The 101,234-nt window shown below is 70.8% G+C and carries 102 protein-coding genes, 3 tRNA genes, 1 pseudogene and 1 riboswitch; of the genes and pseudogenes, 44 read left to right on the top strand and 62 right to left on the bottom strand.

What is annotated here, in order from left to right; translation table 11 throughout:
• The coding region (locus tag AC1DWJ_RS17705; protein ID WP_457255868.1) for a helix-turn-helix domain-containing protein at positions 1–189 on the bottom strand (189 nt) is incomplete at its 3' end.
• 341 nt (positions 190–530) lie between these two features.
• Here AC1DWJ_RS17705 and AC1DWJ_RS17700 point away from each other — a divergent pair.
• Positions 531–944: a hypothetical protein gene (locus AC1DWJ_RS17700; RefSeq protein ID WP_457256569.1), complete on the top strand. Its 414-nt coding sequence runs from the start codon at positions 531–533 to the stop codon at positions 942–944.
• 529 nt (positions 945–1,473) lie between these two features.
• Here AC1DWJ_RS17700 and AC1DWJ_RS17695 read toward each other — a convergent pair.
• Positions 1,474–2,139 carry a GNAT family N-acetyltransferase gene (locus AC1DWJ_RS17695; protein WP_477621520.1) on the bottom strand — a complete coding sequence of 222 codons (666 nt, stop codon included), beginning with the start codon at positions 2,137–2,139 and terminating at the stop codon, positions 1,474–1,476.
• 88 nt (positions 2,140–2,227) lie between these two features.
• A complete protein-coding gene (locus AC1DWJ_RS17690; RefSeq protein ID WP_477621519.1) occupies positions 2,228–2,677 on the bottom strand; it encodes a hypothetical protein in 450 nt (149 codons plus the stop codon).
• A 269-nt stretch (positions 2,678–2,946) separates the two neighbouring features.
• On the opposite strand from AC1DWJ_RS17690, the gene AC1DWJ_RS17685 reads away from it, so the two are divergent.
• The 3 genes from AC1DWJ_RS17685 to AC1DWJ_RS17675 are packed head-to-tail and all read left to right on the top strand — an operon-like array spanning position 2,947 to position 6,584.
• Complete coding sequence (locus AC1DWJ_RS17685; protein ID WP_477621518.1) at positions 2,947–3,978, top strand: iron ABC transporter substrate-binding protein; 1,032 nt, start codon at positions 2,947–2,949, stop codon at positions 3,976–3,978.
• Between the two features lie 42 nt (positions 3,979–4,020).
• Positions 4,021–5,514 (top strand): ABC transporter permease, encoded by a 1,494-nt coding sequence (locus AC1DWJ_RS17680; protein ID WP_457256566.1) that lies wholly within the window; start codon positions 4,021–4,023, stop codon positions 5,512–5,514.
• Positions 5,511–6,584 carry an ABC transporter ATP-binding protein gene (locus tag AC1DWJ_RS17675; RefSeq protein WP_477621517.1) on the top strand — a complete coding sequence of 358 codons (1,074 nt, stop codon included), beginning with the start codon at positions 5,511–5,513 and terminating at the stop codon, positions 6,582–6,584. The genes AC1DWJ_RS17680 and AC1DWJ_RS17675 overlap by 4 nt, the downstream gene beginning before the upstream one ends.
• On the opposite strand, the gene AC1DWJ_RS17670 is transcribed toward AC1DWJ_RS17675, so the two are convergent.
• The gene (locus AC1DWJ_RS17670; RefSeq protein ID WP_477621516.1) at positions 6,554–9,244 is read right to left on the bottom strand and encodes an AMP-binding protein; all 2,691 of its coding nucleotides are present in this window, start codon (positions 9,242–9,244) and stop codon (positions 6,554–6,556) included. The two genes, AC1DWJ_RS17675 and AC1DWJ_RS17670, sit on opposite strands and share 31 nt — an antisense overlap.
• A gap of 24 nt (positions 9,245–9,268) precedes the next feature.
• Positions 9,269–10,138: an alpha/beta fold hydrolase gene (locus AC1DWJ_RS17665; RefSeq protein WP_477621515.1), complete on the bottom strand. Its 870-nt coding sequence runs from the start codon at positions 10,136–10,138 to the stop codon at positions 9,269–9,271.
• A 79-nt stretch (positions 10,139–10,217) separates the two neighbouring features.
• Here AC1DWJ_RS17665 and AC1DWJ_RS17660 point away from each other — a divergent pair, with 79 nt between their 5' ends.
• The 8 genes from AC1DWJ_RS17660 (at position 10,218) to AC1DWJ_RS17625 (ending at position 15,041) form a co-directional block, all read left to right on the top strand.
• Entirely contained in the window at positions 10,218–11,180 is a 963-nt protein-coding gene (locus AC1DWJ_RS17660) for a pirin family protein (protein ID WP_477621514.1), read from the top strand.
• 14 nt (positions 11,181–11,194) lie between these two features.
• Positions 11,195–11,428 (top strand): hypothetical protein, encoded by a 234-nt coding sequence (locus AC1DWJ_RS17655; protein ID WP_457256557.1) that lies wholly within the window; start codon positions 11,195–11,197, stop codon positions 11,426–11,428.
• Complete coding sequence (locus AC1DWJ_RS17650; RefSeq protein WP_477621513.1) at positions 11,425–12,264, top strand: oxidoreductase; 840 nt, start codon at positions 11,425–11,427, stop codon at positions 12,262–12,264. Before AC1DWJ_RS17655 ends, AC1DWJ_RS17650 begins: the two co-directional genes overlap by 4 nt.
• 40 nt (positions 12,265–12,304) lie before the next feature.
• Positions 12,305–13,357 carry a PHP domain-containing protein gene (locus AC1DWJ_RS17645; RefSeq protein WP_477621512.1) on the top strand — a complete coding sequence of 351 codons (1,053 nt, stop codon included), beginning with the start codon at positions 12,305–12,307 and terminating at the stop codon, positions 13,355–13,357.
• A gap of 69 nt (positions 13,358–13,426) precedes the next feature.
• A complete protein-coding gene (locus AC1DWJ_RS17640) occupies positions 13,427–14,338 on the top strand; it encodes a hypothetical protein (protein ID WP_477621511.1) in 912 nt (303 codons plus the stop codon).
• The gene (locus AC1DWJ_RS17635) at positions 14,335–14,709 is read left to right on the top strand and encodes a GntR family transcriptional regulator (RefSeq protein WP_477621510.1); all 375 of its coding nucleotides are present in this window, start codon (positions 14,335–14,337) and stop codon (positions 14,707–14,709) included. The genes AC1DWJ_RS17640 and AC1DWJ_RS17635 overlap by 4 nt, the downstream gene beginning before the upstream one ends.
• 165 nt (positions 14,710–14,874) lie before the next feature.
• A tRNA-Glu gene (locus AC1DWJ_RS17630) sits at positions 14,875–14,947 on the top strand.
• A gap of 20 nt (positions 14,948–14,967) precedes the next feature.
• Positions 14,968–15,041 (top strand) — tRNA-Asp (locus AC1DWJ_RS17625).
• A 101-nt stretch (positions 15,042–15,142) separates the two neighbouring features.
• On the opposite strand, the gene AC1DWJ_RS17620 is transcribed toward AC1DWJ_RS17625, so the two are convergent.
• The 7 genes from AC1DWJ_RS17620 to AC1DWJ_RS17590 all read right to left on the bottom strand — a co-directional run bounded on the left by AC1DWJ_RS17620 (position 15,143) and on the right by AC1DWJ_RS17590 (position 22,272).
• Positions 15,143–16,039, bottom strand: a complete 897-nt coding sequence (locus tag AC1DWJ_RS17620; RefSeq protein WP_477621509.1) for a TauD/TfdA dioxygenase family protein — start codon at positions 16,037–16,039, stop codon at positions 15,143–15,145.
• Positions 16,036–17,409, bottom strand: a complete 1,374-nt coding sequence (locus tag AC1DWJ_RS17615; RefSeq protein ID WP_477621508.1) for an LLM class flavin-dependent oxidoreductase — start codon at positions 17,407–17,409, stop codon at positions 16,036–16,038. Before AC1DWJ_RS17615 ends, AC1DWJ_RS17620 begins: the two co-directional genes overlap by 4 nt.
• 48 nt (positions 17,410–17,457) lie before the next feature.
• Positions 17,458–18,318 carry an ABC transporter permease gene (locus tag AC1DWJ_RS17610; protein WP_477621507.1) on the bottom strand — a complete coding sequence of 287 codons (861 nt, stop codon included), beginning with the start codon at positions 18,316–18,318 and terminating at the stop codon, positions 17,458–17,460.
• A gap of 61 nt (positions 18,319–18,379) precedes the next feature.
• Positions 18,380–19,225 (bottom strand): ABC transporter ATP-binding protein, encoded by an 846-nt coding sequence (locus AC1DWJ_RS17605; protein WP_477621506.1) that lies wholly within the window; start codon positions 19,223–19,225, stop codon positions 18,380–18,382.
• Entirely contained in the window at positions 19,222–20,265 is a 1,044-nt protein-coding gene (locus AC1DWJ_RS17600; RefSeq protein ID WP_477621505.1) for an ABC transporter substrate-binding protein, read from the bottom strand. Before AC1DWJ_RS17600 ends, AC1DWJ_RS17605 begins: the two co-directional genes overlap by 4 nt.
• A complete protein-coding gene (gene ssuE / locus AC1DWJ_RS17595) occupies positions 20,265–20,840 on the bottom strand; it encodes an NADPH-dependent FMN reductase (RefSeq protein WP_477621504.1) in 576 nt (191 codons plus the stop codon). Before ssuE ends, AC1DWJ_RS17600 begins: the two co-directional genes overlap by 1 nt.
• Positions 20,841–21,101: 261 nt before the next feature.
• Positions 21,102–21,216, bottom strand: a riboswitch (SAM riboswitch).
• Positions 21,217–21,345: 129 nt separating this feature from the next.
• Positions 21,346–22,272, bottom strand: a complete 927-nt coding sequence (locus tag AC1DWJ_RS17590; RefSeq protein ID WP_477621503.1) for an NADP-dependent oxidoreductase — start codon at positions 22,270–22,272, stop codon at positions 21,346–21,348.
• Between the two features lie 158 nt (positions 22,273–22,430).
• Here AC1DWJ_RS17590 and AC1DWJ_RS17585 point away from each other — a divergent pair.
• Both AC1DWJ_RS17585 and AC1DWJ_RS17580 read left to right on the top strand, forming a co-directional pair.
• A tRNA-Phe gene (locus tag AC1DWJ_RS17585) sits at positions 22,431–22,504 on the top strand.
• 166 nt (positions 22,505–22,670) lie between these two features.
• Positions 22,671–25,943 carry a response regulator gene (locus AC1DWJ_RS17580; RefSeq protein ID WP_477621502.1) on the top strand — a complete coding sequence of 1,091 codons (3,273 nt, stop codon included), beginning with the start codon at positions 22,671–22,673 and terminating at the stop codon, positions 25,941–25,943.
• A 166-nt stretch (positions 25,944–26,109) separates the two neighbouring features.
• On the opposite strand, the gene AC1DWJ_RS17575 is transcribed toward AC1DWJ_RS17580, so the two are convergent.
• The 3 genes from AC1DWJ_RS17575 to AC1DWJ_RS17565 form a co-directional block, all read right to left on the bottom strand.
• Positions 26,110–26,499, bottom strand: coding sequence for a hypothetical protein (locus AC1DWJ_RS17575; protein ID WP_457255070.1), 390 nt, complete (start codon positions 26,497–26,499; stop codon positions 26,110–26,112).
• Between the two features lie 122 nt (positions 26,500–26,621).
• Positions 26,622–27,752: a CaiB/BaiF CoA transferase family protein gene (locus AC1DWJ_RS17570; RefSeq protein WP_457255069.1), complete on the bottom strand. Its 1,131-nt coding sequence runs from the start codon at positions 27,750–27,752 to the stop codon at positions 26,622–26,624.
• Positions 27,753–27,837: 85 nt separating this feature from the next.
• The gene (locus AC1DWJ_RS17565) at positions 27,838–28,026 is read right to left on the bottom strand and encodes a BldC family transcriptional regulator (RefSeq protein ID WP_056922026.1); all 189 of its coding nucleotides are present in this window, start codon (positions 28,024–28,026) and stop codon (positions 27,838–27,840) included.
• A gap of 242 nt (positions 28,027–28,268) precedes the next feature.
• On the opposite strand from AC1DWJ_RS17565, the gene AC1DWJ_RS17560 reads away from it, so the two are divergent.
• The 4 genes from AC1DWJ_RS17560 (at position 28,269) to AC1DWJ_RS17545 (ending at position 32,001) form a co-directional block, all read left to right on the top strand.
• The gene (locus AC1DWJ_RS17560) at positions 28,269–29,396 is read left to right on the top strand and encodes a Glu/Leu/Phe/Val dehydrogenase dimerization domain-containing protein (protein ID WP_477621501.1); all 1,128 of its coding nucleotides are present in this window, start codon (positions 28,269–28,271) and stop codon (positions 29,394–29,396) included.
• A 221-nt stretch (positions 29,397–29,617) separates the two neighbouring features.
• On the top strand, positions 29,618–29,815 hold the full coding sequence (locus AC1DWJ_RS17555) for a DUF3073 domain-containing protein (RefSeq protein WP_140739237.1): 198 nt from the start codon (positions 29,618–29,620) through the stop codon (positions 29,813–29,815).
• Between the two features lie 156 nt (positions 29,816–29,971).
• Positions 29,972–31,462, top strand: a complete 1,491-nt coding sequence (locus AC1DWJ_RS17550; RefSeq protein WP_477621500.1) for a purine-cytosine permease family protein — start codon at positions 29,972–29,974, stop codon at positions 31,460–31,462.
• Positions 31,459–32,001 carry a cysteine hydrolase family protein gene (locus AC1DWJ_RS17545; protein WP_457255066.1) on the top strand — a complete coding sequence of 181 codons (543 nt, stop codon included), beginning with the start codon at positions 31,459–31,461 and terminating at the stop codon, positions 31,999–32,001. The genes AC1DWJ_RS17550 and AC1DWJ_RS17545 overlap by 4 nt, the downstream gene beginning before the upstream one ends.
• On the opposite strand, the gene AC1DWJ_RS17540 is transcribed toward AC1DWJ_RS17545, so the two are convergent.
• The 4 genes from AC1DWJ_RS17540 to purM form a co-directional block, all read right to left on the bottom strand.
• Entirely contained in the window at positions 31,998–32,516 is a 519-nt protein-coding gene (locus AC1DWJ_RS17540) for a hypothetical protein (protein ID WP_457255065.1), read from the bottom strand. The two genes, AC1DWJ_RS17545 and AC1DWJ_RS17540, sit on opposite strands and share 4 nt — an antisense overlap.
• 8 nt (positions 32,517–32,524) lie before the next feature.
• On the bottom strand, positions 32,525–33,010 hold the full coding sequence (locus AC1DWJ_RS17535; RefSeq protein WP_477621499.1) for a hypothetical protein: 486 nt from the start codon (positions 33,008–33,010) through the stop codon (positions 32,525–32,527).
• Between the two features lie 156 nt (positions 33,011–33,166).
• A complete protein-coding gene (locus AC1DWJ_RS17530) occupies positions 33,167–33,658 on the bottom strand; it encodes a hypothetical protein (RefSeq protein WP_457255063.1) in 492 nt (163 codons plus the stop codon).
• Positions 33,659–33,747: 89 nt separating this feature from the next.
• Positions 33,748–34,863 (bottom strand): phosphoribosylformylglycinamidine cyclo-ligase, encoded by a 1,116-nt coding sequence (gene purM / locus AC1DWJ_RS17525; RefSeq protein ID WP_477621498.1) that lies wholly within the window; start codon positions 34,861–34,863, stop codon positions 33,748–33,750.
• A gap of 96 nt (positions 34,864–34,959) precedes the next feature.
• On the opposite strand from purM, the gene AC1DWJ_RS17520 reads away from it, so the two are divergent.
• Complete coding sequence (locus tag AC1DWJ_RS17520; RefSeq protein ID WP_477621497.1) at positions 34,960–35,832, top strand: hypothetical protein; 873 nt, start codon at positions 34,960–34,962, stop codon at positions 35,830–35,832.
• A 178-nt stretch (positions 35,833–36,010) separates the two neighbouring features.
• Positions 36,011–36,841 carry a hypothetical protein gene (locus AC1DWJ_RS17515; protein WP_477621496.1) on the top strand — a complete coding sequence of 277 codons (831 nt, stop codon included), beginning with the start codon at positions 36,011–36,013 and terminating at the stop codon, positions 36,839–36,841.
• On the opposite strand, the gene purF is transcribed toward AC1DWJ_RS17515, so the two are convergent.
• Together purF and AC1DWJ_RS17505 are read right to left on the bottom strand one after the other, a co-directional pair.
• Positions 36,838–38,382 (bottom strand): amidophosphoribosyltransferase, encoded by a 1,545-nt coding sequence (gene purF, locus AC1DWJ_RS17510; RefSeq protein WP_457255058.1) that lies wholly within the window; start codon positions 38,380–38,382, stop codon positions 36,838–36,840. The genes AC1DWJ_RS17515 and purF overlap by 4 nt on opposite strands.
• A 63-nt stretch (positions 38,383–38,445) precedes the next feature.
• On the bottom strand, positions 38,446–38,670 hold the full coding sequence (locus tag AC1DWJ_RS17505; protein WP_457255057.1) for a hypothetical protein: 225 nt from the start codon (positions 38,668–38,670) through the stop codon (positions 38,446–38,448).
• 80 nt (positions 38,671–38,750) lie between these two features.
• Between AC1DWJ_RS17505 and AC1DWJ_RS17500 the strand changes: the two genes are divergently transcribed.
• The 4 genes from AC1DWJ_RS17500 to AC1DWJ_RS17485 all read left to right on the top strand — a co-directional run bounded on the left by AC1DWJ_RS17500 (position 38,751) and on the right by AC1DWJ_RS17485 (position 42,677).
• The gene (locus tag AC1DWJ_RS17500) at positions 38,751–40,388 is read left to right on the top strand and encodes a molybdopterin-dependent oxidoreductase (RefSeq protein WP_477621495.1); all 1,638 of its coding nucleotides are present in this window, start codon (positions 38,751–38,753) and stop codon (positions 40,386–40,388) included.
• Between the two features lie 259 nt (positions 40,389–40,647).
• A complete protein-coding gene (locus AC1DWJ_RS17495; RefSeq protein WP_457255055.1) occupies positions 40,648–41,277 on the top strand; it encodes a fasciclin domain-containing protein in 630 nt (209 codons plus the stop codon).
• Between the two features lie 72 nt (positions 41,278–41,349).
• A complete protein-coding gene (sigK, locus tag AC1DWJ_RS17490) occupies positions 41,350–41,898 on the top strand; it encodes an ECF RNA polymerase sigma factor SigK (RefSeq protein ID WP_457255054.1) in 549 nt (182 codons plus the stop codon).
• The gene (locus tag AC1DWJ_RS17485; protein ID WP_457255053.1) at positions 41,895–42,677 is read left to right on the top strand and encodes an anti-sigma factor; all 783 of its coding nucleotides are present in this window, start codon (positions 41,895–41,897) and stop codon (positions 42,675–42,677) included. The genes sigK and AC1DWJ_RS17485 overlap by 4 nt, the downstream gene beginning before the upstream one ends.
• Positions 42,678–42,803: 126 nt before the next feature.
• Here the strand turns inward: AC1DWJ_RS17485 and AC1DWJ_RS17480 are convergent, their stop codons facing one another.
• A complete protein-coding gene (locus tag AC1DWJ_RS17480; RefSeq protein WP_477621494.1) occupies positions 42,804–43,667 on the bottom strand; it encodes an LLM class flavin-dependent oxidoreductase in 864 nt (287 codons plus the stop codon).
• Positions 43,668–43,723: 56 nt separating this feature from the next.
• Positions 43,724–44,620, bottom strand: a complete 897-nt coding sequence (locus AC1DWJ_RS17475; RefSeq protein WP_477621493.1) for a Vgb family protein — start codon at positions 44,618–44,620, stop codon at positions 43,724–43,726.
• Between the two features lie 306 nt (positions 44,621–44,926).
• Between AC1DWJ_RS17475 and AC1DWJ_RS17470 the strand changes: the two genes are divergently transcribed.
• The 3 genes from AC1DWJ_RS17470 (at position 44,927) to AC1DWJ_RS17460 (ending at position 47,915) form a co-directional block, all read left to right on the top strand.
• Entirely contained in the window at positions 44,927–45,973 is a 1,047-nt protein-coding gene (locus AC1DWJ_RS17470; RefSeq protein ID WP_457255049.1) for a zinc-dependent alcohol dehydrogenase family protein, read from the top strand.
• 18 nt (positions 45,974–45,991) lie between these two features.
• The gene (locus AC1DWJ_RS17465; protein ID WP_457255048.1) at positions 45,992–46,795 is read left to right on the top strand and encodes a spermidine synthase; all 804 of its coding nucleotides are present in this window, start codon (positions 45,992–45,994) and stop codon (positions 46,793–46,795) included.
• 85 nt (positions 46,796–46,880) lie between these two features.
• Positions 46,881–47,915, top strand: coding sequence for a Gfo/Idh/MocA family protein (locus AC1DWJ_RS17460; protein ID WP_477621492.1), 1,035 nt, complete (start codon positions 46,881–46,883; stop codon positions 47,913–47,915).
• A 108-nt stretch (positions 47,916–48,023) separates the two neighbouring features.
• On the opposite strand, the gene AC1DWJ_RS17455 is transcribed toward AC1DWJ_RS17460, so the two are convergent.
• The gene (locus AC1DWJ_RS17455) at positions 48,024–48,248 is read right to left on the bottom strand and encodes a hypothetical protein (protein WP_457255046.1); all 225 of its coding nucleotides are present in this window, start codon (positions 48,246–48,248) and stop codon (positions 48,024–48,026) included.
• A gap of 60 nt (positions 48,249–48,308) precedes the next feature.
• Here AC1DWJ_RS17455 and AC1DWJ_RS17450 point away from each other — a divergent pair, with 60 nt between their 5' ends.
• On the top strand, positions 48,309–48,464 hold the full coding sequence (locus AC1DWJ_RS17450; protein ID WP_457255045.1) for a hypothetical protein: 156 nt from the start codon (positions 48,309–48,311) through the stop codon (positions 48,462–48,464).
• Here the strand turns inward: AC1DWJ_RS17450 and AC1DWJ_RS17445 are convergent.
• The 5 genes from AC1DWJ_RS17445 to purS form a co-directional block, all read right to left on the bottom strand.
• The gene (locus AC1DWJ_RS17445; RefSeq protein WP_457255044.1) at positions 48,461–48,853 is read right to left on the bottom strand and encodes a VOC family protein; all 393 of its coding nucleotides are present in this window, start codon (positions 48,851–48,853) and stop codon (positions 48,461–48,463) included. The genes AC1DWJ_RS17450 and AC1DWJ_RS17445 overlap by 4 nt on opposite strands.
• 27 nt (positions 48,854–48,880) lie before the next feature.
• Positions 48,881–49,243, bottom strand: a complete 363-nt coding sequence (locus AC1DWJ_RS17440; RefSeq protein WP_457255043.1) for a sterol carrier family protein — start codon at positions 49,241–49,243, stop codon at positions 48,881–48,883.
• Between the two features lie 192 nt (positions 49,244–49,435).
• Positions 49,436–51,751 (bottom strand): phosphoribosylformylglycinamidine synthase subunit PurL, encoded by a 2,316-nt coding sequence (purL, locus tag AC1DWJ_RS17435; protein ID WP_457255042.1) that lies wholly within the window; start codon positions 51,749–51,751, stop codon positions 49,436–49,438.
• A complete protein-coding gene (gene purQ, locus AC1DWJ_RS17430; protein WP_457255041.1) occupies positions 51,748–52,419 on the bottom strand; it encodes a phosphoribosylformylglycinamidine synthase subunit PurQ in 672 nt (223 codons plus the stop codon). The genes purL and purQ overlap by 4 nt, the downstream gene beginning before the upstream one ends.
• On the bottom strand, positions 52,416–52,676 hold the full coding sequence (purS, locus tag AC1DWJ_RS17425; RefSeq protein ID WP_457255040.1) for a phosphoribosylformylglycinamidine synthase subunit PurS: 261 nt from the start codon (positions 52,674–52,676) through the stop codon (positions 52,416–52,418). Before purS ends, purQ begins: the two co-directional genes overlap by 4 nt.
• A 185-nt stretch (positions 52,677–52,861) precedes the next feature.
• Between purS and AC1DWJ_RS17420 the strand changes: the two genes are divergently transcribed.
• Positions 52,862–53,314, top strand: coding sequence for a nitroreductase/quinone reductase family protein (locus AC1DWJ_RS17420; RefSeq protein ID WP_457255039.1), 453 nt, complete (start codon positions 52,862–52,864; stop codon positions 53,312–53,314).
• On the opposite strand, the gene AC1DWJ_RS17415 is transcribed toward AC1DWJ_RS17420, so the two are convergent.
• A complete protein-coding gene (locus AC1DWJ_RS17415) occupies positions 53,278–54,195 on the bottom strand; it encodes a phosphoribosylaminoimidazolesuccinocarboxamide synthase (protein WP_457255038.1) in 918 nt (305 codons plus the stop codon). The two genes, AC1DWJ_RS17420 and AC1DWJ_RS17415, sit on opposite strands and share 37 nt — an antisense overlap.
• A gap of 148 nt (positions 54,196–54,343) precedes the next feature.
• On the opposite strand from AC1DWJ_RS17415, the gene AC1DWJ_RS17410 reads away from it, so the two are divergent.
• A complete protein-coding gene (locus tag AC1DWJ_RS17410; protein WP_457255037.1) occupies positions 54,344–55,783 on the top strand; it encodes an MFS transporter in 1,440 nt (479 codons plus the stop codon).
• Positions 55,784–55,819: 36 nt separating this feature from the next.
• On the opposite strand, the gene purD is transcribed toward AC1DWJ_RS17410, so the two are convergent.
• Positions 55,820–57,103 (bottom strand): phosphoribosylamine--glycine ligase, encoded by a 1,284-nt coding sequence (purD, locus tag AC1DWJ_RS17405; RefSeq protein WP_457255036.1) that lies wholly within the window; start codon positions 57,101–57,103, stop codon positions 55,820–55,822.
• A 278-nt stretch (positions 57,104–57,381) separates the two neighbouring features.
• On the opposite strand from purD, the gene AC1DWJ_RS17400 reads away from it, so the two are divergent.
• Together AC1DWJ_RS17400 and AC1DWJ_RS17395 are read left to right on the top strand one after the other, a co-directional pair.
• Positions 57,382–58,494 (top strand): helix-turn-helix transcriptional regulator, encoded by a 1,113-nt coding sequence (locus AC1DWJ_RS17400; protein ID WP_457255035.1) that lies wholly within the window; start codon positions 57,382–57,384, stop codon positions 58,492–58,494.
• 128 nt (positions 58,495–58,622) lie between these two features.
• Positions 58,623–60,845, top strand: coding sequence for a HelD family protein (locus tag AC1DWJ_RS17395; protein ID WP_477621491.1), 2,223 nt, complete (start codon positions 58,623–58,625; stop codon positions 60,843–60,845).
• 169 nt (positions 60,846–61,014) lie between these two features.
• Here the strand turns inward: AC1DWJ_RS17395 and AC1DWJ_RS17390 are convergent, their stop codons facing one another.
• The 13 genes from AC1DWJ_RS17390 to AC1DWJ_RS17330 all read right to left on the bottom strand — a co-directional run bounded on the left by AC1DWJ_RS17390 (position 61,015) and on the right by AC1DWJ_RS17330 (position 70,772).
• Positions 61,015–61,581: a DUF402 domain-containing protein gene (locus tag AC1DWJ_RS17390; protein WP_477621490.1), complete on the bottom strand. Its 567-nt coding sequence runs from the start codon at positions 61,579–61,581 to the stop codon at positions 61,015–61,017.
• Between the two features lie 14 nt (positions 61,582–61,595).
• Positions 61,596–62,897: an adenylosuccinate synthase gene (locus AC1DWJ_RS17385; protein ID WP_457255032.1), complete on the bottom strand. Its 1,302-nt coding sequence runs from the start codon at positions 62,895–62,897 to the stop codon at positions 61,596–61,598.
• 99 nt (positions 62,898–62,996) lie between these two features.
• Positions 62,997–63,839 carry a hypothetical protein gene (locus AC1DWJ_RS17380; protein ID WP_457255031.1) on the bottom strand — a complete coding sequence of 281 codons (843 nt, stop codon included), beginning with the start codon at positions 63,837–63,839 and terminating at the stop codon, positions 62,997–62,999.
• 237 nt (positions 63,840–64,076) lie between these two features.
• On the bottom strand, positions 64,077–65,117 hold the full coding sequence (locus tag AC1DWJ_RS17375) for a hypothetical protein (RefSeq protein ID WP_477621489.1): 1,041 nt from the start codon (positions 65,115–65,117) through the stop codon (positions 64,077–64,079).
• On the bottom strand, positions 65,110–65,601 hold the full coding sequence (locus AC1DWJ_RS17370) for an RNA polymerase sigma factor (RefSeq protein WP_457255029.1): 492 nt from the start codon (positions 65,599–65,601) through the stop codon (positions 65,110–65,112). The genes AC1DWJ_RS17375 and AC1DWJ_RS17370 overlap by 8 nt, the downstream gene beginning before the upstream one ends.
• A 77-nt stretch (positions 65,602–65,678) precedes the next feature.
• Entirely contained in the window at positions 65,679–66,083 is a 405-nt protein-coding gene (locus tag AC1DWJ_RS17365) for a DUF3151 domain-containing protein (RefSeq protein ID WP_457255028.1), read from the bottom strand.
• Complete coding sequence (gene fbaA, locus AC1DWJ_RS17360; RefSeq protein WP_457255027.1) at positions 66,080–67,108, bottom strand: class II fructose-bisphosphate aldolase; 1,029 nt, start codon at positions 67,106–67,108, stop codon at positions 66,080–66,082. Before fbaA ends, AC1DWJ_RS17365 begins: the two co-directional genes overlap by 4 nt.
• 140 nt (positions 67,109–67,248) lie before the next feature.
• Positions 67,249–68,541 carry an RNA polymerase sigma factor gene (locus AC1DWJ_RS17355; RefSeq protein ID WP_457255026.1) on the bottom strand — a complete coding sequence of 431 codons (1,293 nt, stop codon included), beginning with the start codon at positions 68,539–68,541 and terminating at the stop codon, positions 67,249–67,251.
• 4 nt (positions 68,542–68,545) lie between these two features.
• Positions 68,546–68,905, bottom strand: a complete 360-nt coding sequence (locus tag AC1DWJ_RS17350) for a YciI family protein (RefSeq protein WP_457255025.1) — start codon at positions 68,903–68,905, stop codon at positions 68,546–68,548.
• Positions 68,902–69,264 (bottom strand): YciI family protein, encoded by a 363-nt coding sequence (locus AC1DWJ_RS17345; protein WP_457255024.1) that lies wholly within the window; start codon positions 69,262–69,264, stop codon positions 68,902–68,904. Before AC1DWJ_RS17345 ends, AC1DWJ_RS17350 begins: the two co-directional genes overlap by 4 nt.
• Positions 69,265–69,271: 7 nt before the next feature.
• Complete coding sequence (locus AC1DWJ_RS17340) at positions 69,272–69,634, bottom strand: YciI family protein (RefSeq protein ID WP_477621488.1); 363 nt, start codon at positions 69,632–69,634, stop codon at positions 69,272–69,274.
• Positions 69,635–69,688: 54 nt separating this feature from the next.
• Entirely contained in the window at positions 69,689–70,369 is a 681-nt protein-coding gene (locus AC1DWJ_RS17335) for a TrmH family RNA methyltransferase (protein ID WP_457255022.1), read from the bottom strand.
• Positions 70,362–70,772 (bottom strand): VOC family protein, encoded by a 411-nt coding sequence (locus AC1DWJ_RS17330; RefSeq protein WP_477621487.1) that lies wholly within the window; start codon positions 70,770–70,772, stop codon positions 70,362–70,364. The genes AC1DWJ_RS17335 and AC1DWJ_RS17330 overlap by 8 nt, the downstream gene beginning before the upstream one ends.
• Before the next feature lie 141 nt (positions 70,773–70,913).
• Here AC1DWJ_RS17330 and AC1DWJ_RS17325 point away from each other — a divergent pair.
• From AC1DWJ_RS17325 to AC1DWJ_RS17310, 4 genes and pseudogenes are all read left to right on the top strand, one after another.
• Positions 70,914–71,240, top strand: a pseudogene (locus AC1DWJ_RS17325) (acyltransferase family protein); the annotation flags it as partial.
• Positions 71,241–71,334: 94 nt separating this feature from the next.
• On the top strand, positions 71,335–72,216 hold the full coding sequence (locus AC1DWJ_RS17320; protein ID WP_477621486.1) for a hypothetical protein: 882 nt from the start codon (positions 71,335–71,337) through the stop codon (positions 72,214–72,216).
• Between the two features lie 295 nt (positions 72,217–72,511).
• Positions 72,512–74,434 carry a GTP-binding protein gene (locus tag AC1DWJ_RS17315; RefSeq protein WP_477621485.1) on the top strand — a complete coding sequence of 641 codons (1,923 nt, stop codon included), beginning with the start codon at positions 72,512–72,514 and terminating at the stop codon, positions 74,432–74,434.
• A gap of 128 nt (positions 74,435–74,562) precedes the next feature.
• On the top strand, positions 74,563–75,249 hold the full coding sequence (locus AC1DWJ_RS17310; protein WP_457255018.1) for a DedA family protein: 687 nt from the start codon (positions 74,563–74,565) through the stop codon (positions 75,247–75,249).
• A gap of 21 nt (positions 75,250–75,270) precedes the next feature.
• Here AC1DWJ_RS17310 and AC1DWJ_RS17305 read toward each other — a convergent pair whose 3' ends face one another.
• From AC1DWJ_RS17305 to pyrE, 8 genes are all read right to left on the bottom strand, one after another.
• A complete protein-coding gene (locus tag AC1DWJ_RS17305; protein WP_477621484.1) occupies positions 75,271–76,770 on the bottom strand; it encodes a multicopper oxidase family protein in 1,500 nt (499 codons plus the stop codon).
• A complete protein-coding gene (locus tag AC1DWJ_RS17300) occupies positions 76,760–77,242 on the bottom strand; it encodes a hypothetical protein (protein WP_457255016.1) in 483 nt (160 codons plus the stop codon). Before AC1DWJ_RS17300 ends, AC1DWJ_RS17305 begins: the two co-directional genes overlap by 11 nt.
• 163 nt (positions 77,243–77,405) lie before the next feature.
• Positions 77,406–78,032 (bottom strand): response regulator, encoded by a 627-nt coding sequence (locus AC1DWJ_RS17295; protein ID WP_457255015.1) that lies wholly within the window; start codon positions 78,030–78,032, stop codon positions 77,406–77,408.
• A complete protein-coding gene (locus AC1DWJ_RS17290) occupies positions 78,029–79,261 on the bottom strand; it encodes a sensor histidine kinase (protein WP_457255014.1) in 1,233 nt (410 codons plus the stop codon). The genes AC1DWJ_RS17295 and AC1DWJ_RS17290 overlap by 4 nt, the downstream gene beginning before the upstream one ends.
• A 7-nt stretch (positions 79,262–79,268) precedes the next feature.
• Positions 79,269–80,078: an ABC transporter permease gene (locus AC1DWJ_RS17285; RefSeq protein ID WP_477621483.1), complete on the bottom strand. Its 810-nt coding sequence runs from the start codon at positions 80,076–80,078 to the stop codon at positions 79,269–79,271.
• Complete coding sequence (locus tag AC1DWJ_RS17280; RefSeq protein WP_457255012.1) at positions 80,075–80,965, bottom strand: ABC transporter ATP-binding protein; 891 nt, start codon at positions 80,963–80,965, stop codon at positions 80,075–80,077. Before AC1DWJ_RS17280 ends, AC1DWJ_RS17285 begins: the two co-directional genes overlap by 4 nt.
• Positions 80,966–81,143: 178 nt before the next feature.
• A complete protein-coding gene (locus tag AC1DWJ_RS17275; protein ID WP_477621482.1) occupies positions 81,144–81,830 on the bottom strand; it encodes a LemA family protein in 687 nt (228 codons plus the stop codon).
• A 71-nt stretch (positions 81,831–81,901) separates the two neighbouring features.
• Complete coding sequence (pyrE, locus tag AC1DWJ_RS17270) at positions 81,902–82,456, bottom strand: orotate phosphoribosyltransferase (RefSeq protein ID WP_477621481.1); 555 nt, start codon at positions 82,454–82,456, stop codon at positions 81,902–81,904.
• 80 nt (positions 82,457–82,536) lie between these two features.
• Between pyrE and AC1DWJ_RS17265 the strand changes: the two genes are divergently transcribed.
• Positions 82,537–83,502 carry a DUF3500 domain-containing protein gene (locus AC1DWJ_RS17265; RefSeq protein WP_477621480.1) on the top strand — a complete coding sequence of 322 codons (966 nt, stop codon included), beginning with the start codon at positions 82,537–82,539 and terminating at the stop codon, positions 83,500–83,502.
• Between the two features lie 46 nt (positions 83,503–83,548).
• On the opposite strand, the gene AC1DWJ_RS17260 is transcribed toward AC1DWJ_RS17265, so the two are convergent.
• Positions 83,549–84,316: an SDR family NAD(P)-dependent oxidoreductase gene (locus AC1DWJ_RS17260; RefSeq protein ID WP_477621479.1), complete on the bottom strand. Its 768-nt coding sequence runs from the start codon at positions 84,314–84,316 to the stop codon at positions 83,549–83,551.
• Positions 84,317–84,353: 37 nt separating this feature from the next.
• Between AC1DWJ_RS17260 and AC1DWJ_RS17255 the strand changes: the two genes are divergently transcribed.
• Both AC1DWJ_RS17255 and AC1DWJ_RS17250 read left to right on the top strand, forming a co-directional pair.
• A complete protein-coding gene (locus tag AC1DWJ_RS17255) occupies positions 84,354–85,139 on the top strand; it encodes an exodeoxyribonuclease III (protein WP_477621478.1) in 786 nt (261 codons plus the stop codon).
• Positions 85,140–85,193: 54 nt separating this feature from the next.
• A complete protein-coding gene (locus tag AC1DWJ_RS17250) occupies positions 85,194–86,051 on the top strand; it encodes an alpha/beta fold hydrolase (RefSeq protein WP_477621477.1) in 858 nt (285 codons plus the stop codon).
• On the opposite strand, the gene AC1DWJ_RS17245 is transcribed toward AC1DWJ_RS17250, so the two are convergent.
• The 6 genes from AC1DWJ_RS17245 to clpB all read right to left on the bottom strand — a co-directional run bounded on the left by AC1DWJ_RS17245 (position 86,032) and on the right by clpB (position 94,387).
• Positions 86,032–87,765, bottom strand: coding sequence for an MFS transporter (locus AC1DWJ_RS17245; RefSeq protein WP_477621476.1), 1,734 nt, complete (start codon positions 87,763–87,765; stop codon positions 86,032–86,034). The two genes, AC1DWJ_RS17250 and AC1DWJ_RS17245, sit on opposite strands and share 20 nt — an antisense overlap.
• The gene (locus tag AC1DWJ_RS17240) at positions 87,746–88,444 is read right to left on the bottom strand and encodes an LppX_LprAFG lipoprotein (RefSeq protein WP_477621475.1); all 699 of its coding nucleotides are present in this window, start codon (positions 88,442–88,444) and stop codon (positions 87,746–87,748) included. Before AC1DWJ_RS17240 ends, AC1DWJ_RS17245 begins: the two co-directional genes overlap by 20 nt.
• 109 nt (positions 88,445–88,553) lie before the next feature.
• A complete protein-coding gene (locus tag AC1DWJ_RS17235) occupies positions 88,554–90,236 on the bottom strand; it encodes an alpha-amylase family protein (RefSeq protein ID WP_477621474.1) in 1,683 nt (560 codons plus the stop codon).
• A gap of 2 nt (positions 90,237–90,238) precedes the next feature.
• Positions 90,239–91,204, bottom strand: coding sequence for a TIGR03885 family FMN-dependent LLM class oxidoreductase (locus AC1DWJ_RS17230; protein WP_477621473.1), 966 nt, complete (start codon positions 91,202–91,204; stop codon positions 90,239–90,241).
• An 83-nt stretch (positions 91,205–91,287) separates the two neighbouring features.
• Positions 91,288–91,728: a hypothetical protein gene (locus AC1DWJ_RS17225; RefSeq protein ID WP_457255001.1), complete on the bottom strand. Its 441-nt coding sequence runs from the start codon at positions 91,726–91,728 to the stop codon at positions 91,288–91,290.
• 85 nt (positions 91,729–91,813) lie between these two features.
• Entirely contained in the window at positions 91,814–94,387 is a 2,574-nt protein-coding gene (gene clpB, locus AC1DWJ_RS17220; RefSeq protein ID WP_477621472.1) for an ATP-dependent chaperone ClpB, read from the bottom strand.
• Positions 94,388–94,609: 222 nt separating this feature from the next.
• Here clpB and AC1DWJ_RS17215 point away from each other — a divergent pair, with 222 nt between their 5' ends.
• The 4 genes from AC1DWJ_RS17215 (at position 94,610) to AC1DWJ_RS17200 (ending at position 99,615) form a co-directional block, all read left to right on the top strand.
• Positions 94,610–96,445 carry a right-handed parallel beta-helix repeat-containing protein gene (locus AC1DWJ_RS17215; protein ID WP_477621471.1) on the top strand — a complete coding sequence of 612 codons (1,836 nt, stop codon included), beginning with the start codon at positions 94,610–94,612 and terminating at the stop codon, positions 96,443–96,445.
• Positions 96,446–96,626: 181 nt separating this feature from the next.
• The gene (locus AC1DWJ_RS17210) at positions 96,627–98,717 is read left to right on the top strand and encodes a right-handed parallel beta-helix repeat-containing protein (protein WP_477621470.1); all 2,091 of its coding nucleotides are present in this window, start codon (positions 96,627–96,629) and stop codon (positions 98,715–98,717) included.
• Positions 98,718–98,985: 268 nt separating this feature from the next.
• Entirely contained in the window at positions 98,986–99,273 is a 288-nt protein-coding gene (locus tag AC1DWJ_RS17205) for a glycoside hydrolase family 3 N-terminal domain-containing protein (protein WP_457255191.1), read from the top strand.
• A gap of 15 nt (positions 99,274–99,288) precedes the next feature.
• Positions 99,289–99,615 (top strand): hypothetical protein, encoded by a 327-nt coding sequence (locus AC1DWJ_RS17200; RefSeq protein WP_457254997.1) that lies wholly within the window; start codon positions 99,289–99,291, stop codon positions 99,613–99,615.
• 91 nt (positions 99,616–99,706) lie between these two features.
• On the opposite strand, the gene AC1DWJ_RS17195 is transcribed toward AC1DWJ_RS17200, so the two are convergent.
• The 3 genes from AC1DWJ_RS17195 to AC1DWJ_RS17185 are packed head-to-tail and all read right to left on the bottom strand — an operon-like array spanning position 99,707 to position 100,755.
• Entirely contained in the window at positions 99,707–99,979 is a 273-nt protein-coding gene (locus AC1DWJ_RS17195) for a ribonuclease E inhibitor RraB (RefSeq protein ID WP_057376376.1), read from the bottom strand.
• 25 nt (positions 99,980–100,004) lie between these two features.
• A complete protein-coding gene (locus AC1DWJ_RS17190; protein WP_457254996.1) occupies positions 100,005–100,442 on the bottom strand; it encodes an ImmA/IrrE family metallo-endopeptidase in 438 nt (145 codons plus the stop codon).
• Entirely contained in the window at positions 100,408–100,755 is a 348-nt protein-coding gene (locus tag AC1DWJ_RS17185) for a helix-turn-helix domain-containing protein (RefSeq protein ID WP_457254995.1), read from the bottom strand. The genes AC1DWJ_RS17190 and AC1DWJ_RS17185 overlap by 35 nt, the downstream gene beginning before the upstream one ends.
• Before the next feature lie 176 nt (positions 100,756–100,931).
• Between AC1DWJ_RS17185 and AC1DWJ_RS17180 the strand changes: the two genes are divergently transcribed.
• Complete coding sequence (locus tag AC1DWJ_RS17180; RefSeq protein ID WP_457254993.1) at positions 100,932–101,204, top strand: helix-turn-helix domain-containing protein; 273 nt, start codon at positions 100,932–100,934, stop codon at positions 101,202–101,204.
• The last annotated feature ends 30 nt before the right edge of the window (positions 101,205–101,234 follow it).

The following is a 101,234-nucleotide window of genomic DNA, read 5'->3' as shown; positions in this document are numbered from 1 at the left end:
ACACGACCGTGGCCGATGAGACCGGTCACCCAGGTTCTCCAGCCCGCCACCCTCGTACCGCGACAGCCACTCATGAAGGGTCTTGCGTGCAACCCCGAACCGGGCCGCCACTTCGGTGACGGTCGCGCCCTCACCGATCACCGCCAACACCGCCTGATACCGCTGCTCAGCCACACTCATCTCCCGCATCTCGAGAGTGTCACCGATCAACCGGAGTAGAACTGTCACCCATCAACCGAGGGACTTCAGGCCCACACACGTCTGCATGACTTCGCCTGATGCTTGACGTTTGGGCTTCGGTTGATGCTTCGCGGTGTTCCGGTTGATGGCTGACCCCTGTTCCGGCTGATCCAGGGTCTCTCCGGCGTGTTCGACGTCGGCACGCCAATCCGGTTGAGGAGACTCAACGGGAGGCAAACGGCTTTACCAAACCTTTAACAACTTGTTCTTACGTTTACCGAACTCAGGTCAAGTCAACATGCTTTGATCGAAACAAGGATCATTCGGCACGAATCCACGCAGGGGGCGACATGGCAAATGAGCTCGGCACCGTCATCGAGGAACGGCTGCGCGAAAAGGGTTGGTCGGTAGCCCACTTCACGCTTGAGAGCGGCATGAGCGCAGAGGTCGTCGCGACCCTGATCGGCCCGGATCAGCTGCCCTGCATGCCAGACGAGAGGACGCTTGCATCCCTTTCGAAGGGGCTCGGAGTGCCCTATCGAGAACTGGTCGTCGCCGCGGCCGTGGCATGCGGGCTTCCGAAGAACCAAGAGGGCGAGCCCACGTTCGTCCTTCGCTTCGTGACGAACCAGGAACTGATCAACGAGCTGCGTCGGCGGCTGGTGCGCGGTCGCAACAACGCAGACCCGCACCAACGCCGGATCACCCACCTCGCGCTCATGCAGACCGCCCTGGCGGTCGGCGACGAGGCCGAGGCAAGCTGACCCATGCTTGGCGCGCTCTTGCGCCTACCCCTAGCCCGACCAGGATGGGTCGGCGGGGAGAGATCCCGCCGCGGCGCTAGGTGTGTCCTGCCCTCCCGGCCAACCCCCTGCGCTGGAAGTCCCCTGCGCCGCCCGTGCCTTGGCAGCTGGGCCGCCACGACGGCGTGCAGCTCGCGGTTGGGCCAGTGGCAACGTTCCGGGTCGCCGAGTGTTTGGCCCAGCAGCCGGCGGGTATCAGAGCGGACACCACGGCCCGGGGTTGAGGCTGCCAGCCCCCTTGTGGCCTCTCTCGGACCGTGGGTCAGCACAGACGCCGCGGCCCGGGACCAGGGGTGGCACGACACCCGGGCCGCGGTCCTGGCCATTGCGCAAGCTGCGACAGGGACCGCGTGCCGAACTGCTCGGGTCTTTCCGCCAGCGTTGGACATCGCGCTGAAGAACTTTCCTGGTCTCCGTCGGCTGGCGGACCTGACGCGCAGCGTAGTTCTCGAACGCCGAATTCAGCTGGCCAGAGCACCGCCCAAGAAGGTCAGGCCAGACTGGCTGGGTCTCCGAGGAACATCTGAAGCGCCTCGTCCACGCCGGAGACCAGGACCTCGCCCTTGCCGCTGTTCGCGTGCCAGGGCTCTGCGGTCAGGCGCAGGCGATCCGAGACCACCACCTCCTCACCGCGTCGATCGCGGGAGATGCCGTCAGCGAGGTATCCGAGCTTGCGGGACACACCCTGGGACCTGTGGTTGTCCTGGAACACCTCGGTCGTGGCGTCCGTGGCACCCAGGTGGTCGAAAGCCAGCGTCAGCAGGGCGGTGCGAGCCTCGGTGCCATAGCCCTGGCCCTGCCACGGAACGCCGAGCCAGCTCGACGTCGTGACCTCCCGGTTCACCCGGAAGTCAGCGGCGCGCAGACTGGCGACCCCGAGCGCTTCCCCGGTGGGGAGGAACACACCCAGGCCAAGTCGCCAGGCGTCGAGCGACCACGTGGCCAGCGACGACCAGTGGGACCGGAGCACCGAGCGCGCTCGCTCCTCGGGGCTACCTTCCGTCCACGGTGTCAGGAACGGCCGTTCGTCCTCGCCGTGGACGCCGTCGGCTGCCACGCGAGCCAAGGCCTCCAACTCGGAGTCAGAGGGGAGCTTGAGCACCAGTCGCGGGGTGGACAGGGTCAGGCCGAAGGTGGGCCACAGGTCGGCGAACATGACCGTCATCCTGCCGAGTCACCGAGCCCGACCGCCTCCCGATTCTTTGGAGGGTTGATGTCCTGGCAGAGTCAATGGCCTTGCCTGGTTAGACGCGGATGCAGGAATGGCCCAGGGCCAGCATGGTCATGACCGAGGCCATGCCGACCGTGGTCGCCACCGACGCAACCACCACCGTCGACCAGCGCACCACGCCGTAGGCGACGGCCATCCCGCCGATGAGCTGGACACCGGCGCGGGACGCTCGATGGGCGCGGTCCACCACCACGACGAGTGCGGCACCCAACGCGACGGTGGCCCCGACGAAGGCCACGTCCGAGGCGGAGTGGTGAGCCAGGAAGAAGAGGAAGGTGTTGGAGACGAACAACGCACCGGACAGCAGCATCGAGAAGCGCCGTTCCCGCCGCGACGGCTCGGGCACTCCTGGAGGACTCCAGGCGAGCCAGGTCAGGGCACCGAAGGCCACCGCCGTGGTGAGACCCACCAGTCGCGCGGTGGACAGGGTCAGGCCGAAGGTGGGCCACAGGTCGGCGAACATGACCGTCATCCTGCCGAGTCACCGAGCCCGACCGCCTCCCCTTTGCGACGCCAACGCGAGCTCCGCGGCATACCCCCTGCACTCCTGGCCACTGGTGCGGCAGCGGAGGGCAGGAAACGAGGCCCAGGGCCGCACGGTTGGCCAGAAGCGCGAGAAACGGGGAGAAGACGGGGGTCTCGGCGGTCAGCCGAGAGGCTGTAACCTCTAGTTAGGTAAGGCTTCCCTTGTCGACGCACGACGCGTCGCCGGACGACCCCAGGAGAACTGACGTGGCCCTTCGACGTTCCATCCTCGCTGCACTGGGCGTGGTGAGCATGGTGGGCCTCACGGCCTGCGGCAACGGCACCCTCGAAGCAGGCAAGAACCTCGACCCCGACAAGCTCACCATCTACAGCGCCCAGCACGAGAACCTCACCCAGGCGTGGGCGAAGAAGTTCAAGGACGACACCGGGATCGACGTCCAGATCCGCTACGGCAACGACTCGTCGATGGGCAACCAGATCGTCCAGGAGGGCGCCAAGTCGCCCGCCGACGTCTTCCTCACCGAGAACTCCCCGGCGATGACGACGGTGCAGGACGCCGGACTGCTCGCGACGGTCGACCCCGCCACCGTGGGTCAGGTCGGTGCGGCCTATGCCCCGAGCAGCAAGCAGTGGGTCGGGATCGCTGCGCGTTCCACGGTGCTCGTCTACAACCCCAGCAAGATCACCGAGGCCGAGCTGCCGAAGTCGATCATGGACCTGCAGGACCCGAGGTGGAGTGGCAAGTGGGGCGCCGCGGCAGGGGGCGCCGACTTCCAGGCCATCGTCTCCGCGATCGTCGCGACCGAGGGAGAGGCCAAGGCGGCGGCGTGGCTCAACGGCCTCAAGGACGGCGGCAAGATCTACCAGAACAACATCGCCGTGATGAAGGCCGTGAACGCCGGGCAGGTCCCCGTCGGGATCATGTACCACTACTACTGGTACCGCGACCAGGCCCTCACCAAGGCCGGCAGCAAGAACACCAAGCTCCTCTACTTCCGCAACCAGGACCCGGGCGCGTTCGTCAGCCTGTCCGGTGGCGCGGTCCTCAAGGCCAGCAAGCACGCCGCCAACGCCCAGAGGTTCCTGGCCTTCGTGACCGGCCCCGAGGGCCAGAAGATGCTCGCCACCAGCGACGCGAAGGAGTATGCCGTCGGCAACGGTGTCGCGTCCGACCCGGCCCTCGAGCCGCTGCCGTCCCTCCAGGCTCCCGACCTCGACCCGTCAAAGCTCAACGGGCCCAAGGTCATCGAGCTCATGACGAAGGCGGGCATCCTCTAGGTGGCCCGGTCCGCCGCGGGGACGCGCTTCCCAGTCCCGGTCGTGGTCACGAGCCTCGCGGTCGCAGTGCTGTGCCTGCTGCCGCTAGGGGTGGTCGTGGCCGCGAGCGTCGACGTGGGCTGGGACGCCGCCCGCACCCTGCTGTGGCGTCCCCGCGTGGCGGAGCTCCTGCGCAACACGACGGCCCTGGTCGTCCTGACGGTGACGGCCACGACCCTCCTCGGCGTCACGACGGCCTGGCTCGTCGAGCGGACCGCACTGCCGGGCGCGCGGGTCTGGCGGGTGCTCATGGTGTGCCCCCTCGCCGTCCCGGCGTTCGTCAACAGCTACGCCTGGGTCACCGTCCGGCCGGACCTCGAGGGCCTGCGCGGCGCCGTGCTGGTGACGACGCTGTCCTACTTCCCCTTCGTCTTCCTCCCGGTGTCGGCAGCCCTGCGCAGCCTCGACCCGACCGTGGAGGAGACCGCGCGATCGCTCGGGCTCGGGTCATGGCGTGCCTTCGCGCGAGCCGTCCTGCCCCAGCTGCGCCACGCCACCCTCGGCGGGATGCTCCTGGTGTCGCTGCACCTGCTCGCCGAGTTCGGGGTGCTGGCGATGCTGCGCTTCCCGACCTTCACCACCGCCATCCTCGAGCAGTTCCAGGTCGCGTTCAGCGACAGCGCCGGGAGCCTGCTCGCGCTCGTCCTCATCGGACTGTGCCTGGGGCTGCTCACGGCCGACCAGCTGCTGCGCGGCACGAGCCGTCAGGCCCGAGTCGGCCGTGGCGCGGCCCGCCGCCCGGTGCGTGCAGCTCTGGGTCGGTGGCGAGCCCCGGCGCTAGCCCTCATGGGCGTCCTCACGGCGGCGGCACTGGGCGTCCCGATCGTGAGCCTCGCGAGGTGGCTCGCCGCCGGAGACCCCACCTTCGACGGGCGGACCTGGCTCGTGACGGTCGGGAGCACGGTCGGCCTGGCGCTCGTGGCGGGCTTGCTCACCGTGGTGGCAGCCTTCCCGGTCGCCTGGCTGATCAGCCGGCGGAGGTCCTGGCTGAGCATCCTCACCGAGCGAGCCACGTATGTCGCGTCGTCGCTCCCCGGGGTCGTGGTCGCCCTGGCACTGGTCACCTTGACGATCCGGTACGCGCGGCCGGTCTACCAGACCAGCATCGTCCTCATCGCGGCATACGCGATCCTCTTCATCCCGCGCGCGATGGTGAGCATCCGCGCGTCGATGGCGCACGCTCCGGAAGAGCTCACCCAGGCGGCGCGCGCGCTGGGCGCCGGACCGGTCCGCACCTTCGCCAGGGTCCTGCTCCCCCTCACGCTCCCGGGCGCGCTGGCCGGCTTCGCGATGGTGTTCATCGCGGTCTCGACCGAGCTGACCGCGACGCTGATCCTCGCGCCGACCGGAGTGCGCACCCTCGCGACGGCGTTCTGGAGCGCCAGTGAGAGCATCGACTACGCAGGTGCTGCGCCCTATGCCGCCGCACTGATCCTCGTGTCGACGCCCGTGACCTACCTGCTGCTCCACCGTTCCGATGAGGAGCCCGACCTGTGACCACGCTTCTCGTGCGCGGCGTGCGTGCCACCTACGGACCCACCGAGGTGCTGCACGGCATCGACCTGGTCGTCCCCTCGGGGTCGACGACGGCGATCCTCGGGCCGTCCGGCTGCGGCAAGACCACCCTGTTGCGCGTGGTCACCGGGTTCCAGCCGCCCACCGCCGGGTCGGTCGTCCTCGACGACGAGACCGTGGCCGGCGACGGCGCGTGGACGCCGCCCGAGCGCAGGAGGATCGGCTACGTGGCGCAGGAGGGCAACCTCTTCCCGCACCTCTCGATCGCGGCCAACGTGGCCTTCGGGCTCCCCCGGGCCGAACGCAAGGACACCGAGCGGATCGCCGAGCTGCTCGGCCTCCTGGGGCTCGACGCCGGGCTCATGGGCCGGCGTCCCGACCAGCTCTCGGGCGGCCAGCAGCAGCGAGTGGCCATCGCCCGCGCCCTCGCCCCGCGCCCGCGGCTCGTCGTCCTCGACGAGCCCTTCTCCTCCCTCGACACCGGCCTGCGCGCCGCCACCCGCGAAGCGGTGGCCGAGGCCCTGCACCACGAAGGCGTCACCGTCGTCCTGGTCACGCACGACCAGGCCGAGGCGCTGTCCTTCGCAGACCAGGTGGCGATCATGCACGAAGGTCGCCTCTCCCAGGTCGGGACCCCCGTGCAGGTGTATGCCGCGCCGGCTGACCGCCGTTCGGCGGAGTTCCTCGGGGAGGCACAGTTCGTGAGCGGGGTCGTCCGGGGCAACCGGGTCGACTGCGCGCTCGGGGAGCTCGTGCTCGACGGTCGGGCGCCCGAGGGGTCAGTCGACGTGCTCGTCCGCCCCGAGCAGCTCCGACTGGTCAAGGGGCCCGGAGGTCGTCAGGCCGAGGTCGTGTCGACGACCTACTTCGGCCACGACGCGCTGGTCACGCTCGACCTCGTCGACCGGGACGGCCACCCGGGCCTGCGCGTCACGGCCCGCGTCAACGGGTCGGAGGCCTGGGCTGTCGGCACGCCCGTGTCGGTGGACGTGGTCGGTCCCGTGCGCGCCTTCGTCGACGGTCAGGCCGGGACGGTGCCGAGCCCGGGCTGACGCTCGGCCGCGCCCTCGGGTCGCGCCTGCCGACGCCACCGGGCGGCACCGCGCAGGCGCGCGCCAGCCCCACGGGCCACCCGGCACGTCGCGGTGCTGGCCCAGCCCCAGGCCTTCCAGTAGGCAAGCCCCACAGCGAGCGAGGCCAGGACGGCCAGGCCCGAGCTCACGTGCATCACGTGCGGGTAGACGACGAAGTGCGTCAGGTAGACGAAGAGCGATGCCGACGCCACGGCCGACACCGCACCCACGGCCCGGGCCGGCACCGGCAGGGTCGGCACCCAGATGAGCAGCAGCACGCCAGCGATGATCGTCGCCGCGCGGCCCGACATGGCCGGCCAGAACCCGGGCAGCGTCAGCACGGGGACTGCCGAGACGAGGAGGCGCTGCCACGTGGTCGTGGCCCGGCTGGCCGCCCAGCCGGTGGCGAACAGCCAGAGGAGCACCAGTGCATTCGCACCCCGGTAGGGGCCCGCGTCAGGGATCACGACGGCATACCTCGTCAACAGGCCGAGCCCCACCAAGGCCATCGGCACCGCGAACGGGTGTCGGCGCTCCAGTCGGTCGAAGCCCGGCAGGAGGACGAGCAGGGCACTCCCGAGGAGCAGCGCCACCAGGGCCTCGATGAACCAGAAGTGCCAGTGCGGGCCCCATCGGGCCCAGTCGCCCAACACCTGGTTGAGCATGAGGACGTTGCGCCAGTCATAGGTGCCCACGGTGAGCGCGACGAGCGAGATCCAGACGGCGCTCGGGGCCCAGATGCGCGCAGCGCCCTGCAGGATCCTGGCCGCCCGCTCGCGGCGCGGCCGGCCGGTGAGCTGGAAGCGGGCGAGGTTGTAGCCCGCGATGACGAGCAGCGTGTGTGCCCCTCCGGGCAGCTCGGCGAGCTTCGTGTGGTTGGCGAGGATGAGGATGACCGCGAGAGCCCGGATGACGACATTGGTCTCCACCCGTCGCCACCGGGGTCGCCGGTCGGTCGTCGGCTGCCTCGCGCTGGTGTCCACCAGCTCGGCCGGGGTGAGCCGCTGCCACTGCGCGGGAAGCGCTCCGAGCACCTCCTCCAGACGGACCGACACCTCCACGTAGGACAGTGAGTCACCGCCGAGGTCGACGAAGCTGGTCCGGGCGCTCGCATCCGGCCGGCCCAGGAGGTGTCGGTAGAGGTTGACGACGAGGGCGCACCGATCGGCTCCGCCGGTGTCGACGTCGTCGGCGACGGCGTCGAGCTGGCTTCGCATCGCGAGGTAGTCGGGCTTGCCCGTGGACAGGATCGGGAGCTCGCACCCGTCGAGGACCACCACCGCGGTCCGGGGGAGGCCGTGGCGCTGGGCCGTGACGGTCAGCAGCGTCTCCGCGTGGTCGGGACGTGGTGTCACCAGGCCGAGCCGACCGTCGAGGTCGACGCAGCGCACCGGAGTGCCGTCGTCGCCGAGGTCGCGCTCGAGGTGGTCGAGGTCCACCCGCAGCCCGAGCACCTTCGCGAAGCGGCTGCGGCGTCCGACGACCCGCACCACGCCCCCCGCGTCGACCGTCCCCAGGTCTCCGGTGCGCAGCTCGTGCACCTCGCGACCCCGCGCCAGGTCGGCCGGCGAGGTCGCGTAGCCGAGCATCACGTTGGGGCCGGTGTAGACCAGCTCACCCACGCCCCCAGCAGCCGGCGGGTCGCCCGCCATCTCGTCGAGGGGGTCGACCCGGAACGCGCCGCCGGGCACGGCGACCCCGACCGCGTCGGGATGCATCGCCGCGAGCGCCGGGGGCAGCACCGCCATCCGCGCAGTGGCCTCGGTCTGCCCGTACATCGTGGAGAACCGCCAGCCGCGCTCCGCCGCGAGCGCCCGGAACCGGGACGCGGTCGCCACGGGGAGGGCACCGCCCGCCTGCGTGAGGGTGCGCAGCGCGGGCAGGTCCATCTCGGCCAGCCCCACCCGCTCGAGCAGCTCGTAGGTGTGCGGGACACCCGACAAGCCTGTGGCGCCCGATCTCCGGAAGAGCTCCCAGTAGCAGGGGTCGACCACCGAGAAGTCGCTCAGGACGAGGCTGGCTCCGCAGGCGAGGTGGCTGTGCACCACCGACAGCCCGTAGCTGTAGTGGACCGGCAGGGTGGCCATCGCGCGGTCGCGCTCGGTGAGCGCCAGGGCCTGGACGATCGAGGTCGCGTTGCTGTCGAGGTTGTCGTGCGACAACCGCACCAGCTTGGGCGACCCCGTCGACCCGGAGGTCGTGAGCAGCAGGGCCAGGTCGGGGTGCAGGTCGTGCTCGGGCGCCCCGTCCTGGGCTCGCACCGTCCAGGTCGAGCCGGCCCGCTGCACCAGGGTCCCCGGCCGGTACCTCTCGACCAGCCCGGCCACGTGCTCGGGCCGGTCGCCGGGGACGAGGAGCACCACGTGTCCACGGCTCAGGGCGGCCAGGTAGGTGACGAGCCAGTCGGCGGTGTTCTCGGCCGCCATGAGCACCAGCTGACGGGTGGCGGAGTACTGTCGAGCCGCCTCCCGCACCGCAGCCGCCAGCTCGAGATAGGTGAGGTCGCCGGACGGCGCGTACACCGCAGCCCGGTCACCCCACTCCTCGAGCCGCTCGACGAACCCGACGCAGGCGCGATCCAACGCGGGATCCAAGGCGGGAGCTGTGGGTTGGCTGTGCGCAGCGAACGCGAGTGACACGCGGGCGACTATATTAGGGTTGGCTTACCTAACCAAGTCCTCGCGCTCACGTCGAGCCCGATCCAGCGCCTCGACGACCAGGGCGCCGAACAGCTCCGGATACGTGAACGGGTTGTTGTGCGAGCCGGGGAGCACCGCCCGGTGGCTCGAGTCGCCGGCTCGACTGGCGAGCAGGTCCAGCCAGTCGCGTGGGGCGAACGAGTCCGCCTCCCCTGCCGTCACGGTGAGCGGCACCGTCAGCAGGCCCACCCTCTTGTCGGTCGGGTGTCGACGGCCGGACTGCACGATGCGGGCGAGGTCGGTGCGCACCCGGGCGACGTCCTTGAGCACCACGAGCTCCCTGGGTGGGTCCTTCAGGTAGGACGTGAGCGCGGCAGGGACGAGCCAGCGCAGCCTTCGCTGATCGGGCGTGAAGGTCGGCCCGCCCATCACCAGGGCCAGGCCGGGTCGAGTCCGCTGGACCCTCAGGACTGCCTCGAGAGCCACTTGGGCGCCGGTCGAGTGGCCCACGACGACGACCGGGCCCGCCTCCTGACGGCGGAGCCAGGCCGCGGTGAGCTCCGACAGGCCGGCGATGGTCGGGACCGCTCGCTCCGCGCGACCGCTACCCGCACCGCGGCCGCGCCAGGCCAGGGCGTCGAGCAGCACGGTCTCGAGCCCCTGCGCTGCCAGGTGCCGGGCCAGGGGCAGCAGGTAGCGCGGCAGCCCGAGACCGGGGACCAGCACCGCCAGCCCCGACTGACTCGGGTCGTGCGGGTCGTTCGCGTCGTTCGGGTCATCGGCCGGACGGCCCACCGGACGAGGCGTGAAGCGGCGGATCCGGAGCCGCGTGCCACCGACCTGCTCCCACAGCGTCAGCTCGCTGACGCCGTGGGCCGCGTCGTCACTGCTCATGGGGGGTGTGCTCCGCGGGTTGTGGGGTTGTGCTCGATGCTCCCCCAGACAACCACACCCGCGGTGCGACACTGGTTTCGTGAGCAACGTCGAGACGCAGCCACAGGAGACCGTCTGCCCCACGACGCCACCCACCGGCGGCGTGGAGGTCCTCGAGCCCCGCGAGGTGCCCCTCGGCGGCCCCCGCGCGATGACCGTGCGGCGCACCATCCCCCAGCGTCAGCGCTCCCTCATCGGCGCCTGGTGCTTCGCCGACCACTACGGCCCCGACGACGTGGGCGCCTCGGGTGGCATGGACGTCCCACCCCACCCGCACTGCGGGCTCCAGACCGTGAGCTGGCTCTTCACCGGCGAGATAGAGCACCGCGACAGCCTGGGCTCACACGCCCTGGTGCGCCCCGGCGCCGTGAACCTCATGACCGGCGGTCTCGGCATCGCCCACTCCGAGGTGTCGACGCCGGGCACCACGGTCCTGCACGGCGCCCAGCTCTGGGTCGCCCTCCCGGAGGCGCATCGCAACGCCCCCAAGGACTTCCAGCACCACGAGCCGACCCCCACCCGGGTCGACGGTGCCACCCTCAGCGTCTTCCTCGGCAGCCTGGCCGGCCAGACCTCCCCGGTCGCCACGTTCACCCCCCTGCTCGGTGCGGAGGTGACCGTCGACGCGGGCGCGACCGTCGAGCTCGGCCTCGACGCGGCATACGAGCACGGAGTGCTGGCCGACAGTGAAGGGCTCACCGTCAACGGCACGGCCACGCCGCGCAGCGCGATGGCCTACCTCCCCACCGACACCCCCGCGCTCCTGCTCACCAACACGTCCGACGCACCGGCCCGCGCCCTGCTCCTCGGGGGTCCGCCGTTCGGCGAGGAGATCGTCATGTGGTGGAACTTCGTGGGCCGCAGCCACGAGGACATCGTCGCTGCGCGCGACGAGTGGATGGCCCACTCCGCGCGGTTCGGCGAGGTGGAGGGGTATGCCGGTGACGTCCAGCACCTGCCGGCGCCCCCGATCCCAGCCGTGCGGATCCGCCCTCGGGGATGAGGCAGACTGGCCAGATGAGTCCCACCCCGGGCAACCGGCCCACCGGCATCGCCGCCTTCGCCCCGATCATCGTCGCCGTCTGCGCGATCGTCATCGTGCGCGAGGTGGTCGAGGCGGTCCTGCCCGACCTCAGCTCGTGGATCGCGTTCGTCATCGCCCTGGCCGTCGGCTGGCTCGCCTACGCGGGCGTGGAGCGGCTGTACGACCGGCGCAACGACCGGTCCAACGGTCCGCGCGACCAGTCGTGAGCCCGGCCCCCACCGGCCCCGTCCTCCTCACCGGCTGCTCGTCGGGGATCGGCCGCGCCACCGCGCAGGTCCTGCTCGAGGCCGGGCACATCGTCTACGCCACCGCCCGGCGCCCCGAGACGCTCCGCGACCTCGCGTCCCGCGGCGCCCAGGTGCTAGCCCTCGACGTCACCTCCGAGGAGTCGATGTCGGTGGCCGTCAAGACGATCGAGGCCGACCACGGCCGGATCGGCGCGCTGGTCAACAACGCCGGCTACGGGGAGTACGGCACCATCGAGGAGACCGACCTCGAGAAGGTCCGGACCATGTTCGAGACCAATGTCTTCGGTGTCGCCCGCCTGACCCAGCTCGTGCTTCCCGCCATGCGCGAGGCGGGCGAGGGCCGGATCGTCAACGTCGGCTCCATGGGTGGTCGCTTCACCTTCCCCGTGGGCGGCTACTACCACTCGACCAAGTACGCCGTGGAGGCGCTGAGCGACGCCCTGCGCACCGAGGTCCGCAGCTTCGGCATCGGTGTCAGCCTCATCGAGCCCGGTCTCATCCGCACGGAGTTCGCGGGCACGGCACTTTCCTCCGATGCCGCTGGCACACAAGGGGATTCACCGTATGCCGCGTTGCTGGCTTCCAGCGCCAGCAACACTGCCGGTGGATACGGCAGCTCGCTGGTCTCCGCTCACCCGGAGGCCGTCGCCAAGGTCATCCGTCGCGCCATCGAGTCCCGCCACCCCAAGCCGAGGTACATCGTGACGCCCACGGCCCGGGCCCTGATCGCCATCCGCACCCTCGGCGGGTCCCGACTCTGGGACCTCATGATGCGCGCGCAGTTCGACACCTGAGCCCCGGAGACGGTCGGCCCACCGCCCTACACTCGACCGCGTGGTCGCCGCCGTCGAACCCCTCACCGCCCCCGTCGAGCCCGACGAGGCGCTGCGGCGCATCGCCTTCCTCCTCGAACGCGAGCGGGCCGGCAGCTACCGCGTGGAGGCGTTCCGCAAGGCCGTCGTGACGGTCCGCGAGACACCGGAGGACGAGCTCCGGAGCCGGCACGAGGCGGGGACGCTCCAGGACCTGGCCGGCATCGGCAAGTCCACCGCCGCGGTGGTGAGCGAGGCGCTGGACGGCGAGCTCCCGGCATACCTGGAGTCGTTGCAGGACAAGGCGAAGCCCCTCGCCAAGGGCGGCGGCGAGCTGCTCGCCCGCATCAAGGGCGACTGCCACTCGCACTCCAACTGGTCGGACGGCGGGAGCCCTATCGACGAGATGGTGCTGACTGCGGTCGAGCTGGGCCACGAGTGGCTGGTGCTCACCGACCACTCGCCCCAGCTGCGGGTGGCCAACGGGCTCACCGCCGAGCGGCTCACCAAGCAGCTCGCCATCGTCGAGGCCATCAACGCCTCGCTCGACGGCCAGTTCCGGCTGCTGAAGGGGATCGAGGTCGACATCCTCGACGACGGAGCCCTCGACCAGACCGACACCATGCTGGGCAAGCTCGACCTGGTCACCGCCAGCGTCCACTCCAAGCTCAAGATGAACCGGGCACCGATGACCAAGCGAATGGTGGCGGCGGTGTCCACCCCGCGCGTCAACGTCCTCGGCCACTGCACCGGCCGGCTCGTCGAGGGGTCCCGTGGCACGCGACCGCAGTCAGACTTCGACGCGCAGGCGGTCTTCGAGGCCTGCGCCGAGCACGGCACCGCCGTGGAGATCAACAGCCGGCCGGAGCGGCGCGACCCCCCGGATGACCTCATCCGGCTCGCGATGGAGATCGGCTGCCTCTTCGCGATCGACTCCGATGCCCACGCGCCGGGTCAGCTGGAGATCAAGGCCTACGGCTGCGAGCGCGCCGAGGCGCTGGGGATCGACCCCGACCGGATCGTCACCACCTGGGACGTCGAGCGACTGCTGGAGTGGTCGGGCGCCGACACGTGACCTGACGGCTTGACGGATCGCGACCATCAATGTCTTAATGAGTTAAGTCATTGATACAAAGGAGTCGTGATGGCCATCGCCCTTGCTGGACTGCTGTTCGTGCCCGTCGCCCTGGGGATCCTCATCGCCGGCGTGATCCGTCTGGTCGACACGCTGCAGTCGCACGGCGCCGCGCGCACGGCCCAAGCGCGCTCACTGGCGGCGTCGGCCGCGACCGGGGTGGCCGGGCTCGTCGCCACCATGGCCTGGCTCGGGTTGGCGAGCGGCTTGGACCTCGACATCCGCCTGGCCACCCTCCCGGCCCTCGGCTGCGCGGTCGCCGTGCTCACCGCAGCGGTCGCCGAGCGGACCTGGCCACGCCCCACGGGCCCGGTGCGGACTGCGAGCCTCGGCGGACGACGGGCACCACGGCCGGCGTGGTTGTCGCGCCTGGTGGTGGTCGGCCTCTCCGCGACCGTCGCGGCGCTGGTCATCGGAGCCCTGACCGCGGCGCCCGGTGGACGCTCCTTCGCGCGGACCGCCCCCGGTGTCTCGACCTTCGGCACCCCCTACCCCGGCGCGCCGTACGCCGTGGCCGTGGGTGCGGCGACGCTGTTCCTCGGGCTGGCCACCTGGTTCGCCTGGGCGCGGGTCGAAGCCCGACCGGCCCTCGGGCCGGGTCACGAGGACCTCGATGCCGCAGTCCGTGGCGCGTCGACGACCCGGGTGCTCCGCCCCGCGGCCATTGGTTCGCTCAGCACCGCCGCAGGCCTCTGGATGACGATGGGTGCCACCGTCAACAGCGTGACCCAGAACCTGCGGATGAACGACTCGCGAAGCCCCCAGCCCCCCTTCGACTGGGTGCAGAACCTGGGCTTCACGGCGACCGCGATCGGGCTCAGCCTCCTGCTGCTCACCCTCGCGGCCTTCGTTGTCGGCGGCCCGCGGCTCCCCCGCCACGAGGCCATCCCGGTCCCTGACGCCACCCGGGTCGGGGCATGAGCGACCTGCTGGTCACCATCGACCTGGGCGCGGCGGAGCCGCCGTACGAGCAGGTCCGGACCCAGCTCGCCGGCCTGATCGGCCGGGGCAGCCTGGCCGAGGGCGACCGGTTGCCCACCGTGCGAGCGCTGGCTGCCGACCTCGGGCTGGCGGTCAACACCGTGGCCCGCGCCTACAAGGAGCTCGAGGCCGAGGGTCTGGTGACGACCCGCCGCCGGGCCGGGACGGTGGTCGCAGCGGGCTCGCAGCCGCTCGACGTCGCCCTCAACCGCAGCGCCGCCGAATACGCCATCCGGGCCGCGCGGGCCGGGCTCAGCGAGTCCGCGGCCGTCGACCTGGTCCGCGCCGCGCTCCGTGAGGCGCGCGCCTGACGAGCCACGCGGCATACTCTCGGCCCCTGGGGCGAGCCGGAGCCAGCCGGACGGGCCCCGGCGCCCACGGACCCGTTTTGGTTATCGGGGCAGTCTGCCCTTATGCTTTCGCGAGTCCTCGACGGATCCGCGCCTGGCGCTAAACGGCGGGGGGCCGTTGAACTGGTCCCCATCGTCTAGCGGCCTAGGACCCCGCCCTTTCACGGCGGTAGCACGGGTTCGAATCCCGTTGGGGATACGCATTACCAGCACCATCTAGGCCCCGTAGCGCAGTTGGTTAGCGCGCCGCCCTGTCACGGCGGAGGTCGCCGGTTCGAGCCCGGTCGGGGTCGCCCCACACGAAAGGCCCGCACGAGAGTGCGGGCCTTTCGTCTTTCTCGAGCAGAGTCGCGTGCCTGAGGCCGGCCCATGGCGCCGCCTGAGGCACCCGACGTCAGTCGGTGTAGTGCGACGCATCGCCCTCGATCACGCGGCTGCGCTCACCGGTCAGCCCGACCGGCACGTCACCGGCCACGGTCACGCGGTGGAGCTGGCGCGGCAGGCGGTCGTAGTTGTCGATCGCGTAGTGCTGGGTGATCCGGTTGTCGAAGATGACCAGCTGGTCGGGTTCCCAAGCAACTCTGACGACGTTCTCAGGTCGGCTCACGTAGGACTGGAGCAGTCGGATCAGCTCACGGCTCTCGGACACGGACAACCCGACCAACCGCTGGGCGAATCCGCCCAGGTAGAGACCCTTCTCCCCCGACTCCGGGTGGACGCGCACGACCGGGTGAGCGGTGCGGAAGGCGATGGACGTGAACTCGGCGCGGTTCTCCCTGGTCTGGTCGTCGAGCGCTTCCTCGGGCTGCGCGTAGTCGTAGTCGTTGGTGTGGATCGCCCAGAGCGAGTCCGCGAGCAGCCGCAGCGGCTTCGGCAGGTCGCGGTAGGCGGCACCGGTGTTGGCGATGAGCGTCTCGCCGCCGTGCGGCGGCACGACCTTGCTCGAGAGGGTCGTGGCTTTCGGTGGTGCCTGCACGAAGGTGACGTCGGTGTGCCAGTGGTTGGCGACGCCCTTCTCGCTGTCGACCGGCAGCACGCGGGGGGCGCCGGGAGCGGACGCGACCGTGGGGTGGGCTGTGGTGAGCGCACCGAAGCGTGCGGCGAACCGCTCCTGCTCCTCGTCGGTGAGCGGTGCGCGCCGGAAGACGAGCGCCTTGTGCTCGAGCAGCGCCTGGTTGAGGAACTCGACCGTCTCGGCATCCAGCTCGGCAGCGGGGTCGACCCCGATGATCTCGGCGCCGATGCGCCCGGTGAGCTTGCGGACGTCCCGGTCGGTGGCGATGGCGGTCATGCGGCGTTCTCCTTCGTGTCGTGGAGCGAGGGGTGGTTCTGGGTGTTGGGGTTGGCTGGGCGGGCTAGTCCGTAGTGGTCGCGCAGGGTCTCGCCCGTGTACTCGATGCGGAACAGCCCGCGTCGCTGCAGCTCGGGCACCACGAGGTCGACGAAGTCGTCGAGCCCGCCCGGCAGGGTCGGCGGCATGACGTTGAAACCGTCCGCCGCCCCTTGCTCGAACCACTCCTGGATCTGGTCCGCGACCTGGGTCGCGGTGCCCGCGAACACGCGGTGGCCGCGCCCACCGGCGAGGCGCTCGATGAGCTGCCGCACCGTGAGGCCCTCCCGGGCGGAGAGGTCGAGGACGAGCTGTTTGCGGCTCTGGTTGCCTTCCGTGCCCGCCTCGACCGGGGGCAGCGGCCCGTCGAGGTCCGCCTCCGTCAGCTCGTGGTCGAGCATGCTCGACAGCTGCGCCAGTCCGTATGCCGGGTTGATCAGGGCGTTGAGCTCGGCCTCCTTGGCCTGGGCCTCCGCTTCCGTGCGGCCGATGACCGGGCTGATCCCCGGGAGGATCAGCAGCTCCTCGGGGCGCCGACCGTGCGCGGTGAGCCGCCCCTTGAGGTCGGCGTAGAAGCCCTGCGCCTCCTCAAGGGTCTGCTGCGCAGTGAAGACGGCCTCGGCGAAGCGGGCTGCGTACTCCTTGCCGGAATCGCTCGACCCCGCCTGGACCAGCAGCGGGTAGCCCTGGACCGGCCTGCGGATGTTGAGCGGGCCCCGCACCTCGTAGTGCTCGCCCCGGTGGTCGACCGGGGTGATCAGGTCGGTGTCGGCGTAGATCCCGGCAGCCTTGTCCGCAACCACTGCCTCGTCGTCGAAGGAGTCCCAGAGGGCCTGGGCCAGCTGCACGAACTCGGTGGCCCGGGCATACCTCGCCTCGTGGTCGGGACGGTCGGTCAGGCCGAAGTTTCGCGCCTCGTCCTGACCGGCGCTGGTGACGATGTTCCACCCCGCCCGGCCACCGCTGAGGTGGTCGAGCGAGGCGAACGCCCGCGCCAACGTGTAGGGGTGGTTGTAGGTCGTCGAGGCCGTCGCGATCAGGCCGACGTGGCTGGTCGACGCCGCGAGCGCCGCCAGCAGCGTCAACGGCTCGAAGGCGCTGTGCGTGTTGTGCCGCACCTTGCCGTGCAGCGCGACGCTGTCGGCGAAGAACACCGAGTCGAGGCGTCCCCGCTCGGCGGTCCGTGCGATGTCGACGTAGTGCTGGAGGGTCAGCGCCCTGGCCGGCTCGACGTCGGGGTGGCGCCAGGCCGCCTCGTGGTGTCCGGTGGACATGATGAATGCGTTGAGGTGGAGCTCTCGTCGGGGGCGGGCCCCGGGGGTCGGAGACATGGATCTGGTCACCTTTCAGGGAGTTTCGAGTGGGGGTGGCTGCCGGCCTCAGCGAGCAGCGGCCGCGACGCGCCACCGGGAGAAGTGCCGCTCCAGCCGCACCAGGACCGTGTTCACGAGGAGGCCGAACAGCGAGACGGTGAGGATTCCGGCGTACATGTCCGGGATCTGGAAGCTGCTCTGTGCGTTGACGATGAGGTAGCCGAGCCCGGCCTTGGCGCCGACCATCTCGGCGGCGATGAGCACGAGGATCGACGACGTGCCGGCCATCCGCACGCCCGTGAAGATCGTCGGCACCGCCGAAGGCAGCACGACCTTCTGGAACAGCGCGAGGCTGCCCAGGCCGAGCGACCGGGCCGCCCTCACCAGCAGCGGGTCGACAGTCCGCACCCCGGCGATGGTGTTGAGCAGCACCGGGAAGAAGCTGGCGTAGGCGACGATCGAGATCTTGCTGGTCTCGCCGATTCCGAGGAGCAGGACGAAGACCGGCAGGAGGGCGAGCGCCGCGGTGTTGCGGAACGCCTCGAGCAGCGGGGTGAGGAACTCCCGCAGGCCGTCGTACCAGGCCACCACCAGCCCGAGGGCGATCCCCGACACCACGGCGAGGCTGAACCCCACCGCCGACCGGGTCAGGCTGGCCGCCACGTGCTGCTGGAGCTGCCCGCTCTCGGCCAGACCCCACCAGGCCTGCAGGACCTCGTGGAGGGGTGGCAGGAAGACCCTGCGCGCGGGGTCGAGCAGGTACTGGGTGCCGTACTCCCACAGCAGCAGGAAGAGGACCACGGCCGCCGATCGCCGGGTGAGCCTGCCGACGCTGCGCGCCAGGCCATGCCCCCTCGTATGCCGCGTGGACGCGGTCGGCGTGACGACCGTCACCGCGGATGGGGCCTCGAGGGTCGCAGTGCTCATCGGGGTCCCCGCGAAGTATCGGAGCGACGCAGGAGCGAAGAACTTTGTGGGGTGATGTTCATCAGGCTGCCTTCTCTGTGCCATCGGGCTGGATCTTGAGGTGCCCGGCGTCCTGGGCCCTCCGAACCTCGTCGTGCAGGAGCGTCCAGACCTCGTGCCGGTAGTGGACGAAGCGGGGGTCGGAGCGTAGGTCCGTCGTGGACTCCCGGTCGCCGAGGTCGATGTCGACGAGCGCCTTGAGCCGGCCGGGACGCGAGCTCAGCACCGCGACGCGCTGGCCGAGGTAGACCGCCTCCTCGATGCCGTGCGTGATGAAGACGACCGTGGTGCCGGTGGCCCGCCAGATCCGCACGAGCTCGTCCTGCAGCTGCTCGCGGGTCTGCGCGTCCAGGGCTGCGAACGGCTCGTCCATGAGCAGGATGCCGGGCTGGTAGGCGAGGCTGCGGGCGATCGCCACCCGCTGCTTCATCCCTCCCGACAGCTCGTGGGGATAGCGGTCCTCGAAGCCCTCCAGGCCGACCAGAGCGAGGTTCTCCCTCGCACGCTCGATGCGCTCACGTCGGCCGAGCCCCTGCTGCTCGAGAGCGAAGGTGACGTTGGCCAGGGTGGTGCGCCAGGGGAAGAGCGCGTACTGCTGGAAGACGATCCCGCGGTCGAGCCCCGGGCCGGTCACCTCGCGTCCCTCGACGAGGACGCTCCCACGTGTCGGTCGACTGAGCCCTCCGAGGAGGTCCAGCAGGGTGGTCTTGCCCGACCCGCTGGGGCCGACCAGGGTCAGGAACTCACCGCGCGGCACGTCCAGCGACACGTCCTCGAGCGCCATCAGGGTGCGCGCCCGCGGCTGCTCGCGGGTGGGCCGCAGCGCAAACTCCTTGGTCACCCCCTTGAGCTCGATGTGCGCGCTCATGATGCGTCCTGGGCGAGCTGGTTGAACTCGTTGGTGTAGAGCTTGCTCGGCTGGAGCTCGCCCTTCGTGATGATGCCGCTGTCGACCAGCCACGGCTCCCACCGGGTGAAGTCCTCGTCGGTGATCACGCCGCCCGTGCTGGGGATCCCGACGCTCTTCCAGTACTTGAGGTTGTCGGTCTTCTCGTTGCGGCCGCGCTTCTCGATGATGCTCGTGAACCGGGCGATGACCTCCGCGCGAGGGGTGGTGCGCTCCCACTCGATGGCCTTCGCGACCCCAGTGACGAACTCCTTGGCAGCGGCGGGGTTCTTCGCGATGAAGTCGTCACGCAGCACGTACTGCCCGCCGTTGAAGGCGCCGAAGAGGGCGTAGTCGCTGAAGAGCGAGCGCAGCCCACCCGTGGCGATGGCGTGGTCCTGGAGCACCCCGGAGAGCGTGCCCACGTCGACCTGCCCGCGACGGACGGCCAGCTCGGTGTCGTTCGGCGGCAGCGGCACGAGCTGGACGCGGTCGATCTCCTGTGGCGTCAGCCCGTTCTTCTTGAGGTACGTGTCGATCACGGCCTCGGCGTGCGCGCCGAGGGTGTTGACCGCGATCTTCTTGCCGATCAGGTCCCGCGGGGTCCGGATCGGGCTGTCCTCCTTGACGTAGAAGCCGTTGAAGGACTTGGCGTCCTCGCCGTAGTAGTTGACGACTGCCTTGACCGGCGCACCGGCCTTGATCAGCTTGACCACCGCACCGGAGAAGGCGCCGCCCACGTCGGTCTGGCCGGTGGCCGCCGACTGGATGTCCTGGGGACCGCTGGTCGTGTTGCCGACCCACTTGAGCTTCACCGTCGGGAAGTACCCGAGGTCGGCCGCGAGCTCCGGCAGCCCGACCAGGTTGGCCGAGCCCTGGTAGCGGATCGTCACCGGCCCCTTGACGTCCGTGCTGGCCTCGCTCGAGGGGAGGGCGCAACCGCCGACGAGGCCGAGGGGGAGCAGCGTGGATACCGCCGCCACGAGGGGACGACGCCGTGATGGACGAGTCGTGGCGCGCATCAGGCCACCGCCTCACGCGGCTCGGCACCCGCGGCCACGAGCGAACGGCCCGCGACCGTGTCGAGGAAGACGGCGGTCACCTCGCGAAGAGGACGGTGGGCCACCTCGTCGATGAGCACCTCTCCGCCCTCCACCAAGGTGATGTGGTCCGCGAGGACAAACCAGCCGGGGGTGATGCTGCTCGGAGCGAGGCTGGCCAGCACCGGGCGCAGGGCGTAGTCGACGACGAGCACATGAGCCGGGGTGCCGCCGGTCGCCACGGGCAGGACGACCTTGCCGCGCAGGGCGAACTGCGGGAGGAGGTCGAGGAAGGTCTTGAGCAGACCACCGTAGGCCGCCTTGTAGACCGGGGTCGAGACCACGACTGCGTCGGCGGCCTCGAGGGCCGCGACTGCCCGGGCGATGTCAGGGTCGTGGGCGTTGCCGCGAAGGAGCGGCTCGGCAGGCAGGTCACGCAGGACGACTGGGACCACGACGTGGCCGGCTCGCTGCAGCTGGCGGGCGATGTCAGCGAGGACGGCATCGGTCTTGGACGTTCGGTTGGGACTGCTGGAGATGGTGGCTATGACAGCCATGGGAAAGTCCTTTCGGGCATGGGGCATCACCGGGTCCGCCACAGGGGGCAGAACCGTCGTGGGAGAAGGGGATTCGTCAGGGACCGTCGTCAGGATGTGACGGCGGACAGACGAGCGGAGCTAGCGCGTTAGCGGTGACAGAGCGCGCTGGAGACCCTGAGCAGGTCGACGTGCCTGCGCAGGACACGGTGGCACGAGCGATCGGCTCGGTGCCTGGATCCGTTGTCCTTCATGGGTTTCCGTCCTCGTGGAGGCCCGAGAGCCTCGCGCTTGCGACAGTCGTGCGACTGTCGCCAGGTCCTCACCCGGAGCACCCCGCCGCGAGTGGGAGGGTTGCCGTCCAGCAAGCCGGGGCTGTGCGCTGGAACTCGTGACCTGGGATGAACGTAGCCCTTCGCCTATTACCTATCAAATAAGTAGGATATTGCTCTCGCATGTTGGGACGGAGAAGGGCGCCCACGCACGAAATCCCGTGCGTGGACGCCCTTTTCAGGCCTCGCTGAGCTCAGTCGGTGCTGACCTCGATGGCGATCTTGCCGCGCACGTGACCGGTCTGGCTCAGCTCGAACGCCTTGGTCGCGTCGGCCAGCTGGAACACCTCCGCCACGGGCACGGTCAGCTTGCCGTCGTCGGCGAGGTCGCCCAGAGCGGTCAGGTCCTCCGCGTTGGGACGCACCCAGGCAGAGATGCCACCGGCCTCGGCCACCGTCCCGTCGGCGATGGACCCGTGTCGGCCACCGTCCTTGAGGACCGCGCGAGTGGTCTCCAGCACGCCACCGACGAAGTCGGCCACGACGTCGACGCCGTCGGGCGCGAGCTCGCGCACGCGCTCGGCCAGCCCCTCGGCATACGACACCGGCTCGACACCCAGCCCGCGCAAGAACTCGTGGTTGCCCTCGGAGGCGGTGCCGATCACGCGCGCGCCGAGCGCACGGGCGATCTGCACGGCGAGGAGCCCGACGCCGCCGGCGGCGGCGTGGACCAGCACGGTCTCGCCTTCCTTGAGGCCCAACCGCGCCAGCAGCTGGTATGCCGTGAGGCCGGCGAGCGGGAGGCCGGCGGCCTGGTGCCAGTCCAGCGATTTCGGCTTGCGAGCGACGGTGCGCACGGGTGCGGTGACGAGCTCGGCGAACGTGCCGCCCTGCACCCAGTCCTTGCGGGCGTAGGCGATCACCTCGTCGCCGACCGACCACTCGGGGGTGTCGAGACCGACGGCCTCGACCACTCCGGCGACGTCCCAGCCCGGGATCGCGGGGAAGCCCACCACCATCAGTCCGTCGAGGTAGCCCTTGGCCACCTTCCAGTCAACGGGGTTCACACTCGCGCTGCGGACGCGGATCAGCACCTCACCCGGACCGACCTTGGGGTCGGCCACATCGGTGAGCTGGAGGGTGTCGGGGTCGCCGTACCCGGCGTAGGTGATTGCCTTCATGCCCAGCGCAACTTCGTTGCACACGCGGCTATTCCGCTGGTGCACTCCGGTGTGAGTTAGCCCTCTCGATCGGCTATGATCCTGCAGTCGCGACGGTCACCCGGGCTTCGGCACGAGGCCGCCGCGATCGCATGTCCGCCGCCACGGACGTGCGATACGGCCAGGTAGCTCAGTTGGTACGAGCGTCCGACTGAAAATCGGAAGGTCGGCGGTTCGACCCCGCCCCTGGCCACCCTCCAGAAGCCGCAGGTCAGCAGCACGCTGAACTGCGGCTTCGCCGTTCCCGGAGCGTGTGACGCCGGCAACGCCGGGTCGGGTTCGTTCGCGCGATGAGGGCCGGTGCCGACGATCCGAGTGTTCGAGTGGGTTTCCACAGCCCGATGCACCAAACTCGCTGTGTGCAGGATCCACAGCTCGGCCACCTCGGCGCCCGTACCGGCGACCGCCGAGACCTCCGCGACGCCAGCAGCCACGGCGACCTCAGCCGCTGGCTCGTCGACGCGTCGCCGGACGGCCTCTGGGTGTTCGACAACGAGGGCCACACGGTGCTGGCCAACCCGCGCATGGCGCAGATGCTCGGTCGCGCCCCCGAGGAGATGCCGGGGCTGTCGGTCTTCGAGACCCTCGACGAGGAGGGCCAGGCACAGTTCGAGCACCACCTGAAGGACCTGGAGACCAGCCGCGAGAGTGGCAGCAACCTCGAGTGCAGCCTGCTGCGCAAGGACGGCGAGCGCTTCTGGGCCCTCGTCAGCCACACGCCCATCAACGACGACGACGGCCACCACGTCGGGTGGCTGCACCGGGTCACGGAGTACAGCCACCAGCGGCGCCTCATCGACACCCTCCAGCGCCGCGAGACCCAGCTCGCCGAGGCCCAGCGGATCGCCAAGATCGGTAGCTGGGAATGGGACGTCGTGAACGACGTCGTGACCTGGTCCGACGAGCTCTACCGGATCTACGGCGTCATCCCGGACGAGGGTTTCGTCCCCAACTACCAAGGTTTTCTCGACCGGATGCACCCCGACGACCGCGACGTCGCCGCCCAGGCCGTGCAACACGCCTTGGAGGGCAACCGCGAGTTCGAGTTCGACGCCCGGATCTTCAAGGGAGACGGCTCGATCGCGTGGATCCGTGGCCGGGGCCAGGTCGGCACCGACGACACCGGCGCGATCGTCCGCATGGGCGGCACGTCGCAGGATGTCACGGACACCAAGGACGCCGAGCAGGCCCTGGCCCTGCTGACCGCGATGGCCACGGCCGCCAACGAGGCCACCACGCTCGCCGAGGTCATCCCCCAGATCATGGACCTCGTGACGACCCACACCGGGTGGCAGTCGGTGGCCGCCTGGGTGGTGGACTCCGACGACAACCTGGTCCCGGTGCCCGCGGACACCCGCCCCGTGCCGGACGAGGACCTGGTGGAGGCCCAACGGCTCGCCCACGAGGCGGTCAGCAGCCGATCGCCGCACGCCTCGCTCACGACCGAGGGCACCAGCCTGGTCGCGGCACCCGTGGTCGCCGAAGGACGGGCCGCCTGCGTCATCGTCATGGACACCCGGGCCAACACTCCCCCTACCGAGACCGACGGCCTCACCGTCGCCCGGGCGACCTCGATCTTCGCGCGGGTCGCGGAGCGCGAGCTCGCGGCCGAGAAGCTCCGTCAGGCACGCGACAACGCGGAGAGCGCGTCGCTCGCAAAGTCCGAGTTCCTCGCGACGATGAGCCACGAGATCCGCACGCCCCTCAACGGCGTGATCGGCCTGTCCGAGCTCCTGGGGCGCACCGAGCTGACCGCCCACCAGCGCCGGCTCGCCGACGGGATCGACGGCGCCGGTCGCGCCCTACTCGCGCTCGTCAACGACATCCTCGACCTGTCCAAGATCGAGGCTGGGCGACTCGAGCTCGAGGCGGTCGACTTCGACCCCCGCGCCATCGTCGAGCAGAGCACCACGCTGATGGCCGAGCGCGCCCGCGCCAAGGACCTCGAGCTCGCCGTGACCTGCCTGCCCGACGTGCCGCGCGCTGTCTGTGGCGACCCCGTGCGCTTCGGCCAGGTCATCTCCAACCTCACCTCCAACGCCGTGAAGTTCACCTCCAGCGGTGAGGTCGTCGTGCGGGCCAGCGTGGAGTCCACCCACGACGACGGCAGCACGGTCATCCGGGTGGAGGTCAGCGACACCGGCAGCGGCATGAGCCCCGAGGTCAAGGACCGGCTGTTCACCGCCTTCTCCCAGGGCGACAACTCCACGACCCGCGAGTACGGCGGCACCGGCCTGGGACTGGCCATCAGCCGCCAGATCGTCGAGCAGATGGACGGCGAGATCGGGGTCAACAGCGAGACCGGCTACGGCAGCACCTTCTGGTTCACCGCCCGCTTCGAGCCGGCCCAGGAGCGAGAGGACGAGCGGCCGCCGCTGCCCGACGTGGCAGGACTGCGGGTCCTGGTCGTCGACGACAACGAGACCAACCGCTTCATCCTCGAGGAGCAGCTGGCGGGGTGGTCCATCGAGGCCGCCATCGCCTCCTCCGGCGTCGAGGGCCTGGGCCTGCTCGACGACGCCCACCGTCGCAACGTGCCGTTCGACATCGTGCTGCTCGACTACGTCATGCCCGGCGTCAACGGCGAGCAGTTCGCCCGGATGGTGCGCGGAGACGGCCGCTTCGCCGACACCCGCATCATCCTGCTCACCTCGGCGATGGACCTCGACCCGGAGGTGCTGTCGTCCGCGGGGATCACCGTGTCGCTGACCAAGCCCGTCCTCCCCTCCAGCCTCCTCGACACCCTGGCCAACGTGGCCGGCGACCGCGCCGAGACCCTGGCCTCCGAGGGCGAGGAGGCTGCCGGGCGTTCCGCCGGCCGCCCGCCCGCGGGCTCGCGGGGCCACGTCCTCGTCGTCGAGGACAACGAGGTCAACCAGCTGGTCGCCGTCGGCATCCTCGAGAGCCTCGGGTATGCCGTGACCGTCGCCGAGAACGGCCTGGCCGGCTACTACGCGTTCCAGTCCGGCGACGGCAGCTTCGACGCCGTGCTGATGGACTGCCAGATGCCGCAGATGGACGGCTACGACGCGACCCGGATGATCCGGTCCTTCGAGGACGGCCACTACCGCACCCCCATCATCGCCATGACGGCCGCGGCGATCGCCGGCGAGCGCGAGCGGTGTCTCGAGTCGGGCATGGACGACTTCCTCACCAAGCCGGTGGACGTGACCCTGCTGCGCGAGGCGCTCGACCGCTGGGTGCCCGCCTCGGGCGAGACCGTGGTCGACGACGAGGCGCCCGACAGTCGTCGGCTCGCATCGCTGGCCGACACGACGGTGCTCGACGCCTCCAGGCTGGAGGAGCTCCTCGACCTCGACCCCGGCGACCCCTCGATGCTGCTGCGCTTCATCGACCGGTTCGGGCCCAACGCGCGGGCCACCCTGGCCGGTATGCGCGAGGCCCGCGAGGCGGGCTCCGCCCACGACCTCGGCCGGACCGCGCACGCCCTCAAGGGCAGCGCGGCGAACCTCGGCGCGACCCAGCTCGCGGCCCTCTGCAAGGAGGTCGAGGACCTCGGTGAGGACGGTGTCGTGGTCGAGCAGCCGACCCTCGTGGCTGTCGAACGCGCCCTCGACGCCGCGGTGAAGGCGCTCGAGTCCTTCGCCGTGGTCCTGCGCCGCGAGTCCTGACCTAGCCGGCACGAGACCCGTGACAGGACGAAGCCGCCGGTCACAGGGGGAGTGACCGGCGGCTTCGTTGAAAGGGACTTACTCGTGCTGCCAGGTTCCCGTCTGGCTCATGGGCGGGTCTGGGTCCTGCATCGACGGATCACCTTGGGGGTTGGCGACCCGACGCTCAAGCCGACTGGGCGGTGTCCGCATTCACCTGCTGGCCGGCGCTCGTGAGGTACTGGCCAGTGCGGGCACCGAGCGCCAGACGGCGTCGCACCTCGCGCATGAGCTCGTCATTGGTGGCCAGCATCAGGGCCTCGTTGTGGTCGATGCCACCCAGGACGGAGAGGCCGGAGCCCTCGGCGGCGCGCAGGGCGATCTCGCGGACGGAGACGCACAGGGCGCGGGACAGGGCCAGCATGTCATCGGGCTGCGGCCACTCCGGGAGGACCGGGGAGTCGAGGATTCCCTCGAGCGTCCACTCGTCCAGGCCGGTCCGCGTGGCGAGCGTCGCGCGGCTCCATCCGAGGACGCGGAGCTGCTCCTGGAGGAAAGTGCCGAGGCTGTTGATCACGATGGCTCCAATGGGGGTGGTGAGGGCTTACCCCCTGATAGAAGCGCGAAATCGACTCCCGAAACCATTTTTTTGCCATCCCTTGACCATTGTCTCGTCCGTTCGGCGGACAGTGCCTCCCCCTAACGTGTCAAGCCCAGCTCGCGCTCTACGACGTCGGTATGAGCCCCGGGTTCTGTGGCGGGTGTGCCTGCAGTGGTGGGAGTGGCCGAAAACCGGGGCGCAGGGGCTGGTTGGACCAGATTCGGGGAGCCGGGGACGGCGGCATATGCGCCCCTCGCGGACAGGTGCGGGTCGGTGCGGGCCTCCTGCACCGTGAGCACCGGCGCCACACACGCGTCGAGGTCGGCGAAGACGGTCACCCACTCGGCGAGCGGCTTCGCCGCGATCCGGTCGGCGAACAGCGAGGCCACCCGGGGCCACTGCTCGGCGTCGAGCTGGGAAGCACCGACCTCCGCAGGGTCCAGCCCGAGTCCACCCACGAAGCGCTCGTAGAAGACCGGCTCGATCGCCCCCACGGCGAGCCAGCGGCCGTCGGCGGTGCGGTAGCAGCGGTAGAACGGCGCACCACCGTCGAACAGGTTGGCGCCGCGCGCCGCCGGCCACAGCCCCGACCCCAGCATCGACTGGTGCATCGCGGTCATCGCGGCCAGTCCGTCGACGATGGCCGCATCGACGACCTGGCCCTGGCCCGACTCGCGGGCGTGCCACAGAGCGGAGACGACGCCCAGCGCCAGCAGCATCCCGCCGCCACCGAAGTCGCCGAGCAGGTTGAGCGGGGGGACGGGCCGCCCGTCGGCGCCCGCGAAGGCGTCGAGCACCCCGGCGACCGCGAGGTAGGTGAGGTCGTGCCCGGCCAACGCGGCATACGGGCCGTCCTGGCCCCACCCGGTCATCCGGCCGTAGACGAGCCGGGGGTTGCGCTCGAGCGCGACGGAGGGTCCGAAGCCGAGTCGTTCGGCCACCCCGGGGCGGAACCCCTCGACGAGGATGTCCGCGCGGTCGACGAGCGCGAGCACGACGGCCCGGCCGTCGGGCGACTTGAGGTCGGCCACCACCGACTGCCGGCCCCTGAGCAGCACGGCATGGGTGGGACGCAGATCCTCCTCGGGTCGGTCGACGCGCACGACATCGGCGCCCAGGTCGGACAGCATCATCGCCGCGAACGGCCCCGGACCGATGCCGCCGACCTCGACGACTCGCACCCCTGCGAGAGGGCCTGGACGGCGCGTCGAGTCAGCCCTCGAATCCATGGGACCGACCGTACCGTCGCTCACTCGACGTGAGCTCCTGAGACGAGACTGCGCGTCGGGCCCTGCTCCCGACGCGCCCCCTCGGTCAGAGGACGTCTGAGAGCAGTGCGCGAACCTCGACTTCGCGGTAGCGGCGGTGGCCGCCGAGCGTGCGGATGGAGTTGAGCTTCCCTGCCTTCGCCCAACGCGTCACCGTCTTGGGATCGACCCGGAACAGGGACGCCACCTCCGCGGGGGTGAGCAACTTCTCGACCTCGGTGGTGCGAGTAACCATGACATAACTCCTAGTGCAGGGGACGTCCTCCAATAATCGGACAAGAAGGACGCTTTGGGAACATTCCAACCGGGTCATCCGATATGGCCCGTTGGGACTAGTCACAGGACCACCCTGTGACCAGGCAGGGGGCGGAACCGGAGGGGCGGGGTCGGTCTCGAGGGGGCATACGCTTGACCCGGCGCGCGATCCGCGCCGACCTCCCCGTCCCTGCGCCCTACCGAGCTCAAGGAGTCACCACCGTGACCGCGTCCTCGTCGCCCTTCCCCAGCCTGACCACTGCCCCGCCCGCCCTCTCCCCCACGGACACGTCCGCGCACGAGCAGGTCGTCTTCTGCCACGACCGGCAGACCGGGCTACGGGCCATCATCGGGATCTACTCCACGGCCCTCGGGCCGGCTCTGGGCGGCACGCGGTTCTACCCCTACGAGAGCGACGACGCGGCCCTGGCCGACGTGCTGCGCCTCTCCAAGGGCATGGCCTACAAGAACGCCGTGGCCGGCCTCGACCTCGGCGGCGGCAAGGCCGTCATCATCGGCGACCCTGCCACGGACAAGACCCCCGACCTCCTGCGCGCCTACGGCCGCTTCGTCGAGTCCCTCGGCGGCCGCTACGTCACCGCCTGTGACGTGGGCACCTACGTGGCCGACATGGATGTCGTCAGCGAGACCACCCGCTTCGCCACCGGCCGCTCCGAGGCCAATGGCGGGGCCGGCGACTCCTCGGTCCTGACCGCCTTCGGCGTCTTCCAGGGCCAGCGGGCCGCCGCGCAGCACCTGTGGGGCCAGCCCACCCTCAAGGGACGCACCGTGGGCATCGCCGGGGTGGGCAAGGTCGGGCGCATCCTGGCCGGCCACCTGCTCGAGGACGGCGCCTCCGTCGTGGTGACCGACGTCAACGAGCAGGCCCTCGCCGCGCTCAAGGACACCCACCCCGAGATCGAGGTGGTCGCCGACACGGCCACGCTGGTCACCTCCGACATCGACGTCTACGCGCCCTGCGCGCTCGGCGGCGCCCTCGACGACACGACCGTCGAGGCGCTGCGCGCCACCGTGGTCTGCGGCGGAGCCAACAACCAGCTCGTCACCGAGGGCGAGGGCGGCACCGCCGACCGCCTCCGCGAGCGCGGCATCACCTACGCCCCCGACTTCCTCGTCAACGCCGGGGGCGTCATCCAGGTCAGCGACGAGCTGCACGGCTTCGACTTCGAGCGTGCCAAGAAGGGCGCCACGGCGATCTTCGACCACACCCTCGAGGTGCTCCGGACGGCCGACGAGCGTGGGATCACGCCCGCCGCGGCCGCCGACCACATCGCCGAGGAGCGGATGGCCGCCAAGCAGGCGGCCGGCATCTGGTTGCCGGCGCGCTGAGGCCAGGTGGCTGACCTGCCGTTCCGGCCGGTCAGCCCTCGCCGAACGGGTGTTTTCGGCGAGGTGAGACGAGGGTCTCGCCACAGAACTTGCGCCGCTCATGTAGCGTTGACCCCACGACATATACACGATTCCCGGGACCGCTCCGCGGAGCCGAGGCACCGACTGAGGTGACTCGACTAGGCGATGCCGTCCCGGCAGACGCATGAGGGGGTCACGCCATGGGGCGCGGCCGGGCTAAAGCCAAGCAGACCAAGGTTGCACGGGAGCTGAAGTACTTCTCTCCCAACACCGACCTGACGGCACTTGAGCGAGAACTGCACGGGTCCTCCTACGCGGAGCCGGAACCTGTTTCCGACAGCTCCGTGGGCGAGGACGAGTACGACGAGTACGGAAAGTGGGCCTCGGGTCAGCAATGACCTGACGGCCTGACTGACCACCACCTCATGCGCGGGCCCTCGGGCTCGTGTGTCACCTCCGCCGCGCTGCGGCGTGCGGCCATGTCGCTGCGCCTTCATGTCATGGTGCCGCGGCGCCTCGGTCTGTGCGCGTGTCCTGAGCACTACGCTCGCGTCATGAGCACTGACACGCGCGCTGAGACGCAGCGACTGGGTGTGGAGACGACCGGCATCGAGATCATCGACGAGGCCGCCCGCACGGCCCGTCCGAAGGACCTCTTCTGGCCGTGGTTCGCGGCCAACGTCTCTGTCTTCGGGATCAGCTATGCCGGCTTCGTGCTGGGGTTCGGCATCTCCTTCTGGCAGGCCGTGCTGGTCACCGTCGTCGGGGTCGTGGTGTCGTTCCTGCTGTGCGGGGTGATCGCGATCGCCGGCAAGCGCGGCTCGGCACCGACCATGATCCTGTCGCGGTCCGCCTTCGGCGTGACCGGGCAGAAGGTCCCCGGCGTGATCTCCTGGCTGACCTCGATCGGGTGGGAGACCTTCCTCGCGATCCTCGCGACGCTGGCCACCGCCACGATCTTCAAGCAGCTCGGCTGGGGCGGCGGTACCGGCACCAAGATCGTGGCGTGCGTCGTCGTGGCCTCCCTCATCGTTGCGGCCTCCGTGGCGGGCTACCACATCATCATGAGGCTGCAGTCGTACCTCACCTGGATCACGGGGATCGCGACTATCGTCTACATCGCCCTGACCGTCGACGACGTGAACATGACCGCCGTCAACGCGCTCCCGAGCGGCTCCACGGGTGCCGTGGTCGGCGCCCTCGTCCTCGTCATGACGGGCTTCGGCCTGGGCTGGATCAACATCGCCGCCGACTGGTCGCGCTACCAGCGTCGGGACGCCTCGGGTGCGTCGATCGTCGCGTGGAACACCTTCGGTGGTGCGCTCGCCCCCACGGTCCTGGTCATCTACGGGCTCCTGCTGGCCGGCTCCGACGAGAAGCTGCGGGCCGGCATCCAGGCCGACCCGATCGGCACGCTCGCCACGATCCTGCCGACCTGGTTCCTGCTGCCCTTCCTCGTGGCCGCGATCCTCGCACTCGTGAGCGGGGCGGTCCTCGGCATCTACTCGTCGGGCCTGACCCTGCTGTCGCTCGGCGTGCGGATCCCGCGACCGCGGGCCGCCTTCATCGACGGGGTCATCCTCACGCTCGGCACGATCTGGGTGGTGTTCTTCGCCGAGAGCTTCATCAACCCGTTCCAGTCGTTCCTCATCACGCTCGGCGTCCCGCTGGCGTCCTGGGCCGGCATCATGATCTCCGACCTCGTCCTGCGCCGCCGCGACTACGACGACGACGCGCTGTTCGACGCGCGCGGTCGCTACGGGACCTGGGACTGGACCTCGATCGGCACCATGGTCGTGACCACCGTGCTCGGCTGGGGGCTGGTCGTCAACAGCTTCGCCGGCGACGCGTCCTGGAACAACTGGCAGGGCTACCTGATCGAACCCCTGGGCCTCGGCACGTTCGTCGACGACCCCGCAGGCCCCTACTGGGACGGTACCTGGCCCTACGCCAACCTCGGCGTCCTGCTGGCGCTGGTGCTCTCGTTCCTGGTGACCCTCGTCGCGCGTCGCGGCACCGTCCGACGCCAGGAAGTCGGCACGTGACCGATCGCCGGTGGCTGGTGGCGATCGACCTGCAGCGCGTCTTCGGCGACCCGTCGAGCGCGTGGTGCGCTCCGCGGTATGCCGCGGCGGCGGCCAACGTCGTGCGGCTCGTCCCCGCCTTCGGCGAGCGGGCGGTCTTCACGAGGTTCGTCGCCCCGACCACGCCGACCGGGGCGTGGGTGCCCTACTACGAGGAGTTCCCGTGGGCGCTCGAGCCCGGTGACAGCCGGCTCTACGAGCTGACCGACGAGGTCGCGCCCCTGGCCACGCGCACCGTGGTCGCCACGACCTTCGGCAAGTGGACCGACGACCTGCGGGCGGTCGTCGGCGAGCAACCCTCGCTGGTCGTGGCCGGGGTGGCGACCGACTGCTGCGTCATCTCGACGGTCCTGGCCGCCGCCGACGCGGGCGCCGCGGTGACGGTCGTGACCGATGCCTGCGCGGGATCGACCGACGACAACCACCAGAAGGCGCTGGACGTGATGTCGCTCTACGGACCGCTGGTCAGGCTGGCGACCACCGACGAGGTGCTCGGCTAGAAGCCGGCACCGCCCGCCCCCACACCGGTCTGGGCTGCGTGGATGCGCGCCAGCTCACGTGCAGTGTTCACCTGCACACCATTCACCTCCTGGGCGCCGTCGCCACCGTGGTCGACGCCCGAGTCCCGTGGCGCCGGGTCGGAACCGTCCCACGCGGCATACCCGCTGAAGAGGCCGAAGGCCGCCTCGGCCTGGTTGACGGCCTCGGCGAGGGCGTGCAGCACGGTCGGGTCGCACGCGTCGAGGAAGGCCCGCGGGTCGCGCCGCTCGCCGATGCTGACCAGTCGCGCGATCGCGGCGGTGTCGCCCGGAGTGAGCCGCTGCCCCGCGACGAGGCCGTCGCGGACGGCGGCCAGGACCAGCGCGCGCTGGCCCTCGGCGAGGTGGTCGAGGGCCTCGTGGTGGGCGGCTTGGAGTGCGTCCAGTGGGGCCGTCCGCAACAGGAAGCGGTACTGCCTGACGGTCTGGTCCTCCGGCTGGTGCGTGGGTGTCCCCAGACCTGATGTTGTCCCCATGCCTGATGCTAAGGGCTGGCGAGGCTCCGTGGGGCGCCGACAGCTGCAGGCTGTGGGGCCACCCGGATGACCGGATGCGTCTCGCTGGCTTCCTGCGGTCGAGCCGGCTGGCGGTCGACCCCGTCCCAGCCGCCATAGCCCTCGAGCAGGGGCTCGGCGCCGGGCAGCGTGGTGACGCGGAAGGCGAGGCGCTCGAGGGCGGCCTCGGTCAGGGCCGACACGACGATGCCCGGGGTCTGCGCCTCACCTCTGGCGAGCAGGCGCGCCAGTCCCTGGATGTCGTCCACGGTGAGCTCGCGGCCGCTGAGCAGGCGGTCCTGGGTCGTGCGCAGGATATGGGCGCGGATCAGGACGTCGAGCGTGGCCAGCGCCTCGGCATGGAGTCGTTCGAGCGCGGGGAGGTCGGACGAGCGGAGCAGGTAGCGGTACTGACGGACCTGCGGGCGCTCGACCGGGCCCGGCGGCTCGGAGGTACGGCGCTTGAAGATGCCCACGTGTCCGACGGTAGGCAGAGCCGGCGCGGATCGGCTCACCCAGAATGCGCTCTTGGACTCCCTCAGACGGATGAGGCGTGCGCGGCGTATGGGTGCAGAGTGGACAGGCCGATCAGGGGCAAATCGGTGCAGATCGTGCCCGAGGGGACGTATGCGTCAGACTCCTCCGAACGCCGCGTCCGCCGAGCTCGGCCCGCCGGTCGCGGTGAGGTAGCTGACGTGGCTCGTCAGCGCGTCGTGCCAGCGTTCGCCGAACCCGCCGTCAGCCCACTCGCTGTCCTCCGTGAGGTCGGGCTCGGCGCCGTCCCACGATGCATACCCGCCGAACCGCCCGAACATGGCCTCGCTGAGGATGACCGCCCCGGCCAGCGGGGTCAGCACGGCCCGCGGGCAGGCCGCCAGGAAGTCACCCGGGCGGCGGCGCTCACCGAGCACGATGAGGTGGGCGAGCCGCCGCACGTCGTCGGGGTCGAGGCGCGCACCGGCGACGAGGCCCTCCTGGACCGCGCGCAGCACGACCGAACGACGCGAGCGCCACATCGGCGTCAGGGCCTCGACGTGACCCGCCTCGAGGGCGTCGAGGGGCGCGGTGCGCAGGAGGAAGCGGTACTGCCGAACCGTCTGGTCCTCGTCGTCAGGAGCCCACACAGACCGACGGTAGTACCGGGCGACGCCGAGCGGAACCGTCGTCAGGCGGAACCGTCGTCAGGCGGAACCGTCGTCAGGCGGAACCGTCGTCAGGCGGCCGGGTGGTCCCCGACGAGCTGGACGGCGCCGCCCTCGACGCCCTTGGCGCCGCGGACGACCTCGTGGGCGGCGTCGACGATGGCGTCCTCCGCCGCGGTCACCTCGCCGAGCGGCCACGCCGGTATGCCGCGTGCCTCCAGCTCGCGCGTGGCCGCGTCGACCTGGTCGGCCGGGAGCATCGCGACGAAGCCGACCCCCATGTTGAGCGTGCGCTCGAGGTCGGCGCGCGGGACCTGACCCAGCGAGCCGATCACGGAGAAGACCGCCGGCGGGGTCCAGGTGGAGCGGTCGAGCCGGGCGAAGACGGTGGGCGGGAGAACCCGCGCGAGGTTGGCGACCAGCCCGCCGCCGGTCACGTGGGACAACGCGTGGATGTCGATGCCGTCGGTGCGGATGAGGTCGAGCAGGTCGGCGGAGTAGACCCGCGTCGGGGTCAGCAGCTCCTCGCCGAGGCTCTGCCCGAACTCCTCGACATGGCGGTCGAGCTGCCAGCCTGCAGAGCCAATCACCTTGCGCACCAACGAATAGCCGTTGGAGTGGAGCCCGCTGGACCCGAGGGCCAGCACCACGTCGCCGGGCACCACGCGATCCGGACCCAGCACCTCGGCATACTCCACGACACCTGTCGCGGCACCTGCCACGTCGTACTCGTCGGGCTCGAGCAGCCCGGGGTGCTCGGCCGTCTCGCCACCCACCAGGGCCACCCGCGCCTGGGCGCACGCCGCGGCGATGCCGGTGACGATCGCCGCGATCCGCTCGGGCACGACCTTGCCGGTGGCGATGTAGTCGGTCATGAACAACGGCTCGGCGCCACACACGACGATGTCGTCGACGACCATGCCGACGAGGTCGAAGCCGATGGTGTCGTGCCGGTCGAGCGCCTGGGCGATCGCGACCTTGGTGCCCACGCCGTCGGTGCTGGTGGCCAGCACGGGGTGGGTCATCCGGGCGATCGCCGACGCGTCGAACATGCCGGCGAAACCACCCAGGCCGCCCAGCACCTCGGGACGCGTGGCCCGACGGACGGACGCCTTCATGAGCTCGACGGCCTTGTCACCGGCCTCGACGTCGACACCGGCGGAGGCATAGGTGATCGGCTCGCTCACCCGCCCAGCCTAGTGCGCCGCGACTGACGTATCAGACCCACCCGTGGGCCCCTCCTCTTCAGTGGTGCAGGGACCGTTCTCATGAGGGGATCAGCCATGTCCACGAGCTACCAGTTCGACCTCCTGCGCACCTACCGGTACCTGCGTCTGGCCATGGTGCTCCTGGTGCTGCTGCTCTTCGTCTCGGTGACGATGTACATCAACTCGGCCAGCGGCCAGATGCTCCAGTCGATCAGTGCCTCCTACTACACGCCGGTGCGCGCGGTCTTCGTCTCGAGCCTCTGCGCGATCGGCACCTGCCTGATCGTCTACCAGGGCAACACCGACGTGGAGGACGTGCTCCTCAACGGGTCGGGGTTCTTCGCCTTCATCGTGGGGTTCGTGCCGACGCGGCCGGAGGAGAAGTGCGTGGCCAGCGCGATCCCGCAGGACGTGCGCGACGCGATCAGCAACAACGTCACGGCGCTGATGGCCATCGCGGTGGTCGCCTTCGTCATCGTCATGGGGATCCAGGTGTTCGCCACGCCGGCGTCGGAGAAGGCGCTCTCGAGGGGGGCTGGCGCCGCGCTGGCGTTCTCGGTCGTGGCGTTCCTGGGCTTGGCGGGGTTCTACCTCTTCAACCGTGGCGCCTTCATGTGCCACGGACACAACACCGCCGCGATCCTGCTGTTCGTCGCGATCGTCGCCGTCGTCTTCGTCAGCGGTCGTGGGCTGGCCCACAAGCAGGCCAAGGAAGACGGGCGGCCGGTGCGGGCGCACTTCTGGAACCGCTACTTCTGGGGGTTCGTGCTGATGGTCGCCTCGATCGCCGGCATCGCGATCACCGGACCGTGGCTGGGCTGGCTGGACCACTGGGTGTTCTGGCTCGAGGCCGCGCTGATCGCCCAGTTCGCGACGTTCTGGCTGACCCAGACCCTCGAGCTCTGGCGCGAGCCCCGGCGCGAGGACGCCCCCGTCGCCGGCGCCTGAGGGTTCCCGGTTCGAGGTATTCCGCTACCGGATTCGAGTCGTGGAATACCTCGAACGAGGGGGAAGGAAAGGGAGCGGAGGGGCCCAACCGTCCAAAGCTCGACGGCTGCACCGAGCTCGTCCACAGGTCCCCTGCGGCGGTGCCCCGCGGGCCATCGCGACGGGGGAGCGTGGCGCGATGCTCACGAGCGCCCCCTCGACGTCCGACCGCCGGTATGCCGCGACGAACCTTGCCGAGGAACACGGCGGCGCGGTGTCGCGAGACCTGCTTGCCACCATCGGGGTCGACGACCGAATGGTGCGTCGTGAGGTCCGAGCCGGACGGTGGAAATGTCACGGGCGACAGACCGTGGCAGTCCACACCAGCGACCTGGCCGATCGAGCGGACCGGTGGCGAGCCGTGTGGGAGGTCGGCACGGGGATCGCTGCGCTCGACGGTGTCACCGCCCTGCACGCGAGTGGTCTGGTCGGCTTCACCGAGACGCTGCTTCACGTCTCGGTCACGCACACGGCCGCCATCCACTCGGTGCGGGGTCTGCGGATCCACAAGGTGATCCGACGGGTGCCTGACGAGATCCTGACCAGCGGCGTCCCGCGCACTCGGCCCGCCGTCGCCGCGGTCCGGGCTGCCCGGTGGGCCAAGAGCGATCGGCAGGCCGCGTTGGTGATGGTCATGCCGGTCCAACAGGGCCTCTGCACGGGACGTCAGCTGGTGGAGGCGAGCCGGTTGACGCAGGGCCGCAACCGCCGCCGGCTCATCAAGCTGCTGGCGCGTGACATCGCCGACGGCGCCCAGTCCTTGGGTGAGCTCGACTTCGCCGCGATGTGCCGTGGCCGCGGACTGCCAGAGCCCAGCCGGCAAGCCGTTCGCCGGGTCGGGCCCGGCACGGCACATGGACCAGGTCTGCCGCGCCCACTCGAAACTCAGTGGTTCGAGGTAATTGCCTACCGGGATCCGGTGGCGGATTACCTCGAACCGGTGGAAGGGGGGGTGGAAGGGGGACGCTAGGGGCGGGTGAGGGCGTCCTCGGCGCCGCCGCCGACGCCGAGGGACACCCCGTCCACGTCGACGTCGATGGGGAGCGTCTCGAAGAGGTTCTTGCCCAGCCGGCTCGCGTCGGGCAGCTCCAGCGGGTACGTGCCCGTGAAGCACGCCGTGCACAACGAGTCGCCGGGCTGCTCGGTCGCCGCGACCATGCCCTCCTCCGAGATGTAGCCCAAGGAGTCGGCACCGATCGACGTGCAGACCTCCTCGACCCCGATCCCCGTGGCGATGAGCTCGGCACGGGTCGCGAAGTCGATGCCGTAGAAGCAGGGCCAGCGCACCGGCGGCGACGAGATCCGCACGTGCACCTCTGCGGCTCCGGCTTCGCGGAGCATCCTGACGAGGGCACGCTGGGTGTTGCCGCGCACGATGGAGTCGTCGACCACGACGAGCCGCTTGCCCTTGATCACCTCGCGCAGCGGGTTGAGCTTGAGCCGGATGCCGAGCTGGCGGATCGTCTGCGACGGGGCGATGAACGTGCGCCCGACGTAGGAGTTCTTGACCAGGCCCTGACCGTAGGGGATGCCGGACTCCTGGGCGTAGCCGATCGCCGCCGGGGTGCCCGACTCGGGGGTCGGCATGACGAGGTCGGCCTCGACGGGGTGCTCGCGGGCCAGCGTGCGACCCATCTCGACCCTCGACTCGTGCACGCCACGGCCGTTGATCGTGGTGTCCGGTCGCGCCAGGTAGACGTACTCGAAGACGCAGCCCTTGCGGTCAGTCTCGGCGAACCGCTGGGAGCGCAGGCCGTCCTCGTCGATGATGATCAGCTCGCCCGGCTCGACCTCGCGGATCAACGACGCGCCCACGATGTCGAGCGCGGCCGTCTCGGAGGCCACCACCCAGCCGCGCTCGAGGCGACCCAGCACCAGCGGACGGATCCCCTGGGGGTCGCGGGCGGCATACAGGGTGTGCTCGTCCATGAAGACGAAGCAGAAGGCGCCGCGGAGCTTGGGCAGCAGGTCGAGCGCAGCTGCCTCGAGCGAACGGTCGGGGTCGTCGGCCAGCAAGGCCGTGACGAGGGCGGTGTCGGTGGTGTTGCCGCGACCCAGCTCGCCACCGTCGGCGCCGTAGCCCTCCGCTCGACGGTCCTGCACCATCTCGCGCAGCTCCGCGGAGTTGATCAGGTTGCCGTTGTGGGCCAGCGCGACCGTGGACTCGGCATGTCCGCCGAGCGTGGGCTGGGCGTTCTCCCAGGTCGACCCGCCGGTGGTCGAGTAGCGACAGTGCCCGACGGCCAGGTGACCGCGCAGCGAGGCCAGCGACCGCTCGTCGAAGACCTGGGAGACCAGGCCCATGTCCTTGTAGACGAGGATCGAGCGACCATCGGAGGTCGCGATGCCGGCCGACTCCTGCCCGCGGTGCTGCAGGGCGTAGAGGCCGTAGTAGGTCAGCTTCGCGACATCCTCGCCGGGAGCCCAGACACCGAAGACCCCGCAGGCGTCCTGCGGGCCCTTCTCGCCGGGAAGCAGATCATGCGAGAGCTGTCCGTCGCCGCGTGCCACGTGCCCCAGTCTCCCACAGTCCCCGGCGGCGCCGTCCGCCCGTCCGGGCGCGCCGCGTGGCGATCAGCTGCGTCGGTCGAGCAGCACGGCCACCACGGCCGCCAGCAGCGCGAACAGGGCCGCGCCGGTCACGCCGAGGAAGAGCACGCCGCTGGTCACGCTGTAGTCGTGCCCGTACGTCGTCGAGTCGTCGCTGAAGTAGGCGACCGCCGAGCCGGCGACGAAGCCGACGATGGCTCCGGTCGCGATGAAGGCGACGAAATTCGGGTATCGGCGGGTGGGAGGCACGTGCTCACGCTACCCGCGTCACCAGCCCGTAATCGGGTCGGGCACCCCATCCGGCTGGGGTGCGAGTACGAATAGCAACTATGGAACACCACTCACCGATACCGGGCGCCCGACGCCAGCGAGCCATGTATGCCGTCAGTGGCGTGCTCGCGGCTGCGGCCGGTATGGCGGTGGGTCACCTCGTCGCAGCATTCGTGAATCCTGCTGCCTCGCCCGTGCTTGCCGTGGGTTCAACTGTCATCGACGCGACGCCCACGCCGGTCAAGGAGTGGGCGGTGCAGAACTTCGGCACCGCCGACAAGCCGATCCTGCTGGGCAGCGTCACCCTCGTGGTCGTCATCGCCGCTGCGGCGATCGGGCTGGTGTCGAAGTCCAAGCCGAGCCTGGCCAACATCCTCGTCGTCGGCCTGGCCTCGCTGGCCGGCCTGGCCGCGTGGTTCCGTCCGGCCTCCGCACCATTCGACATCGTGCCCGCGTTCGTGACGGCGATCGTCGGCGTCATCACCATCACCGGCCTGCGGGCCCTCATCCCGAACCTGCCCACCCCCGGTGCGCTGACCGGCTCGTCCGGCTCGTCCGGCTTGCCCGCGGCAAGCAGGGGCGACGCGACGCCCGAGTCGCCGCTGGACCACACGGCATACGCGAAGGGGTCGGCCGGGACGCCCGCCCGCCGCAGCTTCCTGCTGGGAGCCGCCGGGGTCACGGTCGGAGCCGCAGCGCTGGGTGCCCTGGGCCAGAAGCTCGCCGTGCCGGCCACCAACCCGTCATCGATCGCGCTGCCCACGCCGCAGAACCCGCTCACGGCGCTCCCCACCGGGCTCGAGGGCAAGGTCAAGGGCATCAGCCAGTTCCGCACGCCGACCAAGGACTTCTACCGGGTCGACACGGCCCTGGTGATCCCGCGCATCGACGTCGACAACTGGAAGCTCGAGATCGACGGCAAGGTCGACAACAAGCTCACGATCACGTTCGACGAGCTGCTCAAGATGCCCATGATCGAGAAGGACATCACCCTCAACTGCGTCAGCAACGAGGTCGGCGGCCCCTACATCTCGTCCACCCGCTGGCTCGGCGTGCGGGTGCGCGACCTGCTGGAGCGCGCGGGCGTCCAGGACGGCGTCGACCAGATCCTCAGCGAGTCCACCGACGGCATGACGATCTCGACCCCGATCGAGGCGCTGACCGACGACCGCGACGCGATCATCGCCGTGGCGATGGACGGCGAGCCCCTGCCTGCGCGGCACGGGTTCCCCGCGCGCATGGTCACACCGGGTCTCTACGGCTTCGTGGGCGCCACCAAGTGGCTGACCAAGCTGACCGCGACGACGTATGCCGCGGACCAGGCTTACTGGACCAAGCGCGACTGGTTGATCGACGGCACCGTGAAGACCCAGGCACGGATCGACACGCCTGCCGGTCTCGCGACCCAGCCCGCCGGCAAGATCGCGGTCGGGGGCGTGGCCTGGGCCCAGCGTCGGGGCATCACCGAGGTCGAGGTGCGAGTCGACGGCGGTCCCTGGGAGAAGGCAACCCTCGGACCCGACGGCGGCACCGACTACTGGCGCCAGTGGTTCTGGGTGTGGGACGCCAAGCCCGGCCGGCACGACCTGACGGTCCGCGCCAAGGACGGCACCGGTGAGTTCCAGACCGAGAAGCGGGCCGACCCGTTCCCCGGTGGCGCCTCCGGCTGGCACTCGATCGTGGTCCTCATCTCCTGACCCTGGACCTCCCGACCCCTGCGGGCGGGGCTTGCACGCGCAGCCCCGCCCGCAGGCCCCACTCTCCCGGTGCCGCCCGTCTGGTCGTGCGGCGCCGGGCTTTGTCGTGCCCGGCCAGACCGGGGCTCAGGGCGGGTCGGCGACCCGGGCCAACCAGACGAATTCCCAAGTGGCAGAAAAACTTTCGAAACGCCCAATCCACCCATGGGGTAGGTCCGAATACCGGGTGTCAGACAGTCCACACCAAGGAGCCACCATCATGCGACTCGCACGCCGCAGCACCATTGCTGCCCTCAGCCTTGCCCTTCCGCTCAGCCTGGCCGCCTGTGGGAACTCCGGTTCCGACACGGCAGCCTCGTCCACCTCGTCTTCCCCGATGTCGTCCAGCTCCTCGTCGAGCACCACCGAGGACATGGCTGCGAAGCCGTTCGGCGCCGGCTGCTCCGCGGTCCCCGCGGACGGCAAGGGTTCCTTCTCCGGCATGGCCACCGACCCGGTCGCCACCGCCGCCAGCAACAACCCCGTCCTGTCGACCCTGGTCACCGCGGTGACCGAGGCCGGTCTCGGCGAGACGCTCAACTCGGCCAAGGACATCACCGTCTTCGCCCCGAGCAACGACGCCTTCGCCGCCGTGCCGAAGGCCACCATGGACGCCGCGATGAAGGACCCCAAGGGTCTGCTCACCAAGGTGCTCACGAACCACGTGGTCCCCGGCAAGCTCACCCCGGAGATGCTCGCCGGCGAGCACAAGACCCTCGGCGGCGGCACCATCAAGGTGACCGGCTCGGGTGAGTCGTTCAAGGTCGGCGAGGCCAACGTGATCTGTGGCAACGTGCAGACCGCGAACGCCACGGTCTACATCATCGACGGCGTTCTCCTCCCCGGCTGAGACTGATCAGCGATGATGGTGCCCATGGCAGCAACCCCCTCAGGTCCTCAACCCTCTTGGGGAGGCGCTGCCGTGGGCACCGACCTGGCCGGCCTCCTCCGAGCCAGCGCCCTGGGTGACGAGAACGCCTTCGCCCAGCTGTACGACGCGGTGTCCGCCCGGATCTACGGGTTGGTGCTCCGAGTCGTGCGGGATCCGGCGCAGTCGCAGGAGGTCGCCCAGGAGGCTTTGCTGGACATCTGGCGCACCAGCGCCCGGTTCGACCCCGCGCGGGGCAGCGCGGTGAGCTGGATGCTCACCATCGCGCACCGCAAGGCGGTCGACCGGGTGCGGTCCGCGCAGGCGTCCACGGACCGTGAGGACACCTACGGCTCACGCAACCAGGAGCGCACCTACGACGAGACGGCCGAGACGGTCGAACGTCGCCTGGACGCCCAACGAGTACGCAACGCGCTGGACTCGCTCACCGAGACCCAGCGCAAGGCGGTCGAACTCGCCTACCTCGGTGGCTACACACACACCGAGGTGGCCTCCCTCCTGGGGGTGCCACTCGGCACTGCCAAGACCCGAATACGCGACGGACTTATCCGCCTGAGAGACAGCATGGGGGTGCAATCATGAGTGCCGACATCCACGGACTGGTCGGCGCCTATGCAGTCGACGCCATCGACGAGCAGGAGCGCAGCGACTTCGAGCTGCACCTCGCCGAGTGCCCCGAGTGCCAGGCGGAGGTGGCCTCCCTCCAGCAGGCCGCGACCCAGCTCTCCCTCATGACCGAGACCGTACCTCCTGCCTCGATGCGCAGCGCGGTCCTGGCCGGCATCAAGACGGTGCGGCCGCTCCCCCCTCTCGAGGCGCAGTCCACTGGCCCAGTCGCCTCTGGGCCCGTTGGCGGACCGTCGTCCACGGCTGATGCGCCGACGCCGACTGACACCACCGTCGTCCAGCTCCGCCCCCGACGTCGGGTGACCGCCTGGCTGGCCACTGCAGCGGCTGCCGCGATCCTGCTCGTCGGCGGCATCGCCTGGAGCCCGTGGGACAACGGCACCGGTGGCACCGTCACCGAGCAGGTGCTCGCGGCCAGTGACGCCCAGCGCTACGAGAAGGTCATCGGTGGCGCCAAGGCGACCATCGTGCGCAGCGCATCCCTCGGCAAGGCGGTCATCATCGCCGACCACATGCCGGCCGCGCCCGACGGCAAGGATTTCCAGCTCTGGCTCGACCAGCCCAACCGGGGCATGGTCAGCGCCGGGTTGATGCCCCACGGGACAGCCGACACGGTGACGATCCTGCTCGACGGAGACGCTGCGACGGCGACCGGCGCGGGGATCACGGTGGAGCCGGCTGGTGGCTCTCGCGCACCGACGACCGCACCGGTGGCGCTGTTCAGCTTCACGTAGCAGGAGCCTTACCTGACCGATCCGACTTCTGGCCACCCGTGCCGCACCGAAGGGCCTCCTGGGCACTCTCGTGCGAGATGGGTGGCCAGGAGTCGTGGTGGGGAGGAGCACGTCGGCTGACCTCGGTCACCTGAGGGACGGCAGGAGCCCAGCGACCTCCTCCAGCACGGCCTCGCTGCCGGCGTAGACCCCTTCGGGTCGGGGCCAGTGCGTCACGACGTCGCTGAACCCCAGCTCACCCGCCCGCCCCACCAGCTCCGTGAACAGCCCCGCGCTCTCGAGCGAGAACCGCGGCGCCCCGTCGAGCGAGAGGTAGCGGTCCAGCGGGGCCGGTCGTCCCGCGTCCGCCTCCGTGGCGTCGAGCCTGGCCGACAGCTCCGCGATCCCGCTCCACCACTCGTCCAGGGTGTCGCCCCCCTTGCCGTAGGTCACCCAGCCCTGGCCGTGCCTGGCCGCCAGCCGCAGCGACCGCGGCCCGTTGGCGGCGATGACGAACGGCACCCGGGGATGCTGCACCGATCCGGGGAGGGTGCGGGCGTCGACCGTGCGGTAGTGCGCCCCGGTGTGGTCGACGTGGTCCGCGCGGAACAGCCGGTCGAGCACCTCGACGAACTCGTGGAACCGGTCGACCCGCTCCTTGACGGTCTGCTCCTCGCCCAGGATCCCTGCGTCGAGGTCACCGCCTGTCCCGAGACCACACAGCAGGCGACCGCCCGAGATGTCGTCCAGCGCAAGGAGATCCCGCAGGAAGACGTATGGGTGGCGGTAGTTGGGCGAGCTGACGAAGGTGCCGAGCTTCATCGTCGTGGTGACCGTTGCCGCTGCGGTCAGGGTGGGGAGTGCCCCGAACCACGGCGAGTCCGGCAGCCCGGCCCACACGAGGTGGTCGTAGGTCCAAGCATGGTCGAAGCCGTACTCCTCCGCCCGCCGCCACAGCGGGGCGGCCTCGGTCCAGCGGTGTTCGGGGAGGATGGTGATGCCAAAGCGCATGCGGCGAGCGTATGCCGCGTGGTCACCACGCGGCATACCGCGCCTCTTGGCTGCGGCTAGCGCAGCGGAAGGCGGTAGACGACGTCGATGTCGTGCGCCGAGATCCACACCGCCGCGTCGTCCGCGGCCACGCTCCCGCTCCCGCCGGCCGGTCCGTACCTCGCGACGACCGTGTCGGTCGCCGGGTCGATCTTGGCCACCAGGGCGTCACTGACTCGTGCCCACACGAAACCACCACCCACCGCGAGGTCGCCGCCCTGAACGGGGCCGCTGTCGACCGTGATGGTCGCCGTCACGTCGTTGGTGGCCGGGTCGACGCGGGAGACCGTGCCGTCGCCGTTGTTCTGCACCCAGACCGCGCCCTCACCCGCCGCGAAGAAGCGAGCGCCCGCGCCGACCTTCACCGTGGCCACCGTCTTCTGGGTGCGGGGGTCGAGGCGCAGGAGCACTCCGAGGACGGGGTCGGTCAGCCACAGGCCGCCCAGACCGGCGCGCGCCGCGACCACGGTTTCCGGGACGTGGGTCCGCGACACGACCCGGTTCGTCTTGGGGTCGATGCGCCACAGCTGGCGGTCGGGTGCGTTGCCGACCACCCAGACCGCCCCCTCGCCACTGGCCACCGAACCCTCCTCCGCGATCACGAAGCCGGGCAACGGGATCCGCGCGACGACCTGGCCACTGGCGGGGTTGATCCGGAGCAGCCTCGACGGTGACGTGCAGATGCCCACCCACAGCGCCTCCGGACCGCCGTCCATGGCCGTGCAGGTCCCGCCGGCGACCTTGACACCCGTCCGCTCCTTGCCCGTCGCACCGTCGAGCTGTTGGACGACGCCTGAGCCCAAGGCGGTCCACGCGTGATCCCCGATCACCTGCACCCAGTCGGCGTCGTAGACGGGGAGAGCCGTTCCTCCGGACCTGAGGAGGTCCGTGACCGGCGGCCATCCCGGGGTCACCGGTGGCGTGGCGCTCGTCGAACCTGTCCTGACCAGGCTCGCCGGCGTGACACCCTCGGCTGCGCAGCCAGCGCCGGTCAGGCACGTTGCCACCACCACTGCCACCCACACTGCCTCTCGCGGACGCGTACGCAACCGCATGGTGACCTCCTGCGGCGCCAAACGCCGACCACTCCACTGTGGCGGACCACGGCCTGGAAAGCGTCCGTGAATCCGCGTAGGGGCGCTGGGTCGCACGGTCCGGCCGCGGTGGCCGCCGCGGCGACCGCGGCATACCCCTCCTGGCCGCGTGGGAGGCTGGGAGGCATGAAGGCCACCATCCTCCACGCCCCCCACGACATCCGGGTCGAGGACGTCCCGGACCCGACCATCGTCAAACCGACCGACGCCCTGGTGCGGGTGACGGCCGCCTGCGTCTGCGGCAGCGACCTGTGGCCCTACCGCGGCATCAACGACGTGACCGAGCCGACGCGGATCGGGCACGAGTTCGTGGGGATCGTCGAGGAGGTCGGCGCCGAGGTGCGCGGCCTCCGCCCGGGCGACTTCGTCGTGGCGCCCTTCATGTACTCCGACAACACGTGTCCGCACTGCCGTGTGGGGATCCAGTCGCGGTGCCAGGTAGGTGGGTTCTGGGGCGGCAACGACCGGGACGGCGCGATGGTGGACGGCGGACAGGGCGAGTACGTGCGCGTCCCGCTGGCCGACGGCACGCTCGTCGCGACCCGGGAGGTGCCGGACGACAGCCTCGTGCCGAGCCTGCTGAGCCTCTCTGACGTGATGGGCACCGGCTGGCACGCCGCGGTCGCCGCCGGCGTCCAGGACGGTGACACGGTCGTGGTCGTCGGCGACGGGGCCGTCGGGCTCAGCGGCGTCCTGGCGGCCGCGCGCATGGGGGCCGAGCGCATCATCGCGATGTCGCGGCACGAGTCACGCCAGCGGATCGCCCGCGAGTTCGGGGCCACCGACATCGTCGAAGTCCGCGGTGACGACGCCGTCAGCGCGGTGAAGGAGCTCACCGAGGGTGTGGGCGCGGACGCCGTGCTCGAGTGCGTCGGCACCAACGAGTCCATGGCGACCGCCATCGCGGCCGCCCGTCCGGGCGCGACGGTGGGCTACGTCGGTGTGCCGCACGGGATCGAGTACCCGGTGCGGGACATGTTCGTGCGCAACGTCGGCATCGCCGGCGGCATCGCTCCGGCTCGCCAGTACCTGCCGCAGCTGCGGGACGACGTGCTCTCCGGGGCGATCAACCCGGGGCTCGTGTTCGACCTCGAGGTGCCGCTGCCCGAGGTGGCCGAGGGCTACGCGGCGATGGACGAGCGCCGGGCGATCAAGTCCCTCGTCCGTCCCTGACGGCGCAAGAGGGACACGGTGCAGGACTTCCGGATCGACGTCGACGAGCACGGCGGCAGCACCGTCCTCGTCGACGGCTATCCGCAGTCGTACGTGAGCCTCGACGACCCCGAGCTGCTCGTCTTCGGCTACGTCCAGCACCTCGGCGCCGTCCTCGACTCGCTCCCCGACGGGCCGATCGCGGTGACCCACGTCGGTGGTGCCGCGATGACGCTGCCGCGCTACGTGCAGGCCGTCCGCCCGGGCTCGCCGCAGATCGTCCTCGAGCCCGACGCCCCGCTCACCGAGCAGGTGCGGCGGGAGCTGCCGCTCCCTCGCGGTCACCGGATCCGCGTGCGTCCGCAACCGGGGCGTGCGGGCGTCGCGGCCCTCAAGGACGCGAGCGCTGACGCCATCGTGGTCGACGCGTATGCCGAGAGCCAGGTGCCGGCCGACCTCACCAGCTCCGAGTGGTTTGCCGAGGTGGCACGCGTGCTGCGGCCGGGCGGGGTGCTCGCGATGAACGCGGCCGACGAGCCCGACCACCGGCACGCGGCTCGGGTGCTGGCTGGTCTGGCCCAGCACCTGCCCCACACCGCTGCCATCGCGCAGGTCGACATCTGGAAACGACGACGGTTCGGCAACCTCGTGCTGGTCGGATCGGCCCAGCCGCTCCTGATGGGTTCGATCATCCGCAGCGTGGCGCGAGGTGCCTTCCCCAGCACGGTGCTGGAGGGGGGCGCCCTGGTGCGGGCACTGGGCTCCGGTCGCCCGTTCACCGACGCCGACGCGGTGCCGAGTCCCCGGCCACCGACCGCGCCGGGCGAGTGGCGGGTCCGCTGAGCGATATCGGGTGCCCAGCGCTGGGTGGCTGACACCTGATGGGACGACGCGTGCGCATCCCGCCCCGAGCGCCGATGATGGGCCGATGCCTTCGTTGACGCTGCCCTCGCCCCGCACTCCGGACCCGCGCGAGGCTCCGGCCCTTCGCTGGGGGATCCTTGCGCCCGGCGGCATCGCCCACTCCTTCGCCACGGCGCTGCGCACGGCCTCCGGCCAGCAGCTCCAGGCCGTGGCCTCCCGCAGTCTGGACCGGGCCAAGGCCTTCGCCGACGAGTTCGGGGTCGCCAAGGCCTACGGGGCGTACGACGAGCTGGTCGCCGACCCCGACGTGGATGTGGTCTACGTCGCGTCCCCCCACTCCGAGCACCGTGCCCAGGCGATGCTCGCGACTGCTGCCGGCAAGCCCGTGCTCGTGGAGAAGGCGTTCGCCCGCAACGCTACCGAAGCGCGCGAGATCATCGAGTCCGCTTCTGCTGCAGGCGTTTTCGCGATGGAGGCGATGTGGACCCGGTTCCTGCCACACATCGACGTCGTGCGCCGCTGTCTCGAGGACGGCCTGCTGGGCGAGGTCCACACGGTGCACGCCGACCACGGCCAGCACCTCTACCCCGACGGACCGGCCCGGCTGTCGGAGCCCTCGTTGGCCGGCGGCGCGATGCTCGACCTGGGGATCTACCCGGTGTCGTTCGCCCACTTCGTCCTGGGCGACTTCGTCGACGTGACCGCCAGCGGCCGACGCACCGACCAGGGCGTGGACTCGCAGGCCTCGATCGGGGTGACCAGCAGCCGTGGGGCCATGGGCGTGCTCGGGACGACGATGCTGACCGCCACCCCGACCGTTGCGGTGGTCGCCGGGACCGAGGCCCGGCTCGAGATCGACGGGCCCTTCTACGGCCCGAGCGCAGTGGTGCGACTCGTCGCCCCCGACGGCACCGAGCTCGACCGGTTCACCAACGCCGACACCCGGCACGGGCTGCACTTCGAGGCGTGTGAGGTCGCCCGGCAGGTCACCGCCGGCGCGAGCGAGTCGCCGTTGATGCCCCTGGCGGAGACGCTCGTCATCATGGATGCGCTCGACGACGTGCGAGCCCAGATCGGCGTCCGCTTCCCCGGGGAGTGACCACCTGCCCCTGACCTCGTCTGACCTGTTGCCAACTCGTGGGCACCGGCCACCACATCCGGGTTCGGTGACGATCTGCCCGCAGCAAGTCGGGGCAAGCGAGCCGGCTCAGTTGAGTCGTTCGCGGTCGCGGGCGTGCCGCAGGTACTTGCTGAGGAACCAGGCGACCTCACCGGCACTCGTCACCAGGACGGTCAGGATGAACCAGAAGAAGAGTCCTTCGTCGCGGTCGGTGTGCAGGAACAGCACCAGCCCAATGAGTCCGACCAGCGCGCTCGCTCCCAGCTGGACGAGGATCTGCTGCCCTTGTCTCGCTGAACTCTCCGTCGTCATGCCTGAGGTTCTCATAGAGCCTCGGCAGGAAACGGACTCCGCCACACCTAGGCTGCGGGGATGAGTCGACTCCTGATGACTGCCGGCGCAGTGCTCGCCGTGCTCGGCATCCTCTTGATCCTCCTGCCAGGTCCCGGCTTCCTGGTGCTCGGCCTGGGCGCCGTCCTCCTGGTGGCGGGCCTGGCCGTCCGCGGCTCGCGTGGTCAGACCAGCTAGAAGGTGTCGCCCCGGCGCCAGGCCATCTCCTGCAGCTCGAACGAGTTGCCGTCGGGGTCGGCGAACTCCGCCCCCTTGACCCCGCCGCCGAAGTCGTGGACCTCGCTCACCTCGACCCCACGGCTGACGAGCTCGGCCCGCGCCGCCTCGATGTCCTCCACCACGAGGTGCAGCCCGCGGATGCTGCCCGGCTCACCCTGGTAGACCTCGAGCCCCGTCCCGAAGCCGACCGAGCAGCCCGAGCCCTCGGCCGTCAGCTGGACGACGCGGATCCCCTCGGCGGGCTGCACGTCGACGTCCTTCGTGAAACCGAGCGTGCCCTCGTAGAACGCGATGGACCGCTCGACGTCGGCGACGGGCAGCGGGACCAGTTCCAGCTTCATCTGCATGCGGATCGAACTCCTTGGGGTTGGTGGTCAGGCGAGGGGGAGGTATGCCGTGAGGTCAGCCCGATGGCCGCTCACCCGGAGGGTGCCGGACTCCCAGGCGCCGTCCCAGGTCAGCGTCCCCGTAGCGACTGCGAGCCAGGTCTGGGCGTCGGTCTCCACGACGTTGGGGGGCGTGCCCCGCGTGTGGGTGGTGCCGGTGATGCACTGGACCGCCCCGAAGGGCGGGACGCGCACCTCGACGCTGCGCCCCGGCGCGACGACGGAGAGCTCCTCCAGCGTGTAGCGCACGGCGGTGGCCAGGTCCACGCGAGCTGTGGCCTCCCCCAGCGAGCGCCAGACCGACACCGCGGCACGCCCGTCGGAGACGGGAACTCGGCGGCGCGGCGGCATACCGGCATCGTCGCACGACCCACCCACACTCGTTGACGCTCGGCACTTTGAGCCGTTCGACGGACGAGAATGGGTACTTCTACCCATGGCGGCTGTCAGAGCCCCGACGTACTGTTCAAGGCGGGGACACACAGGGGACGAACGGCCCGGACGCGCGGGGGATGCGCGACCGGGCCGCTCGCGTGTCCGGGCTCAGCCGCCGAAGACGTCCCGCATGGTCGCGGTGTGCGCAGTCCGCAGCTCGTCGAGCGAGACCGTGAACTGGCCCTGGATGTCGAGACCGTCGGTCTCGTCGTCCACCACCCCGATCCGGGCGTGCACCTGACCACGGGCGGTGCACATGTCGGTGAAGCGCACCTCCTCGGAGCGCGGCACCGACACGACGACCCGCGCGGTGGACTCGCTGAAGAGCGCGGTGAACGCGTCGATGCCGTCACGCTCGCACACCGCATCGAGCCAGATCCGGGCCCCGGTGCCGTAGCGCATGGTCGCCTCGGCCAGCGTGATCGCCAGACCACCGTCGGAGAGGTCGTGGGCAGCGTCGACGAGGCCGTCGCGACTCGCGTTGACCAAGATCTCGCCCAGCAGCTGCTCGGCCGCCAGGTCGACCTTGGGCGGCAGGCCTCCGAGGTGCCCGTGCACGACGTGCGCCCACTCGCCGCCGGCCAGCTCGTCGCCAGTGGTGCCGAGCAGGTAGATGACCTGGCCGGGGGTCTTCCAGCCCGAGGGCGTGCGCCGGGCGACGTCGTCCATGACCCCCAGCACGCCGATGACCGGCGTCGGGTGGATCGCGACGTCACCGGTCTGGTTGTAGAAGCTGACGTTGCCGCCGGTGACCGGGATGCCGAGCGTCTTGCAGCCCTCGGCGATGCCCTTGACGGCCTCGCGGAACTGCCACATCACGCCCGGGTCCTCCGGCGAGCCGAAGTTGAGGCAGTCGGTCACGGCCAGCGGGGTCGCCCCGGCCGTCGCGACGTTGCGGTAGGACTCGGCCAGCGCGAGCTGCGCCCCGGCATACGGGTCGAGCTTGGCGAACCGCCCGTTGCAGTCGGTCGACACCGCGACGCCACGACCGGTCTCCTCGTCGACGCGCACCACACCCGCGTCGTCGGGCATCGCGAGCGCGGTGTTGCCGAGCACGTAGCGGTCGTACTGGTCGGTGACCCACGACTTGTCGCAGAGGTTCGGCGAGGCGAGCAGCGTCAGCAGGTCGGACTTGAGCCCGAGGCCGTCCACGGGACGTCCCAACGTGTCAGTGCCGTTGTCCTGCAACGCATCGAGGTATGCCGGGCGCTCCAGCGGGCGGTGGTAGGTCGGGCCCTCGTGGGCGACCGACCGCGGCGGCACGTCGACGATGACCTCGCCGTGCCAGGTGATGACCAGGTGCTCGCCGTCGGTGACCTCGCCGAGCACGGTGGCCTCGACGTCCCAGCGGTCGGTGATCGCCATGAACTCGTCGAGGTGCTCAGGGGCCACGACGGCCATCATGCGTTCCTGGCTCTCCGACATGAGGATCTCCTCAGGTCGCAGCGAGGCGTCGCGCAGCGGGACGCGGTCGAGCTCGATCTGCATGCCACCGTCGCCGTTGGACGCCAGCTCGCTGGTGGCGCAGGACAGGCCCGCGCCGCCGAGGTCCTGGATCCCGTCGACCACGTGCGCGGCATACAGGTCGAGGCAGCACTCGATGAGCACCTTCTCCGCGAACGGGTCGCCGACCTGCACCGCGGGGCGCTTGGTCGGGCCACCCTCGTCGAACGTCTCGGAGGCGAGCACCGAGACGCCGCCGATGCCGTCGCCGCCGGTCCTGGCGCCGAAGAGGATCACCTTGTTGCCGACCCCGGAGGCCTTGGCGAGGTGGATGTCCTCGATCCGCATGGCGCCGACGCAGAGCGCGTTGACGAGCGGGTTGCCCTGGTAGCAGTCGTCGAAGACCACCTCGCCACCGATGTTCGGCAGGCCGATGCAGTTGCCGTAGCCACCGACACCCGCGACCACCCCGGGGAGCACCCGCTGGGTGTCGGGGTGGTTGAGGTTGCCGAACCGCAGCGGGTCCATGATCGCGATCGGGCGCGCGCCCATCGACATGATGTCGCGGATGATGCCGCCGACCCCGGTCGCGGCGCCCTGGTAGGGCTCGACGTAGGACGGGTGGTTGTGCGACTCGACCTTGAAGGTGACCGCCCAGCCGTCGCCGATGTCGACGACGCCGGCGTTCTCACCGATGCCGACGAGGAGCTTCTCGCGCATCTCGTCGGTGGTGTTCTCGCCCCAGAGGGAGAAGTGCACCTTGGACGACTTGTAGGAGCAGTGCTCCGACCACATCACCGAGTACATCGCCAGCTCGGCGCTGGTCGGGCGACGACCGACGATCTCGCGGATCGTGGCGTACTCGTCGGCCTTGAGGCCGAGCTCGACCCACGGCTGGTCGGCGTCCGGGGTCTGCGCCGCGTGGGCGACCGTGTCGAGGACGGGCTTGTCGACCTGGGCGGTCGTGGGGTGCGCGGTCATGCGGTGGCCAGTGCCTTCAGGACGGAGGTGAAGAACGGGAGCCCGTCGGTCGAGGGGCCGTAGCCCTCCTCGATGGCGTGCTCGGGGTGGGGCATCAGCCCCACGATGTTGCCGCGGTCGTTGGTGATCCCCGCGATGGCGCGGTACGAGCCGTTGGGGTTGTCACCGGCATACCGGAAGACCACACGGCCCTCGCCCTCGAGCTCGTCGAGCGTGCGCTCGTCGGCCACGAAGCCGCCCTCGCCGTTCTTGAGGACGATGGTGATCTCCTGCCCCGCCTCGAAGTCGGAGGTCCAGGCGGTGGAGGCGTTCTCGACGACCAGTCGCTGGTCGACGCAGTTGAACTTGCGGTGGTCGTTGCGGATCAGCGCGCCGGGGAGCAGGTGCGACTCGCAGAGCACCTGGAACCCGTTGCAGATCCCGATCACGGGCAGGCCACCCTGCGCCGCGGGGATGAGCGCGTCCATGACGGGGGCGAAGCGGGCGATGGCGCCGCAGCGGAGGTAGTCGCCGTAGGAGAAGCCGCCGGGCAGGATGACCGCGTCGACCCCCTTGAGGTCGGCGTCGCCGTGCCAGAGCATGACGGCCTCGGCACCGACGGCGCGCACGGCGCGGGCCGCATCACGGTCGTCGAGCGAGCCCGGGAACGTGACGACCCCGACCTTCACTGGTCCGGGTCCTCTGCCGAACGCACGGACACGACGTCCTCGATGACGGGGTTGGAGAGCAGCTTCTCGGCCGCCTCGGCCGCCGCTGCGAGGTGCTCGTCGGTCACCTCACCGTCGACCGTGAGGACGAAGCGCTTGCCCTGCCTCACGTCGGTGAACTGCTCGAAGCCGAGCCGGGGAAGTGCCCCGTTCACGGCCTGCCCCTGGGGGTCGAGGATCTCTGGCTTCAACATGACGTCGATGACGACGTGGCCCATTCGGGTGTCTCCTGGGTTGCAGCGGGGTGGTGCGGGAAGGAAGCACGCGCAGTCTATCCGCGCCCGCGCGCTGGTATGCCGCACGGTCACCTCCCGGGACGCGACCCCTGGTGCGCGACCTCTGTTGCGCGACCCCTGGTGCGCGACCCCTGTTGCGCGACCGGTCGGAGCGCGACACTGGGGGCATGTCGATGACCACGTGGTCGACGCGGATGGGTGTGTGGTCGTACCGCCTCCTGAAGGGTCGCGCCATGGGCGGCACGAAGGAGGCCCCCGTGGTGATGCTGACCACGCCGGGGCGCCGCACCGGTCTGCCGCACTCGACCTGTGTCCGCGCCCTGCGTCGCCCCGACGGCTACCTGGTCTGGGGCACCGCTTCCGGTGCGCCCCGCGACCCCGACTGGTTCCGCAACCTCCGGGCAGCTGGCGCGACTGATCTGCAGGTCCGGTCCGAACACCTGCCCGCGTCGGCTCGTGAGCTGCACGGCAGCGAGCGGGACGAGGTGTGGAACGGCGCCATCCTCGGCGCCCTACCCGCGGTGGCGAAGTACGAACGAAAAGCCCATCGGACCATCCCCGTGGCGCTGCTGACTCCCGTCGGTCAGGACGAGAAGGTGCGGCCGGTGAGCCGCTCGTAGGCCTCGACGTACTTGGCGCGGGTGCGCTCGAGCACGTCGTCGGGCAGCGGCGGCGGGGCCTGGCCGGAGGCCTTGTCCCACCCGCTCGCGGGCGAGATCAACCACTCGCGCACGAACTCCTTGTCGAACGACGGCTGGGTGTGGCCGGGCTCCCACTGGTCGGCGGGCCAGAACCTCGAGGAGTCGGGGGTGAGGACCTCGTCGGCCAGCACCAGCTCGTCGCCGTCGACCCCGAACTCCACCTTGGTGTCGGCGATGAGGATGCCTCGCTCAGCCGCGATCTCGTTGCCCCGGGCGAGGATCCGGGTGGTCAGGTCGCTGGCGCGCTGGGCGGTGCGCGCGCCCACTGCAGCCACGACATCGGCATACGGCATCGGCTGGTCGTGCTCGCCCACGGGCGCCTTCGTCGACGGCGTGAAGATCGGCTCGGGGAGGCGTGAGCCGTCGACGAGGCCGTCGGGCAGCCGCACCCCGCTGACGTGGCCGTCAGCCTGGTACTCCCGGAGACCGCCGCCGGTCAGGTAGGCGCGGGCCACGCACTCGACGGGCAGCATCTCGAGTCGTCGCACCAGCACCCCACGCCCGGCCACCTCGGAAGGCACGTCGGTCGAGATGACGTGGTTGGGGACCAGGTCCTGGAGCTGCTCGAACCACCAGAGGGACAGCTGGGTCAGGACCGCGCCCTTGTCGGGGATCGGCGTCTCGAGGATGAAGTCGAAGGCCGAGAGCCGGTCGCTCGCGACCAGCAGCAGCTGGTCGTCGCGGGGGGCACCGGAGCCGTCGAGGGGGGCGTAGAGGTCGCGGACCTTGCCCGAGTAGACGTGGGCGTAGCCGGGCAGGTCGACGGGGGCAGCGGCCGCGTCGGGCTGGGAGGACGTCATGGCCGACATCTTCCCAGCCGCTGCCCCGACTTGGTGCTGCCAGGTCGTCACGCGGACCGCGTTTCCGGCTTGCGTGACGATCACCGCGCAACACGTGCGCGCTCCACGGCTTGACTTGAAGTCGACTTCACCTTCCACACTCGTGCCCATGCCGACCGCCACCCCCGCCGCAACCGACACGGACGCTCCCGCACGGCCCGCCTCCCTGCTGGACCGGGCTCACCTGCCCTTCGCCGTGGGGGCCGTGGCGTTGGTGACCCTGGGCGCCTTCGAGAACCGCGCCACCATGACCGTGCTGCCCACCGTCGCGCGCGACCTCGACGGCTTGTGGCTGTTCGGAGCCGCCAGCGCGGCGCCCCTGGTGTCGTTCGTCGTCGCCACCGTGGTGGCCGGGGCCTGGGCAGACCACCGTGGGCCGGTGCGGCCGCTCCAGGCCGGGATGCTCGTGTTCACGGCATCCCAGGTCGCGATGGCGTTCGCGCCGGGGATGTCCGTCTTTGCGGTGGGCCGGTTCGGCTCGGGGATCGCGGAGGCGCTGATGGATGTCTCGCTCACCGTCCTGCTCGCCCGCAGCCTGCCGGAGGAGCTGCGAGCCAAGGTGTTCGCGGCGTTCGCGGCGGCGTGGGTGCTGCCCTCGTTGGTCGGCCCACCGGTCGCGGGACTACTCGCCGAGGTGCTGTCGTGGCGGTCGGTCTTCGCCATCGGAGTCGCCCTGCTGCCGTTCGCATGGTTCCTGCTGCGCCCCGCCATGCGCGCGGAGGTCGCCGTCACCCTGAGCGGTGTCAGCGAGCGCTCCATCGCTGAGACCCAGACCTCGTGGACGCCGCGCGAGCACCGCGCCGTCCGCGCCGCTGCCCTGGCGGCGGCAGGCCTCGCGGCCCTGACCGCGGGAGGTTCCCTGCTGGGCCGCTCAGGCCCCGTCGAGGTGCTCGGCGTCGCGCTCGTCCTCGTCGGCACGGCTTGCACCGTGCCCGCAGTGCGCACGGTCCTGCCGGCCGGGACGCTGCGGTTCGCCCGCGGCATACCGGCGCTGGTGGCCCTGCGCGGACTCGTCGCTGCGGCGTTCGGCACCGCCGGCAGCCTGCTCCCCCTCATGCTGACCACGATCCACGGCCTCGGCCCCGCCGCCGCGGGCGCCAGCCTCACCGTGACCGGCCTGTCGTGGGCGACCGGCTCGCAGCTGCACGGCCTCGACGTCGTGCAACGACGGGTGCCGGCCGTGCGCCGCCTGGTCGTGGGGTTCGCCCTCATCACCCTCGGCGTGCTGGGGCCTGCGCTCACCAGCCTCGACGCCCTGCCCGTCGTCGCCGGCTTGGCGCTGTGGGGGGTGGCCGGGCTCGGGATGGGGATCGTCTCACCCACCCTCTCGACCCAGCTGCTGCTGTTCGCCCCGGTGAGCGACCAGGGTCGGATCACCGCCGCCTCGAGCCTGACCGCGTCGGTCGCCCAGGCGATCGGGCTGGCCGGCGCCGGGGCGCTGATCGCGTGGCAGGCCCCGGACCTGCCGGGGTGGCTGTTCGCCGCAACGATGACCGCCTGCGCTGCCGTGGGCGCCGTGGGACTCGCTGCAGCGCGGCGCGCGGGCTGACGCCCCTGCACCTCTCACCAGGGGCGCGCAGGTCGCTCAGCCGATGTGCAGCTCCTCGCGCTCGGCCGCGAGCGCGATGTCGGTGCGGTGGTGCGAACCCTCGAGCTCGATGTGGTCGATCGCCTCGTAGACCCGTTCCCTCGCCTGGGTGAGGCTCTCGCCGAGGGCCACGACCGACAGGACGCGACCCCCTGCCGAGACGAGCGTGCCGTCGTCGGCGCGCGCAGTGCCCGCGTGGAGCACGTAGGTCGTCGGCACCTCGGAGGCCTCCTCGATACCGGTGACGGGGTCACCGGTGCGCGGGGTACCGGGGTAGTTGTGCGAGGCCACCACCACCGTCACGGCGTGCTGGTCGGACCAGTGGAGCGCACCCACGCCATCGAGCTCGCCCTTGGCCGCGGCCTTCAGCAGACCGCCGAGGGGGGTCTGCAGGCGGGCCAGCACGACCTGCGTCTCCGGGTCGCCGAAGCGGGCGTTGAACTCGATGACCCGCGGGCCGCGCGACGTGACGGCCACCCCGATGTAGAGCACCCCGGAGAACGGCGTCCCGCGTCGGGCCATCTCGTCGACGGTCGGCTGCGCGACCCGGCTGACGAGCTCGTCGACCAGCGACGCCGGGGCCCAGTCGAGGGGGCTGTAGGCGCCCATGCCCCCGGTGTTGGGGCCCTGGTCGTCGTCGCCGACCCGCTTGAAGTCCTGGGCCGGGGCGAGGGGGACGACCGTGCTGCCGTCACAGAGGCAGAACAGCGACACCTCGGGCCCGTCGAGGAACTCCTCGACGACGACCACTCCCCCCTCCTTGGCCAGGCACGCCTCGGCGTGCGCGAGCGCTTCGGCGCGGTCAGTGGTCACGACCACTCCCTTGCCCGCGGCCAGGCCGTCGTCCTTCACCACGTGGGGCGCACCCAACGCATCGAGCGCGTCAGCGACCTCGTCGAGGGTGGTGCAGACGCGCGCCATCGCCGTCGGCACATCGGCCGCCGCCATCACCTCCTTGGCGAAGGACTTGCTGCCCTCGAGCTGCGCGGCCTCGGCCGACGGGCCGAAGGCCAGGAGCCCGGCGTCGCGCACGACGTCGGCGACCCCCGCGACGAGTGGCGCCTCAGGGCCGATCACCACCAGGTCGACGGTATGCCGGCGGGCCAGCTCCACGATCGCCTCACCGTCGAGGACCCCACCGGGCAGTGCCTCGCAGAGGGCGATCGCGTCCATCCCCGGGTTTCCCGGGGCCACGATCACCGCGTCGACCTCCGGGTCGGCACCGAGGGCCTTGACGATGGCGTGCTCGCGGGCACCGGTACCGATCACGAGAACCTTCACGGGCCCAGCGTAGAGAGTCACGCGCGAGCAGACCGACCGGGACGCGGGCAAAGGGCGCCGGACCTGAGTGCGCGGCGTCCCGGGGAGGCAGGGGGGACATCTCCCGGGGACGCCGCGCAGCCGACGTGCGGTCGCCTGGCGGGGGAACCTGCAACCATGCACGTGGGTCGACGAGGTCGACTGGTTCAAGAGTGGACCATGTCTGGGCCAGAGGTAAAGCCCATTCGTGTCGGACTTGCGCCATTGACGGAATCTCGCCAGAGGGCAAGCATGTGGGCATGCCGGACGACAGTCGGACGGACGACGCCACCCATGCGGCGGTCGTGGGGGTCACCGACGCGGTCCTCACCAACGGGCTGAGCCCCGGCTTCACCGCCGGCCGCGGCTCCAAGGTCGCCACCGGGATCGGTGCAGGTCTCGACCTGGAGGTCGACGTCGACGAGGTCGAGGGCACCGTCACGCGGGTCTTCCTCGCGGTCCTGCAACACCAGGATCCGACGAGGTCCCTGCTCATCGCCCAGGGCATGAAGGCGCCCCTGGTCGACCACTCCCTCGAGGTCCTCGGCAGCCGGGGCCTGGTGCGGCTCCACCAGGGCGGCCGGATCGAGGTCATCCCCCCTGACATCTCCCTGCCCGCCCTGGCCCTGGACTACGAGCGACGGGCTCGCGAGACCCGATCGGCGGCCCACGAGCTCGCGCAGGTCTACTTCCAGGCGAGGTCGGCCTCCCTGGCACCCGACGTCGGGACGGTGCGGATCCTCAACTCCCTGGACGAGATCGCGGCAGTCACGGCGGAGGCGGTGGCAGCCGGCACCGAGCGGATCCGCACGTTCCGGTCACTCTCGCCGCGCACCCGGGCGCTGTTCTCCAGCCCGCTGCACAGCCACGAGGAGCCGAGCCGCGGCGTGGGCGGCAACGTGCTCGACTACACGACGGTCTACGACACCGACGTCCTGGAGATCGACGGCGCCCTCGAGATCCTCGAGGCGCGGGAGCGGGGCGGCGAGCGGTTCCGGTTCACCTCGGCGGTGCCGTTCTCGGCGGTGATCGTCGACGAGGTGGTGGCGATCGTCGACGTCAGCGCCTTCGACCCCTCGGGCTTCGGCTCGGCCCTGATCCGAGCGCGGTCGATGGTGCTCGCGCTCATCGCCCTCTCCGACCACCTCTGGGACCTCGGCTCCCCGCTCTCGATCGGCGGGGTCACGACCGAGCGACGCGACCAGCTGATCCTGTCGCTGCTCGCCGCCGGCGCCCCCGACGCCACGATCGCTCGCCAGGCCGGGGTGTCCCAGCGCACCGTCGAACGGCGGGTCAGGGCCCTGATGGACCAGCTCGGCGCGGGCACCCGCTTCCAGGCCGGCGTGCAGGCCGCGCGCCGCGGAATGGTCTAGTGCGCGGCAAGGCTCGCCCTGCTCGCTAGACTCGTGCGTTCTCCGTGTGGGGACCAGACGGCACGGCAGCGCCGCCAGACGGTGCCGACCGGGGACGCCATCAACGACCAGCCAGAAAGCAATGCACCGTGACGGGATCGGACCACTCGAGCGCGAAGGCGTCCAGCGCCGAGGTCGCCCGTGAGATCGCCATCGAGCAGACCCATGTCGATCTCGTCTACGCCGAGCTCATCAAGGCCCAGGCACGGGCCGGACTCATCGAGGCCGACGGCCTCGCGCGCGGTCGCACCGACCGCACCGGCGACGTGCGCGACGAGGAGCTGACCGGGCTCTTCGAGCGCGATGCCCTCGTCTTCAACGCCGCCCGCCGGCGCTCGACCCTCGACACCCAGTACGAAGGCCTCGTGTTCGGCCGGCTCGACCTCGACCACGCGCTGTCCGACGAGGCCAAGGCCCCCGACCGCGAGACGCGCTACATCGGCCGGCTGGGCGTGCGCGACGACGACTACGAACCCCTGGTGGTCGACTGGCGCGCACCCGCGGCCGCCGCCTTCTACCGCGCCACCCCGGTCGAGCCCATGGATGTCCTGCGCCGCCGGGTGCTGCGGTGCAAGGGCCCCGACGTCGTGGGGGTCGAGGACGACCTCATGGTGCCCGAGGCACCCGACGACCTCGTCGTGGTCGGCGACGGTGCGCTCCTGGCCGCACTGACCCGCAGCCGTGGCGCACAGATGCGCGACATCGTCGCGACGATCCAGCGCCACCAGGACGAAGCCATCCGCGCCTCGGCCCGCGGGATCACGGAGATCACCGGCGGACCCGGCACGGGCAAGACCGTCGTCGCCCTCCACCGCGCGGCCTACCTGCTCTACTCCGACCGTCGCCGGTTCGAGTCCGGCGGCATCCTCGTCGTCGGCCCGTCCTCGGCCTACACGGCATACATCGAGCGCGTGCTGCCCTCGCTCGGCGAGGAGTCGGTCGTCCTGCGCTCCCTCGGCGACGTCGTCGACGGGGTCACCGCCACGCGGCTGGACACCCCGGAGGCCGCCGCCATCAAGGGCTCGCTGGGGATCCGCCGCCTGCTCGCCCGCGCCGCCGCCGACGCGCCCCCGGACGCCCCCCAGTCCTTCCGCGCGTTCGTCAACGGCAAGGCCGTGCGCGTCGACGCCCCGGTGCTCGACCGCATCCGGGCCCAGGTGCTGCGCAACCACCAGCGCAACCTGTCGGCGAAGGCGGTCCAGAGCGCCCTGGCCGAGGCCGCCTGGGCCAGCGTGCGCGACGGCGACCGGGCCGAGTTCATGGACCGCTTCGACGACCACCTCGAGGTCGACGCCTTCCTCGCTGCCTGGTGGCCACAGGTCGACCCCCGTGAGGTGCTGCTCTGGCTCGCTGACCCCGAGCGGGCTCGCCAGCACGGTCAGGGAGTCCTGTCGCCGCAGGAGTGCGACGTGTTCTCCGCGTCGATGCAGCACGCCCTCGAGCTCGGCAGCTGGTCGGCCGCCGACGCCGCGCTCATCGACGACCTTGCTGCTCGGCTCGGACCGGTGCAGGACGGGCCGTCCGAGGAGCGCGGGTTCTACGAGATCGAGGAGTTCGAGGACGTCTCGCAGTTCGGCGTCGCCGAGGTGCGGGCTGGGGTCGACTCCCGGGCGGTCGGCACGAAGTCGTCGCGCACCGCCCCCACCGACCCCCGGGAGCTGCTGTTGCAGGGCCGCATCGAGGGCCCGGGCGAATACGCCCACGTCCTCGTCGACGAGGCCCAGGACCTCTCGCCGATGCAGTGGCGGATGCTCGGCCGCCGGGGTCGCTACTCGTCGTGGACCGTCGTCGGCGACGCGGCGCAGGCGTCGTGGCCCGATGCCGTCGAGGCCGGCCGCGCGCGCGAGGAGGCGTTCGGCACCCAGGAGCGCCGGCTCTTCCACATGGACACCAACTACCGCAACGCGCGGGAGATCTTCGACTACGCGGCCAAGGTCGTGCAGGCCCACGTGCCCGACGCCGACATCCCCAAGGCTGTGCGTGAGACCGGCGTCGAACCGCTCGACGTCACTGTCGCCTCCGGCGACTGGTCCGCCGCCGCCACGACGGCCGTCGAGTCCCTCCTCCGCGAGGTGGAGGGTTCGATCGCCGTGATCACCCCGACGAGGTATGCCGCGGAGCTGGTCGAGCTGGGCTCGCTCAGTGACCGGGTCGGACTCATCGACCCGATGTCCACGAAGGGCCTCGAGTACGACGCCACGGTCATCGTCGACCCCGACGAGATCGCGGCGGAGTCACCCGGCGGGGTGCGGGTCCTCTACGTCGCGCTCACCCGGGCCGCCCACCGCATGACCGTGCTCCGCCCCACCTGACGCCCACCCCGTCGCTACCTCATGCAAAAGGCGAGTTAGCGCCGTCGCTACCTCATGCACAAGGCGAGTTAGCGCCGTCGCTACCTCATGCACAAGGCGAGTTAGCGCCGTCGCTACCTCATGCAAAAGGCGAGTTAGCGCCGGCCGCCGCCGCCGGGCCTGATCCGTCCTAGGGAAGGCTGCGAAACACGGACTTCCACTGGTCGGCTGTCGCGTTCGCGAAAACTGTTGCACCCGAGCGGATCTCGTCGCTCACTCGGGCGCACTCGGCTTCGGCGGCGGCCACCAGGTCGGGCGGGTAGCTGTACGTGAGCTGGTGCTCCGCGAACTCGTCCTCGTCGTCGATGTACCAGCTGCCGTCGAACCGGCGGATCACGTCGAGGTCGAGGTCGACCGCCGTCACGAGGTCACCGTCCCAGACCGGTGGGGTGGTGATGTCGACGTAGAGCTCGAAGGCCTGGTCGGGGTGCTCGGTGTAGAACATCGCCGTCATGCCCCGGTCGCGCGGCACGAGCAGGACGTTGTCGGTGACGCTGACGAACGACTTCGGGCCGCCGGACCAGTGGTTGCCGACCGGGTCGCCCAGCCAGTCGCCGTGCTCGTCGGCACCGAGGTAGACCAGGTCGGCGCCGTGGTGCCGCGTGCCGCCCCACTTCGTGTAGCGCCCGCGGACCGGGTGGCCGGGCGCGAACCGCGCCGGCGACCCGCCCACCGGGTCACCCGTCGAGCCGCCCACGGGCCCGACCAAGGTCAGGCGCCGAGCAGCGAGTGCCGGCTGATGATCTCGTCGCGCCCCGGTCCGACACCGATCGCCGACACGCGCGCGCCGATGAGCTCCTCGAGGCGCAGCACGTAGGCCTGCGCGTTGGCGGGGAGCGCCTCGAACGTGCGGCAGGTCGAGATGTCCTCCCACCAGCCGGGCAGGTCTTCGTAGATCGGCTTCGCGTGGTGGAAGTCGGTCTGGTTGACCGGCATCTCGTCGTGCCGCACACCATCGACGTCGTAGGCGACGCAGATCGGGATGGTGTCCAGTCCGGTGAGCACGTCCAGCTTGGTCACGACGAAGTCGGTCACCCCGTTGATGCGCGTGGCATAGCGACCAACCACGGTGTCGACCCAGCCGCATCGTCGCGGACGTCCGGTGGTGGTGCCGAACTCGGCGCCGGTCTTGCGGAGGAACTCACCGTTGGCGTCGTTCAGCTCGGTGGGGAACGGGCCCTCCCCGACGCGGGTCGAGTAGGCCTTGAGGATCGCGATGACCGTCGAGACGCGGGTCGGCGGGATGCCCGACCCGGTGCAGGCTCCGCCGGCGGTCGCGTTGGACGACGTCACGAAGGGGTAGGTGCCGTGGTCGACGTCGAGCAGCGTCGCCTGCCCGGCCTCGAGGAGCACGGTCTTGCCCTCGTTGAGGGCCTGCTCGAGCACCAGGGAGGTGTCGGCGACCATGGGACGCAACCGCTCGGCATACCCGAGGAGCTCGTCCATCACCTCGTCGACCTCGACGGCGCGACGGTTGTAGATCTTGGCGAGGATCTGGTTCTTGTAGGCCAGCGCCGCCTCGACCTTCTGGCGCAGGATCTTCTCGTCGAAGAGGTCCTGCACCCGGATGCCGTTGCGCGCCATCTTGTCGGCGTACGTGGGACCGATGCCCCGACCGGTGGTGCCGATCTTGCGGGATCCCAGGAACCGCTCGGTCACCTTGTCGAGCACCCGGTTGTAGGGCGCGATGATGTGGGCGTTCGCGCTGACCAACAAGCGCGACGTGTCGACCCCGCGCGCCTCGAGGCCGTCGAGCTCCTCGAAGAGCACGGCCAGGTCGACGACGACGCCGTTGCCGATGATCGGGGTGCAGGTCGGCGTGAGGATGCCCGACGGGAGGAGGTGCAGCGCGTACTTCTCGCGCTTGCCGTCCTTCTCGATGACGATGGTGTGGCCGGCGTTGTTGCCGCCGTTGAACTTCACGACGTAGTCGACGTCGCTGCCCATCAGGTCGGTGGCCTTGCCCTTGCCCTCGTCGCCCCACTGGGCGCCCACGAGCACGATTGCCGGCATACCCGCACCTCTCCGTGTCTGTGTCGGTGTCCGCGCGTCCGTCGAACTGGTCATGCAGCAGGCCCCGCGGTGTTCGCACGGGGCCCGTACCGGGAAAGGCTACCGGTCGCGGTCCCCCACCGGGGAGTCGAGACCACCCGCGGCCGCCGCCAGGCCGAGCTGGAAGCGGGTCTGCACCCCGTGCCTGGCCATCAGCCCGGCCACCCGGCGCCGCACCGTGCGAAGGCTGCACCCGAGGTAGCGGGCGATCGACTCGTCCTTGAGGCCGAGGCCCAGCAGCTTGAGGAGCCGCTTGTCGTCATCGTCCTGCTCCTCGCCCGGTGCGACCGGCAGGGCGCGGTCGAAGGCCCGGTCGAACAGCTGGATGAAGGCCGCGATGAGCATGGGGTCGCGCACCATGACGTAGCCGGACTCCGGGTTGCCCCACTCACTCACGGCCACCAGCGAGTGCTCGTCGAAGATCGTGAACTCGCTCGGCGGTGACAGCGACAGCCGCTGCTCCTCCCCCGCCGCCGCGAACGACGTCAGCCACGCCCGGCCGGGCTCGGTGTCCATGATGTCCATCGGGTAGATGGTGCGTTGCCGGAAGCGCCCCTCGGCCAGCAGGTCCTGGTTGAGCCGGTAGTTCTCCTGCTCGATGCCGGCGCCCGCGTCGATCACCATGGTGCAGACGCGGCTCAGCTCGGTGGTGTGCTCCAGGAGGTAGCGCAGCAGGGGCGCTGCCATCTCGGCCCGCAGCGGCTCGAGCACGTGACCTGCCTGCGGAGGTCGGGCCAACCCGCCCTGGGCGGTCAGCTCATAGAGCGCGTAGCGCACCTCGGCGAGCTCGGCCCGCCGCGCGTCGATCTGCGCCTCGCCCCGCTCGAGGATGCCCATGAGCCGGTCGAAGGGATCGGTCAACAGCCGTTCCACCTCGTGGACGCGGTCGTTTCCGCTGGTCACAGGCTTCCCCCAGGCCGATGCGGCATCATCTGTCCTTTGACAGCATAGTGCCACCGCAACCTCGCCGCGGTCATGCAGAATGGCGAAACGCCGCTCGTCAGGCGGCAGGGGACGACGACATGACGGGTAGCCACGTGGACCTCGGTCCACGGCAGGGGGCGACGCCGGGGGACTGGATCCACAAGGGTCCGGTCCCCCGGCGTCACTGTCTTTCGGGGCGCCTTCCCCCGTGGCGGCTCAGCCGCGCGGCCAGGTCCGCCAGGTGTCGGGGAGGCTGCCCCCGGACTCGACCCCGTCCGGTACCCGACGGACCTGCCAGGTCGCGCCGTAGTCGGTGCTGATGTGCGCCAGCCGGGGCCGCGCGAAGTGCTCGACGACGGCCATGGTGCCCCGTCGGTTCGTCGCCATCATGCCGGGGCCACCCTCGCTCACCGGGATCGGGAGCACCTTCACCCCGAAGGTGCCGTCGGGCGCCTGCCACAGCACCGCGTGGCGGGCGATTGGTCCGTTGTCCGACAACACCAAGGTGCCCCAGAACCAGCTGTCACCGGCCCCGCCCCACTCCCAGGTCGCGTCGGGGCCCTCGAACTCCAGCTGGTGAACCGTCCGGCCGGCCAGGTCGACGAATGCCGCGCCCTGTTGGCCGTGGACCAGGGGCCCCCTGACGTCCGTCACCGGCACCGGTGCGCCGTAGGTCAGTGGGCGACGCTGACCGCGTGAGTTCACCGCCTCCGGTCCGTGGAAGTCCTCGATGAAGAACCAGTCGTCCACGACGTGGGAGGCCCCGACCCAGTCGAGGACGTAGAGGGAGCTCGTCACGAAGTCGTCGTGCGTTACCTCGAGGACCTGCTGCACCTCACCGGGAACGAACTCGGTGTCTCGGCTGCAGTCACCCAGACAGGCCGTCCAGACCCGGGCAGCGACCCCGTCACGGGTGGCTGTCGTCGCGACCATCGAGTCGGCATCGAGCGCCGCGGTGGGGTGCCGCCGGATCGCCTCGGCACTGAGCGCCGGGTAGCTCGCGCTCGGGTCCGGGCGGGGCGTCGTGATGGTCGTGGTGGACGTCCGAGGACCCGGTCCGACCGGGAGCGGAGCCGCTCCCCGCTGGCCGGTCACGCTGGCGGCGACCAGCGCGACCACCACCAAGGTCGCGGCTGCCGCACCGGTCACCACGGCGGCGGACCGGCGGCGACGAGCGTGGGCGACGGCGGCCAGGTCGGCCAGGTCCGGGGTACGGACCTGCCCGGCGAGCTCGTGGAGCCGGTTCAGGTCAAGCATCTTCGCGCTCCTCCTCGGCGAGCAGGGGGGCGAGCCGGTCGCGGCTCCTGGACAGCCGCGACTTCACGGTGCCCTCGGCGATGCCGAGCGTGGCGGCGATCTCGGCCACCGGCAGGTCGACGAGGTAGTGCAGGACGACGACCTCGCGGTGCAGGCGGTCGAGCCCAGCCAGCGCGGTCATGATCGCGACGTGGTCGGGACCCAGCTCGAAGGCCGACTGCGGCCCGGGCACCTTGCCGCGGAGGCGCCGCACCGTCTCATGGTGCCGCCACCCGTTGCGCAGGTGGTTCAGCGCGACCGTGCGCAGCCAGGCCTCGGGGTGGTCGAGGCCGAGGAAGCCCCTCTGGTTGCGCAGGGCCTTCGTGAAGGCCTCCTGGACGGCGTCCTCCGCGTCGGCCTGGTTGCCGCAGAAGGCGTAGAGGTGCACCACCAGGCGCGGGTACGCCGCGTGGAAGATGTCCGCGACAGCTGCCGAGACGTCCACGCACCCCACCTTCCTCTCCGGCCGATCCGAACAGAAGACACCTGAGTGGCCTGGTCGGTTCCCCCGGAGGGCGGGCGTCAGAGAGCGAGCTCGCGGGCTCCGGTCATCGAGGAGTCGCGCAGGAACTGCGCGCATCGCAGTTCCTCCTCGATCTCGCCGATCGCGCCGGCAGCGCGGGACAGCGCGGCGAGGGCGCGCAGGAAGCCGCGGTTCGGCTCGTGCTCCCAGGGCACCGGGCCCTGGCCGCGCCAGCCGTTCTTGCGCAGCGAGTCGAGCGCGCGGTGGTAGCCGGTGCGGGCGTAGGCGTAGCCCTCGACCGTGCGACCGTCGGCGAGCGCGTCCTCGGCCAGGGTCGCCCACGCCAGCGACGAGGTCGGGTATGCCGCGGCGACCTGGTCGGCGGCCACGCCCTCCTCGAGCTTCGCGGCGGCGGGGTCGACGGGCAGGAGGGTCTCGGGGATGCCCAGCAGGTTGTCGCTCATGCGTGGGTGCCGGCCGAGCGCAGGTTCTGGCAGGCCTCGACGACACGGGCCGCCATGCCGGCCTCGCCCTCCTTGCCCCAGGCGCGCGGGTCGTACTGCTTCTTGTTGCCGACCTCGCCGTCGACCTTCAGCACCCCCGCGTAGTTGGCGAGCATGTAGCCGGCGACCGGACGGGTGAAGGCGTACTGGGTGTCGGTGTCCACGTTCATCTTGACGACGCCGAAGTCCACGGCGGCCGCGATCTCCTCGGCCGTCGAGCCCGAGCCGCCATGGAAGACGAGGTCGAACGGGCGCGCATCGGCACCGAGCCCCAGCTCGCTCGCGGCCGCCTCCTGGGCGTGCTTGAGGATCTCGGGGCGGAGCTTGACGTTGCCGGGCTTGTAGACGCCGTGGACGTTGCCGAAGGTGAGCGCGGTCAGGTAGCGACCGTTCTCTCCCGCGCCGAGCGCCTTGATCGTGGCCACCGCGTCCTCGGGGGTCGTGTAGAGCTGCTCGTTGATCTCGTTGGCGACCCCGTCCTCCTCGCCACCGACCACGCCGACCTCGATCTCGAGGATGACGTGGGCGGCCTTGGCCAGCCCCAGCAGCTCGCGGGCGATCTCGAGGTTCTCGTCGAGCGGCACCGCGGAGCCGTCCCACATGTGCGACTGGAACCACGGCGTGCCGCCAGCAGCGACCCGCTCGGCGCTGGCCGCGAGCAGCGGCCGGACGAAGCCGTCGAGCTTGTCCTTGGGGCAGTGGTCGGTGTGCAGCGCGATGTTGACGTCGTACTTCTTGGCGACCTCGTGGGCGTACGCGGCGAGCGCGATCGACCCGGTCACCATGTCCTTGACCGTCGGGCCGGAGAGGTACTCGGCGCCTCCGGTGGAGACCTGCACGATGCCGTCGCTGCCCGCCTCGGCGAAGCCACGGATCGCGGCGTTGAGGGTCTGCGACGACGAGATGTTGATCGCCGGGTAGGCGAACGAACCGGCCTTGGCGCGGTCCAGCATGTCGGCGTACACCTCGGGGGTGGCGATGGGCATGGGAGTCTCCTTCGACTGGCGGGGTGTGCGAGCTCTGCGGCCAAGGGCGCAGTCGTCGCCGCCGATCTTTGCACGACCCCACGCGACCGGACACCCGTGTCTCAGGCTGGTCCGCACGTTGGCGGTTGCCCGACGCGGGTTCAGCCCGTCGTGTCGCGCAGCGCCGCTCGCCGCTGCTCGAGCAGCGCGCGCTCGGCGTCGTTGCCACAGCGCGTGATGGCGAGGGCGTATGCCGCGTCGGCGGCCTCGACGTCGCCGGCGCGGGCGAGCAGCTCGGCCCGGACCGACGGCAGCCGGTGGCTGTGGGCGAGGTCGTCATCCAGCCCTGCGAGCGCGGCCAGCCCCTCGCGCGGACCCTGCGCCTCGGCGACCGCCACCGCCCGGGCCAGCCGGGCACTGGGGGTAGGAGCCAGCGCCACGAGGTCGTCGTAACGGGCGACGATGCGGTCCCACCGGGTCGCGTCGGCGCTGGGCGCCGTGGCGTGCTCGACCGCGATCCGGGCCTGCACGGCATACCCGGCGGCCTGGATGGTGAGCGGTCCGGTGAGGGCAGGCGACGACGCGAGGACGACCCCTTCGGCGATCTCGGCGCGGTGCCACAGGGAGCGGTCCTGGTCGGGGAGCAGGACGATCGCGCCGTCGCCGTCGACACGGGCATCCCGACGCGAGTGCTGTAGCAGCATGAGGGCGAGCAGGGCGACCAGCACCGGCTCCTCCGGTCGGAGTCGGAGGACGACGCGCACGAGCCGAATCGCTTCTCCCGCAAGGCCGGTGCGCAGGGCGTCGGGGCCCGACCCGGGGGCGTAGCCGGCCGTGAAGGCGAGGTAGGCGGTCTGGGCCACCGCGTCGAGGCGGTCGGGCAGCACGTCGGAGGACGGCACCGCGAACGGGATGCCGGCGGTGACGATCTTGCGCTTGGCCCGGGTGACGCGCGCCGCCATGGTGGGCTCCGGCACGAGGAAGAGCCTGGCGATGTCGGCGGTGCTGACGCCGAGCACGAGCCGCAGGGCCAGGGCGCTGGCGGCCGCAGGGTCGAGGGCCGGGTGGGTGCACATCAGCACCAACCGCAGGAGGTCGTCCTCCACGAGGTTCCCGGGGTCGGCGAGCACGGGCGACCCCTCCTTCCCTTCGGCCTCCACGACGAGCAGGGGCACCTTGCGCAGTGCCATGGACTCGGCCCTCAGCCGGTCCAGGACCCGTCGGCGGGCCGCGGTGTGCAGCCAGGCGACGGGGTTGTCCGGCGTGCCGTCGCGGACCCATCGGCGGGCCGCGGTCTCGACGGCATCGGCCAGGGCGTCCTCGACCAGGTCGAGCCGCCGGAACCGCGCGAGGAGCAGCGACGTCAGTCGTCCCCACTCCTCGCGCACGACCGTCGCCAGCACCTCGGATGGTTTCGAGGGTGCGGACGGCGGGCCGCCCGGCCCGGTGGTCACCGGCTCACAGGCTCTCGTAGCCCTCCACGCCGACCACGGAGCGGATCTCGAGGGTGTAGCCGCGGGGCAGCAGCTTCGCCGCCGCGATGGCCGCATCGAGGTCGGGCAGCTCGACGTCGTAGTACCCGCCGATCTGCTCCGTGAGCTCCACGAACGGTCCGTCGGTGACGATGTCGGAGGAGCCGTCGCGCCTGATCGTCGTCGCCAGGTCGGCATCGCTCAGCGCCCCACTGGACAGTCGCCGACCGTGCTGCTCGACGTACTGCTCGAAGGCGTGGTGCGCGTCGAAGTACTCCTGGCGCACCGCCTCGTCGGCGCCGTCCCAGTGCCCCGGTTCGTAGGCGATCAGGACGACGTACCTCATGTCTCGCGGTCCTCCGGCTGCACCACACGACGCACGTGGATGCCGTCGCCGAGCGACGCGATGATCTGGCAGCAGTCGAGCAGGTCGTCGACGTCGTCGGTCTCCACCTGGTAGAAGCCGCCGACCTGCTCGGTCACCTCGGCGAACGGTCCGTCCGTGACCGCGCCGCCGCCGGGAGGGATGCGCCGCCCCTCACTGGTGGCGTGCAGCTCCGCACCGCCGGTGATCTTGTGGCCCCGCTTGCCGAGCTCTTCCGCGAAACGGTTGTACTCGGCATACCCCGCCTGGCGCTTGTCCTCGCTCATGGTGGTCCACCAGCGGTCGGCGTCACCGACGATCAGCACGACGTACTCGGTCATGGCCGGGTCACATGCCTTCGACGAGCTGGCGGATCTCGATGGCGTCGTGGAACGGGGTCGTGAGCAGTCGGCCGCAGACCTTGGCCAGGTCGTCGGCGTCCGAGGTCTCCACGACGTAGTAGCCGCCGACCTGCTCGGCGCTCTCGGTGTACGGGCCGTCGGTCAGAGAGACGGCGTCGATGCCCGTCCCGCGGACCACGCGCGCCTGCCCCGACGGGGTCAGCTGGGCGCCGCCGGTCATCTTGTGCCCACGCTCGGCGAGCAGCTGGACGAACTCTCCGTGGGCTGCCGTGAGGTCGGTGCGCTCCTCTGCGGAGGCGGACGCATAGCGAGCTTCGTCGGCCGGCAGCAGGACGATGTACTGGGTCATGGCTGTTCCTCTCATCGATGGGTACTTCCACCCTGATGACGCACGAGCGGGGTGCTATTCGACAGCCTGCCCGAAGATGTTGCGTCGCACCCAGGCATGCATCGCAATCGCTGCCGCGGCGCCGGCATTGATCGACCGCGTCGACCCGAACTGCTCGATGTGCAGTACGACCGCACAGGCCTCGCGCATGGAGGCGGAGAGCCCGGGGCCCTCCTGTCCGAAGACGAGGACGCACTCCCGGGGCAGGTCGTAGGTCTCGAGGGGCAGCGAGCCGGGCAGGTTGTCGATCCCGATCAGCGGTATGCCGTGCGGTTGCCCCTGCGCGTCGGTGGCGCTGGTCGGGCCGGCGCCGGCCGTGGCCGCCCAGGCCACGAGGTCCTCGACGGTCGGGTGGTGGTGCTCGTGCTGGTAGCGGTCGGTGACCATCGCCCCGCGGCGGTTCCAACGACGCTTGCCGACGATGTGGAATGCCTTGGCGTTGAAGGCGTTCGCCGTCCTGATGACCGAGCCGATGTTGAAGTCGTGGCCCCAGTTCTCGACCGCGACGTGGAAGTCGTGGCGGCGGGTGTCGAGGTCGGCCACGATCGCGTCGTGCCGCCAGTAGCGGTAGCCGTCGACCACGTTGCGGCGGTCACCGTCACGGAGCAGCTCGGGGTCCCAGTGGTCGCCCTCCGGCCAGTCCTCGGGCCATGGCCCCACGCCGACCTCGTCAGGGGTGCTGGTCAGGTCAGGCATCGAGCTCCTGGAAGAGCGTCAGCTGGACGCCGGCCGGACCCGCCAGCCTCGAGTTGAGGGAGCGCCACGGAGTCTGCGTGGGCGGCGCGATGAGCTCGGCGCCGGCCGCGACGGCCGAGGTGGTGGCAGCCTCGGCATCGTCGACCTCGAGCGCGACCCTGAAGTGTGGCGCGACCCGTCGGCCGACCTCGACCTGGTCGATCATCTCCACCTGGGCGGTGTTGGAGAGCTCGAGCGTGGCGCGCCCCGCGTCGAGGATCGCCACCTGTGCCCCACCGTCACCCGCATAGGCCTCCTGCACCGGCATACCGATGACGTCGCGGTAGAACCGCAGCGCTTCCTCGTAGTCCTCCGCGTGCACCACCAGCCGCAGCTGGCGGACCCTGCCCTCGTGGGAAGTCATGGACCAAGCCAACCACGACCCCGGGGGTCTGGACCCCCACGGACTCTGGGGCCCCGGGGCTCCGAAGGGGTTCGGAGTGACCATGGCGGGTGGGCGCTGCTACTCAGGCGGCGACCCACCCCGCGCCGCCACGCTCGACCCATGGACCCCCGCCCCCTCGCCGCCGCCACTCCTTCGGACCGCAACCGCGTCGTCGACTTCCTGCGCGCCGCCGCCATCGTGACCGTGGTGCTCGGCCACTGGCTGATGGCCGCAGTCATGGTGCAGGACGGCAACCTCGTGCCGAACGCCGTGCTGAACATCGCACCGTGGAGTCATCCCCTCACCTGGGTCTTCCAGGTGATGCCGCTGTTCTTCATCGTCGGCGGCTATGCGAACGGCCTGTCCTGGCGCTCGGCCCGACGCCGTGGCGACACCTACGCCACCTGGCTCCGGTCCCGCCTCCAGCGCCTCGCCGCACCCGTGCTCCCCCTCCTGCTCGTGTGGCTGGCGATCGCCTCGATCGCGTATGCCGCGGGCGTGCCCGCCGCATACGGTGCGCACCGCGTCGCAGGTGGCCCTGGTGCCCACGTGGTTCCTCGCGGCGTACATCGTCGTCGTGGCGGTGGCGCCGGTCCTGCTCTCCGTGTGGGAGCGGTTCGGGTGGTGGAGCATCGGGGCCGGGCTGGTGCTGGGCGGACTGGTCGACTGGTGGAGCATCGCGGGCGACAACCCCTGGATCGGGTTCGCCAACTACCTGGTCGTCTGGGCGACGGTGCACCAGCTCGGGTTCGCCTGGCTCGACGGCTCGCTGGCGAGTCGTGGGCGGCGAGTCGCGCTCGCCGGCGTCGGTCTCGTCGGCCTGCTGACCCTGGTCTGGGCCGGCCCCTACCCGGTCTCGATGATCGGGGTCGACGGGGCAGTGCTCAACAACTCCTACCCGACCCGGGTCACCCTGGCCTTCCTCGGCATGGCCCAGGCCGGAGTGGTGCTGCTCGCCGAGCGACGCCTGGCCCGGCTGCTGGAGCGACCCCGGGTGTGGGCCGTCGCCGTCGTCGTGAACCTGCGCATCATGTCGCTCTACCTCTGGCACCTCACTGCGATGGTGCTGGTCATCGGGATGTCTTTGCTGGCAGGCGGTTTCGGGCTCCGCGCCGTCCCCCTCAGCGGGTCGTGGTGGGCCACCCGCCCGGTGTGGTTCGCGGTCCTCGCCACGGTGACCTCTGGACTGGTGCTGGTCTTCGGACGCTTCGAGAAGCCGATTCGTGACCGACGCCCAGCTCCCGCAGTCTGGCGACCCGCGCTCGCGACCGCGGCGGTCTGCGGTGGCCTCGGCGTGATGGCGGCGTCGGGCATCGTCTCGCGCGACGGCGTCCACTGGGTGTGGCCGATGCTGCCCATCGCCGCAGTGGTCGGACTCGGCGTCGTGCCGGTCCCCAAGCGCCTGGCGGACGGCTGGCGCTAACTCGCCTTTTGCATGAGTGGCCGCCGGGATGGCGAAGGCGCCGCACGCGGACACCGGCGCTAACTCGCCTTTTGCATGAGTGGCCGCCGGGGATGGCGAAGGCGCGAGCCTTCAGCGGCTACGTGAACGTACCGGTCCCCACCTGCGAAAACCGGTTGCCCACGACACCCCGGCTCTGGTGCCATGAAGGAGTCCGACCGCCAACCACCAGCAGTGCGCACGAGAGGAATGCGACCAATGCGAGCAGCTTTCACGTCCCGCCAGGTACCCACCTACCGAATGGATGTGAAGGCCAGTGCGAGCTGGAAGCAGGAAGACCCTCAGCCTGGGGATCGTCGCGCATGTTGACGCCGGCAAGACCAGCCTGACCGAACGAGTCCTCTTCGAGGCGGGGGTGCTCGACCACCCGGGCAGCGTCGACGCAGGCGACACCCAGACCGACAGCATGGCGCTGGAGCGTCAGCGCGGCATCACGATCCGGTCCGCCGTCGTCTCCTTCGACTGGCGTGCCACCACCGTCAACCTCATCGACACCCCCGGCCACTCCGACTTCATCGCGGAGGTGGAGCGCGCGCTGACCGTCCTGGATGCAGCGGTGCTCGTCGTGTCGGCGGTCGAGGGCGTGCAGGCGCAGACCCTGGTCCTGATGCGGGCCCTCCAGCGCCTCGGCCTGCCCGTGGTCGTCTTCGTCAACAAGGTCGACCGCGCCGGAGCCGACCCCGACCGGGTGCTCGGCGAGGTGACCACCCGGCTCAGCCCGGAGGCCTTAGCCCTCGGTCAGGTGAGCGGCGCTGGCACCCGCGGCGCGGCATACCTGCCGTTCGAGGTGGGGGCCACCGAGCTCGGCGAGCTGCGCGGCAAGGTCCGCGGCGCGACCGCCCACCCCGTGCTCTTCGGGTCGGCGATCACTGGCGCGGGGGTGACCGAGCTGCTCGACACCCTCACGACCCTGCTCCCCGGAGCCTCACCCGAGGCCCCCGACCCGCCTGCCCCACCCAGTGGCACAGTCTTCAAGGTCGACCGCGGCGAGGGCAGGCGGACCGTCCTGGCACGGGTGCGCTCGGGATCGCTGCGGGTGCGCGACCGCGTGGAGGTCGACGGACGGGCGGCGGAGAAGGTCACCGGCCTACGGCTCTTCGACCGCGGACGGCTGGTGAGCGTCGACGAGGTGCCGGCCGGCCGGATCGCGGCGGTGACCGGCTGGTCGTCAGCGCGCATCGGTGACCGGTTCGGTCCAGCGCCAACCGCGGTCGGCAGGACCGAGCAGTTCTCCCGACCGACCCTCGAGACCGTCGTGGACGCGGTGCGGCTCGCCGACGTCGTGAGGATGTATTCGGCCCTCACCGAGCTCGCTGACCAGGACCCGCTCATCGACCTACGCCGCGACGACGGCCGACGGGAGATCGCCGTGTCGCTGTATGGCGAGGTGCAGAAGGAGGTCATCGCCGCGGTGCTGGCCGAGGAGTACGGCATCGAGGTCACCTTCCGGCCGACGACGAGCATCTGCGTCGAGCGGGTGGTCGCCCCCGGGGAGGCGGTCCAGCTGATCGCCACGGCGCCCAACCCGTTCCTCGCCACGGTGGGGCTGCGCGTGGAGCCGCTGCCCATCGGCGCGGGCCACGAGTTCGCCCTCGAGATCGAGCTCGGGTCGATGCCGCCCGCGTTCTTCACCGCAGTGCGCGAGGGCATCGCGGCCACGCTCGAGGAGGGAGTCCACGGCTGGGCCGTCCCGGATGCCCGGGTCGTGATGACGCACTCGGGCTACTACCCGCGCCAGAGCCACGCGCACGCGACGTTCGACAAGGCCATGTCGAGCACCGCCCAGGACTTCCGCAGCCTGACCCGGCTCGTGCTGGCGGAGGCACTGGTGCACGCCGGGACGGTCGTGTGCGCGCCGGTCCACCGGTTCGAGCTGGAGGTGCCCGAGGACACGCTCGGCCCGGTGTTGGGCGAGCTGTCGCGGCACCTGGCCGTGCCGCTCGAGACGACCCTGCGCGGTCGCTCGGCCGTGCTGGTCGGGGAGGTGCCGGCCGACGCGGTCCACGGCGTGCAGCAGCGGATCCCGCACCTGACCCGCGGCGAGGGCGTCTTCACGTCGGGGCTGGACCACTACGCCCCGACCACCGGCAGTCCGGCCGAGCGGAGTCGCGCCCAGCCCGACCCGTTCGCCCAGATCGGCGACTGGTCGAGGATCCAGCGCAGCTGGCCCGCCGGCTGAGTCGTGCGCCTCCCCATTCGAGGTATTTCCCCACCGGAGCCCGGCAGCGGAATACCTCGAACAGAGCTCTCAGGGGTCTCTCAGGTGCGAAATCGGGTGGCGGCGCGCCCACGGCATACCCTTGCGTCATGCACTCACTCAGCACCAACTGGATGGACCCCCAGTGGCTCCTCGACCACTTCGGCTCCCAGTTCTTCTGGGTGAGCGTGGCGATCGTCTTCATCGAGTGCGGGCTGCTCTTCCCGATCCTGCCGGGCGACTCGCTGCTCTTCGCCATCGGCCTGTTCATCAGCACCGGTGACTTCTCGATGAACCTCGTGGTCGCCCTGCTGGTGCTCAGCGTCGCCGCCTTCGCGGGCAACGTCGTCGGCTACGAGATCGGTCGCGCCGTGGGCCGGCCGTTGTACGAGCGCGACGGACGGATCCTCAAGAAGAAGTACTTCGACGAGAGCCACGCGTTCTTCGAGAAGCATGGGGCGAAGGCGCTGGTCATCGGCCGGTTCGTGCCGATCGTGCGCACCTTCATCACCGTCGTCGCCGGAGTCAGCCGGATGGAGCGACGCCACTTCTTCCTCTGGAGCGGCGTGGGTGCCGTCCTGTGGGTCTGGGTGGTGACGCTGCTCGGCTACTTCCTCGGCAACTCGTTCCCCGCCCTCAAGGACCACCTCGAGCTGGCCATCCTGGCGATCGTGGCAGTGTCCCTGGTCCCCATGGTCGTCGAGGTGATCCGCGCCCGTCGCGGCCGGACCACGACCGAGAAGGTCGTCGAGGAGACCGGCGAGGCCGTCGAGGACCTGCGCGACGACCGCGTCTGACCGCTGACGCCGCCCCAACCCCTACTCGGGGGTGTTGGGGGTGTCCCGCCCGAGCTTGAAGCGAGTTGTCACGCCCTCGTACATCAGGTGGGCCGTCAACCCGTCCCGGGCGTGCGGCAGGTTGTGGCAGTGGTCGAGCCAGATGCCCGGGTTGTCGGCGACGAACGCCACGTCGAAGTCCTGCCCACTGAGGACCTCGAGGCTGTCGGTCCACCACGGGCTGCCGGTGGCCTTGACCCCGTCGCGGGCGAGCACCACGACGTGGTGTCCGTGCAGGTGCATCGGGTGCGTCTCGCCGGAGTGGTTGTCGATGTGCACCACCACGACGTCACCCTCGGCGACCATGAACATCGGCGCGGTCGGGAACATCCGGCCGTTGACGGTCCAGTGCACCCCCGGCTTGCCGTTCAGGAAGCCCGGGCGACGGCCGATGCTGTAGGTGAACCGGCGGTCGGGGTTCGCCGTGTCGAGGCCGAGCGGAGCCGGTGAGCCATAGGTCAGGAGGTCCACCACCTTCGCCGGCGCCCGCGTCGCCGGGGTCGAGCTCCCGGCCGGCCCGAGTACCAGGGCAGCTCCGCCCATCTCCACGCGCACCGCGGCCCCGGAGGCAGGGACCTGCACCCTCAGGTCGACGCGACCTCCCGCCGCGAGCGCGACCTTCTGGCCCTCGACCGGCGTGGGCTCGTTGACGTCGGTGCCGTCGACGGCCGCGACCTCGAAGGCCGCACCGGTCACCCACACCGGCATGATCCCGCTGTCGGTGTTGATGATCCGGACCCTCGCCGACTTCCCGGCCGCGACCTCCACCGGCACGTCGCCCGCGCGCCCCTGCACCGCCCGCCGACCGGCATACAGGTGCGCCAGCCCCACCACGTCGACGTCGCCGCCGATCCCCGCGCGTGGGGTGACCACCACCGCGCCGAGCAGACCCTTGACGACCTGCTCGTGCGAGACCTGGTGCGAGTGGTACCAGTAGGTCCCGACCTGCGTGGCCCGGAACCGGTAGACGTGGCGCCCCCCGATCGGGACCGCGTCCTGGGTCACGCCCGCCACGCCGTCCTCGGCGTTCGGCACGTCGATGCCGTGCCAGTGCAGGGTGGTGCCGTCGGGCACCGACTCGTTGACGAGGGTGACCTGCACGAGGTCACCCTCCTGGGCGCGGATGGTTGGGCCTGGCGTGGTCCCGTTCAGCGTGTATGCCGTGAGCTTCGGCCCCCCGGGGATGGTCACCTGCTGACGGCGCGCGGTCAGCGTCACGTCGACGTCCGCGCGCCCCCGCTCGGGCTCGACCAAGGTCGTGACATCGCGCTCGCCCGGGGAGCCGGGCAGGTGGGAGTGCGACAGGGCGACCCCGCCGGTGTCGGCAGGGCCCATCGTCATCACCGAGTAGGACGACGGCACCAGGCTCGCGGCCCACAACCAGGCCAGCGGCAGGAGCACCGCAAGGGCAGCGGCCAGCGCGACGACCAGGCGGACGCGCGCTCGCCGACTGCCCCGACCTGCCGTCCCCTCAGACGGCAACGCGCTGCGCGGACTCGCTGTCAGCAGCCCTGGGGACCCCGCCGGAGCGGGACCGGATGCCGGTCCAGGCGGCCGTGGAGAACAGCGCCAGGGCGTTGATCCCGTGCAGCGCACCCAGGGCGGCGATGCTGTGGCCGAAGAGGCCGAGGGTCACCTGCAGGACCACCAGCGCCAGGACGCCGAAGGCGAAGGCGATCCCGCGAGGGACCTTGGCGAAGAAGGACGAGATGACCAGCAGCAGCGCCAGGGCCGGAATGACCATCATGCCGTTCATGCCGTGGAGGAGGAACGCCTGGAACTCCGGGAACGGAGCCGCCCCGCCCTCGATCGCGTCCTCGAACGTCGCCTTGTCCACGACACCGCCGTCGTCGACCCACAGCCCCAGCCCGGCGTCGCCGTACACGATGAACATTGCCTGCACCGCCACCTCGATGGCCACGAGGAAGGCGAGTACCCGGTAGACCTTGCGCATTGCGAACCCCTCTCACCCTGCGGGGGCCGTGCGGGACCCCGTCAACCACCCATAGTGGCGTGGGATCGACCATGAGGAAACCGGGTTTCGGTACTAGCCCAGGTGCGCGGGACGAACGGACCAAACCGGTGCAACTCACCCGAGAAGGCGGCCGTCGACTCCCTCAGAGCTCGATCTGACCGCTCTTGTATGCCGCGGTGACGGCCGCCGTACGGTCGGTCACCCCGAGCTTCTCGAAGGCTCTCAGCAGGTGGGTCTTCACGGTCGCCTCGCCGATGTGCAGCTCGCGTCCCACCTCGGCGTTGGACATGCCCTTGGCCACGCACTGGAGCACCTGCGCCTCCCGATCGGTCAGGGTCGGGCCCACAGGGGTGCGCAGGCGGCTCGCGAGCCTCGCCACCACCGGCGGGGCGAGCACGGTCTCGCCTCGAGCCGCCCGACGGATGGCGTCGGCCAGCGTCTCGCGGGGGGCGTCCTTGAGCAGGTAGCCGTTGGCACCGGCCTCGACCGCCCGCACGATGTCTGCGTCGGTGTCGTAGGTCGTGAGCACCAGCACCGCAGGGGCCGGAGGGGTGGCCAGCATCTTCGCCGTCGCCTCGGGCCCGTCCATCACCGGCATCCGCAGGTCCATCAGCACGACGTCCGGGGTGAGCCGCGCGGCGAGCAGCACCGCCTCGGCGCCGTCTGCAGCCTCGCCCACTACCTCGAAGTCCGCGTGCTCCGACAGCATCGCGACCAGGCCCATCCGGACCACCGGGTGGTCGTCGACCACCAACAACCGCAACGTCATCGGGGCACCTCCACCCTCAGCCGGGACCCCTCGCCGGGACTGCTGTCGACGTCGAACCGACCGCCCACCTCGGCGGCCCGGGCGGTCGCGCCGTCGAGCCCGTAGCCACGCGCCTCCGCGCCCGGTTCGAACCCGACCCCGTCGTCCGACACCGCCAGCGCGACCGGGCCGTCGGGCGGGTAGGTCAACGAGACCTCGAACGTCGTCGCACCGGAGTGCCGTCGCACGTTAGACAGACCCTCCTGCGCGGTCCGCAGCAGCACGACCTCGGAGTTCGCGGAGAGCACGACCGGCTCACCCTCCACCCGGAGCGTGCCTGTCATCCCGCTCTCGGCCGAGACCGCGTCGACCAGCCGTTGCAGCGCTTCCGACAGGGTGCGCGACTGCAGGTGGCCAGGGGTCATCTCGGCGACGATGAGTCGTGCCTCCGACAGGTTGTCGGCGGCGGTCTGCTCGATCAGGTGGAGGCGTTCACGCACCGCAGCCAGGTCGCCGCGGTCGAGGGCGAGCTCCGTGGCCCGGGCGAGGGTGACGACCGACGTGAAGCCCTGGGCGAGGGTGTCGTGGATCTCGCGGGAGAGCCGCTCGCGCTCACCCGCCACCCCCTGGGCCCGCTCGGCCGCGGCCAGCTCGTCCTGGGTGCGGTGGAGCTCGTCGATGGTCCGCGCGCGGGTGTCGGCCTCGCTGATGATCCGGTCGATGAACAGGCCCAGCGTCAGCGACAGCACCAGCATGATCACCGTGCTGATGGCGATCCCGACGAAGTCGTCGCCGGTGCCTGGTCCCTGCCACAGGCGCGCCAGCCCGATCCCGACGACGGCCAGGACCACCGTCATCGCCGCCTTGTTGCGCGGCAGGATCGCCCAGGTCTGCGGGAAGAGCCCGAAGGACAGGATCCACGCGGTGCCGGTGCCGTCCAACGCCATCAGGACGATCATCAGTCCCCACGCGATGGCCATGTAGGTGAGGCCGGCCCGCACGTCACGCTCGCCCATGCCGCGGCGGCCCCACCCGGCATACGCGGCGCCGATGGCGACCACGCAGGCGATCCGCCAGGCGAGGTACGGCTGGTCCTCCGCCAGCATCACCACGATGGTCGTCACGACCAGGACGGCGAACAGCCCGTGCCACCAACGCAGCTGGCCGCGCCACATCTCGTCGAGGTCGTCGGAGGACGACCCCTGTTCAGAGCCGCAGTCCGCGGGCCCGATGATGCCGTTGGCGCTCACGGGACCATCATGTCGTGCCGCGCTTCGTCCAGCGGAACGTCCGGGCGCAGACGACCAGGCCGGCCACCAGCCAGATGGCGAGCACCAGGGCGGTGCGGCTGTGCTCCCACGTGCCGGCCATCTCCTGGGTCTGCCAGTCGTCGGGGAAGAAGACCGAGCGCATGCCCTGGGCGATCCACTTGAGCGGGAAGATCGACGCCACCTGCTTCAACCACTCGGGCAGGTCGGTGAAGGCAAAGTAGACGCCCGAGATGAACTGCAGGATGAGGGTCGGCGCGATCACGATGGCACCGACCGAGCGCGACGAGGACGCCAACGAGGAGAACGCGATCCCGAGCACGGTGCCCGACGCGACCCCCAGCAGGAACACCCACACGAAGGTGGCCCAGCTCCCGGCGTCGGTGGGCAGCTGCACCCCGAAGCCGAGCTTGGCGACGGCGATGAGCAGCGCGAACTGGGCGAGGCTGGTGCCGGCCACGAGCCCGACCTTGCCGAGGAAGTAGGCGACCGGCGGCATCGGCGTCGACCGCAGCCGCTTGAGGGTGCCGTCGTCCCGCTCGATCGCGACGCTGAGGGCCATCGACTGGAAGCTGGTCAGCATCACGCCGGCCGCGACCATCCCCGGGAGGAAGAAGCGGGCTGCGTTCACCCCGGCGGCTTCGGCGTCGCCGTCGCCGAAGCTGTCACCGAAGATCACCGAGAACATGCTGAGCATCAGGATCGGGAAGACGAAGGAGAAGAACACCGCCTCCTTTTCGCGGAAGTACATCTTCAGCTCGAGGACCGTGCGGTCCCAACCGATGGCGACGGCGTTCACGCGACGACCTCCAGCTCGGGCTCGCTGCCGGTGGCGGCGAGGTGCGGTGCGATCAGGGACAGGTAGGTGTCTTCCAGCGACGGGCGGGTCACGGTCAGCTTGGGCACCTCGCCGAGCTCCGCGCCGAGGCGCGAGACCAGCTGCGTCGGCGTGCTCGTCTGCTCGGTATGCCGCGTGCCCGCGGCGTCCTCCCAGGTCACCGTCGCCAGCGAGGAGGACCGGCCGCCGAGGTTGGCCGGGGTGTCGAGGGCGAGCATCCGGCCCGCGGCGATGACGCCCACGCGGTCGGCGAGCTGCTCGGCCTCGTCGAGGTAGTGGGTGGTCAGCAGGATCGTCGTGCCCCCATCGGCCAGCGACCCGATCAGCTCCCAGAAGTCGCGGCGGGCCTGGGGGTCGAACCCGGTGGTGGGTTCGTCGAGGAAGAGCAGCTCGGGGGTGCCGATGATGCCCAGTCCCACGTCGAGGCGGCGGCGCTGGCCCCCGCTGAGCTTGCCGATCCGGTCACCGGCCTTGTCGGTGAGCCCGACGGCGGCGATCACCTCGTCGACGTCGCGGGGGGTGCGGTAGACCTTCGCAGTGCTGGCCAGGGCCTCGCGAGGGGTGATCAGGTCCAGCCCGGTCGTGGACTGGAGGACGATGCCCAGCCGGTTGCGCCAGGCCAGCCCTGCCGTCTGCGGGTCCTCCCCCAGCACCGACACCGTGCCGCCATCACGCTTGCGGAAGCCCTCGAGGATCTCGACGGTCGTGGTCTTGCCGGCGCCGTTCGGGCCGAGGAGGGCGAACACCTCCCCGCGCTGGATCTGCAGGTCGATCCCGTCGACGGCGGCGCGGTCGCCATAGGTCTTGCTCAGGCCGCTGACGAGGATGGGTGCATCGGGTGCTGACATGGCTCCAGCCTGCCCGCACTCGGGCCCCTCGCGTCAGCCCCGCGCGGTTGACCCGCCGTCCACCATCCGGTGGACCCCATCATTATCGGGTCTAGGAACTTTGTTGCGCTTCACCCGACAACGCAAGTCGGGTGAAGCGCAACCTTCCTCCTAGACCCGATAAAGGTGTGACGGGATGTCAGGGCTGGGTGGGGGGAGGCGTCTCGGCGGGAGGCGTGGGCTCGGCCGCGGGGGCGGGGGCGGGGGCCGGGGCGCCGGCTGGCGTGCCCCCGGCATACCCACTGGGCGGCGGGATGGTCGCGTCACGCTGGCCGAAGTCGACCTTGACCGGGTCGCGCTCCTCGCCCTCGACCTCGAAGTACTCCGCGCGACCGATGTTGAACAGGCCGGCGATGATGTTGGACGGGACGGTCTCGACCTTGGTGTTCAGCTCGCGCACGTTGGCGTTGTAGTAGCGCCGCGCGGAGGCGATCCGGTCCTCGGTGGAGGTGAGCTCCTGCTGGAGGGCCAGGAAGTTCTGGTTGGCCTTGAGGTCGGGGTAGGCCTCGGCGACGGCGATGAGCCGACCGAGTGCCTGGCTCAGCATGCCCTCGGACTGCGCCTGCTGGGCCGGGCTCTGACCACCGGCCATCGCCGCGGAACGCGCCTTCATGACGTCTTCGAGCGTGCCCCGCTCGTGGGCGGCGTAGCCCTTGACCGTCTCGACGAGGTTGCCGATCAGGTCATGGCGCCGCTTGAGCTCGACGTCGATCTGGCGCCAGGCCTCCTGCACGAGGTTGCGCAGCTTGATCAGCCCGTTGTAGACGCCGACCGCCCACAGGACGACCAGGACGAGCACGACGGCGATGATGATCCAGACCCACATGAGCAAACCCCTTGTCTTGGGCGGCGTTCCTACCGCGGTGCAGCCGTGCGCCGCGGCATCTGTGGTGCAGCCTAGGCCAGACCGAGTTCCTCGAGGCTGTAGACGAAGCGGTACTCGATCCCGGCATCCGCGAACCGCTGTGCCGCACCGGTCGCGCGGTCGGCGATGGTCGCGATGGCCACGACCTCGGCACCGGCCTCGCGAGCCGCTTCCACGGCGTCGATCGGCGAGTTGCCGGTGGTCGTCGTGTCCTCGACCACGACCACGCGACGTCCCTCGACCGAGGGCCCCTCGATGCGCTGCTGCAGGCCGTGCGCCTTGCCGGCCTTGCGCACGACGAACGCGTCCTTGCGATCATCCGCGGCCGCACTGGCGTGCAGGATCGACGTGGCGACCGGGTCGGCGCCGAGGGTCAGTCCGCCCACGGCGTCGTAGTCCAGGTCGGCGATGAGGTCACGCATCACGATCCCGACCAGGGGCGACGCCTCGCCGTCGAGGGTGATGCGGCGCAGGTCGACGTAGTAGTCGGCCTCCTTGCCGGACGACAGCGTCACCCGGCCGTGCACGATGGCCTTGTCCTTGATGATGTCGAGCAGGCGGGCGCGGGCGGCGGCGGTGTCGGTCACGGTTCGTGAGCCTACCGATCCGGGTCCGCCAATGGCTCGCAGACCTTGCGGCGCAGCTCGGCCTGCCTAGGGTGGACGGCATGGCCTGGACCCCGCCGCAGCTCACCGGCCGCATGGCGGACGCCGCCGCCGCCCTCCTCGAGGCGCTCGACCCCGGGCAGCGTCAGGCACTGGCGGCTGACCTCCGGGATCCCGGCTTCCGCGAGTGGTCCTACCTGCCCGGCCCGCGGGCAGGTCTGTCGCTCGCCGACCTGACGCCACCCCAGCGGGAGGCTGCCCTGACCCTGCTCGACACCGGGTGCAGCGCCGCCGGCGCCCAGACCGCCCGGGCAGTCATCGAGCTCGACCTGGTCCGCAGGCAGCTGGGGGGAGGAGAGCCCGAGCCGGGTGATGACCGGTTCTGGTTCCGCGTCTTCGGCACTCCTGCGGCGGACGGCCCCTGGGCGTGGCGGGTCAACGGTCACCACCTGGCCGTCCACGTCACGGCGTCAGCGGCCGAGCTCGCCGTGACGCCGAGCTTCTTCGGGTCGGAGCCGGCACGGGTGCTGTCCGGTCCGAGGGAGGGGCTCCGCGTGCTGACGGCCGAGGAGGACCTGGCCCGCGACCTGCTCGCCTCGCTCGACGAGGGGCAGCGGCAGGAGGCCATCACCTCCACGACCGCCCCGCCGGACATCCTCACCCGCATGGACCCGGTCGCCGACCCGTCCCGCATCAGCGCCGGCATCGGCCACGGCGACCTGGACGCCGAGCAGCAGCGAGGGCTCCAGCGGCTCGTGCGCCACTACTTCGGCCGCACCCCCGAGGACGCGGCGGCCGCGGCGTGGGCGGCAGCCGACGGCGCCGGGCTCGACGCGATCCGCTTCGCGTGGGCCGGTGGGACGAATCCCGGCGAGGGGCACTACTACTCGGTGCTCGGCCCGACGTTCCTGCTCGAGTACGACAACACGCAGGACGGCGCCAACCACATCCACAGCGTGTGGCGCGACCTCACCGACGACTGGGGCGGCGACCTGCTGGCCCGGCACTACGCCGACGGTGACCACTGACCGAGGCGGGTATGCCGCGTGGCTGGGCCACGCGGCATACCGGACCTCACTTGCCGGGGCGGTGGACGCTGCCGGCGCGACGCCGGACCAGCGAGCGGGGCACGACGCGCAGGGCCGCGACGATCGCCTTGTACTGGGGCGACGGCACCGAGACGACCCGGCCCCTGGCGACGTCGTCGAGGCAGTCGCGGACCAACCGGTCGGCCTCGAGCCACAGGAAGTCGGGGATGCTCGACATGTCGACGTTCGCGCGCTGGTGGAACTCGGTGTGGGTGAAGCCGGGGCAGAGCACCGTAGCCGTGACCCCGCTGCCCTTCAGCTCGGCGGCCAGGCCCTCGGTGAAGACGGTGACGTAGGACTTGTTGGCCGAGTAGGTGCCCGAGGTGATGAAGGAGGCGACCGACGAGACGTTCACGATGGCGCCGTGGCCGCGCTCGCGCATGGCGTTGCCGGCGGCGTGGGACAACACGAGGACCGCCCGGCACAGGACGTCGAAGTTGGCCTCCTCCTCGGTCACGTCGTGGCGCAGGAACGAACCCTTGAGGGAGTAGCCGGCGTTGTTCACGAGGAGGTCGACGGGGCGGGCCCGGTCGGCGATGCGCTCGGCGACCTTGCCGGTCTCGGCCCGGTCGGCGAGGTCGGCCACGAGGATCTCGGTGGCGACGCCGTACTTCGCCCGGAGCTCGTCGGAGACGTTCTCCAGCCGCGGCCGGTCGCGCGCCACGAGCACCACGTCGTGCCCGCGCTCCGCGAGGAGGTGGGCGAAGGACAGGCCGATCCCGGCCGTGGCGCCGGTGACGAGGGCAGTGCTCATGACGCCACTGTAGGCCGGTCCGCATAGGGTTGCCTGCGTGCGTATTGCCACCTGGAACGTCAACTCGATCCGCTCCCGCATCGACCGCGTGGAGGCCTGGCTGCAACGCAGCGACGTCGACGTCCTCGCCATCCAGGAGACCAAGGCCACCGACGCGCAGTTCCCGTTCGACCGGTTGGCGGCGCTCGGCTACGAGGTCGCGCACCACGGCCTCAACCACTGGAACGGCGTGGCGATCGTGTCCCGGGTGGGCCTCGAGGACGTCAGCCCCTCGTTCGCCGACGCGCCGGCGTGGGGCGATCCGCCGGTCGTCGAGGCCAGGGCCCTGACGGCGACCTGCGGCGGCGTCAGGGTCACCTCGGTCTACGTGCCCAACGGCCGCCAGATCGAGGACCCCCACATGGTCTACAAGCTCGACTGGCTGGCCCGGCTGCGCGACCGGGCCCAGCAGTCGGTGGATGCGGGTGAGACTGCCGCGATCATGGGCGACTGGAACATCGCGCCGCAGGACGAGGACGTCTGGTCGATGGAGTACTACCTCGACAAGAGCCACGTCTCCCCCGGCGAGCGGGCCGCCTTCCAGGCGATCCTCGACGCCGGCTTCGTCGACGTGGTCCGGCCGCACACCTCGGAGCCGGGCACCTTCACCTACTGGGACTACACGCGACTGGCCTTCCAGAAGCGCCGTGGCATGCGGATCGACTTCATCCTCGGCACGCCGGCCTTCGCCGAGCGGGTCAGCGAAGCGGCCATCGACCGCGAGGAGCGCAAGGGCAAGGGCGCCTCCGACCACGCGCCGGTCGTGGTCCAGCTCGACGAATGAGCGGCGAGCCTGCCCGCGGGCGCCACAAAACTTACCGTCGGTAATAATGGCGGGATGAACCCCCGCTCCTTCACCGTCGCCACCGACGACGGGACCCTGCTGCGGGTGCAGGAGCACGCCGGCGCGAAGGACCGACCCACCGTCGTGCTCGCGCACGGCTGGACGCTCACCCGCGAGTCCTGGCTGCCGGTCGTCGGCCCGCTCGTGGCCGCGGGGGTCCGCGTCGTGACCTACGACCAGCGCGGGCACGGCGCGTCGAGTCCCCTGCGCGGCGCCGCATCCGTGCGGATGCTGGGCGACGACCTCGCAGCCGTCCTCGACGTCGTGGCCCCGCACGGCCCGGTCATCCTGGGCGGCCACTCCATGGGTGGCATGACCGTGATGGCGTATGCCGGGCTGCACCCCGACGACTTCCGCTCCCGGGTGGTCGGCGTCGTGCTGGTGTCGACCAGCGCCGACGACCTCCAGAACCGGCTCCGGGCGGTCGAGGCCAGGGCCATGGCCGTCGCCGCGAGGCTGCCCCGCATCCCCGCTGGGCGGTTCGTGACGCTCAAGGGCCAGCGCCGCCTGCTCTTCGGCGCCGACCCCGACCCGGCCCACGTTCAGCTGACCCGCGACATGGTGGCCGGGACGTCCCTGCCGACGATGGGCCGCTTCTTCGGGGCCCTGGGCGAGCACGACGAGAGCGAGGCACTGGAGGCGCTTCGCGGCATACCCACGCTCGTGCTCGTGGGCGACCGCGACAAGCTCACTCCACCCCGTCACTCACACCGACTGGCCGAACTGGTGCCGCATGCCGAGGTGCGCGAGCTGCCCGGGCGCGGTCACATGCTGATGTACGAGGCCACCGACGAGGTCCTCGACGCGTTCCAGTCGGTGCTGGACGGGGCCGTCACCGGCCGGGCTCGCTGACCGGGCCGCCGCCGGACGACCAGGGTGGGCCGCAGCCCTGCCGGGCCGTGCTCAGCGGGGAGCCGGACGGCGCACCCTGGTCGTCCGCCGGTCGACGCCGCAGCCCGAGACCGAGCGAGGCGACCGCGCCGAGTGCCGCGGCCACCGCCGCACCCAGGAACACCGTCTGCACCTGGACGATGCCGGCCGCGAGCAGCGCCCTGGTGTCGGTCTGGTCGGGCAGGGCCGCCACGGTCTCGTAGTAGCGGTGCAGCCCGATCGCGGTGAGCAGCGCGAGCCCGACGACCATCCCGACCATGCGCGCGACGACCACCAGGGCGGAGGCGACCCCGTGCGCGTCGGCCGGCGCATCGGCCAGGGCCGCGTTGTTGACCGGCGCGAGCGCAAGGCCGATGCCCAGACCCACCAGCACGAGGACCACCGTGGCCGTCGGACCGTCGAGCGAGCCGTCCTCCCAACCACTCATGACAACGAGGCCGACGGTGGCCACCAGCAGCCCGACGCCGCTGACCAACCCGTCACCGCACCGGCGCAGCGACCACCCACCCAGCAAGGCACCCACGGGCACCGCCAGGAGGAAGCGCACGAGGACGAAGGCGGCGACCGTCTGCGAGTCGGTCAGGGTCAGGCGGGCGAGCACCGGCACGTCGACGATCACCGCGACCAGCGCAGCCCCCACCATCAGGCTGACCACGAGCGAGGTGCGCGCCCGACCCCGCACGACACCGCGGGCGACCAGGGGCTCGGCAGCGGTGCGGTGCCGCCAGAGGTAGAGGCCGAGGGCGACCGCACCGACCGGGAGCAGAGCGAACCCGAGCGGGCCGACCACCTCGCGCTCGGGGTCGCTCGCGGCGAAGGTCAGCACGACGCTGCCCAGGGCGAGGCCGAGCAGGAGTGCGCCGGGCAGGTCGGCCCGGCGCAGCAGACCCCACCACCGGGGCGCGGTCACCGCCACGAGGGCGACGACGAGGACCAGCGCCACCAGTCCGATCGGCGTCAGGACGCGTGACGTCGAGTCGCCGAAGGGCACGAACGGCACCCCCAGCGTGACGTCCGTCGCGAGCCGGGCCGGCGCGGCCAGCGCGAGCCCGCCCACGACCAGGGCCAGCGCGCCCAGCGCGAGGGGTATGCCGCGTGGTCGCCGCAGCGGCTGCCCTCCCACCGTCACGACGGCGGCGGCGAGGACGAGCCCGGCGACCACGTTGAGCCAGAAGATCATCCGCCAGTCGGAGACCGCCAGCACCGCGGCGCCGAAGACCGGCCCGAGGACGCTGCCGACCTCCTGCACGGCGCCCACCACGCCCAGCGGGGTGCCCCTGCGCTCAGCCGGCCAGAGGTCCGCGACGATGGCGAGCGTCGCGGGGACGAGACCCCCGCCGCCGATGCCCTGGAGCACGCGTCCGGTCACGAGCACGGGCAGCTCGACGGCCAGCGCCGTGATGGCGGATCCCACGACGAAGATCATCAGGCAGGCCACCAGGATCCGTTGCCGCGCAACGAGATCCGCCAGTCGACCGATGAGGGGTAGCACGGCGATGTAGCCGAGCAGGAATCCGGAGATGATCGGAGTGGCCTTCTGGAGCGCGTCGATGCCGAGGCCGACCCCGGTCATCATGTCCGTCAGTGCCAGCACCACGACATAGGTGTCGGCCGCGGCCAGCGCCACCGCCACGGAGGCCGTGGCGAGCAGCGCCCTAGGGGCGGGTGATCGCAACGGGCTGCGCCAGGCTCGTGAGCCGCAAGGAGTAGGTCGAGGTGGACCCCTCGTAGAAGGGACCCTTGAGGAGCACCGTGCGGAGCTGCTTCTCCGCCGTGACGCCGTAGGTCACGTCGAACGTTTTCATGCGGACACCGATGACGAACAGGTCGGCGACGGCGTCACCCGGCACCGTGCCGGTGAACGTGGTCAGCACCTCCGACCCGTCACGCACCTGGCCGCCCTTCTTGGGCGCCTGGGTCTTGCCGATGAGGCTGGTGATGCCCGTCTCCTTGTTGAAGAGCTGGGCCGGGTTGGGGGCGCCGTAGGTCGCCGGGTCGATCTTGTTGTAGCCGGGGGTGAAGAACTTCATGTAGACGTCCTGCTCCACCGCGATCACGTCGACCGTGCCGGTCACCCCGGCGACCGTCGCGTTGAGGGTGCCCTTGAAGGACGGGGGCGTGAAGGCCCCGGTGCCCTTGGCCCCCGAGACACCGATCGCCTTGCTGGGCAGGCCGGTGGCCTCGAGCGTGAACGCGACGGCCGGGCTCTTCTCGAGGTTGGTGCGCGCTGCCGCCAGCTGCTCGGCGGGCGTGCCCTCCTTGGCCGGGGCGTCGTCTCGGGACGAGCACCCCACGAGGGCGAGCGCCACGAAGGTGAGTGCGGTGCCGGCGATGGCGATTCCCTTGAGGCGCATGACCCGAGGGTAGTCGGAGGGGACCGCTCCCCATGGTCGCAACGCCAGACCCCGCCCTGGCGTTCGAGCGAACCGGCACCAGCCGGCATACCCGAGCTGGGCCCGCCCCCTAGGGGAGGCGGGCGTCGTCGCCGGGGTGGACCCGCAGCCAGCGGTAGCCGTAGCCGTCCAGGGCGAGCGTCACGCGGCCCCCGTCGTCGGTCCGCTGCTCGCCGGCCTGCAGCAGGTCGACGAGCAGGACCGCGCCGTCGGCGACCGCGAGGTCGACCTCCACGGGCTCCGAGGAGAGGTTGTGCACCGCGATGACCGCGGCGTCCTCCCAGGCCGACCGGTGCGCCAGGACCGCGGGGTCCGGCTGCGGCAACACCTCGAAGGTGCCCCACCCGAGCTCGGGACACGACCGGTATGCCGCGATGAGCCCGCGCATGAAGCTCCAGAGCGAGTCGGGGTCACGCCGCTGCTGGGCGGCGTTCACGTGCGCAGGTCCGTAGCCACCCTCCACCACGCGGCTGACCAGCTTCCGTGGCGGCGCGGTCGAGAACCCGCCGTTGCGTCCCGCAGTCCACTGCATCGGGGTGCGGACCGCCATCCGTCCTTCCGCCGAGAGGTCCTCGCCCATGCCGAGCTCCTCGCCGTAGAAGATGGTGGGTGTCCCCGGCAGCGAGAACAACAGGGCGTAGACGAGGCGCAGCCGGCGGGGATCACCGTCGAGCATCCCGGGCAGCCGCCGCTTGAGACCGCGCCCATAGATCTGCATCTCCGGTGCCGGGCCGAAGGCGTCGAAGACCTCCTGTCGCTGGGCGTCGGTGAGCTTGTCGAGGGTCAGCTCGTCGTGGTTGCGCACGAAGGTCGCCCACTGGCAGGACGGCGCGATGGCGGGCCGCTGACGCAGTGCCTTGGCCAGCGGACGAGCGTCTTCCCGCGCCAGGGACAGGTAGAGGTTCTGCATCGAGATGAAGTCGAACATCATGTGCAGCTCGTCGGCCGCGGTGCCGCCGAAGTACTTCTTCTGGTCCTTGTGCGGCAGGTTGACCTCGCCGAGCAGGATCGCGTTTCCCTTGCGGCGGTTGACGAACGCACGCAGGTCGCGCAGGTACTGGTGTGGTTCGGCCGGCACGTCGGGTCGTGCCGGGTCGGCCGCGGCGGTCTCGACGTCGTCGATGAAGAAGGGGACCGCGTCGACCCGGAAGCCGTCGAGCCCCAGCTCGAGCCAGAACCCCATCGTCCGGGCGATCTCGTCCCTGACGTCCTGGTTCGCGACGTTGAGGTCGGGCTGGTAGCGGTAGAAGTGGTGCAGGTACCACTCCCCGGTCCGGGGGTCCTTCTCCCAGATGCTGTCCTCCCGGTCGGGGAAGACGACCTGGTCCGAGCTGTCCGGCGGGGTGTCAGGACGCCAGACGTACCAGTCGCGGTAGCGGTTGTCCTTGCTGCGGCGGGCCGCCTTGAACCACGGGTGCTGGTCGGAGGTGTGGTTGATGACGACGTCGGCGATGACCCGGATGCCGCGGTCGTTCGCGGTGCGGATCACCTCGACCAGCTGGCCGTGGGTCCCCAGCCGGTGGTCGACGCCGTACAGGTCGGTGACGTCGTAGCCGTCGTCGCGATCGGGAGTGGGGTAGAACGGCATCAGCCACAGGCAGGTCACCCCCAGCTCGGCCAGGTAGTCCACCCGCTCGGCGAGCCCTCCCAGATCGCCGATGCCGTCACCGTCGGAGTCGTAGAAGGTCTCGACGTCGAGGCAGTAGATGACCGCGGTCTTCCACCACTGGTCGCTCGTGTCGGTCACGCGCATGGTCAGCTCCCAGTGCTCAGGGCGGGAAGGACGTGCTCGCCGAACGCCTCGATGAAGGCGTCCTGCTGCTGTCCCACGTGGTGCAGGTAGAGGTCGTCGAAGCCCAGGTCGGCGTACTCGGCGAGCCACTCGCGGTGCTGGGCGAAGTCCGCCGAGACCCGGACCGCGTCGCGCACGGCGTCCGGCTCGACCTGGCCCCACAACACGTCGAACGCCTCGGCGGTCTCGACGTCCCACGAGATGGGAGGTCCGAAGACGTTCCCGGCCCACTGGTCGTGCGCGACGGCGAGGGCCTCGGCCTCGGTCGGGGCCCAGGACAGGTGGACCTGCAAGGCGGTGCGACCGCGCCCACCAGCGCTCCGGTAGGCCGCGAGCACGTCGCGCAAGGTGTCGACCGGTTGGTTGACGGTGACGAGGCCATCGGCCCAGGCGGCGACCCGTGCCGCGCTGTCGACCGACACCGCGGGCCCCACGAGCAGCGGGACGGGATCGGGCAGGTCCCAGAGCGTCGCGCGGTCGACCGTCACCAGGCCGTCGTGGCTGACCTCCTCACCGGCGAGCATCCGCCGGATGACGTCGACGCACTCCTCGAGCCGCTGGGTGCGGACCTCCTTGCGCGGCCAGCGGTCACCGGTGATGTGCTCGTTACTCGCCTCGCCGCTCCCCAGCGCCACCCAGAACCGGCCGGGGAACATCTGGCCCAGCGTCGCGATCCGCTGTGCGTGGACCGCGGGGTGGTAGCGCTGGCCGGGCGCCGTGACGCAGCCGAGCGACAGGCCGGTCGTGGCGAGGGCGGCGCCCAACCACGACCAGGTGTAGCCGCTGTGGCCCTGTCGGGTGCTCCACGGCGAGAAGTGGTCGGAACACATCGCCATGGCGAAGCCGGCCCGTTCGGCGTGCTGCACGTCGTCGAGGAGCTGGCGTGGGCTGATCTGCTCGTGCGAGGCGTGGAACCCGATCCGCGTCATCCCCCCACCTAAGCGGAGAAGCGGTCACACCGCACCTGACCAGCGGGTATGCCGCGGACTGGGCCCAGCGGCATACCCGCCGGTCAGCCCACGTCCTCGGGCGTCGCCTCGTGCCCGGGCTCGCCCTCGGTGCGCCGGTCGGCCTTCATCTCGGCCTCGTAGACGTGCCGGCGGCCCTGCATCAGCTCGTCGCGCACCTTCTTCTCCAGACGCTTCCACGTCGCGTAGTAGCCGTCCTCGAAGTCCTCGACGACCTGGAAGGTCCAGCGACCGACCACGACGTTGCGGCCGACCAGCTCGCGGTCCAGCTGGTCCGCGAGCTCGAGGTGGCCGGCCTTGCGCAGGAGCTCGACGGCGTCGCCGAGGGCGAGGTCCGCCGAACCCGTGAGGCGGTGCAGGCCGTAGAGGCGGCCACGCACCTCCTCGATCGTCTCGAACGCCTCGCTCAGCTTGCCGACCGCCTCGACCGTGGCGTCGTCCACCCCGTCGGGACGACGGTCCAGTCCCTCTTCACCTGCCGTCATGCCCTCAGTCTGCGCACTGAGCCGGCGAACCGCAGGTCGGGCGCCTGAGACGTCACCAGCGCCGCGGCCCAGGCACCCGACCCGGTCAGCGCAGGACGAGGGTGTCCGCGGTCTCGTCGAGGTCGACCGTCACCGTGTCACCGTCACGCACCTGACCGCCGAGCACGCCCTTGGCCAACCGGTCGCCGATCTCCTTCTGGACCAGCCGGCGCAACGGGCGCGCGCCGTAGGCCGGGTCGTAGCCGGTGATCGCCAGCCACTCCCGCGCGGCCTCGGTGACCTCGAGGGTGATCCGGCGGTCGACCAGCCGGGTGGCCAGCTCGCGGACCTGGAGCTCGACGATGTGGGCCAGCTCGGCAGACGTGAGGGCGTCGAAGATGACGATCTCGTCGAGCCGGTTGAGGAACTCGGGCTTGAAGCTGGCCCGCACGACCCCCATGACCGCATCGCGCCGGGCCGAGTCCTCCATCGTCGGGTCGACCAGGAACTGGCTGCCCAGGTTGCTGGTCATGACCAGGATGACGTTCCGGAAGTCGACGGTCCGACCCTGGCCGTCCGTGAGCCTGCCGTCGTCGAGCACCTGCAGCAGGATGTCGAAGGTCTCCGGGTGCGCCTTCTCGACCTCGTCGAGCAGCACCACCGAGTAGGGACGACGGCGGACGGCTTCGGTGAGCTGACCGCCCTCCTCGTAGCCGACGTAGCCCGGAGGAGCTCCGATGAGGCGCGCGACCGCGTGCCGCTCGGCATACTCGCTCATGTCGAGGCGCACCATGGCGCGCTCGTCGTCGAAGAGGAAGTCGGCCAACGACTTGGCGAGCTCGGTCTTGCCGACACCGGTCGGTCCGAGGAACAGGAACGACCCGGTCGGCCGGTTGGGGTCGGCCAGCCCCGCACGGGACCGACGGACGGCGTCGGAGACCGCCGCGACGGCGGTCGACTGCCCGATCAGCCGCGAGCCGATGATCGACTCCATCGAGAGCAGCTTCTCGGTCTCGCCCTGCAGGAGGCGACCGGCCGGGATGCCGGTCCACGCCGAGATGACCTCGGCGATGTCGTCGGCGCCGACCCGCTCCTTGACCATCAGGTCGCCGTTGCGCAGCCCGCTGGCCACCTCGTCCTCGTTGGCTTGCGCCAGCGCCTTCTCCAGCTCGGGGATCTCGCCGAACTCGATCCGGCTCGCGGTCTCGAAGTCATACTCGCGGCGGGCCTTCTCCAGCCTGGTCCTGGCCTCGTCGATCTGGGTCTTGAGGTCACCGACCCGGTTGAGGCCGCTCTTCTCCGACTCCCAGCGGGCGTTGAGGGCGGCCAGCTCCTCCGACCGGTTGGCCAGGTCCTCGCGGAGCCGGGCGAGCCGCTCCACCGAGGCGTCGTCGGTCTCGCGCTCGAGGTGGAGCTCCTCCATCTTGAGCCGGTCGACGGCACGTCGGAGCTCATCGATCTCGACCGGGCTCGAGTCGATCTCCATCCGCAACCGCGAGGCGGCCTCGTCGACGAGGTCGATCGCCTTGTCGGGGAGCTGGCGACCACTGATGTAGCGGTCCGAGAGGGACGCCGCGGCCACCAGGGCGGCGTCCTCGATCTCCACCTTGTGGTGCGCCTCGTAGCGCTCCTTGAGCCCGCGCAGGATAGCGACGGTGTCCTCGACCGAGGGCTCGCCGACGAAGACCTGCTGGAAGCGCCGCTCGAGGGCGGCGTCCTTCTCGATGTGCTGGCGGTACTCGTCGAGGGTGGTCGCCCCGACCAACCGCAGCTCGCCGCGCGCCAGCAGCGGCTTGAGCATGTTGCCGGCGTCCATCGCGCCCTCGCCGGTGGCCCCGGCCCCGACGACGGTGTGCAGCTCGTCGATGAAGGTGACGACCTGCCCGTTGCTGTCCCTGATCTCCTCGAGGACCGCCTTGAGGCGCTCCTCGAACTCGCCGCGGTACTTCGCCCCGGCGACCATCGCGCCGAGGTCCAGGCTGATCAGCCGCTTGTCGCGCAGCGACTCCGGCACGTCGCCGTCGACGATCCGCTGCGCCAGTCCCTCGACCACGGCGGTCTTGCCGACACCGGGCTCGCCGATGAGGACGGGGTTGTTCTTGGTGCGACGGGACAGCACCTGCACGACCCGCCTGATCTCGGAGTCGCGCCCGATCACCGGGTCGAGTCGGCCGTCCCGCGCGGCCTGGGTCAGGTCGGTGCCGTAGGTCGCGAGCGCCTCGCCTCCCTCGACCGGGGTCTCGCTGGTCACGCTGCGGCCACCGCGGGTCGCCTCGATCTTGGCCTCAAGGTCCTTGGCCCCACGCTTCTCGACGGCGGCCAGGTGGCCGGTCTCGGCGAGGGCGAGCAGCAGCAGGTCGAGGGCGAGGTAGGTGTCGCCCTTGGCGCGCATGAGGGTGTCGGCCTGCTGGAGGACGGCCAGCGCCTCACGACCGAAGGTCGGCGGCTGCGTCGCGCCGGAGGTCTTCGGCAGGGAGCGCAGCCGGGCATCGGCTTGGCCGAGCACGTGAGCGGCGCCGGTGCCGGCAGCTGCCAGCAGGGTGTCGGCCTGCGCCGTGTCGAGCTGCACGATGGCGCTCGTGAGGTGGTCGGGGGTGATCTCGGGGTGGCCGGCGCTCTGGGCGGCTCGCTGAGCCAGCGCGAGCGCCTCGGCCACCTTGGCGGTGGGCTTCAGCTCCATGCGTGCGTCTACTCCTCGGTGGATGAGTTCGGGTGGGGTTCCCTCAGGACAACCGGTCCAAAGTTGAGTGTATTCCACTCAACCTCGTGCTGGGGACCCATCAGCCGATCGGTTGATACTTCAAAAAACGCCGCGCGTACTCATGCAGATGGATTAGTTCTTGTGTATGAGCTCATGTATCGTCCTCCGCTTGCAGGGACTTACCCCCCGGAAGGACCTTTCGTGAACAGGCCATCGGCCCTGCCTCGGTATGCCCCCCGCCACCGCGCTGACCGCGGTTCGGCAGCCCATCGCTTCGCTGCCCTGGCCCTCTGTGTCCCCCTCGCCGCCACGGCTGGACTGGGGACCATCGTCCCCGCCTCCGCGGCGACCACCACCACCCGCACCGCCGACACCGCAGGCTCCCTGGCCATCGGCAGCGCCGGGTACGCCATCCCCTCAGGCGCCGTCTTCGTGTCGACCGCCGGGAGTGACTCCTACAGCGGCACGGCCACGAAGCCGGTGCGCACCATCGCCCGCGCGATCGCCCTCGCCCCGTCCGGCGGCACCGTGGTCCTGCGCAAGGGCACCTACCACGAGACCGTCACGGTCACCAAGAAGGTGACGATCCAGAACTACCCGAAGGAAGCCGCCTGGCTCGACGGCTCGGTCGGTGTCACCGGCTGGGTCAAGGACGGCGTCACCTGGCGGCACGACAAGTGGACGCCGCGGTTCGACGCGAGCGTCGGGTTCAGCAAGGGTGACAAGGACGGCACCGGTCCGGGTTGGCAGTACGTCAACCCCGCGTACCCGATGGCTGCCCACCCCGACCAGGTCTTCATCAGTGGCGTGCAGCAGCGCCAGGTCGCCTCTCGCGCCGCCGTCGCGGCCGGCAAGTTCTTCCTCGACACCGCCACGTCCAAGCTCTACCTCGGCAGCGACCCCACGGGTCGCAGCGTCCGCGGCACCACCCTCGCCAAGGCGATGAGCATCCGTGCCGCCGGCACCGTCGTCCGGGGCATCGGCATCCGCAACTACGGGCCGAGCATCTGGCACATCGGGGCGGTCACGGTCGAGAGCCCGAGTGTCCGCATCGAGAACGTGGTCATCCAGGACTCGGCCACCATCGGCCTCGGCGTCATCGCGTCGGACGCGGTCATCAACCGCACCAGCGTCCTGCGCGCCGGCCTCCTCGGCCTGCACGCCGCGACAGCCGACCGCATCCAGGTGCTCCGCAGCCGGCTGGACGGCAACAACTGGGAGCGGTTCAACAGCGCGCCCGTCTCCGGCGGCATGAAGGCCGGGCGGTCGCGCGGCGTACTGGTCAAGGACAGCTCGATCTCGAGCAACCTCGGCCACGGCTACTGGTCGGACGTGTCGGTCTACGACACCAAGCTGGTCAACAGCAACTTCATCAAGAACTCGGCCACGGGCATCTTCCTCGAGATCTCGGCCCGGGGGACCGTGGTCAACAACCTCATCGACGGCAACGGCGCCGAGGGCATCAAGATCAACAACACGAGCACCGTGCTGATCTACAACAACACGGTGCTCCGCAACGCCCGACCGATCAACATCGTCCAGGACTCGCGCACCAAGGCCAACACCTCCTACGGCGACGACACGCGCTATCCGAACGATCCCGAGATGACGTGGCTGGTCGGACCCGTGACGGTCCGCAACAACGTCCTCGGCATCCCCAACACCCGCGCCAACTGCGTGCTGTGCGTCGAGGACTACACCCACACGCGGACGGCCGCACAGATGGGCGTCACGAGCAACGGCAACGTGTTCAACCGCGCTGACACCGCCGACCCCGACTGGCTGACGGTCTGGAGCCGGGGCGCGACCAACGTCAACCCGGCCGTCTACGGCACGCTTGCGGCGCACCGTTCGGGCACGGGTCAGGACAAGTCCAGCCTCGCGTACGACGGGTTCTACGCCGTCTCGTCCACCGGGCACCTGTCCGGCGCAGCGCAGGCCAAGGCGGGCACCGTCGCCGTCGGCCTCCCGTCCTCCCTCGCCACCTTGTCGGGCCAGACCGCCGGCTCCAAGTGGCTGGGCGCCTGGGGGCGCTGAGTCTCCCGCCGCAACGGCCGCACGAGCGCCGGCACTGCCGTGTCAGCCCTCGTGCGGCACTGCGACACGCCGAGAGAACCAACGACACGCCGAGAATTCGTCCCCGTACATCACAAACTGATAACGTCCGCCGCTTGCAGGGACGACCTCGCAGGGAAGACCTGGAAGGACACTCCACCTCGTGACCCGGCCCCCGGCCCCGACGCCACACCCCCGACACTCAGCCCCCCGACACTCAGCCCCCCGACACTCGAGCCCCCGACACCGCGCACCCCGACGCATCACCCTCAGCCGACCTCTCCTGGTCGCCGGCTGCGCGGCCCTGGCCCTCACGGTCACCACTCCCGCCCTTGCCGGAACCTGGACCGACCCGAGCAGCCCGACGAGCAAGACCAAGCCGCCCAAGCCGCACCGCAGCCTCGCCACCTCGACGGCCACCTCGACGGCCACCTCGACGGCCACGGCGACCCCCACGGCGACCCAGACCGCCACCTCCACGGGGCCGGTGGTGTCATCGACGACGAGCACCACGACCCCGTCGAGCACCGCGACCAGCAGCCCCACGACCACCACGGCCCCCGCGCCGGCGGGTGGCCGCGCCGCTGACAGCGCGGGCGCCGCGGCGGTCGGCACCGCCACCTATGCCGTCCCCGCAGGTGCGGTCGTGGCTTCGCCGAGCGGCGACGACGCGGCAGCCGGCACCACCGGCGCCCCCGTGCGGACGATCGCCCGTGCCCTGGCCCTGGCGCCTGATGGTGGAACGGTCGTCCTCCGGGGCGGCAGCTACCACGAGACGGTCACGATCTCGCGGGGCGTCACCCTGCAGAACTATCCGGGCGAGGCCGCCTGGCTCGACGGCACCAGCGCCGTCGAAGGCTGGGTGCAGGACGGTTCGGCCTGGCGGGTCGACGGCTGGACGACTCGCTTCGACGCCAGCGTCGGCTTCAGCAAGGGCGACACCGACGGCACCTCGCCGGGCTGGCAGTACGTCAACCCGGCCCACCCGATGGCGGCCCACCCCGACCAGGTCTTCGTCGACGGAAGCCAGCTGCGCCAGGTCGCCTCGAGGTCGGCCGTCGTGGCCGGCACCTTCTTCCTCGACGAGTCGACGTCGCAGCTCTACATCGGCACCAACCCGTCCGGCCGCGACGTGCGGGCGGCCACGCTCGCCAAGGCCCTGAACGTGCGCGCCTCAGGCACGACCATCCGCGGCATCGGCGTGCGCCGCTACGCACCGAGCATCTGGCAGATTGGCGCCGTGACGGTCGAGCAGCCCAAGGTACGGCTCGAGCAGGTCCGCATCGAGGACAGCGCGACGATCGGCCTGGGCGTCATCGCCTCCGACGTGGTCATCGACCACACCAGTGTGCTGCGCGCCGGTCTGCTCGGTGTCCACGCCGCGACGGCCGACCGGATTCGCGTCGTGGCGAGCCGGTTCGACGGCAACAACTGGGAGGAGTTCAACAGCGCACCCGTGTCCGGCGGCATGAAGGCCGGCCGCTCGCGAGGCGTCACGGTGATCGACTCGAGCATCTCCGACAACCTCGGCCACGGGTACTGGTCTGACGTGTCGGTGTACGACACCAAGATCCTGAACAGCAACCTCGACAACAACACCGCCACCGGCGTCTTCCTGGAGATCTCGGCACGGGGCACCGTGGCCAACAACCTGATCATCGGGAACGGCGCCGAGGGCATCAAGGTGAACAACATCAGCACTGTGGACATCTACAACAACACGGTGGTCCGGAACGCCCGGCCGATCAACATCGTGCAGGACTCCCGGACCCCGGCGAACACGTCCTACGGTGATGACTACCGTTACCCCAACGACCCGGAGATGACCTGGCTCGTGGGACCGGTTACCGTGCGCAACAACGTGATCGGGCTGCCCAACGGCAACGCCAACTGCGTGCTGTGCGTCGAGGACTACACCCACACCCGCACCGCTGCGCAGATGGGCGTGACGAGCAACGGCAACGTGTTCAACCGGGCTTCGGCAACCACCCCCGGGTGGCTCACCGTCTGGAGCCGCGGCGCGGAGGCCGTCAACCCGTACGTCTTCGGGACCCTGGACGCATTCCAGTCCGGGACCGGGCAGGACGCCACCAGCCTGGACTACGACGGCTCTGTGGTCGTCAGCACCACCGGCGCACTGACCGGTACCGCTCAGGGGCAGGCCGGTTCTGTGGCAGCGCCTCTGCCCAGCAGCATCGCCACGCTCATCGGCCAGCCAGCCGGCGCGCAGCACCTCGGCGCCTGGGGCCGGTAGCCCCGAGCTCCTCCATGCGGGTGGCCGGCAGCTGATCCTGCCGGCCATCCGTGGTCCGCTGCGCATCGCGGACGGTGACCCCACGGCATACCGTGGGGTCGGCGAGTGTGAGTGCGGACGCCGGCGCGCAGCGGGCCCGACGGAGCTCAGCCTGCCGCGACGAACTGGCGGACCGCGTCGAGCGCCACCAGGTGCCCTCCGCGCAGCACCGGGGCGTCGGCCACCCCCGTCGGCACGACCTTGGGGTGCACCGGCGCGATGCTCGCGACTGCCTCGGCGACGGCAGGGCATCGATCCCCGTCCCGCCACGCTGGTGCCCGCGATCATGACCGGCCTCCTGCGCGACGGACTCGGCTTCAGCGGCCTGGCGCTCTCGGACGGCCACGAGATGGGCGCCGTCGCGGGGCCGCTCGGGGTCGCGGAGGGGGCGGTCCAGGCGGTCCTGGCCGGCGTCGACGCGTTGTGCATCGGCGGAGGACTCGCCGACGCCGAGACCGTGGACACCGTGGCCGCGGCACTCGTGGGTGCCGTCGAGTCGGGGCGCCTCCCCCCTTGAGCGGCTCACCGAGCCGTGGGCGACGACACCCCCTCTGGCCTCACGACGGCGGTCGCGCGCAGGTGGCCCGGGCTCTCACCGCTGCGGATCACCGACGCCGCGGGCGTTCCCGCCGGACTGGCCGCGGCCGTCGGACGCCCGGTGTGGGTCGTGGTGCGTGACCCGCACCGGCACCGGTGGATGGGCTCCCTCGTCCAGCAGATCGTGCGCGCCCGACCCGACTCAGTCGTCATCGACACCGGGTGGCCCGGATGGTCACCGCCTCAGGGCACGACCCACGTGGTCACGTACGGCGCGTCGTGGGCCAGTGGCGAGGCCGTGGTCGACCTGCTCGCCCCCTGAGCAGCGCGACTCCTGGCCACAGGCGTGGAGGCGCAGGGTCTCCTGAGCGTCCCGCGCGGGGCGCGCGGGGCGCGCGGGGCCGCAGGTGCGGTCAGGCAGGGGTGGCCGGGTCGGGGTCGTACCAGCCGCCATGCTCCTCGGCGAGGGCGCTGAACCGGTCACGCAGCCCGGACTCGACCGGTCCGGACTCGTCGGCGACCATCTCCTCGACGACGTGGACGGCCCACTCGTGGTCCTCGGAGTCGTCCTCCCCGGCCAACGCCTCCCGCACGACGCGGACCTCGGAGAACCCCTCGTGGGCCAGCTCGGCGGCCACGTCGTCGGCGGTCTCACGGTCGGGGAAGACCAGCAGGTGCTCACTCACAGGACGAGTATGCCGCGGGGCGGCGTCAGTCGGCCCACCGGCAGGCGCGCCGCAACCGGGCCCGCTCGGCCGGGGCGGCGTGGGTGAGCCGGAACCGCACCCACCGCTCGGGCACCTTCATGTGCCAGACGAAGTCGTCCCAGTCGGTGGCGAGGGAGAGCCGTCGTTCCATGACGTCGAGGGGCATCGCCCGTCGGGCCGCCTCGCGCTCCACCCTGCGCTCGGTGGCCGAAGCCGTCCAGCCGCTGCACTCGACGTCGCCCCGCTCCGCGTGGACCAGCTCGTGCCACAGGGAGCAGCGCTCCTCCTCGAGGCTGCGACCGGAGCGCAGCACGATCGCCCGACGGCCGTGGTAATAGCGACCGGGCTCGGCGATGGGCTGTCGCACCAGCACCACGTCGCGCATCTCGCGCAGCACCGCCCAGGGGTCAGGTACCCCGGATGCGTCGCTCGATGGCGTCAAGCCTGCTCCTCACGTCGTCGATCAGCGCGAGGACCTCCTCGTCGCTGACCCCGGACCGGACCCGCTGACCCGGGGCGGTCACGTAGCCCCCATCCTGCGCCGGCCCACCGACAGGCTCACCGCGGTCGTCCAACCCGAGCACCTCGAGCACCTTGGCTCGCTTGACGTCCTGGACCCCGAGCCCGTCCTCCACGCGCTTCCACGTGATGGAGGAGATGCGCGCCTCCCTGGCCGCCTGCTCCTTGCTCCACCCGTGGCCGAGACGGGCCCGTTCGACGCGTTGGCCGAGGCGTTCGAGCTGCTCACGATTCATGCTGCGCATCTTGCCAGTCACACCCAGTCACTTCTAGTCCTGCTCAGTCACGGATCGGCCCGCCAAGACCGTCGGCTCCGCCACGGTGTGAGGCGACACCCGGGGCAGCCGACGCGATCACGCCGCATTCTGGTGACACCTGTGCAGAACTCTTGCCGGACCAGCCGTTCCTGACTATGTTCATGGCCATGCCTAGGGAAACACCCCCAAACCACGTGATCGAGGTGCACGGCTACGCACTGCGAGTCATCCGTCGGGCCAGGGGTCGTGCGGTGGCTGACCTCGCCGCGGCCGTGGAGGTGGACCCGTCCTACATCCGGCACCTCGAGAACGGCAGCAAGTTCCGCGTCAGCCCTGAGGTCTACGCCGCGCTGCTGCGCGAGCTGCAGATCGAGGACTACCGGGCACTCCTGGCCACCGCGCCGCTGCGCGACGAGGTGTCCGCCTGACCTGCCCGGCCACTCCCCCAAGCGCCGGTG

This window comes from Pedococcus sp. P2_D7, from assembly GCF_056404295.1.
This window is presented reverse-complemented; position numbering and strand designations above follow the sequence as displayed.

Excerpts from the sequence above, each read along its gene's own strand:
- AC1DWJ_RS17700 (WP_457256569.1), top strand. The coding sequence starts at position 531 with ATGGCAAATGAGCTCGGCACCGTCATCGAGGAACGGCTGCGCGAAAAG.
- AC1DWJ_RS17695 (WP_477621520.1), bottom strand. The coding sequence starts at position 2,139 with ATGTTCGCCGACCTGTGGCCCACCTTCGGCCTGACCCTGTCCACCCCG.
- AC1DWJ_RS17690 (WP_477621519.1), bottom strand. The coding sequence starts at position 2,677 with ATGTTCGCCGACCTGTGGCCCACCTTCGGCCTGACCCTGTCCACCGCG.
- AC1DWJ_RS17665 (WP_477621515.1), bottom strand. The coding sequence starts at position 10,138 with ATGAGCAGTGACGACGCGGCCCACGGCGTCAGCGAGCTGACGCTGTGG.
- AC1DWJ_RS17655 (WP_457256557.1), top strand. The coding sequence starts at position 11,195 with ATGAGTCCCACCCCGGGCAACCGGCCCACCGGCATCGCCGCCTTCGCC.
- AC1DWJ_RS17640 (WP_477621511.1), top strand. The coding sequence starts at position 13,427 with ATGGCCATCGCCCTTGCTGGACTGCTGTTCGTGCCCGTCGCCCTGGGG.
- AC1DWJ_RS17635 (WP_477621510.1), top strand. The coding sequence starts at position 14,335 with ATGAGCGACCTGCTGGTCACCATCGACCTGGGCGCGGCGGAGCCGCCG.
- AC1DWJ_RS17620 (WP_477621509.1), bottom strand. The coding sequence starts at position 16,039 with ATGACCGCCATCGCCACCGACCGGGACGTCCGCAAGCTCACCGGGCGC.
- AC1DWJ_RS17615 (WP_477621508.1), bottom strand. The coding sequence starts at position 17,409 with ATGTCTCCGACCCCCGGGGCCCGCCCCCGACGAGAGCTCCACCTCAAC.
- AC1DWJ_RS17610 (WP_477621507.1), bottom strand. The coding sequence starts at position 18,318 with ATGAGCACTGCGACCCTCGAGGCCCCATCCGCGGTGACGGTCGTCACG.
- AC1DWJ_RS17605 (WP_477621506.1), bottom strand. The coding sequence starts at position 19,225 with ATGAGCGCGCACATCGAGCTCAAGGGGGTGACCAAGGAGTTTGCGCTG.
- AC1DWJ_RS17600 (WP_477621505.1), bottom strand. The coding sequence starts at position 20,265 with ATGCGCGCCACGACTCGTCCATCACGGCGTCGTCCCCTCGTGGCGGCG.
- ssuE (WP_477621504.1), bottom strand. The coding sequence starts at position 20,840 with ATGGCTGTCATAGCCACCATCTCCAGCAGTCCCAACCGAACGTCCAAG.
- AC1DWJ_RS17590 (WP_477621503.1), bottom strand. The coding sequence starts at position 22,272 with ATGAAGGCAATCACCTACGCCGGGTACGGCGACCCCGACACCCTCCAG.
- AC1DWJ_RS17570 (WP_457255069.1), bottom strand. The coding sequence starts at position 27,752 with ATGGATTCGAGGGCTGACTCGACGCGCCGTCCAGGCCCTCTCGCAGGG.
- AC1DWJ_RS17565 (WP_056922026.1), bottom strand. The coding sequence starts at position 28,026 with ATGGTTACTCGCACCACCGAGGTCGAGAAGTTGCTCACCCCCGCGGAG.
- AC1DWJ_RS17555 (WP_140739237.1), top strand. The coding sequence starts at position 29,618 with ATGGGGCGCGGCCGGGCTAAAGCCAAGCAGACCAAGGTTGCACGGGAG.
- AC1DWJ_RS17550 (WP_477621500.1), top strand. The coding sequence starts at position 29,972 with ATGAGCACTGACACGCGCGCTGAGACGCAGCGACTGGGTGTGGAGACG.
- AC1DWJ_RS17540 (WP_457255065.1), bottom strand. The coding sequence starts at position 32,516 with ATGGGGACAACATCAGGTCTGGGGACACCCACGCACCAGCCGGAGGAC.
- AC1DWJ_RS17520 (WP_477621497.1), top strand. The coding sequence starts at position 34,960 with ATGTCCACGAGCTACCAGTTCGACCTCCTGCGCACCTACCGGTACCTG.
- AC1DWJ_RS17515 (WP_477621496.1), top strand. The coding sequence starts at position 36,011 with ATGCTCACGAGCGCCCCCTCGACGTCCGACCGCCGGTATGCCGCGACG.
- AC1DWJ_RS17500 (WP_477621495.1), top strand. The coding sequence starts at position 38,751 with ATGGAACACCACTCACCGATACCGGGCGCCCGACGCCAGCGAGCCATG.
- AC1DWJ_RS17495 (WP_457255055.1), top strand. The coding sequence starts at position 40,648 with ATGCGACTCGCACGCCGCAGCACCATTGCTGCCCTCAGCCTTGCCCTT.
- AC1DWJ_RS17485 (WP_457255053.1), top strand. The coding sequence starts at position 41,895 with ATGAGTGCCGACATCCACGGACTGGTCGGCGCCTATGCAGTCGACGCC.
- AC1DWJ_RS17480 (WP_477621494.1), bottom strand. The coding sequence starts at position 43,667 with ATGCGCTTTGGCATCACCATCCTCCCCGAACACCGCTGGACCGAGGCC.
- AC1DWJ_RS17470 (WP_457255049.1), top strand. The coding sequence starts at position 44,927 with ATGAAGGCCACCATCCTCCACGCCCCCCACGACATCCGGGTCGAGGAC.
- AC1DWJ_RS17460 (WP_477621492.1), top strand. The coding sequence starts at position 46,881 with ATGCCTTCGTTGACGCTGCCCTCGCCCCGCACTCCGGACCCGCGCGAG.
- AC1DWJ_RS17455 (WP_457255046.1), bottom strand. The coding sequence starts at position 48,248 with ATGACGACGGAGAGTTCAGCGAGACAAGGGCAGCAGATCCTCGTCCAG.
- AC1DWJ_RS17450 (WP_457255045.1), top strand. The coding sequence starts at position 48,309 with ATGAGTCGACTCCTGATGACTGCCGGCGCAGTGCTCGCCGTGCTCGGC.
- AC1DWJ_RS17445 (WP_457255044.1), bottom strand. The coding sequence starts at position 48,853 with ATGCAGATGAAGCTGGAACTGGTCCCGCTGCCCGTCGCCGACGTCGAG.
- AC1DWJ_RS17440 (WP_457255043.1), bottom strand. The coding sequence starts at position 49,243 with ATGCCGCCGCGCCGCCGAGTTCCCGTCTCCGACGGGCGTGCCGCGGTG.
- purL (WP_457255042.1), bottom strand. The coding sequence starts at position 51,751 with ATGACCGCGCACCCCACGACCGCCCAGGTCGACAAGCCCGTCCTCGAC.
- purS (WP_457255040.1), bottom strand. The coding sequence starts at position 52,676 with ATGGGCCACGTCGTCATCGACGTCATGTTGAAGCCAGAGATCCTCGAC.
- AC1DWJ_RS17420 (WP_457255039.1), top strand. The coding sequence starts at position 52,862 with ATGTCGATGACCACGTGGTCGACGCGGATGGGTGTGTGGTCGTACCGC.
- AC1DWJ_RS17415 (WP_457255038.1), bottom strand. The coding sequence starts at position 54,195 with ATGACGTCCTCCCAGCCCGACGCGGCCGCTGCCCCCGTCGACCTGCCC.
- AC1DWJ_RS17410 (WP_457255037.1), top strand. The coding sequence starts at position 54,344 with ATGCCGACCGCCACCCCCGCCGCAACCGACACGGACGCTCCCGCACGG.
- AC1DWJ_RS17400 (WP_457255035.1), top strand. The coding sequence starts at position 57,382 with ATGCCGGACGACAGTCGGACGGACGACGCCACCCATGCGGCGGTCGTG.
- AC1DWJ_RS17385 (WP_457255032.1), bottom strand. The coding sequence starts at position 62,897 with ATGCCGGCAATCGTGCTCGTGGGCGCCCAGTGGGGCGACGAGGGCAAG.
- AC1DWJ_RS17375 (WP_477621489.1), bottom strand. The coding sequence starts at position 65,117 with ATGCTTGACCTGAACCGGCTCCACGAGCTCGCCGGGCAGGTCCGTACC.
- AC1DWJ_RS17365 (WP_457255028.1), bottom strand. The coding sequence starts at position 66,083 with ATGAGCGACAACCTGCTGGGCATCCCCGAGACCCTCCTGCCCGTCGAC.
- fbaA (WP_457255027.1), bottom strand. The coding sequence starts at position 67,108 with ATGCCCATCGCCACCCCCGAGGTGTACGCCGACATGCTGGACCGCGCC.
- AC1DWJ_RS17350 (WP_457255025.1), bottom strand. The coding sequence starts at position 68,905 with ATGAGGTACGTCGTCCTGATCGCCTACGAACCGGGGCACTGGGACGGC.
- AC1DWJ_RS17345 (WP_457255024.1), bottom strand. The coding sequence starts at position 69,264 with ATGACCGAGTACGTCGTGCTGATCGTCGGTGACGCCGACCGCTGGTGG.
- AC1DWJ_RS17340 (WP_477621488.1), bottom strand. The coding sequence starts at position 69,634 with ATGACCCAGTACATCGTCCTGCTGCCGGCCGACGAAGCTCGCTATGCG.
- AC1DWJ_RS17335 (WP_457255022.1), bottom strand. The coding sequence starts at position 70,369 with ATGCCTGACCTGACCAGCACCCCTGACGAGGTCGGCGTGGGGCCATGG.
- AC1DWJ_RS17330 (WP_477621487.1), bottom strand. The coding sequence starts at position 70,772 with ATGACTTCCCACGAGGGCAGGGTCCGCCAGCTGCGGCTGGTGGTGCAC.
- AC1DWJ_RS17310 (WP_457255018.1), top strand. The coding sequence starts at position 74,563 with ATGCACTCACTCAGCACCAACTGGATGGACCCCCAGTGGCTCCTCGAC.
- AC1DWJ_RS17300 (WP_457255016.1), bottom strand. The coding sequence starts at position 77,242 with ATGCGCAAGGTCTACCGGGTACTCGCCTTCCTCGTGGCCATCGAGGTG.
- AC1DWJ_RS17295 (WP_457255015.1), bottom strand. The coding sequence starts at position 78,032 with ATGACGTTGCGGTTGTTGGTGGTCGACGACCACCCGGTGGTCCGGATG.
- AC1DWJ_RS17280 (WP_457255012.1), bottom strand. The coding sequence starts at position 80,965 with ATGTCAGCACCCGATGCACCCATCCTCGTCAGCGGCCTGAGCAAGACC.
- AC1DWJ_RS17275 (WP_477621482.1), bottom strand. The coding sequence starts at position 81,830 with ATGTGGGTCTGGATCATCATCGCCGTCGTGCTCGTCCTGGTCGTCCTG.
- AC1DWJ_RS17265 (WP_477621480.1), top strand. The coding sequence starts at position 82,537 with ATGGCCTGGACCCCGCCGCAGCTCACCGGCCGCATGGCGGACGCCGCC.
- AC1DWJ_RS17260 (WP_477621479.1), bottom strand. The coding sequence starts at position 84,316 with ATGAGCACTGCCCTCGTCACCGGCGCCACGGCCGGGATCGGCCTGTCC.
- AC1DWJ_RS17250 (WP_477621477.1), top strand. The coding sequence starts at position 85,194 with ATGAACCCCCGCTCCTTCACCGTCGCCACCGACGACGGGACCCTGCTG.
- AC1DWJ_RS17240 (WP_477621475.1), bottom strand. The coding sequence starts at position 88,444 with ATGCGCCTCAAGGGAATCGCCATCGCCGGCACCGCACTCACCTTCGTG.
- AC1DWJ_RS17235 (WP_477621474.1), bottom strand. The coding sequence starts at position 90,236 with ATGCGCGTGACCGACACGAGCGACCAGTGGTGGAAGACCGCGGTCATC.
- AC1DWJ_RS17230 (WP_477621473.1), bottom strand. The coding sequence starts at position 91,204 with ATGACGCGGATCGGGTTCCACGCCTCGCACGAGCAGATCAGCCCACGC.
- AC1DWJ_RS17225 (WP_457255001.1), bottom strand. The coding sequence starts at position 91,728 with ATGACGGCAGGTGAAGAGGGACTGGACCGTCGTCCCGACGGGGTGGAC.
- clpB (WP_477621472.1), bottom strand. The coding sequence starts at position 94,387 with ATGGAGCTGAAGCCCACCGCCAAGGTGGCCGAGGCGCTCGCGCTGGCT.
- AC1DWJ_RS17185 (WP_457254995.1), bottom strand. The coding sequence starts at position 100,755 with ATGAATCGTGAGCAGCTCGAACGCCTCGGCCAACGCGTCGAACGGGCC.
- AC1DWJ_RS17180 (WP_457254993.1), top strand. The coding sequence starts at position 100,932 with ATGTTCATGGCCATGCCTAGGGAAACACCCCCAAACCACGTGATCGAG.